The organism is Cognatazoarcus halotolerans (assembly GCF_009800965.1).
GTDB classification, from domain to species: domain Bacteria; phylum Pseudomonadota; class Gammaproteobacteria; order Burkholderiales; family Rhodocyclaceae; genus Cognatazoarcus; species Cognatazoarcus halotolerans.
Genome location: NZ_WUAF01000014.1, coordinates 1 through 115,343, shown reverse-complemented (window position 1 = coordinate 115,343; position 115,343 = coordinate 1). Strand labels below are relative to the sequence as shown.

Annotated in this window: 98 protein-coding genes and 2 tRNA genes (1 of these 100 running past the window's edge); 55 read left to right on the top strand and 45 right to left on the bottom strand. The window is 62.0% G+C overall.

Annotated features, from left to right (window positions below):
• Positions 1-661, top strand: the end of a protein-coding gene (locus GQB03_RS17145; protein WP_159691989.1) for a recombinase family protein. 692 nt of this gene lie to the left of the window's left edge; the window shows 661 of its 1,353 coding nt (coding positions 693-1,353); its start codon lies beyond the left edge, outside the window; its stop codon occupies positions 659-661.
• A gap of 299 nt (positions 662-960) precedes the next feature.
• On the opposite strand, the gene GQB03_RS17140 is transcribed toward GQB03_RS17145, so the two are convergent.
• Positions 961-1,050, bottom strand: a tRNA-Ser gene (locus tag GQB03_RS17140).
• Positions 1,051-1,108: 58 nt separating this feature from the next.
• Positions 1,109-1,459, bottom strand: a complete 351-nt coding sequence (locus GQB03_RS17135) for a carboxymuconolactone decarboxylase family protein (RefSeq protein WP_159692015.1) — start codon at positions 1,457-1,459, stop codon at positions 1,109-1,111.
• Positions 1,460-1,623: 164 nt separating this feature from the next.
• Here GQB03_RS17135 and mltF point away from each other — a divergent pair, with 164 nt between their 5' ends.
• Positions 1,624-3,048 carry a membrane-bound lytic murein transglycosylase MltF gene (gene mltF / locus GQB03_RS17130; protein WP_159691987.1) on the top strand — a complete coding sequence of 475 codons (1,425 nt, stop codon included), beginning with the start codon at positions 1,624-1,626 and terminating at the stop codon, positions 3,046-3,048.
• Here the strand turns inward: mltF and serS are convergent.
• Positions 3,015-4,295 (bottom strand): serine--tRNA ligase, encoded by a 1,281-nt coding sequence (serS, locus tag GQB03_RS17125; protein WP_159691985.1) that lies wholly within the window; start codon positions 4,293-4,295, stop codon positions 3,015-3,017. The two genes, mltF and serS, sit on opposite strands and share 34 nt — an antisense overlap.
• A gap of 251 nt (positions 4,296-4,546) precedes the next feature.
• On the opposite strand from serS, the gene GQB03_RS17120 reads away from it, so the two are divergent.
• Entirely contained in the window at positions 4,547-4,810 is a 264-nt protein-coding gene (locus GQB03_RS17120) for a hypothetical protein (protein ID WP_159691983.1), read from the top strand.
• 608 nt (positions 4,811-5,418) lie between these two features.
• On the opposite strand, the gene GQB03_RS17110 is transcribed toward GQB03_RS17120, so the two are convergent.
• The 5 genes from GQB03_RS17110 to GQB03_RS17090 all read right to left on the bottom strand — a co-directional run bounded on the left by GQB03_RS17110 (position 5,419) and on the right by GQB03_RS17090 (position 10,932).
• Positions 5,419-6,723, bottom strand: a complete 1,305-nt coding sequence (locus GQB03_RS17110; RefSeq protein WP_159691981.1) for a replication-associated recombination protein A — start codon at positions 6,721-6,723, stop codon at positions 5,419-5,421.
• Positions 6,716-7,165 (bottom strand): AAA family ATPase, encoded by a 450-nt coding sequence (locus GQB03_RS17105; RefSeq protein ID WP_159691979.1) that lies wholly within the window; start codon positions 7,163-7,165, stop codon positions 6,716-6,718. The genes GQB03_RS17110 and GQB03_RS17105 overlap by 8 nt, the downstream gene beginning before the upstream one ends.
• 9 nt (positions 7,166-7,174) lie before the next feature.
• Positions 7,175-7,807 carry an outer membrane lipoprotein chaperone LolA gene (gene lolA, locus GQB03_RS17100; protein ID WP_200832266.1) on the bottom strand — a complete coding sequence of 211 codons (633 nt, stop codon included), beginning with the start codon at positions 7,805-7,807 and terminating at the stop codon, positions 7,175-7,177.
• Positions 7,808-7,857: 50 nt separating this feature from the next.
• Positions 7,858-10,149 carry a DNA translocase FtsK gene (locus GQB03_RS17095; protein WP_159691977.1) on the bottom strand — a complete coding sequence of 764 codons (2,292 nt, stop codon included), beginning with the start codon at positions 10,147-10,149 and terminating at the stop codon, positions 7,858-7,860.
• A gap of 111 nt (positions 10,150-10,260) precedes the next feature.
• Positions 10,261-10,932 carry a Crp/Fnr family transcriptional regulator gene (locus GQB03_RS17090; RefSeq protein WP_159691975.1) on the bottom strand — a complete coding sequence of 224 codons (672 nt, stop codon included), beginning with the start codon at positions 10,930-10,932 and terminating at the stop codon, positions 10,261-10,263.
• Between the two features lie 229 nt (positions 10,933-11,161).
• Between GQB03_RS17090 and trxB the strand changes: the two genes are divergently transcribed.
• On the top strand, positions 11,162-12,118 hold the full coding sequence (gene trxB, locus GQB03_RS17085; protein WP_159691973.1) for a thioredoxin-disulfide reductase: 957 nt from the start codon (positions 11,162-11,164) through the stop codon (positions 12,116-12,118).
• A gap of 166 nt (positions 12,119-12,284) precedes the next feature.
• The gene (locus GQB03_RS17080) at positions 12,285-13,199 is read left to right on the top strand and encodes a Smr/MutS family protein (protein WP_235027112.1); all 915 of its coding nucleotides are present in this window, start codon (positions 12,285-12,287) and stop codon (positions 13,197-13,199) included.
• 37 nt (positions 13,200-13,236) lie between these two features.
• Here the strand turns inward: GQB03_RS17080 and GQB03_RS17075 are convergent, their stop codons facing one another.
• Both GQB03_RS17075 and GQB03_RS17070 read right to left on the bottom strand, forming a co-directional pair.
• Positions 13,237-13,575 carry a P-II family nitrogen regulator gene (locus GQB03_RS17075; protein WP_159691971.1) on the bottom strand — a complete coding sequence of 113 codons (339 nt, stop codon included), beginning with the start codon at positions 13,573-13,575 and terminating at the stop codon, positions 13,237-13,239.
• Positions 13,576-13,613: 38 nt separating this feature from the next.
• Positions 13,614-15,230, bottom strand: coding sequence for an NAD+ synthase (locus tag GQB03_RS17070; protein ID WP_159691969.1), 1,617 nt, complete (start codon positions 15,228-15,230; stop codon positions 13,614-13,616).
• Between the two features lie 160 nt (positions 15,231-15,390).
• On the opposite strand from GQB03_RS17070, the gene GQB03_RS17065 reads away from it, so the two are divergent.
• Complete coding sequence (locus GQB03_RS17065) at positions 15,391-16,533, top strand: GNAT family N-acetyltransferase (protein ID WP_159691967.1); 1,143 nt, start codon at positions 15,391-15,393, stop codon at positions 16,531-16,533.
• A gap of 52 nt (positions 16,534-16,585) precedes the next feature.
• Here GQB03_RS17065 and ppa read toward each other — a convergent pair whose 3' ends face one another.
• Complete coding sequence (gene ppa, locus GQB03_RS17060) at positions 16,586-17,113, bottom strand: inorganic diphosphatase (protein ID WP_159691965.1); 528 nt, start codon at positions 17,111-17,113, stop codon at positions 16,586-16,588.
• Positions 17,114-18,063: 950 nt separating this feature from the next.
• Here ppa and GQB03_RS23285 point away from each other — a divergent pair.
• Genes GQB03_RS23285 through GQB03_RS17045 form a run of 3 tightly spaced genes read left to right on the top strand, consistent with a single transcriptional unit; the run spans position 18,064 to position 19,513 of the window.
• Positions 18,064-18,351, top strand: a complete 288-nt coding sequence (locus tag GQB03_RS23285) for an energy transducer TonB (protein WP_159691963.1) — start codon at positions 18,064-18,066, stop codon at positions 18,349-18,351.
• Between the two features lie 2 nt (positions 18,352-18,353).
• Positions 18,354-19,088 carry a MotA/TolQ/ExbB proton channel family protein gene (locus GQB03_RS17050; protein ID WP_159691961.1) on the top strand — a complete coding sequence of 245 codons (735 nt, stop codon included), beginning with the start codon at positions 18,354-18,356 and terminating at the stop codon, positions 19,086-19,088.
• A complete protein-coding gene (locus tag GQB03_RS17045; RefSeq protein WP_159691959.1) occupies positions 19,088-19,513 on the top strand; it encodes an ExbD/TolR family protein in 426 nt (141 codons plus the stop codon). The genes GQB03_RS17050 and GQB03_RS17045 overlap by 1 nt, the downstream gene beginning before the upstream one ends.
• A gap of 6 nt (positions 19,514-19,519) precedes the next feature.
• Here the strand turns inward: GQB03_RS17045 and GQB03_RS17040 are convergent, their stop codons facing one another.
• Positions 19,520-19,726, bottom strand: coding sequence for a heavy-metal-associated domain-containing protein (locus tag GQB03_RS17040; protein ID WP_159691957.1), 207 nt, complete (start codon positions 19,724-19,726; stop codon positions 19,520-19,522).
• 15 nt (positions 19,727-19,741) lie between these two features.
• The gene (locus GQB03_RS17035; protein WP_159691955.1) at positions 19,742-22,141 is read right to left on the bottom strand and encodes a heavy metal translocating P-type ATPase; all 2,400 of its coding nucleotides are present in this window, start codon (positions 22,139-22,141) and stop codon (positions 19,742-19,744) included.
• 64 nt (positions 22,142-22,205) lie between these two features.
• Between GQB03_RS17035 and GQB03_RS17030 the strand changes: the two genes are divergently transcribed.
• Complete coding sequence (locus GQB03_RS17030) at positions 22,206-22,625, top strand: MerR family DNA-binding protein (protein WP_159691953.1); 420 nt, start codon at positions 22,206-22,208, stop codon at positions 22,623-22,625.
• 37 nt (positions 22,626-22,662) lie between these two features.
• Here GQB03_RS17030 and GQB03_RS17025 read toward each other — a convergent pair whose 3' ends face one another.
• Together GQB03_RS17025 and hemN are read right to left on the bottom strand one after the other, a co-directional pair.
• Positions 22,663-23,370, bottom strand: coding sequence for a sulfite exporter TauE/SafE family protein (locus tag GQB03_RS17025; RefSeq protein ID WP_159691951.1), 708 nt, complete (start codon positions 23,368-23,370; stop codon positions 22,663-22,665).
• A 71-nt stretch (positions 23,371-23,441) separates the two neighbouring features.
• The gene (hemN, locus tag GQB03_RS17020; protein WP_046534546.1) at positions 23,442-24,833 is read right to left on the bottom strand and encodes an oxygen-independent coproporphyrinogen III oxidase; all 1,392 of its coding nucleotides are present in this window, start codon (positions 24,831-24,833) and stop codon (positions 23,442-23,444) included.
• A 117-nt stretch (positions 24,834-24,950) separates the two neighbouring features.
• Here hemN and fnr point away from each other — a divergent pair, with 117 nt between their 5' ends.
• Positions 24,951-25,688 carry a fumarate/nitrate reduction transcriptional regulator Fnr gene (fnr, locus tag GQB03_RS17015; RefSeq protein ID WP_046534548.1) on the top strand — a complete coding sequence of 246 codons (738 nt, stop codon included), beginning with the start codon at positions 24,951-24,953 and terminating at the stop codon, positions 25,686-25,688.
• A 106-nt stretch (positions 25,689-25,794) separates the two neighbouring features.
• Here the strand turns inward: fnr and GQB03_RS17010 are convergent, their stop codons facing one another.
• Complete coding sequence (locus GQB03_RS17010; RefSeq protein ID WP_159691949.1) at positions 25,795-27,564, bottom strand: PHA/PHB synthase family protein; 1,770 nt, start codon at positions 27,562-27,564, stop codon at positions 25,795-25,797.
• Positions 27,561-29,009 (bottom strand): MBL fold metallo-hydrolase RNA specificity domain-containing protein, encoded by a 1,449-nt coding sequence (locus GQB03_RS17005; protein WP_159692009.1) that lies wholly within the window; start codon positions 29,007-29,009, stop codon positions 27,561-27,563. Before GQB03_RS17005 ends, GQB03_RS17010 begins: the two co-directional genes overlap by 4 nt.
• A gap of 140 nt (positions 29,010-29,149) precedes the next feature.
• Here GQB03_RS17005 and GQB03_RS17000 point away from each other — a divergent pair, with 140 nt between their 5' ends.
• The 4 genes from GQB03_RS17000 to GQB03_RS16985 all read left to right on the top strand — a co-directional run bounded on the left by GQB03_RS17000 (position 29,150) and on the right by GQB03_RS16985 (position 33,094).
• On the top strand, positions 29,150-29,608 hold the full coding sequence (locus GQB03_RS17000; RefSeq protein WP_159691947.1) for a universal stress protein: 459 nt from the start codon (positions 29,150-29,152) through the stop codon (positions 29,606-29,608).
• 237 nt (positions 29,609-29,845) lie between these two features.
• Entirely contained in the window at positions 29,846-30,961 is a 1,116-nt protein-coding gene (gene hppD, locus GQB03_RS16995; protein ID WP_159691945.1) for a 4-hydroxyphenylpyruvate dioxygenase, read from the top strand.
• Positions 30,962-31,036: 75 nt separating this feature from the next.
• Positions 31,037-32,422 (top strand): FAD-binding oxidoreductase, encoded by a 1,386-nt coding sequence (locus GQB03_RS16990; RefSeq protein WP_235027111.1) that lies wholly within the window; start codon positions 31,037-31,039, stop codon positions 32,420-32,422.
• A gap of 135 nt (positions 32,423-32,557) precedes the next feature.
• The gene (locus GQB03_RS16985; protein ID WP_159691940.1) at positions 32,558-33,094 is read left to right on the top strand and encodes a gamma carbonic anhydrase family protein; all 537 of its coding nucleotides are present in this window, start codon (positions 32,558-32,560) and stop codon (positions 33,092-33,094) included.
• Between the two features lie 36 nt (positions 33,095-33,130).
• Here GQB03_RS16985 and GQB03_RS16980 read toward each other — a convergent pair whose 3' ends face one another.
• A complete protein-coding gene (locus tag GQB03_RS16980; RefSeq protein WP_159691938.1) occupies positions 33,131-34,009 on the bottom strand; it encodes a DMT family transporter in 879 nt (292 codons plus the stop codon).
• Positions 34,010-34,017: 8 nt separating this feature from the next.
• Between GQB03_RS16980 and GQB03_RS16975 the strand changes: the two genes are divergently transcribed.
• The 3 genes from GQB03_RS16975 (at position 34,018) to GQB03_RS16965 (ending at position 35,963) form a co-directional block, all read left to right on the top strand.
• Positions 34,018-34,863, top strand: a complete 846-nt coding sequence (locus tag GQB03_RS16975; RefSeq protein ID WP_235027110.1) for an SIMPL domain-containing protein — start codon at positions 34,018-34,020, stop codon at positions 34,861-34,863.
• A 96-nt stretch (positions 34,864-34,959) separates the two neighbouring features.
• Complete coding sequence (gene dtd / locus GQB03_RS16970) at positions 34,960-35,397, top strand: D-aminoacyl-tRNA deacylase (RefSeq protein WP_159691936.1); 438 nt, start codon at positions 34,960-34,962, stop codon at positions 35,395-35,397.
• A complete protein-coding gene (locus GQB03_RS16965; protein WP_235027109.1) occupies positions 35,397-35,963 on the top strand; it encodes a C40 family peptidase in 567 nt (188 codons plus the stop codon). Before dtd ends, GQB03_RS16965 begins: the two co-directional genes overlap by 1 nt.
• Here GQB03_RS16965 and ftsB read toward each other — a convergent pair.
• From ftsB to GQB03_RS16930, 7 genes are all read right to left on the bottom strand, one after another.
• Positions 35,957-36,235: a cell division protein FtsB gene (gene ftsB, locus GQB03_RS16960; RefSeq protein ID WP_159691932.1), complete on the bottom strand. Its 279-nt coding sequence runs from the start codon at positions 36,233-36,235 to the stop codon at positions 35,957-35,959. The two genes, GQB03_RS16965 and ftsB, sit on opposite strands and share 7 nt — an antisense overlap.
• Positions 36,236-36,335: 100 nt before the next feature.
• Positions 36,336-37,625: a phosphopyruvate hydratase gene (gene eno, locus GQB03_RS16955; RefSeq protein WP_159691930.1), complete on the bottom strand. Its 1,290-nt coding sequence runs from the start codon at positions 37,623-37,625 to the stop codon at positions 36,336-36,338.
• Between the two features lie 142 nt (positions 37,626-37,767).
• Positions 37,768-38,610, bottom strand: coding sequence for a 3-deoxy-8-phosphooctulonate synthase (kdsA, locus tag GQB03_RS16950; RefSeq protein WP_159691928.1), 843 nt, complete (start codon positions 38,608-38,610; stop codon positions 37,768-37,770).
• On the bottom strand, positions 38,607-40,262 hold the full coding sequence (locus GQB03_RS16945) for a CTP synthase (protein WP_159691926.1): 1,656 nt from the start codon (positions 40,260-40,262) through the stop codon (positions 38,607-38,609). Before GQB03_RS16945 ends, kdsA begins: the two co-directional genes overlap by 4 nt.
• Before the next feature lie 86 nt (positions 40,263-40,348).
• Complete coding sequence (locus GQB03_RS16940; protein ID WP_159691924.1) at positions 40,349-40,891, bottom strand: hydrolase; 543 nt, start codon at positions 40,889-40,891, stop codon at positions 40,349-40,351.
• 50 nt (positions 40,892-40,941) lie between these two features.
• Entirely contained in the window at positions 40,942-42,906 is a 1,965-nt protein-coding gene (locus tag GQB03_RS16935) for an acetoacetate--CoA ligase (protein ID WP_159691922.1), read from the bottom strand.
• A 36-nt stretch (positions 42,907-42,942) separates the two neighbouring features.
• Positions 42,943-43,332, bottom strand: a complete 390-nt coding sequence (locus GQB03_RS16930; RefSeq protein ID WP_407644547.1) for an acyl-CoA thioesterase — start codon at positions 43,330-43,332, stop codon at positions 42,943-42,945.
• A 239-nt stretch (positions 43,333-43,571) separates the two neighbouring features.
• Here GQB03_RS16930 and GQB03_RS16925 point away from each other — a divergent pair, with 239 nt between their 5' ends.
• The gene (locus tag GQB03_RS16925) at positions 43,572-45,215 is read left to right on the top strand and encodes an electron transfer flavoprotein-ubiquinone oxidoreductase (protein ID WP_159691918.1); all 1,644 of its coding nucleotides are present in this window, start codon (positions 43,572-43,574) and stop codon (positions 45,213-45,215) included.
• A 216-nt stretch (positions 45,216-45,431) separates the two neighbouring features.
• Here the strand turns inward: GQB03_RS16925 and purL are convergent, their stop codons facing one another.
• Positions 45,432-49,349 carry a phosphoribosylformylglycinamidine synthase gene (purL, locus tag GQB03_RS16920; protein ID WP_159691916.1) on the bottom strand — a complete coding sequence of 1,306 codons (3,918 nt, stop codon included), beginning with the start codon at positions 49,347-49,349 and terminating at the stop codon, positions 45,432-45,434.
• Between the two features lie 190 nt (positions 49,350-49,539).
• Between purL and GQB03_RS16915 the strand changes: the two genes are divergently transcribed.
• The 5 genes from GQB03_RS16915 to GQB03_RS16895 are packed head-to-tail and all read left to right on the top strand — an operon-like array spanning position 49,540 to position 55,295.
• Positions 49,540-50,331, top strand: a complete 792-nt coding sequence (locus GQB03_RS16915; RefSeq protein ID WP_159691914.1) for a phosphatase PAP2 family protein — start codon at positions 49,540-49,542, stop codon at positions 50,329-50,331.
• Complete coding sequence (locus GQB03_RS16910) at positions 50,328-51,242, top strand: lysylphosphatidylglycerol synthase transmembrane domain-containing protein (RefSeq protein ID WP_159691912.1); 915 nt, start codon at positions 50,328-50,330, stop codon at positions 51,240-51,242. The genes GQB03_RS16915 and GQB03_RS16910 overlap by 4 nt, the downstream gene beginning before the upstream one ends.
• Before the next feature lie 8 nt (positions 51,243-51,250).
• On the top strand, positions 51,251-52,297 hold the full coding sequence (locus GQB03_RS16905) for a glycosyltransferase family 2 protein (RefSeq protein WP_159691910.1): 1,047 nt from the start codon (positions 51,251-51,253) through the stop codon (positions 52,295-52,297).
• Positions 52,294-53,847, top strand: a complete 1,554-nt coding sequence (locus GQB03_RS16900) for an ArnT family glycosyltransferase (protein WP_159691908.1) — start codon at positions 52,294-52,296, stop codon at positions 53,845-53,847. The genes GQB03_RS16905 and GQB03_RS16900 overlap by 4 nt, the downstream gene beginning before the upstream one ends.
• A complete protein-coding gene (locus GQB03_RS16895; protein WP_159691905.1) occupies positions 53,844-55,295 on the top strand; it encodes a glycosyltransferase family 39 protein in 1,452 nt (483 codons plus the stop codon). Before GQB03_RS16900 ends, GQB03_RS16895 begins: the two co-directional genes overlap by 4 nt.
• A 23-nt stretch (positions 55,296-55,318) precedes the next feature.
• Here the strand turns inward: GQB03_RS16895 and GQB03_RS16890 are convergent, their stop codons facing one another.
• From GQB03_RS16890 to ppsA, 6 genes are all read right to left on the bottom strand, one after another.
• On the bottom strand, positions 55,319-56,176 hold the full coding sequence (locus tag GQB03_RS16890; RefSeq protein ID WP_159691903.1) for an SPFH domain-containing protein: 858 nt from the start codon (positions 56,174-56,176) through the stop codon (positions 55,319-55,321).
• Between the two features lie 17 nt (positions 56,177-56,193).
• Entirely contained in the window at positions 56,194-56,643 is a 450-nt protein-coding gene (locus tag GQB03_RS16885; protein ID WP_159691901.1) for an NfeD family protein, read from the bottom strand.
• A 12-nt stretch (positions 56,644-56,655) separates the two neighbouring features.
• Positions 56,656-57,078 carry a bactofilin family protein gene (locus GQB03_RS16880; protein WP_159691899.1) on the bottom strand — a complete coding sequence of 141 codons (423 nt, stop codon included), beginning with the start codon at positions 57,076-57,078 and terminating at the stop codon, positions 56,656-56,658.
• Between the two features lie 32 nt (positions 57,079-57,110).
• Positions 57,111-57,386 carry a hypothetical protein gene (locus GQB03_RS16875; RefSeq protein WP_159691897.1) on the bottom strand — a complete coding sequence of 92 codons (276 nt, stop codon included), beginning with the start codon at positions 57,384-57,386 and terminating at the stop codon, positions 57,111-57,113.
• 89 nt (positions 57,387-57,475) lie between these two features.
• Complete coding sequence (locus tag GQB03_RS16870) at positions 57,476-58,480, bottom strand: M23 family metallopeptidase (RefSeq protein WP_235027108.1); 1,005 nt, start codon at positions 58,478-58,480, stop codon at positions 57,476-57,478.
• A 144-nt stretch (positions 58,481-58,624) separates the two neighbouring features.
• Complete coding sequence (gene ppsA, locus GQB03_RS16865; protein ID WP_159691895.1) at positions 58,625-60,991, bottom strand: phosphoenolpyruvate synthase; 2,367 nt, start codon at positions 60,989-60,991, stop codon at positions 58,625-58,627.
• Between the two features lie 112 nt (positions 60,992-61,103).
• Here ppsA and ppsR point away from each other — a divergent pair, with 112 nt between their 5' ends.
• Together ppsR and GQB03_RS16855 are read left to right on the top strand one after the other, a co-directional pair.
• Positions 61,104-61,937, top strand: coding sequence for a posphoenolpyruvate synthetase regulatory kinase/phosphorylase PpsR (ppsR, locus tag GQB03_RS16860; protein ID WP_159692003.1), 834 nt, complete (start codon positions 61,104-61,106; stop codon positions 61,935-61,937).
• Between the two features lie 85 nt (positions 61,938-62,022).
• Positions 62,023-63,192 (top strand): DUF2863 family protein, encoded by a 1,170-nt coding sequence (locus GQB03_RS16855; protein WP_159691893.1) that lies wholly within the window; start codon positions 62,023-62,025, stop codon positions 63,190-63,192.
• A 68-nt stretch (positions 63,193-63,260) separates the two neighbouring features.
• On the opposite strand, the gene GQB03_RS16850 is transcribed toward GQB03_RS16855, so the two are convergent.
• Together GQB03_RS16850 and GQB03_RS16845 are read right to left on the bottom strand one after the other, a co-directional pair.
• The gene (locus GQB03_RS16850) at positions 63,261-64,142 is read right to left on the bottom strand and encodes an alpha/beta fold hydrolase (protein WP_407644546.1); all 882 of its coding nucleotides are present in this window, start codon (positions 64,140-64,142) and stop codon (positions 63,261-63,263) included.
• Positions 64,143-64,253: 111 nt separating this feature from the next.
• Positions 64,254-66,584: a DNA internalization-related competence protein ComEC/Rec2 gene (locus GQB03_RS16845; RefSeq protein ID WP_159691889.1), complete on the bottom strand. Its 2,331-nt coding sequence runs from the start codon at positions 66,582-66,584 to the stop codon at positions 64,254-64,256.
• An 86-nt stretch (positions 66,585-66,670) separates the two neighbouring features.
• Here GQB03_RS16845 and GQB03_RS16840 point away from each other — a divergent pair, with 86 nt between their 5' ends.
• Together GQB03_RS16840 and GQB03_RS16835 are read left to right on the top strand one after the other, a co-directional pair.
• A complete protein-coding gene (locus GQB03_RS16840; protein ID WP_159691887.1) occupies positions 66,671-67,213 on the top strand; it encodes a DUF2062 domain-containing protein in 543 nt (180 codons plus the stop codon).
• Entirely contained in the window at positions 67,210-68,277 is a 1,068-nt protein-coding gene (locus GQB03_RS16835; protein WP_235027107.1) for a potassium channel family protein, read from the top strand. Before GQB03_RS16840 ends, GQB03_RS16835 begins: the two co-directional genes overlap by 4 nt.
• A gap of 28 nt (positions 68,278-68,305) precedes the next feature.
• Here the strand turns inward: GQB03_RS16835 and GQB03_RS16830 are convergent, their stop codons facing one another.
• The 3 genes from GQB03_RS16830 to GQB03_RS16820 form a co-directional block, all read right to left on the bottom strand.
• Entirely contained in the window at positions 68,306-70,333 is a 2,028-nt protein-coding gene (locus tag GQB03_RS16830; protein WP_159691885.1) for a methyl-accepting chemotaxis protein, read from the bottom strand.
• 147 nt (positions 70,334-70,480) lie between these two features.
• On the bottom strand, positions 70,481-71,179 hold the full coding sequence (gene lolD, locus GQB03_RS16825) for a lipoprotein-releasing ABC transporter ATP-binding protein LolD (protein WP_159691883.1): 699 nt from the start codon (positions 71,177-71,179) through the stop codon (positions 70,481-70,483).
• Positions 71,172-72,422, bottom strand: a complete 1,251-nt coding sequence (locus GQB03_RS16820; RefSeq protein ID WP_159691881.1) for a lipoprotein-releasing ABC transporter permease subunit — start codon at positions 72,420-72,422, stop codon at positions 71,172-71,174. Before GQB03_RS16820 ends, lolD begins: the two co-directional genes overlap by 8 nt.
• 137 nt (positions 72,423-72,559) lie before the next feature.
• Between GQB03_RS16820 and GQB03_RS16815 the strand changes: the two genes are divergently transcribed.
• Positions 72,560-73,579 carry a hypothetical protein gene (locus tag GQB03_RS16815; RefSeq protein ID WP_159691879.1) on the top strand — a complete coding sequence of 340 codons (1,020 nt, stop codon included), beginning with the start codon at positions 72,560-72,562 and terminating at the stop codon, positions 73,577-73,579.
• Positions 73,576-75,267 carry a single-stranded-DNA-specific exonuclease RecJ gene (gene recJ, locus GQB03_RS16810; protein WP_159691877.1) on the top strand — a complete coding sequence of 564 codons (1,692 nt, stop codon included), beginning with the start codon at positions 73,576-73,578 and terminating at the stop codon, positions 75,265-75,267. The genes GQB03_RS16815 and recJ overlap by 4 nt, the downstream gene beginning before the upstream one ends.
• 27 nt (positions 75,268-75,294) lie before the next feature.
• Here the strand turns inward: recJ and GQB03_RS16805 are convergent, their stop codons facing one another.
• Positions 75,295-77,061: an AsmA family protein gene (locus GQB03_RS16805; RefSeq protein WP_159691875.1), complete on the bottom strand. Its 1,767-nt coding sequence runs from the start codon at positions 77,059-77,061 to the stop codon at positions 75,295-75,297.
• 101 nt (positions 77,062-77,162) lie between these two features.
• On the opposite strand from GQB03_RS16805, the gene GQB03_RS16800 reads away from it, so the two are divergent.
• Positions 77,163-77,238: transfer RNA gene (locus tag GQB03_RS16800), tRNA-Asn, on the top strand.
• A 13-nt stretch (positions 77,239-77,251) separates the two neighbouring features.
• Here GQB03_RS16800 and GQB03_RS16795 read toward each other — a convergent pair.
• On the bottom strand, positions 77,252-77,473 hold the full coding sequence (locus GQB03_RS16795) for a hypothetical protein (protein WP_159691873.1): 222 nt from the start codon (positions 77,471-77,473) through the stop codon (positions 77,252-77,254).
• Positions 77,474-77,517: 44 nt separating this feature from the next.
• Between GQB03_RS16795 and moaA the strand changes: the two genes are divergently transcribed.
• On the top strand, positions 77,518-78,603 hold the full coding sequence (gene moaA, locus GQB03_RS16790) for a GTP 3',8-cyclase MoaA (RefSeq protein WP_159691871.1): 1,086 nt from the start codon (positions 77,518-77,520) through the stop codon (positions 78,601-78,603).
• Positions 78,604-78,609: 6 nt separating this feature from the next.
• On the opposite strand, the gene GQB03_RS16785 is transcribed toward moaA, so the two are convergent.
• From GQB03_RS16785 to GQB03_RS16775, 3 genes are all read right to left on the bottom strand, one after another.
• Positions 78,610-80,034: a DNA recombination protein RmuC gene (locus GQB03_RS16785; RefSeq protein WP_235027106.1), complete on the bottom strand. Its 1,425-nt coding sequence runs from the start codon at positions 80,032-80,034 to the stop codon at positions 78,610-78,612.
• Between the two features lie 63 nt (positions 80,035-80,097).
• Entirely contained in the window at positions 80,098-82,590 is a 2,493-nt protein-coding gene (locus tag GQB03_RS16780; protein ID WP_159691869.1) for an ABC transporter permease, read from the bottom strand.
• Between the two features lie 218 nt (positions 82,591-82,808).
• Complete coding sequence (locus GQB03_RS16775) at positions 82,809-83,984, bottom strand: M20 aminoacylase family protein (RefSeq protein WP_159691867.1); 1,176 nt, start codon at positions 83,982-83,984, stop codon at positions 82,809-82,811.
• Positions 83,985-84,222: 238 nt separating this feature from the next.
• On the opposite strand from GQB03_RS16775, the gene GQB03_RS16770 reads away from it, so the two are divergent.
• The 4 genes from GQB03_RS16770 to GQB03_RS16755 all read left to right on the top strand — a co-directional run bounded on the left by GQB03_RS16770 (position 84,223) and on the right by GQB03_RS16755 (position 91,879).
• Positions 84,223-87,612, top strand: coding sequence for a transglutaminase family protein (locus tag GQB03_RS16770; RefSeq protein ID WP_159691865.1), 3,390 nt, complete (start codon positions 84,223-84,225; stop codon positions 87,610-87,612).
• Positions 87,613-87,658: 46 nt separating this feature from the next.
• Positions 87,659-90,145, top strand: coding sequence for a circularly permuted type 2 ATP-grasp protein (locus GQB03_RS16765; RefSeq protein ID WP_159691863.1), 2,487 nt, complete (start codon positions 87,659-87,661; stop codon positions 90,143-90,145).
• Positions 90,142-91,116 (top strand): transglutaminase family protein, encoded by a 975-nt coding sequence (locus tag GQB03_RS16760; protein WP_200832264.1) that lies wholly within the window; start codon positions 90,142-90,144, stop codon positions 91,114-91,116. The genes GQB03_RS16765 and GQB03_RS16760 overlap by 4 nt, the downstream gene beginning before the upstream one ends.
• 154 nt (positions 91,117-91,270) lie before the next feature.
• On the top strand, positions 91,271-91,879 hold the full coding sequence (locus GQB03_RS16755; RefSeq protein ID WP_159691859.1) for a DUF502 domain-containing protein: 609 nt from the start codon (positions 91,271-91,273) through the stop codon (positions 91,877-91,879).
• A 16-nt stretch (positions 91,880-91,895) separates the two neighbouring features.
• On the opposite strand, the gene GQB03_RS16750 is transcribed toward GQB03_RS16755, so the two are convergent.
• Positions 91,896-92,747 carry a DNA ligase gene (locus tag GQB03_RS16750; RefSeq protein WP_159691857.1) on the bottom strand — a complete coding sequence of 284 codons (852 nt, stop codon included), beginning with the start codon at positions 92,745-92,747 and terminating at the stop codon, positions 91,896-91,898.
• Positions 92,748-92,904: 157 nt separating this feature from the next.
• Here GQB03_RS16750 and GQB03_RS16745 point away from each other — a divergent pair, with 157 nt between their 5' ends.
• The 7 genes from GQB03_RS16745 (at position 92,905) to GQB03_RS16715 (ending at position 100,228) form a co-directional block, all read left to right on the top strand.
• Positions 92,905-93,804 (top strand): histone deacetylase family protein, encoded by a 900-nt coding sequence (locus GQB03_RS16745; RefSeq protein ID WP_159691855.1) that lies wholly within the window; start codon positions 92,905-92,907, stop codon positions 93,802-93,804.
• A gap of 117 nt (positions 93,805-93,921) precedes the next feature.
• Entirely contained in the window at positions 93,922-96,780 is a 2,859-nt protein-coding gene (locus tag GQB03_RS16740) for a putative bifunctional diguanylate cyclase/phosphodiesterase (protein ID WP_159691853.1), read from the top strand.
• Between the two features lie 69 nt (positions 96,781-96,849).
• Complete coding sequence (locus GQB03_RS16735) at positions 96,850-97,593, top strand: NYN domain-containing protein (RefSeq protein WP_159691851.1); 744 nt, start codon at positions 96,850-96,852, stop codon at positions 97,591-97,593.
• Positions 97,590-98,132: a GNAT family N-acetyltransferase gene (locus tag GQB03_RS16730; RefSeq protein ID WP_159691849.1), complete on the top strand. Its 543-nt coding sequence runs from the start codon at positions 97,590-97,592 to the stop codon at positions 98,130-98,132. Before GQB03_RS16735 ends, GQB03_RS16730 begins: the two co-directional genes overlap by 4 nt.
• Before the next feature lie 71 nt (positions 98,133-98,203).
• Positions 98,204-99,022 carry a DUF429 domain-containing protein gene (locus tag GQB03_RS16725; protein WP_235027105.1) on the top strand — a complete coding sequence of 273 codons (819 nt, stop codon included), beginning with the start codon at positions 98,204-98,206 and terminating at the stop codon, positions 99,020-99,022.
• Complete coding sequence (locus GQB03_RS16720; RefSeq protein WP_159691845.1) at positions 99,016-99,906, top strand: alpha/beta hydrolase; 891 nt, start codon at positions 99,016-99,018, stop codon at positions 99,904-99,906. Before GQB03_RS16725 ends, GQB03_RS16720 begins: the two co-directional genes overlap by 7 nt.
• Before the next feature lie 34 nt (positions 99,907-99,940).
• Complete coding sequence (locus GQB03_RS16715) at positions 99,941-100,228, top strand: encapsulin-associated ferritin-like protein (RefSeq protein WP_159691843.1); 288 nt, start codon at positions 99,941-99,943, stop codon at positions 100,226-100,228.
• Between the two features lie 10 nt (positions 100,229-100,238).
• Here the strand turns inward: GQB03_RS16715 and GQB03_RS16710 are convergent, their stop codons facing one another.
• Positions 100,239-101,357 carry a YeeE/YedE family protein gene (locus tag GQB03_RS16710; RefSeq protein WP_159691841.1) on the bottom strand — a complete coding sequence of 373 codons (1,119 nt, stop codon included), beginning with the start codon at positions 101,355-101,357 and terminating at the stop codon, positions 100,239-100,241.
• A 354-nt stretch (positions 101,358-101,711) separates the two neighbouring features.
• Between GQB03_RS16710 and GQB03_RS16705 the strand changes: the two genes are divergently transcribed.
• Entirely contained in the window at positions 101,712-102,596 is an 885-nt protein-coding gene (locus tag GQB03_RS16705) for a cation diffusion facilitator family transporter (RefSeq protein WP_159691839.1), read from the top strand.
• A 68-nt stretch (positions 102,597-102,664) separates the two neighbouring features.
• A complete protein-coding gene (locus tag GQB03_RS16700) occupies positions 102,665-104,182 on the top strand; it encodes an NAD(P)H-hydrate dehydratase (RefSeq protein ID WP_159691837.1) in 1,518 nt (505 codons plus the stop codon).
• 61 nt (positions 104,183-104,243) lie between these two features.
• Here the strand turns inward: GQB03_RS16700 and GQB03_RS16695 are convergent, their stop codons facing one another.
• Positions 104,244-106,031 (bottom strand): sigma-54-dependent Fis family transcriptional regulator, encoded by a 1,788-nt coding sequence (locus GQB03_RS16695; protein ID WP_235027104.1) that lies wholly within the window; start codon positions 106,029-106,031, stop codon positions 104,244-104,246.
• 783 nt (positions 106,032-106,814) lie between these two features.
• On the opposite strand from GQB03_RS16695, the gene benA reads away from it, so the two are divergent.
• From benA to GQB03_RS16645, 10 genes are all read left to right on the top strand, one after another.
• Positions 106,815-108,188 (top strand): benzoate 1,2-dioxygenase large subunit, encoded by a 1,374-nt coding sequence (gene benA, locus GQB03_RS16690; RefSeq protein WP_327516924.1) that lies wholly within the window; start codon positions 106,815-106,817, stop codon positions 108,186-108,188.
• The gene (benB, locus tag GQB03_RS16685; RefSeq protein ID WP_159691833.1) at positions 108,188-108,673 is read left to right on the top strand and encodes a benzoate 1,2-dioxygenase small subunit; all 486 of its coding nucleotides are present in this window, start codon (positions 108,188-108,190) and stop codon (positions 108,671-108,673) included. Before benA ends, benB begins: the two co-directional genes overlap by 1 nt.
• A 35-nt stretch (positions 108,674-108,708) precedes the next feature.
• Entirely contained in the window at positions 108,709-109,722 is a 1,014-nt protein-coding gene (gene benC / locus GQB03_RS16680; protein ID WP_159691831.1) for a benzoate 1,2-dioxygenase electron transfer component BenC, read from the top strand.
• A complete protein-coding gene (locus tag GQB03_RS16675; protein ID WP_159691829.1) occupies positions 109,719-110,504 on the top strand; it encodes a 1,6-dihydroxycyclohexa-2,4-diene-1-carboxylate dehydrogenase in 786 nt (261 codons plus the stop codon). The genes benC and GQB03_RS16675 overlap by 4 nt, the downstream gene beginning before the upstream one ends.
• Before the next feature lie 45 nt (positions 110,505-110,549).
• Positions 110,550-110,927, top strand: coding sequence for a 2Fe-2S iron-sulfur cluster-binding protein (locus GQB03_RS16670; protein WP_159691827.1), 378 nt, complete (start codon positions 110,550-110,552; stop codon positions 110,925-110,927).
• Entirely contained in the window at positions 110,928-111,875 is a 948-nt protein-coding gene (locus tag GQB03_RS16665; RefSeq protein ID WP_159691825.1) for a catechol 2,3-dioxygenase, read from the top strand.
• A gap of 110 nt (positions 111,876-111,985) precedes the next feature.
• Positions 111,986-113,446, top strand: a complete 1,461-nt coding sequence (locus tag GQB03_RS16660; protein WP_159691823.1) for a 2-hydroxymuconic semialdehyde dehydrogenase — start codon at positions 111,986-111,988, stop codon at positions 113,444-113,446.
• Between the two features lie 7 nt (positions 113,447-113,453).
• Positions 113,454-114,236, top strand: coding sequence for a 2-oxopent-4-enoate hydratase (gene dmpE, locus GQB03_RS16655; RefSeq protein ID WP_159691821.1), 783 nt, complete (start codon positions 113,454-113,456; stop codon positions 114,234-114,236).
• A gap of 17 nt (positions 114,237-114,253) precedes the next feature.
• Positions 114,254-115,042, top strand: coding sequence for a 2-oxo-3-hexenedioate decarboxylase (dmpH, locus tag GQB03_RS16650; RefSeq protein WP_159691819.1), 789 nt, complete (start codon positions 114,254-114,256; stop codon positions 115,040-115,042).
• 60 nt (positions 115,043-115,102) lie between these two features.
• On the top strand, positions 115,103-115,343 hold a 241-nt coding region (locus GQB03_RS16645), incomplete at its 3' end, for a hypothetical protein (protein ID WP_159691817.1).

The window sequence follows — 115,343 nt, the reverse complement described above, 5'->3', positions numbered from 1 at the left end:
GCGGACAGGCCGATCGCGGGGCGGTCGCCCGGTCGACAAGAATGATCTCTACAAGCTGCTCAACAACCAAACGCTGATTGGCGAGATGAAGTCAGGCGACGAATGGCATGTCGGCGTCCACGAGCCGATCATTCCGACCGACCTGTGGGACCGCGCCCACGCCCTGCTCGATGCCCGGCGCCGCCCGCAGAAACGAGCGCGAGGCAGACTGGACGATTTCCTGCTCAAGGGGCTGGTGTTTGGCACCGACGGCCGCGCCTATTCGCCTTGGCGATCCAGTGTGCGCAACGGTCGCAGTTACGCGTATTACGTCCCGCAGCGCAAGATCGCCGAAGGGGCCGGCGCGTCCGATCTGCCACGATGCCCCGCGTCCGAGTTGGAGGCGGTCGTGGTCGAGCATCTGCGAGGCCAGCTTCGAGGTCCTACGTCCTTGCTGGCCCATTTGCCGGAATCAGCCAGGCAGCACCCACGCTACGATGAGGCTGCCGTGGTCGCGATGCTGGCCAACATCGACGCCGCCTGGGACTTGTTCCTGTCCGGGGTCCAGCATGAGCTGATACAGACACTGGTCGAGCGCGTTACCGTCGGCACGGACAAGGTGAGCATCAGCCTTGACCGGGACGACGTCGGTCGCATGGTACTGGATCTGCTCAGGGGATGATCAACCACGCTGGAGACACACTGAGCGCCTTGGAATGCGAGGCTGCACGACGACCAGCTTGTCGCAGACTCCAACTGCGTGCCACTCATTCAGGAGGCACTGAGCGCTGTAGGCAAGACTTGCTCGAATGCCGTACCGCGCCCCAAAAAGTCAGGAGGTCCAGAGACAAAATGGCCCAGAGACGCGATTTCTGGCTCGGCGCCGGAACGCGCAGTCAGGAGATGGACGCAAAAAACCCCGCGCGAAGCGGGGTTCTGTGCACTTCTGCGGCCCGCTGAGCGGGTTGGAAGCGGTGTTACTGGCGGAGAGGGTGGGATTCGAACCCACGGTAGGCTCGCACCTACGCCTGATTTCGAGTCAGGTACATTCGACCACTCTGCCACCTCTCCGCTCGAAGGACGGCATTGTAGACGATTGGAAGAAAAAGTGAAGCGTGCAGAACAAAATTTAGGATTTCGGCGAAAACTCTTCGAATGCACGAACCGCTTCAGCCGCATACATGAGCGTCGGACCGCCACCCATATAGGTACAAACGGCAAGGGTCTCCATGAGTTGCTCGCGGGTCACGCCCAGACGAATCAGCGCCTTGACGTGAAAACCGATGCAGGCGTCGCAGCGCGACGACACACCGATCGCCAGAGCAATCAGCTCCTTGTTCAAGGCCGAGAGACTGCCCTCTTTCAGCGCGGCCTTGGAAAGGGCATGAAATCCCTGCATTGTTTCGGGGACGTCCTTGCGCATTTTCTCGAGTGCAGATGAAACATCCGAGGTGATCTGAGTAAAAGATTTGCCTGCCATGATGACTCCGGACAATAAATTAGAGTTTTCGAATATACAGGATGCGTTCGCTCTAATCGCCCCCAGAATCCCAAATATTGTTAATCCGCCCAGTAATTGCTTGCATCGCTCTTGAGGCAACTACAAAATCTCCCGACCTTTCCGTCCGGTAAGCCTTCGAACCAGTGAAACGCCGCCTCGCCCTGCTGCTGATTGCGCTGCTGCTAACCGGCTGCGAGCGCGCCCCACCGCCTCGCCTGCTGGGCTATGAAGAACTTGGTGAGCTGCGCGTCGCCACCCGCCGCGATGCACTCTCCTACCGGATTGCGGACGACGGCGAAGAGACCGGATTCGAGCACGATCTGCTACTGGAACTGGGACGCTATCTTGGCGTTCCCGTGAAGTTCTCGATCATGCCCGGCTCACTCGACTCGATCATGTCGGTTACCCGCAACAATGCGCATCTTGCCGCTGCGGGCCTGGTCCGCAATGATCGACAACAGGTGATCTGGTCCATGCCGATCCGCGAGGTCGAGTACGTGCTCGTCGGCCGGAACACGCCGCGCCGGATGGCCGGCGAGGCCGAACTCGCCAATCGGCGCATCGGCGTTCGCCGAGGATCCGTTCCTGCCGAAGCGCTTGAGGAAATTCGCAAGCGGGTGCCAAGCATCAAGCTCACCTACCCAATCGGCGGCGGCGAAGCCGAGCTGCTGGAACGCGTCGCGCGCGGGGAGATCGATCTCGCGGCTTCGGACAAGGTGAATTTCAACCTTGCGTCGAATTTCCATCCCGAACTCGCAATCGTGATGCCACTGAAGATCAAGGCGGAGATTGCCTGGGCGATGCCCAAGGGCGCGGACCCGCGATTCGTCGACGAAGTGAATGCGTTCATTGCCCGGATCAGGAAGAACGGCCTCCTCGCCCGTCTCGCCGATCGTCACTTCGGACATGTGGAGCGGCTCGACGAGGACGATGTGACCGCCCTGCTCCAGCGAATCCAGACGCGCCTGCCACGCTACAAGAAGTACTTCATGGAAGCGGAGCAGATTACCGGTGTCGACTGGAGGCTGATCGCTTCGATCGCCTACCAGGAATCACAATGGGACCCGCTCGCGACCTCATACACCGGTGTCCGCGGCATGATGATGCTCACGGCCGAGACGGCGGACCGCCTCAGAATTTCCAATCGGCTGGATGCACGGGAAAGCATCAAGGGCGGCGCGCGCTATTTTGCGATGCTGCGCGACCAGTTGGCACCGGAGGTCGGAGAGCCCGACCGCACCTGGATGGCAGTCGCTGCCTACAATCTCGGCATGGGCCACATGAACGGCGCGAGGGCAATCGCGCGACGCCTTGGAAAGGACAATACTGCCTGGCTTCCGATGAAGTCGGTCCTGCCGCTCATGTCGAGACCGGCCTATGCCGCCCAGCTCAAGGCCGGCCCGGCACGGGGAGGCGAAGCGGTGATCATGACCGAGAACGTGCGCAACTACTTCGACATCCTCAGCCGCTTTGAACCCGGCCACCGCAAATCACTCGGGTTCGCCAACGTGGATAGCGAACCCGGCCTGAAGGCTCAGGGGACAAGTACTTCCAGTCCGCCCATGTAGGGCTGCAATGCTTTCGGAATAGAGACCGATCCGTCGGCCTGCTGATAATTCTCAAGCACGGCGACGAGAGTGCGACCAACCGCGAGGCCGGAACCGTTCAGGGTATGGACGAATTCGTTCTTTCCTTGGGGGTTCTTGAAGCGTGCCTGCATGCGGCGCGCCTGGAACGCCCCGGTATTCGAACACGACGAGATCTCGCGGTAGGTATTCTGTGCAGGCAGCCAGACTTCTAGATCGTAGGTCTTGGCTGCAGAGAATCCCATATCACCGGTACACAACACGATCTTGCGGTACGGCAGATCCAGTTTCTGCAGGATTGCCTCCGCATGACTGCAGAGTTCTTCCAAGGCATCCCACGAACGCTCTGGTGTCTCCACGCGAACCAGCTCGACCTTCTCGAACTGGTGCTGGCGAATCATGCCCCGCGTGTCCCGCCCATAAGACCCGGCTTCCGATCGAAAACATGGCGTATGGCAGACGAACTTGAGCGGCAACGCGTCGGCCGCCAACAGTTCGTCGCGCACCATGTTGGTCACCGGGACCTCTGCCGTCGGGATCAGGTAGAAACGGCCCCCATCGGCTTTGGGCACGGCAAACAGGTCTTCCTCGAATTTGGGAAGCTGCCCCGTCCCGTACATGCTCGCCGGATTGACGAGGAAGGGCACCGTGACCTCGGTGTAACCATGTTCACGAACATGCGTATCCAGCATGAACTGCGCGAGCGCGCGGTGAAGTCGGGCCAAGCCGCCGCGTGTGATGGTGAACCGGGCGCCCGATATCTTCGCCGCCGTTTCGAAGTCGAGCAGTCCAAGGCGCGCGCCTACATCGACATGATCATTGACCTCGAAATCAAACTCCCGCGGAGTTCCCCACTTCAGGACCTCCACGTTGGCGGACTCGTCGGCTCCCTCCGGAACGCTTTCGTGCGGCAGATTGGGCAGCGCCGCCACAAAACCGTTGATCCGTTCAAGCAGCGCGGACAATGCCTGCTCGTTGGCCTTCAACTCGTCACCGATACCGCCGACTTCAGCCATGACCGCGGACGCGTCTTCTCCCTTTCCCTTGAGCATGCCGATCTGCTTGGAGAGCGCATTTCGGCGCGCCTGCAACTCCTGGGTCCGGGTCTGGAGTTGCTTGCGCTCCTCCTCGAGCGTCTCAAAAGCGGACACGTCAAGGCGCATGCCTCGCTTCGCAAGCGATTCGGCCACAAGCGGCATCTGGTTACGCAACAACTGGATATCGAGCATCGAAAGAGTCCGGAGAAACCTGAAGGCAATCAAGACGCGCATTCTAAGCTGTCCGGGCAACATGCGCATGCCTTCGTCCTCGCGACGGCGCGAGGCCCTGCCGATGATGCAGCCGATTGTCTGCGTCAATCGACCTGCCGGTTTTTGCAAGAGAAACTTTTCTTGCAATAGAAGGACAATAGGCTTGAGTTAGAGAGAAAGAGAGGCCCCGACAGAGGGTCTCCTGTGCTTACACTTTGGAGGAGAACACCATGCTCTCGATGAGAGATTGTCTCGATTATTGCAACCTGACAGACGACGAGGTCGCGTTGATCGCGGAGCACGAAGACATTCCCGATGCGGCCGCTGCAACGATTGCCTGCGGACTCGTTCAAACGCCCGAAGGCGTTCTACTACTCACCCAGTATCTGTCTGAAATTCTCGAGCGTGCCGAACGATCCGGCGACACCGAACGGGTTGAACGGGCCCGAAATGCGTGGCGGCAGTTCCAGCAGGACTTCCCTCAGACCCATTGAAGTGTAGCGGTCGGCAGCAGCGGCAAGCGACGGAGGAGATGCCGGAAATCTGCACACGGCGATAAGTGGCTGCTGGTCCCCTGAGGAGCCCCGATAATTGAGCCCGCATGAAGATCAGAGCATGAGCAGAAACCCCCGCCGCAATCATTTGCCGGCGTTCAAGGTTAAGGTGGCGTAGGGCGCCGTTCGCGGCGAGAGGATCTGCTAGTTCTTGGCGAGGCAAGAACTGGCGAATCGGCCCTTGCCATTCTTGCCGGGGACGAATCGCGGAAGACCTTTTACCCCTGATGGCGGTGCTGTTGCGGCACCGCCCTTGGAGATACGGTCATAGGACGTGGCACGCCAGATGTAATCGAACTCGGCCTTCGTCATGCCCTTACCGTTGTCCGAGATGGAGAACTGCTTATGGGGTCCTCGGCTCAGGCCAGCTTATCTTGACTTCGGTGGCGTAGGCGTCCAAACAGTTGGCAACGAGTTCGACAATGGCCGCGTTGGATTGGTGACGATTGCGCCCGCCCAGCTTTCAAGAAAACGGTCTTCATAGAAGAGGTCTTCTTGCTGCAAGTTTTAATTGCTGATGGGTCAGACATCGCCCCTCCAGAAAGATTTTATTTTTCGCCAGCCTCCTCGTCCCACTTCTTCAGCATGGCGAGCTTTTCACCTATCTTGATCTCCAAGCCCCTTGGCACTGGCTGATACCAAGCCGGTTCTACAACACCGTCAGGCAAGTAGGTTTCACCAGCAGCGTAAGCATTGGGCTCGTCGTGGGCATATCTGTATTCATGCCCGTAGCCAAGTTCCTTCATGAGCTTGGTTGGCGCATTGCGAAGATGGACAGGAACCTCACGGCTCTTGTCCTGCTTCACGAAGGCTTTGGCCTGGTTGTAGGCGTTGTAACCCGCATTGCTCTTGGCAGCTACGGCCAGATAAATCACTGCCTGACCAAGTGCCAGCTCACCTTCAGGACTCCCCAGCCGTTCAAAAGACAGAGCCGCATCGTTGGCAATCTGCATCGCTCTGGGGTCGGCAAGGCCAATGTCTTCCCACGCCATGCGAACGATGCGCCGTGCCAGATACCGCGGATCAGCACCGCCGTCCAACATGCGAGTCAGCCAGTAGAGGGCAGCATCAGGATGCGAGCCACGCACCGATTTATGCAAGGCCGAGATCTGGTCGTAGAAGTTATCCCCGCCCTTGTCAAAACGCCTTGAATTAAGGGACAGGGCATTCTGTATAAAGTCTGTATCAATCTTGCGGACACCAACAGCACCAGCGGCCGTTTTGCACTGCTCCAGCAGGTTCAGGAACCGTCTTGCATCACCGTCTGCATACCCAACAATCGTATCTACAGCCTTGTCGTCAAACTCCAGCTCACCAAGGGCCTTCTCTTGAGCCCGTCGAAGCAGCTTCTTCAGTTCTTCGTCCGTCAGCGACTTAAGCACATAGACCTGAGCCCGCGACAGCAATGCCGAATTCACCTCAAAGGAAGGGTTCTCCGTAGTGGCGCCAATGAAGGTGAACAGTCCAGACTCCACATGAGGCAACAAAGCATCTTGCTGAGATTTATTGAACCTGTGAATTTCGTCTACAAACAAGATGGTGTTCTTGCCCTGAGCGAGATATTGCCTCGCCTGCTCCATTGCTTCCCTGATGTCCTTGACACCGGAAAGAACAGCCGACAAGGCGATGAACTCACACTTAAAGGCCGTGGCTGTGAGCCGTGCCAATGTGGTCTTGCCAACACCGGGCGGCCCCCAAAAGATCATGGAGTGCGGCTTGCCCGACTGGAAAGCCAGTCTCAGCGGCTTCCCCTCGCCGAGTAGGTGCGACTGCCCAATGACCTCGTCCAAGGTCTTGGGGCGAAGGGCTTCAGCGAGTGGTGCGGCAGGCTCTTGTGCGAACAGATCAGGCATGGTTTTCCCCCGAAAAACAATAGGGAAGCCCAAAATCTCGCACAAAAAATCTTGTAAAAAGTTGATTTATATATGACCTGACAACTCTATTGAGGCCGTACACCTCATCGACGAACAGAATCGTGTGACGGCCCCTGGCACGCGCCATTTCTGCCCGCTGAATTGCCTCCCGTATCTCCTTCACCTCCGAAAACTCGGCGGAAAGAGCAATGAAATCGGCATCGAAGGCAACCGCCATCGGTCGCGCGAGCGTGGTTTTTCCCACTTCCGGCGGCCCCCACAGAATCATCGAATGCAGCTTGCCCGATTCGAATGCGCGCCGCAGTGGCTTGCCCGGACCCAGAAGATGAGACTGGCCAATGACTTCATCGATACTGACGGGCCGCGTTGCCTCGGCCAGGGGCTGGCCGAGCGTCTCGTCGGAAGCGAACAGATCCCGCATGCCTCGTGGTCACTCGCCGCCGATCACGTCGGCACCGGCCGGTGGCGTGAAACGAAAGAGTTCGGGACTCAAGCGGGGGTTCTTCTCGAAGCGCTCGAACACGAGCCGGGTGTTCTGGCCGAAATTGTCACTGATCTCCATGACCTTCAGAATGGATTCCGAGAAGCCGAGGCGCAGCGACGCGAACGCGCCCCCCTCGACCTTTGGCTTGGCGTCCACCCACGCGAGCCCATCCGCGGCTGCGCCCTCCGTGAGGTCGAAATTCTTCTCGATGGCCGCCTTGCCGGCAATGATCGCAGCCGGCGTGGCGCCGAGCGCATCGTCCATGCGTTTGACCGTAACCTGATTCAGGTCCCTGTCGTAGGACCACATGCGTTCCCCATCTCCGACCAACAACTGCTGGTAAGGCTGCTCGTAAGACCAGCGAAAGCGGCCCGGACGTTCAAACCAGAACTTTCCGGAGGCGACCTGCGGCTTGCGACCGGACCGCGGAATGACCGTCTGCGAAAACTCGCCCGACCCGCTACTGGTTTGAGATACGAACTGCCGCAACTGATCGAGCCCACCCGCCCTCGCCTGCAGGCTGCCGAGAAGCACCACGGACAGAAGCAGGAGCCGGAATCGCAGAACAATAGGCATCATCGTGAATCCAGAACGGAAGAGCGTGGTTGACCGCGTCAGTGCTGGCCGGTTCAGTCCGCTTCCTTGGCCGGGGTCAGCACTTCACGATTACCATTGCTGCCCATCGAGGAAACAAGGCCGGAGCGTTCCATCTGCTCGATGAGACGGGCCGCACGGTTATAGCCGATCCGGAGGTGTCGCTGAACGAGCGAAATCGATGGACGACGCGTCTTGACCACGATCTCGACGGCCTGGTCGTAAAGCGGATCGGCTTCTCCGTCAGAATCCCCGCCACCTCCGCCGAGCACACCGTCACCGTCGTCTTCCGGCGCCGAGAGAATGCCCTCGACGTAATCCGGGGCACCGTGCTGCTTGAGGTGATCCACCACCTTGTGCACTTCGTCATCGGCCACGAAGGCGCCATGCACCCTCACCGGCAGTCCGGACCCCGGGGGCAGATACAGCATGTCGCCCATACCCAGCAGATTCTCTGCCCCCATCTGGTCGAGAATCGTGCGCGAATCGATCTTGCTCGACACCTGGAAGGCCATGCGGGTGGGAATATTGGCCTTGATCAGGCCGGTAATGACGTCCACCGAGGGGCGTTGGGTGGCAAGGATGAGATGAATACCGGCAGCCCGCGCCTTCTGCGCCAGACGGGCAATCAACTCTTCGACCTTCTTGCCGACCACCATCATCAGATCGGCGAACTCGTCAACGATGACGACGATATGCGGCAGCGATTCCAGAGGCTCGGGATTTTCCGGTGTAATCGAGAACGGGTTCGTGAGCGGAATACCCTGCTTTCGAGCGTCCACTACCTGCTTGTTGAAGCCCGCCAGGTTACGTACACCCACTGCGGCCATGAGCTTGTAGCGCTTCTCCATCTCGCCAACGCACCAGTTGAGGGCGTTGCCTGCGTGCTTCATGTCGGTCACAACGGGCGCGAGAAGATGCGGAATGCCCTCGTAGATGGACAGCTCCAGCATTTTCGGGTCGACCATGATCAAACGCACCCGATCCGGCTCCGACTTGTACAGCAGTGACAGGATCATTGCATTGACGCCGACCGACTTGCCCGAGCCGGTCGTACCGGCGACGAGCAGGTGCGGCATCTTCGCCAGGTCGGCAACGATCGGCTGGCCACCGATATCCTTGCCAAGCGCCACGGTCAACGGCGAAGTCATGTCCTGATAGGCCTTCGAGGCGACGATCTCGGAGAGCCGAACGGTCTGGCGTTTCGGATTCGGCAATTCGAGCGCCATGCAGGACTTGCCGGGAATGGTCTCGACCACGCGGATCGACACCAGCGACAAGGCGCGCGCCAGATCCTTCGCCAGATTGACGACCTGACTGCCCTTGACCCCCGTCGCCGGCTCGATCTCGTAACGGGTGATCACAGGCCCCGGATATGCCGCCAGCACCTTGACCTCCACACCGAAGTCAGCCAGCTTGCGCTCGATCACGCGGGAGGTGTACTCGAGGGTTTCCGCAGAGGGCGGATCGACATCACGTGACGGCGCGTCGAGCAACCCGATCGGAGGAATCAGACCCTCGGCGATATCGCTGAAGAGCGTCTGCTGGCGCTCCCGTTCTACGCGCTCGGACTTGACCACCTCGGTCACTGCGGGTTCGATGCGAAATGGCGCCGGTGGCGAAAGCTCGGTCTTCCTGCGCTTGGTCTTGACGACGGCCTCGCGCTTTTCAGCCACTTCCCGCCCGACCTTGCGATCCTGCCACTCCTTCCACTTGCGCTCGATGAAGTACCAGCCGTCCTCGAGCCACATGCCCATGCGCTCCGCGGCACCAACCCACGACACGCCGGTAAACAGGCTCAGGCCCGTCGCGGCCAGCGTCAACAGCACCAACGTCCCGCCCGTAAAGCCGAGGTATCGAAGAGCCATCTCGCCGAGCTCGACGCCGAGCATGCCGCCCGATTTAAGCGGCAAATCCGCCGTCGACGAATGGAAGCGCAGTGCCTCAAGGGCACTGCTCGAAAGCAGCGTTATGCAGAACCCGCAAAACACCACCAACAGCGAACGATGGTCGGTATGGCTGGGATGCCGCAAACGACGGTAGCCGCTCACAAGCCCCAGACCAAGAAAGAAGACCCACCACCAGGCCGAGAGGCCGAAGAGGTAAAGCATCAGGTCCGAGATCCAGGCGCCAAGCCTGCCGCCCGGGTTTGCGACACGCTCGACGGCGGCAGCGTGGGACCAGCCGGGATCGTTCTTGCTGTACCCCAGCAGAACCATCGCCAGATAGACCGCCACCAATCCGAAAAGAAGCCAGCGAGCCTCTTGGAGGCGAGCGGCGATCTTTTCCGGCAATGGCTGGGAACGGGAAGAAGCGGAAGGCAACATCAAATTTCACCGCACCGGGCGGCTGCGTACAACAATCCGCGATTATATGTCATCGCAGCAATACTGCCCGGGCCGTCCGGCCCGGCGATACATCCAAAGTATCTCGACAGATTACAAATCGAGGATCCGTTCGCGCAGAATGATCCCCCGGTCGGACTCTTCGATGAGGCCGCGCAATCCAAGATCCTTCATGACCCGGCTCACCATCTCGCGCGAGGCGCCGATCATCTTGGCGATATCCTGCTTCGAGATCTTGCGCTGGACGATACGCTCTCCTTCCACATCCTCGGCCATCTCAAGCAGCAACCTGGCCACCCGGCCGTAGACATCCATCAGCGCCAGGCTTTCGATCTTGCGATCGGCAGTGCGCAATCTTTCCGCCAGGTTGCTCATGATGCGCCAGGCGATGTCGAAATTCTCCTGCATCATGCGGCGGAAATCCGATTTGGCAATGACGACCAGATCAACGGGGGAAACGGCGACAACCGACGCAGAACGCGGCTGCTCGTCAAAGACGCCCATCTCCCCGAACAGTTCTCCCTGTCCAAGCATCGTGAGAATGACCTCACGACCATCTTCATCGCTGACCAGAACCTTGAGCGTGCCGGTCAGGACAAAGTAGACATAGTCGGTACGATCTCCCGCGTGGACGACCGCCTGACCACGCGCCACCCTGCGCATGAGGGCATGCTGGGCGATTGCGGCAAGCCGATCGTCGCCAAGACCATTGAACAGGGGGAAGGTTTTGAGCGCAATGGTGGAAACGGCATTGGACAGGTTCATTGTGCCTCCAGCAAGAAGCCAGTTTCGTAGACCTGCCGATGGTAACCGACAAATTCTTCCGGTAGAACAACACGCCCGCATTTTTGAACACGGGCCCACCCGGCATGTCGCCCGCCTTCGCGAATCGCCACGCCGCAGCAGCCGGGCAAGGACGAGTCTCCCCAGGCCGGCCTGAAGTACGAGATGGTTATAATTCTTCCTTTAGCCCCCGCCAGGAAACCAAATCAACATGGAAACCCGTCACGCCCGCCTGCTCATCCTCGGCTCCGGCCCCGCCGGCTATACCGCCGCTGTTTACGCTGCCCGCGCAAATCTCGAGCCTGTGCTGATCACCGGGCTTGCCCAGGGCGGCCAACTGATGACAACGACAGACGTCGATAACTGGCCAGCAGATGCCGACGGCGTCATGGGCCCGGAGCTCATGGAGCGCTTCCTCAAACACGCCCAGCGCTTTAACACCGAGATCATCTTCGACCACATCCACACCACACATCTGACCGAGAAGCCGATTCGGCTGACAGGCGACTCAGGCGAGTACACCTGCGACGCCCTGATCATCTCGACCGGGGCAACCGCCAAATACATCGGTCTCGCGTCCGAAGAAAAATTCATGGGCCGCGGCGTTTCTGCCTGCGCGACCTGTGACGGCTTTTTCTATCGCAACCAGGAAGTTGCGGTCGTCGGCGGCGGAAACACGGCGGTCGAAGAAGCCCTCTACCTCGCAAACATCGCGAGCAAGGTCACTGTTGTGCATCGCCGCAACAAGTTCCGCGCGGAGAAGATCCTCATCGACAAGATGATGGAAAAGGTCGCTGCCGGAAAGATCGTCCTGGAACTCGATGCAACACTCGACGAGGTGCTCGGCGACAACTCCGGCGTAACCGGCATGCGCATCCGCGGCACGGAGTCGGGCGAGACGCGCGACATTGCCTTGAAGGGTGTATTCATCGCGATTGGACACAAACCCAACACCGAAATCTTCGAGGGGCAACTTGAAATGGATGGTGGTTACATCGTGACCAAGGGAACGCGCGAGGGAAACGCCACCGCCACCAGCATCCCCGGCGTCTTCGCTGCCGGTGACGTCCAGGATCACATCTATCGCCAGGCAGTCACCAGCGCGGGTACCGGCTGCATGGCGGCGCTCGATGCCGAGCGCTATCTGGACGCGCTCAAGCCTGCCTGAAATGGGGCGGCGCTCTCTACGTGCCAAGCCGGAGTCCCGGCCATCCGCTGGGCGGACCGGGCATGCTTCGGGCTTCGAAGCCTTGAAGCCGCTTCGCGGCACGCTCGCGCCACCGAAAGTCAAGGGGAGCACCCGAAAGCCCCGGAAAAGCGACGCCGCAAATACGGTGGCGTTGCAATCCGGTCCTCAAGACGAAGACGATGCGGCATTATTCAGGGCCGCGCTGGCAGACGCGACGGCTCTGCCGACGGTTAACAGGGTCATCCTTGAACGCCCCAAACCACTGCCACAGCCGCGCCGCCGCGAGCCGGAGCACGAGGCAGAAGCTGACGGCGCACTCGACGCGCCGGGCGACGAAGATGCGCTGTTTCGCTTCGAGATGCGGGATGTCGTCCCGATCAAGGACGCAGGACGGGTCGATCCGGGCCACCCTGGATCGCGCCGCAAATCCCCCCTGGATCCGCATGCAGCGGCAACGTTCGACCCGGCGTCCCTGCTCGAACATCTGCCGTCCGACGTCCACCCGGACGACCCACGCGCACTGCTTGACTGGGCGCTGCAAGGAACCCGCCCACTGAAAGCGGATAACCGGGCGATCGTCTCGACTCCGCCAGCCCCGCCGCATCCGGTGCAACGGCAGGCCGATGATCGCTCGGTGCTCGCCGAAGCGCTCGGCAGCCCTCTCAGCCTCGAAGACCGGCTCGACACGGGAGAAGAAACCGCATTCCTTCGACCGGGCATTCCCAGACGAGTGCTTACCGATCTACGACGCGGACGTTGGGTCGTCCAGGGACAACTGGACCTTCACGGCCTCGTCCGTGACGAAGCGCGTGCCGCGCTGGCCACATTTCTCGGGGAAAGCCTGCATCTGGGCCGGCGCTGCGTACGGCTGATACATGGCAAGGGTCTCGGTTCGCCTGGCCGCATCCCGGTGCTGAAACACCTTTCGCGCGGCTGGCTCGCACAGCGTGAGGAAATTCTTGCCTTTTGTCAGGCACCACCGCACGACGGCGGTGGAGGTGCGCTGCTCATACTGCTGCGTGCCAGCACTACGGTACCGGGGCGCGCCTCAGCACAATGAACTGCCGCCATCGCGTTACCGGCAATGGCGGCGCCGGTCAGATCGCCGATTCGTCGGTTTCGCCGGTACGAATCCGTACCACCTGATCGACAGGCGACACGAAGATCTTGCCATCACCGATCTTGCCCGTGCGGGCTGCCTTGATGATTGCCTCGATCGCCTGTTCTACGACCGCGTCGCCGACCACGATCTCGACCTTGACCTTGGGAAGGAAGTCCACCACGTACTCTGCTCCCCGGTAGAGCTCGGTATGACCCTTCTGCCGCCCGAATCCCTTGACCTCTCCCACGGTAAGCCCCGTGATGCCGACTTCTGACAGCGCTTCACGCACTTCATCGAGTTTGAACGGCTTGATGATCGCCTCGATTTTCTTCATGAGTCTTTCCTTTGTTGCTGTTTCATTCTTGCTCCCGCTCAGTATTCATCCTGATATCGGGAAGTAATCGGATACCGCCAGTCCTTGCCGAATCCTCGCGGTGTGACGCGAACACCGACAGGCGCCTGCCGGCGCTTGTACTCATTGCGCTTCAACATCCCTACCGCACGGCGCACCTCGGCTTCAGGATAGCCACGCGCAATGATCTCGCGCGGAGCGAGATCCTGCTCCATGTAGGCCTCTATGATTGCATCGAGAACCTCGTACGGGGGTAGAGAATCCTGATCCTTCTGGTCCGGTTTGAGCTCGGCCGAGGGCGGGCGCTCTATGATGTTACGCGGAATATCGGGACGAACGGTATTGCGCCACTCCGCGAGACGATACACAAGCGTCTTGTAGATGTCCTTGAGGACCGCGAAACCACCCGCCATGTCGCCGTACAGCGTTGCATATCCGGTAGCCATTTCGCTCTTGTTGCCCGTGGTCAGGACGAGGCGTCCCGTCTTGTTCGAGAAGGCCATCAAGAGGTTTCCACGGATCCGCGACTGGAGGTTCTCCTCAGTGGTGTCGGCAGGCAATCCAGCGAAATACGGCGCCAGCATGTTCGAGTAGACCTGCATGGCCGGCTCGATCGGGATCTGGTCGTACTGCACGCCGAGCCTGTCGACCAGCGCCTGCGAATCGTCGAGACTCATCTGCGCGGTATAGGGCGACGCCATCATGATCGCCCTGACCTTGTCCGCGCCGAGTGCATCAACCGCGATCGCGAGTGTCAGCGCCGAATCGATACCACCCGAGAGACCGATGATTGCTCCAGGGAAGCCATTCTTGCCGATGTAGTCACGTACGCCGGTGACAAGGGCGGAGTACACCTCCGCCTCGTCGCTACGCAGCTCGGTAATCTCCCCACCGTGCCAGCGTCCGGAATGCCACTCCAAGATATCGAGGCGCGCTTCGAAACTCGGTGCTCGGTAGGCCAACTCACCATCGTTATCCAGTGCGAACGAGGCCCCGTCGAAGACCAGTTCGTCCTGGCCGCCGGTCATGTTCACATAGAGTACCGACAGACCCGATTCCGAAACACGGTCTTTCATGACCTGCATGCGGGTTCGTTGCTTGTCGATATGGTATGGCGACGCGTTCAGCGTGAGCAGCAGTTCGGCTCCGGCCTGCCTCGCCTTCTCCACCGGTTCGGGCTCCCAAACATCGGCACAGATGTTGATCCCGCACGAAATTCCGTTGATCGAGAAGGTGCACGCCTCTTCGCCAGGCTCGAAATACCGCTCCTCGTCGAACACCTGATAGTTGGGCAGGCGCAGTTTGCGGTAGGTCGCCGCCACCGCACCGTCGCGCAGCACCGATGCAGCATTGAAGCAATGCCCATTATCCGAGAATGGATGGCCCAGAATCACCACGATATCGCGCGTCTGGGCCGCAATCTCTCCGACCATTTCGGCGCAGGCCCGGTAAAAATCAGGACGCAGCAACAGGTCTTCCGGCGGATAACCGGACAGCGCGAGTTCGGGCGTGACGATCAAGTCCGCGCCGCGCCGCGCCGCCTCCTTCGCCGCATCGACGATCAGGCGCGCGTTTCCCTTGAGATCGCCCACGTGCACATTGAGTTGGGCGACCGCGATCTTGAGTGGTTTATCCATAGCGGCGTAACTATAGCGTGATCATCAGCGTTTTGCGCCATTGAGCCGAGGCTTTGCGTTGCCGCAACGAGGAGCGGTCGAGCGGGCGGGATATCATGTGCCGACCGTCGGCTGCGCGGCACCGATCCGGTCTGCCCGCCTCCCAGGACCCATCACTGACATGCCATCACACTTCAAACTTCTCGACCGCATCTCACAGATTCAGCCTGAGGCCTGGGATGCACTCCATGATGGCCATCCCGGACTTCGCCATGCCTTCCTCGAAGCGCTCGAGTCTAACGGCTGCACAGGCCCGGGGACCGGCTGGCTGCCCGCCCATGCGGTGCTGTTGCGCGACGCCAGCCTGGTTGCCGCCATGCCGCTCTACCTGAAGGAACACTCCTACGGCGAGTATGTGTTCGACTGGGCATGGGCAGACGCCTATCAGCGCAACGGCATTGCCTACTATCCCAAATGGCTTTCCGCCATCCCGTTCTCGCCGTTGCCCGGTAACCGCCTGCTTGGCCGGACCACCGGCGACCGCGCAACCCTGCTCGATGCGGTGCTCGCCCAGGTCAAGGAAAGCGGGGCTTCATCGCTGCACATCCTCTTCCCCGGCAAGGACGAAGCCGAACTGATGACGTCGCGACGGATGCTGGTACGCGAAGGCGTCCAGTTTCACTGGCACAATGCCGGTTACCGCGATTTCGAAGCGTTCCTGACTTCACTCAATCACGAAAAGCGCAAGAAGATCCGCCAGGAGCGCCGCAGGCTCGAGGGGCTGACGTTGAGCTATCGATGGCTGGACGGGCATCAGGCCAGCGAGGAGCACTGGCGCTTCTTCTACTCCGTCTATGCGCAGACATACCGTCTGCATCGATCAACGCCCTATCTCAATGAGGCGTTCTTCATCGACATCGCCTCGCGGATGCCGGAACAGGTCCGGCTGCTACTCGTCGAGGAGAACGGCAAGGCGCTTGCCGGGGCATTCTTCCTGTGCGACGGGAGTGCACTCTACGGACGATACTGGGGCGCAAGCCGGCACATTCCCAACCTGCATTTCGAGGTGTGCTATTACCGTGCCATCGATTACTGCATACAGCTCGGACTTGCGCGCATGGAGGGCGGCGCCCAGGGGGAACACAAGCTCTCTCGCGGACTCACGCCAGTTCAGACCCGCTCTGCCCACTGGATCGCCGATTCGCGCTTTCGCGATGCGCTCGATCACTTTCTGGCGCGGGAGCGGGCAGGCATCGGCCTGTATCTGGATGAGCTCGCCGAACGCAGCCCCTTTCGCCAGAGCACACAGACCGGACACACATGAAAACGGCCCGCATCGAGCGGGCCGTTTCGTGCTGTAAACCAGCGATCCTGGTTTATTTCGCAGCGGCGGCAATCCCGCTCAGGATCTCTTCGCGTGCATCGTCGACTGTGCCCCAGCCCTTGACCTTGACCCATTTGCCGGGCTCGAGATCCTTGTAGTGCTCGAAGAAGTGGGAAATCTGCTTGAGCAAAAGCTCGGGCAGATCGTCGGTCGTCTGGACCTTGTCATAAAGCGGGGTAAGCTTCGAAACGGGAACGGCCACCACCTTGGCGTCGATACCGCTCTCATCTTCCATCTTGAGCATGCCGACAGGACGGCAGCGGATCACCACGCCCGGCTGCAGCGGGAAAGGTGCTACCACCAGCACATCCACCGGATCGCCATCACCGGCGATGGTGTGGGGCACATAGCCGTAGTTGCAGGGGTAGTGCATTGCAGTACCGAGGAACCGGTCAACGAAAACCGCGCCGCTGTCCTTGTCCACCTCGAACTTGATGGGGTCTCCGTTGGCGGAGATCTCGATAATCACATTGATGTCGTTCGGAACATCTTTCCCGGCTTTGACGAGGTCGAAACCCATGACTTCCTCCCTTTTGAAAGTGCGCGAATTATAGAGGTTTTTCGGTGTCTTTCGCAGCGCGATTTCCGATGCCGACAGCTACGTTTCAGCGCTGCGCTCACCTCTCGGTGCCACGCCGGCCTGCCGCCATCCTTCGGCACGTCGGACCCGATCGCGCAGTTGCGTATAATCCGCCTCCAGTCTGGATCGGCAGGCCACCGCAGGACCGGCTGCGCGCCCTACCGGGAAACAGGTGAGCGTTTTGCAAATCCTGTGCTGTGGCCACAACGGGGCAAATCGTTCCTGCGCCATTACGGCGCCGACGAAGCCCGGAGCCGGGCCGTTCCGACTACGATCGACCGCGGGATTGCGGCGGCGGGCGGAGGTCGGAATCCCCGACGGTTTTCCGCACGCCGCTCGAATCCCGGCTGACGAGGACAACCGATGTGCAGGGCGTGACCCCGTATGCAGGACGAACCGAGCGGATGCCAGCGGCCACGCCACGGAACCGGCACGCACGGGAGAGCCTGGCAACACGACTGCTGCTGCTCATCTTGGTGGGCATCGTTCATGCAGTCGTCCTCGCCTGGCTGTTCGAACACGCCCCAAAGGAATCGAAAACCGACGAGCCGCCTCCCATGCTCGTCCAGCTTCTCGCTCCGCCCGCGCCGCATGCTGTGACGCAGCCTCCGGCCCGCGCCGCAGCCCCGTCGGAGCGGCACATCCAGCCGCCTGCACCGCCGCCCAAGCCCCCACACAGGCCACCGCCGCGGCCACCGGAACCCGCGGTACGAACGGCACCGCGACCGACGCTACAATCGGCGCCCCCGCCGCCGGCCACCACAGACACTGAAGATATCAGACCGGCCGAGACCATCGCGCAGGCGCCCGCGCCCAAGTCCGCTGTACCACTGGACGGAGAACGCGCCACTGCCCAGCCAAGTACCAACACCACGAGGAACAAGGCACCGGTGGAAACGCCGGCGCGCTTCGATGCGGCCTATCTGCGCAATCCGCCACCGCGATACCCACCGCTGGCAAGACGCCTTGGCGAACAGGGACGCATCCTGCTCAGGGTCAAGGTCGATGCAGACGGGAATCCTGGCACGGTCGAGGTCATCGAGAGTTCGGGCTCGTCCCGCCTGGACGCCGCGGCACAACAGACGGTGACAAACTGGCGGTTTACCCCCGCGATGCGTGGTACGACACCGATCGATAGCTGGGTTCAGGTACCTATCGTATTCAAACTGGAGAATTGACCATGCCACAAGGTGCAGACTTCGGCCCAGGCAATCTTTGGGCGCAGGGGGACGCAATCAGTCATGCGGTGGCGATCGCCTTGCTGATCATGTCGCTCACCAGCTGGTACCTGATCCTGCGCAAGGGTTTGCGCCTGATCCGACAGCGAAATCGGGGCTCGGCGGTCGACGCCTTCTGGCTGGCCCCCCAACTCGCAACCGGTCTGGAGGCCCTGACGAGAAGCGCACCCGGCTCATCATTCGACGAACTCGCCCACCATGCTGATCTTGCAATCCGACACTTCGATACGCGCGGTGCGCAGACGCTGGGGGGCTCGCTGGAGCGCGGTGAATTTCTCACCCGGGCGCTACGCCAATCCATGGCGCGAAGCACCGCAAGCCTGGAGAGCGGACTGACCACACTTGCCTCGATCGGCTCGACAGCGCCCTTCGTCGGGCTGTTCGGCACCGTCTGGGGCATTTACCACGCACTGGTCGGCATCTCGGCCTCCGGCGCGGCGACGCTCGATCACGTTGCCGGGCCGGTCGGCGAAGCACTGATCATGACCGCAGCGGGGCTGTTCGTGGCGATTCCCGCGGTGCTGGCCTACAACGCCTTCAATCGGGCGAACCGGGTCGAACTCGCGGAGCTGGATGCGTTCGCCCATGACCTGCATGCTTTCTTCACCACCGGCGCACGCCTCGCCAGCAGCGGGAAGACCCGTGCGGCCTCCGTCGAATCACGGGAGACAAGCTGATGGCATTCGGAGGATTCGACGACAAGGGCACCAATCAGCCGATGAGCGAGATCAACACCACGCCGCTGGTGGACGTGATGCTGGTGTTGTTGATCATCTTCATGATCACCGCGCCCCTGCTGACGCACGCGGTCAAGATCGACCTGCCCACCGCCAGCAGCAACCCGGCCGTGACACCGCCCGAGACGATCACCCTTTCCATTGACGCGAAAGGACAGCTGTTCTGGAACGACGCCGCGATTGCCGCCGATGCACTCCCGGAGCACCTCGCCGCTGCCGCGGCAACCGACCCGCAGCCTGAGCTGCAACTGCGGGCTGACCGCGACACCCGCTACCAGGCGCTGGCAACACTGATGTCCGAGGCGCGCAAGGCGGGTATCACCCGCCTCGGCTTCGTCACCCTGCCCGACCACGCCGAACGCTAAAAAAGCTCAGGCTGCGTCGAACCCGGCCTCCTCGACCGCCTCACGCAAGGCCGCAGGACTGGTTGCCGCCGGATCGAACGTAACCTTTGCCTGCGCCTTCTCGAGCGACACATCCACTGCCGAAACACCCGCCTGTCCGTTCAATGCGGCAGTCACGCTGCGAACGCAACCCTGGCAGGTCATGCCATCAACCCCAATCACGATTTCTTCCACTTCCACACACCTCCATCAAAGGCGCCGCCTGTGCCAGCGACGCAACAACAACGAATTAGTGACGACCGAAACAGAACTCATCGCCATCGCGGCGCCGGCAACGACGGGGTTGAGGAACCCGAACGCCGCCAGCGGAATCCCAAGCACGTTATAGATGAACGCGAAGAACAGGTTCTGCCTGATCTTGCGCAGCGTGGCGCGCGAAAGTTCGATGGCATCGTACACCCCGGTCAGGTCGTTGCGAACCAGGGTCACGTCCGCCGCCTCGACGGCAGCATCCGCGCCGGTGCCGATGGCGAACGAGACATCCGCCGCGGCGAGCGCGGGCGCATCGTTGATGCCGTCGCCCGCCATTCCCACGAGGCCTTCGCCAGCCAGCGTGCGAACCGCCTCGGCCTTGTCGGCCGGCAGCACGCCGGCACGGTAGTCCTCGATTCCGCACTCCCTGGCAATCGCCGCCGCGGTGAGCGCGTTGTCACCGGTCAGCATAACCACCCTCACACCGGCGCCCTTCAGGCGCTCCACGGCCTCTCGCGCACCGGGACGAAGACGATCGGCAACCCCGAGCAGGCCAACGAGCATGCTGCCGCGACTCACCGCGACGACGGTACGCGCCTTCTCCGCCAGCTCGGCCCCGAGCGGCCCGGCGACGCCAAGCGTCTCGCAGATGAACGCGGGCGAGCCCAGCGCCACGCGATCACCGTCCAGCGTGCCGACAATCCCCTTGCCCGCCACCGCCTGTACATCGTCGATGTCGATCGCCCTGATTTCGCGCGCGCTGGCACCACCTGTGATCGCCGATGCGATCGGGTGCGCACTGCCCTTCTCCAGGCCCGCGGCCAGAGCCAGCAGCTGCTCTTCGCCGACGCCCTCACTCGGGCACACGTCTGTCAGCACGGGGCGGCCCTCTGTGAGCGTTCCGGTCTTGTCCACCGCCAGAACGCTGACCTTCTCGGCCAGTTCGAGCGCTTCAGCATTTCGAACCAGAATGCCGACCCGCGCCCCCTGGCCGGTACCCACCATGATCGCCGTCGGGGTCGCGAGTCCGAGAGCGCAGGGACAGGCGATCACCAGCACGGCAACCGCGTTGACCATCGCCGGGGTGAAGCTCCCGCCGAGCCACCACCACAGCACCAGCGTGAGTACGGCAATGCTCACGACTACCGGCACGAAGACCGCAGACACCTTGTCCGCCAATCGCTGGACCGGCGCCTTCGACCCCTGGGCAGCCTCGACCATGCGAACGATACCGGCGAGCAGCGTCTCCGACCCAACCCCGGTCGCACGGCAGTAAAGTACGCCTGCACCATTGAGCGTCGCGGCAAACACCTTGTCGCCGACACGTTTGCTCACCGGCACGCTCTCGCCGGTGAGCATGGCCTCGTCGATCGCCGACTCGCCGCGCTCGACGACGCCATCAACCGGTACCTTGTCACCGGATCGAATCACGAAGGCATCGCCCTGGCGCAGGGATTCTACGGGCACTTCCACCAGCTCGCCGTTGCGCTCCACACGCGCAATCGCGGGTTGCAGGCTGACGAGTGCCTCGATCGCGGCAGAGGTTCGGGCCTTGGCCCTTGCCTCGAGCAATTTTCCCATCAGGATCAGGGTAATGATGGATGCGGACGCCTCGAAGTACACGTACTGTCCCTCGAATCCGCCAAGCGTCACCACGAGGCTGAACAAGTAGGCGATGCTCGTACCAAGCGCCACCAGGACGTCCATGTTGGCGGTGCCGCCCCGCAGTGCCGACCATGCGCCTCGATAGAATCGCGCACCGATCCAGAACTGCACCGGCGTGGCAAGAAGGAGCTGCAACCATCTCGGGAGGAGGTCGTGATGCCCGCCACCACCGAGCATCGCCGGCATCTGGGCCAGCAGCGGCAACGTGAGCGCGGCGGCAATCCAGAAGCGCCGTAGCTCCTGCCTGTACGCTGCCTCCTTGCGGGCCTTTTCGGCCTCACGATCGGCCTGCCCGCTTTCGATCGCGTCATACCCCGCCTTGCGAATCGCATCGATGATGTCGGACTTGTCTGCCAGTCCAGGCTGGTAACGGACCAGCGCACGTTCGGTCGCGAGATTGACCTGAGCCTCCACACCGGCCATGCGATTGAGCACTTTCTCGATCCGCGTGGCACAGGCGGCGCAGGTCATGCCAACGATCGAAAGCTGCATCTCACCGCGAGGAACCGAGAATCCGGCGCGCGTGATTGTTTCGAGTACCTTTTCGCCCGACACGGCGGCGTCGCTCAACCGCACCACCGCACGCTCCGCCGCCAGATTGACTTCGGCCTCAACGCCGGGAAGACGGTGGAGAACCTTTTCTATCCTCGTTGCACATGCTGCACACGTCATGCCAGCCACGGGAAGCTCAAGACGACGCTTGTCACTGGAGGATATGTCTTCGCTGTTCATCGTTCCATGCGCTCCTGCTCGATGAAACGAGTCTAAACTCCGTACCCTGATACGGAGTCAACAGATGAAACCACTTACCATCGGTACCCTCGCAAAATCGGCCGGCGTCGGCGTCGAAACCATCCGCTACTACCAGCGGCGCGGGCTACTCAGCGACAAGGGGCCACGCCGGGGGGCCTATCGGATCTATGAGAGTGGGGATCTTGCACGCTTGCGCTTCATACGTCGCGCTCAGGCGCTCGGGTTCTCGCTCGACGAAATAGGAGACCTGCTTAGCCTGGACGAAACCGACGATCGCGCCGAAGCGCGTGCGCTGGCCCAGGCGCGGCTCGGCGAGGTGGAAAAGCGCCTGCGTCAGCTCCAGGAAATACGCGATGCACTGAAGGGGCTGATTGCTTGCTGTGAGCACACGGAGTCACCCGCGCCCTGCCCGATCCTGCACACGCTCGCCGAAAATGATGAGCTGGACACCCACGCGCGCTGACTCCGACGCCGGACGACAATGCACTAACACACCAGCCTCAGATGTGGCAGACGACACCGTTCCAGAGGTTTGCCCCGAGCGACGGCGCATTGACGAGCCCGAAGACGCCGAAACCGAGTACCACGATGCCTGACACGGCACGGACGACCTTGTTGCGTGTGTAATCACGCAACCGCTTGAGCAACATCCCGGCCAGCAGCAGGTTTGGCAGAGTACCGAGGCCGAACGCCAGCATGAGCATCGCCCCACGTGAAGCCGAGCCGGTCACGAGCGCCGTAGCGAGCACGCTGTAAACGAGACCGCATGGAAGGAAGCCCCACAGCATTCCCAGGGGTAGAGCCTGGCTCACCGAACGCGCCGGCAGGAAACGCCTCGTGAGAGGCTGAATGCGCGACCACAGCCTGTGGCCGAGCCGCTCGATCGGAGTGAGAAAACGGGTAAAACCGGTCAGATAGAGGCCCAGCGCGATGAGCATCAGGTTGGCCACCACATACAGCGTCATCTGCACTGGCAGCACGTTATTGAACAACATGCCCACCGTACCGAGCGCGCCCATCGCAGCCCCCGCGGCGGTGTAGCTCGCAATCCTCCCGAGGTTGTAGCCGAGATGTAGCGGCCAGTCCCGACGTGACTCTCCCGGCAACTGAACGGTAAGTGCGCTCACGATGCCACCGCACATGCCTATGCAGTGCGTACCGCCCAGGAGGCCGATAAGAAATACAGCGATATAGCCGGTCTCAGGCATTGATCACGCGCACCCCGAAAACGTGGTCCGATATTGTCCGCCGATAGATCGGTTGCTGCAACGCAATATTATCAAATGACCTTCGAATAACGCGTCCGTTCCCTGTCGGCCCGCAGGTAACGATCGAATACCATCGCAATGGCACGGACCAGCATTCGCCCCGCGGGAAGAACGGATATCCATTGGTCGTCGATCTGTAACAACCCGGCCTCTTCCATCTCCCGTAGATCTTCGAGTTCCTCCGCGAAATACTTGCGAAAATCGATCAGATAGGAGATCTGTATCGATTCGATCGACAGCTCGAAATGGCACATCAAGGCCTGGATTATGGAGCGTCGCAGCAGGTCGTCCGGAGTGAGTTCGATACCACGCAGGATCGGCAGGTCATCGCGATCCAGGGCGTCATAATATTCGTCGAGCGTCTTGACGTTCTGAGTGTAGGTTGGGCCAACCTTTCCGATGGCCGACACTCCGAAGGCCATCAGATCGCATTCCGCGTAAGTCGAATAGCCCTGAAAATTTCGGTGCAGCCGACCTTGGCGTTGCGCGACGGTAAGCTCGTCATCCGGTTTCGCGAAGTGATCCATGCCGATATAGACATACCCCGCTTCCGTCAGACGGCGAATCGCGAGTTGCAGTATCTGCAGCTTCGCTTCAGGAGCAGGCATGTCCGAGGCCGAGATCCGGCGTTGTGGCTTGAACAGCCCGGGCAGGTGGGCATAACTGTAAAGCGAGATTCGATCCGGCGAGAGCTCAAGCACCTGCTCGAGCGTACGATTGAAGCTGATAACGTTCTGCTTGGGCAATCCATAGATCAGATCCATGCTGATCGACTTGAAGCCAACCTGCCGCGCAGAGTCCAGCACGAGCTTCGTTTCCTCAAAACTCTGGATCCTGTTAACCGCCTGCTGTACATCCGGGGAAAAATCCTGCACACCGATGCTCATGCGGTTGAAGCCGAGCTCGCCGAGCAGCGCCACGGTTTCAAAATCCACTTTTCGCGGATCGACCTCGATCGAATATTCACCGTTCGGAACGAGATTGAAAGATCCTCGCACCGCAGCCATCAGTTCGCGCATTTCGGTGTGCGACAGGAACGTGGGGGTTCCACCACCTAGATGCAACTGCAGTACATCTCGCCCGCCATTGAGATTCGAAGCCTGGAGATCGATCTCTTTTGCAATGTATTTCAGATACTTGGCAGAGCGCCCGTGGTCTTTCGTGATGATCTTGTTGCACGCGCAGTAATAGCAGATCGTGTTGCAGAACGGAATGTGAAAGTATAATGAAAGCGGTTTGTTGATACCGCCTATGGACCGTTGGCCCAACCAATGCTTGTAGGCGTCGGCATTGAATGCCTCGACGAAACGATCTGCGGTGGGATAGGAAGTGTACCGCGGCCCATTCACATCGAAACGCTTGATGAGTTGGGGATTGAACAAAGTGTCTCTGCTGTCGGCCATGTCGATCTTCTGATGGAATTCGTGGCAAAGATCGCAAAATTCGACGCCAAAGGGGTTGACGTGGATCAAAGAGCTGAATATGGCATTGACACCGACAGGGGAACCGAAAATCTGGACATGAAAGCATCGTTTGCGATAACGCCTCAAAACCTCAAGGTTGCGTGTTCGCAATGCAATCTTCGTGAGCTCTGCCTGCCTTTCGGTCTCGCCGCGCACGAGGTGGACCGCCTCGACGAACTCGTCGGCGCACGACGCAAAGTCAAGCGCCAAGGCCAGCTCTACCGTGCCGGTGACTCTTTCGAGGCAATCTACGCGATCCGCACCGGTTCGTTCAAGACCGATGTATTGCTCGAAGATGGACGCGAACAGGTAACAGGCTTCCAGATGACCGGCGAAATCCTGGGCCTCGACGGCATCAGTGGAGAAAACCATTCATGCAATGCAACCGCGCTCGAAGACAGCGAAGTGTGCGTCATTCCATTTGCCCGTCTCGAAGAACTGTCCCGCGAGGTTGAGTCGCTGCAGCGCCAGTTTCACAAGGTCATGAGCCGCGAGATCGTGCGTGACCATGGTGTCATGATGCTGCTTGGCTCGATGCGCGCCGAGGAACGCCTCGCGGCGTTCCTTCTTAACATGTCACAGCGCTTCATGGCACGCGGGTTCTCGGCGGCCGAATTCCATCTACGCATGACGCGCGATGAAATCGGCTCCTATCTTGGACTGAAGCTCGAAACCGTATCGCGAGCATTCTCGAAATTTCAGGATGAGGGACTTGTTTCGGTACAGCAGAAACATATCCGGATTCTCGATATCGACGGACTGAAGCAACTCCTGGTCCGCTGTACCCGAAACTGATCGCGCAAGCGGTCGGGGCTCCGGGAAGCCCCCGCCCGCTCACATCTTCGAGGCATCGGAACGTCTCAGCGGAACTGCGTCGGTCGTTTTCGCGCGGCGCCTCTCATCACGGCTCCAGCACGTAGGTGCCGGGAGCAGCCGCAAGACTTGGGAAAGCCTGCGATGCGGCCTCGCTTGCCGGTACCAGCTCTCCACAGCGGGGCTTCAACCAGGCCATCCAGTCTTCCCACCAGCTGCCATCCGCCTGTGGCGTACGTGCGTGCCAGGCATCGGCGGATTCGGCCCGGTGGGCATCACCGGCCCGGAAGGTCCGCTTCGGAGGTGATACCGGCGGGTTCACGATTCCCAGAATGTGTCCGGAACTCGACAGCACATAACGCTTCGGACCGGTAACGAGATTGGCGATGCGAAAGGTCTCATGCCAGGGAGCAATGTGATCGTCTTCGGCGGCCACAGCGTAGAGCGGTTGTTCGATCCGGCTCAGTGCGATCGGCTGACCGGCCACCTCGAGGGCGTCATCATCCTTCAGACGATTGTTCAGGTAGAGCTCACGCAGGTACCACGAATGCATGGCATACGGCATTCGCGTGGTATCCATGTTCCAGAACAGGACATCGAATGGCGCTGGCTTTTCACCGTAAAGCCAGCCGTGCACCACATAGTGCCAGATCAGGCTGTTGGACCGGAGCAGCCGGAAGGATGACGCCATGTCCTTGCCGTCGAGATAGCCCTTGCGGGCCATGCCGTTGTTGATGAAGCGTACGCTGGCTTCGTCGATGAAGACCTCGATGTCGCCAGGTTTGTGAAAATCGACCAGGGTGGTAAACAGAGTCCAGTCTCGGACCGGGACATCCTCCGCCGCAAACTTCCTGTTGGCCCAGGCCATGTAGATGGAAAGCGCTGTTCCTCCGATGCAATAGCCGACCGCATGCACCTTCGGGGCGCCGGTGAATCCACGTGCGGTTTCGACGATCGCATTGACCCCATCGGTGAGGTAATCATCGAAACTCACATCGCGCATGCTTTCATCAGGGTTCTTCCAACTGGTGATAAAGACGTCGAGGCCTTGTTCGAGCAGGTAACGCACCATGCTCTTCTTGTGATTCAGATCCAGAATGTAGAACTTGTTGATCCAGGGCGTCACGATGACGACCGGCTCCTTGTGTACCTTCGGCCGGGTGGGCGCGTAATGGATCACTTCCAACAATCGATTGCGGAACACCACCGCGCCCGGCGTCATCGCCAGATTTTTCCCGACCACGAAATCAGAGGGGTCGGTCATACGTACCGAACCGGCCTCGAGATCATCGAGAAAATTGCGGAATCCGGAGACCAACGAGTTCCCGCGTGTCCCGATCGCCTTGCGCAAAGCGACCGGGTTGGTCAGCAGAAAATTGGTGGGGGCCGTGGCGTTCAGCCACTTGCGCCACCAGAAGGCGGCACGCCGCCGCTCCTTGCTGGAAAGACCGGGTGTTGCGTAAAGCATGTCCTGCATGTTTCGGGTAAAGATCAGGTAGCTCTCCTTGAGAACGTCCCAACCCGCCGATTCACGCCACACCGGATCGCGAAAACGCGTGTCGTCCGCATGGGGTTCGGCCGGGTCGCGGCTGGAAAGACCGACCATGCGCCGCCAGTTGTGCCACTGCAACTCCCACAATTCCCCGGCAAGCCGGGTACTCGCCTCCGCCAGTTCCTGCGGATGGGCCATCCAGGCAAGTTGGGCATGCACGATGGGCGCGGCGAGGCCGAGCGGATCAACGGCGCCCTCGACGGTCTCGTGGATCTGCCGAAACGATTTTCTCGCCAGTTCCCCAGGATTCACGGCCGGCGAACTGGTCCGCCGCGCCCGTTTGGTCTTGGTAGGTTTATCGCTCATGATTCCCATTGTCCTTGTTTGTCTCTCTCTGACGCCGCATCAAGCGCGATGCATTCCCCGGCCGAGGGAATGGTCACATTGCGCCACTGCAACCTTTCCTCAACGAGCTTCGTCAGCGCGCATGCGCTGCTCTGCTCACCATGGACTACAAACGTCATTTTCGGAGGAGAACTGAAGTTGCCCAACCAGGAAATCAACGCTGCCTGGTCCGCGTGGGCGGAGAGTCCGCCGATGGTGTGGACAGCCGCCCTCACCACGACTGGGTCACCAAACAACCTTACGAGCTTCGCCCCATCCACCAGGCGCCTCCCGAGCGTACCGGCGGCCTGAAACCCGGCAATGACAATGGCGCATTCCGGCCGCGGAAGGTTGTACTTGAGGTGATGCTTGATGCGACCGGCGTCACACATCCCGCTGGCGGAGATAATCACTGCACCGCTCTTTACCTGGTTCAGCGCAATCGACTCCTCTACATCGGAAACGAAACGCACCCTGAAACGCTCGGGATTGCTGCGCCACCAAGCCTGCAACGCCTTGCTCTCGTCGTCCCAGAGGTCGTCGTGACGCATCGTCAGTTCGGTGACTGCCGTGGCCATCGGAGAATCCACGTAAACCTGCAGTGGCGCAACGTCACCGCTTCTGACGAGTTCGGCCAGCACGACGAGAATCTCCTGAGTGCGCCCTACTGCAAAGGCCGGAATGACTACATTGCCATGTCGTACGTGTAACGTGTTGTGCAGGGCTTCGATCAACTCACTCCGGGTATCATCGAAGGCCCGGTGGAGGCGATCACCGTAAGTTGACTCGACCCACAGGTAATCGGCTACGGATATCGGCGTCGGATCGCGCAGAATGGGTCGATCGGGTTGCCCCAGATCACCCGAGAAAACAAGCTTCCGGCGCTGCCCGGCGGCACCGAGCCACACCTCCACGATTGCCGATCCGAGGATGTGTCCGGCGTCTCGGAAACAGACTTCGATCTGCTCGGAAACAATTATCCGTTCGTCGTAATCATGCTTCTCGACATAGCGCAGACAATGCTCGGCCTGCGCCACCGTGTAGATTGGCGCCGTCTCCGTGACGCGCTTTGCGCCACCCCTGCGCTGACGCCGAAGGCGCCACTCGGCCTCCTTTTCCTGGATATGGGCGGCATCGCGCAGCATGACTTCCAACAGATCCGCGGTCGCGCTGGTGCATATGATCGGACCACTGTAGCCAAGCGCGAAAAGTCGCGGAAGCAGGCCTGAATGATCGATGTGTGCATGGGTCAACAGTACGAAATCGATCTCGCGGACGTCGAAATTGAGCGCGCGACGATTCTTGCCGTCTGCCTCCCGGCCGCCCTGGAACATGCCGCAATCGACCAGGAACCGCCCACCGGGGTGCCGGACCTCGTAACAGGAACCTGTCACTTCTCCCGCCGCGCCGTGAAAGCATACTTCCATACTTGTCATGTGAGCTCCCCGACCATCGATTGATCGAATCATCGCGCGAACATCGCGGGGCTGCTTGATCCTTGTCAATCGGCTCTTGTCCGAACGGGCGCATATAATGAATCGTGATCCCGCTCCTACTGGAGGTTTCAATGTTCAAGAATATCCTCGTCCCCACCGATGGCTCCGACCTCTCCAAGAGCACCGTTCGACGGGCAGTTTCGTTTGCACAGGAGTCCGGCGCAAAGATCGTCTTCTTCTATGCCCAGCCGGACTTTCCAATGCCGATCTACGGCGAGGGTGCGCTTATCGACCCGACGACACCCGAGCAGTTCGCAGCTTCGGCAAAAGCGGAAGCCGACCGGATTCTTGCCGATGCATGCGCCATGGCCAACGCATCCGCAGTGAGTTCGACGAGCGACACGGTCGTCAACGAGGTACCTTACGAAGCAATCATCGCCGCTGCGAAACGTCACGAATGCGACCTGATCTTCATGTCGTCCCACGGTCGCCGTGGCTTGGCAAGCCTGCTTCTGGGCAGTGAGACCCAGAAGGTGCTGACACACTGCCGTATTCCGGTTCTCGTTTATCGCGAAGAGGCGACAACCTGAACGTCGTCACGCTGCCCGAGACGCCATCCGGCGAGCAGCGTGACGTCGCAACATAGTTCCGCGATCTTGCGGGCGTCGGATTTTTCACCCGGAGAACGGCGTCCAAAGGAAAGTTCATGCCCGGAAAGGGCCGCATCCGGGGTAATTTCGCAACCGAATGCCTAACTTGAATCTCTAAAGTGTATCGATTCGCCGCATGCTCGAGGCGAATCGAAAAAACACCGAAGGAGAGACAAGATGAGTACCCTCGACCTGTGGTCAAACCCCATGGGGACGGATGGATTCGAGTTCGTCGAATACGCGGCACCCGATCCGGTCGCGATGGGCAGGCTTTTTGAACAGCTCGGATTCACGCCGATTGCTCGACATCGACAGAAGAATGTCACCCTTTACCGCCAGGGCGGTATCAATTTCATCCTGAACGCTGAGCCCGACTCATTTGCCCAACGGTTTGCTCGGCTGCATGGTCCGTCCATCTGTGCCATCGCTTTCAGGGTGCAGGATGCGCGCTCTGCCTACCGCAAGGCACTCGAATTAGGCGCATGGGGATTCGACAATCATGCGGGTCCGATGGAGTTGAACATTCCCGCGATAAAGGGCATCGGCGATTCACTCATCTATCTTGTCGACCGCTGGCGGGGGAAGAACGGTCGCAAGGGCGGCGTGGGTGACATCAGCATCTACGACGTTGACTTCGAGCCGCTCCTTGACGACTCAGGCAACGAAGTGGACCCCGCACCCAAAGGACTCGGTCTACGGGCGATCGATCATCTCACGCACAATGTTCATCGGGGACGAATGAACGAATGGGCTGATTTCTACGAACGACTGTTCAACTTCCGCGAGATTCGTTACTTCGACATCGAAGGTCAGATAACCGGGATCAAGTCCAAGGCGATGACATCGCCCTGCGGCAAGATAAGGATCCCGATCAACGAAGAAGGCAACGAAACCCGAGGCCAGATCCAGGAATATCTGGATCGTTATCATGGCGAGGGTATCCAGCACATCGCCCTTTCAAGCGAAAACCTTTATGAAACCGTCGACGGGCTTGGAGCCAACGGTATCAAGCTGCTGGATACTCCCGACACCTACTACGAGATGCTGGACGAACGAATCGTGGGACACGGCGAACCGACTGCCGAACTTCGACGGCGCCGCATTCTGGTAGATGGTGCCGCGGGCGATCTGCTGCTCCAGATTTTTTCGGAGAACCAGATCGGTCCGATCTTCTTCGAGTTCATTCAGCGCAAGGGCAACGAGGGCTTTGGTGAGGGCAATTTCAAAGCCTTGTTCGAATCGATAGAGGTCGATCAGATTCGCCGGGGCGTGCTCAAGCAGGAACCGTCCTGAATACCCGAGCCACTGATCAACATGGCGGATCAGGATCCCTTATCATCTCGAGCCAAACCAACCAGGAGACTCCCAGTGACCGAAACCGCGGCGTTGATTGATCGTCTTGTCGAAAAACTCGGGGCCGATCAAGTCATCGTCGGCGACGCGATCGAAGCCCGCTACCTCAAGGACTGGAGTGGCGTGCCCGAAGGTAAGCCACTGGCCCTGCTGCGGCCAAAAAACACTGCCGACGTCGCGGCGGCTCTTGCGATCTGTCATGGTTTCGGTACGCCCGTGGTACCACAGGGCGGTCTCACCGGCCTGACGGGTGCAGCGGTTCCGGGAGCCGGGCAGGTGGCGCTCACGCTTGAGCGCCTGAACGGTGTAGAGGAGGTGGACACCGCTGCGGCCACGCTTACGGCACTTGCCGGCACACCGATTCAGGTCGTGCAGGAAGCCGCACATGCCCATGGGTTCCTCTTCGCGCTGGATTGGGGAGCACGCGGCAGCGCAGTGGTCGGCGGCGGCCTGTCGACCAACGCGGGAGGAAACCGGGTGATTCGGTACGGCATGGCCCGTGATCATGTCCTTGGTCTCGAGGTGGTACTGGCGGACGGAACGGTGCTGTCTATGTTGAACAAGATGCAGAAGAACAATTCCGGCTACGACCTAAAGCACCTATTCATCGGCAGCGAGGGGACGCTCGGCGTGATTACCAGGGCGGTATTGCGTCTTCAACCGCAAACCGCTGCGCCCTGCACCGCACTGTGCGCAGTCGATGGCTTCGACGCTGCCGTGAAGCTTTTGCGCCTTGCGCAACGTCGCCTGGTCGGAGCGGTCGGTGCGTTTGAGGCCATGTGGCCCGATTACTACCGCGCAGCAACCTCTTATGGCAAAGCCCGCGCCCCCTTGGGCGACGCACCATTCTATGTACTTACCGACATGGTGACCGCCGATCCGCTTCGCGATGGTGAGCGCTTCGAGGCCATGCTAGAAGAGGCGATGACGCTGGGTCTGGTGCTCGACGCAACGCTTGCCCGATCGGAATCCGATACGGCTTCATTCTGGGCGCTGCGCGACGCAACGCCCGAGATCATGAGCCATCTCGCGCCAATGCTGGCCTTCGACGTCAGCATTCCGATCGGCCAGATCGGTGAGGCCGTCGAACGTATGCGGACCGCGCTGGACGAACGTTGGCCCGGCCAGGAGGGGCTGTATTTCGGACATATCGGCGACTCCAACCTGCATCTCATATATAGCCTGGCGGATGGCAGTGAAGCGACGGCACATGAGGCCGAAACCGCGGTATACGAGATTGTGAAGGACTATGGCGGGGCAATTTCGGCCGAACATGGTATTGGAACGCTGAAGCGCCCCTTCCTGAATTACTCCCGCAGCGAGGCCGAAATCGCGCTCATGCGAACGCTCAAGCGGGCACTGGACCCCGACGGCATCCTCAACCCGGGGAAGGTTATCTGAAAAGCTGCTCCGTCGGCGTTCCCGCCCCGGCACTGGGTGCGTATGGCGGCACGGTTTGCAGCACCCCTGCCCACTGCTATCATTGCCGGCCCAAACGCCCGAAACGGGTGCGAAAACAACAGAAGAGGTTAGACCATGCCGATCTACAGGCTGGGTGATCGCGCCCCCGAAATCGGGGAAGGCTGCTGGATTGCAGATAACGCCACGGTCATTGGTGACGTGAGGCTCGGGGCCAGAGCGAACATATGGTTTGGCGCGGTGCTCCGCGGCGATAACGACCCGATCACCGTGGGCGAAGGAAGCAATATCCAGGATGGGTCGGTACTGCATACCGACGACGGTGTTCCCCTCACCATTGGCAGCAACGTGACGATCGGGCACATGGTAATGCTCCACGGCTGTACCATCGGCGACGGCAGTCTGATCGGCATCAGCGCAGTCGTGCTCAACAGGGCGGTCATCGGCAAAAACTGCATCATCGGCGCGAATACCCTGATCCCCGAAGGCAAGGTCATCCCGGATCGTTCTCTGGTAGTAGGCTCGCCCGGGCGCATCATTCGACAGCTCACCGATGACGATCTGCATCGCCTCATGGAGAACGCAGACGGCTACGTCGGCAATGCACGCCGCTACGCGGCCGATCTGGTGGACATCACACCCGTGAAAGCCTGAGGAAACTCGTCGAGAAGCAGGACAGGCGGAGCCCGCTCAACCCGGTCGGGGCGTTGCAGCATGCGCTCTGGCCAGCACGACGACCGCGGTGAGAATAACCGCACCGCCAACGACCTGATTCGCAAGAACCGGTTCACCAAGAAATATTCCGGCAAGCACAAAGGTGACAACCGGCTCCAGCGTCGACAGGGTCGCCGCATCGGAGGGCCCAAGCCGCCGCATGCCGGCAAAAAAACAGACGATTCCCGCAACGCTGCATAGCAGCGCGATCATCACGATCGACGTCCACCCACCGCCGCTTTCCGGAAAACGCGCGCCGGCCGTCATCACGATCGCCCCGAAACTCGCGGCGGCAGCAAGCATCACCACGCACGCGGCGGCAAAAGGATCCTCCTCACTGAGAACTCGACTGCCAACCAGGATGTAGATCGAATAGAGCACTGCGGCGCCCACGCCCAACAGAATTCCCAGTGGCTCTCCGCTGATATCGGAGCCTATGGTAAGCGCAGTCCCGAGCAATGCGGCAATCACGGCCCCCAGGCGCAGTGCCGTCAAACGCAGCCCAAACAATGCCGCGCTGATAAGTGTGACCATGAAAGGATGTAGATAAAGCAACAGCGCGACGAGGCCTGCACTCGCGTAATTGAGCGCCGAGAAGAAACAGAACGACTGCCCAACGTAACCGATTCCGCCCATACCGACCAGCACGGCGAGATTGCGCCCACGCGGCCAGCGCCGCCGGAACAGGAGCATTGCGCAGCCCATCACCGCGCCGGCGATCAGGAAGCGCAGGAACAGGACCGCGGTAACATCGGCACCACTTGCATAGGCATTGCGGGCAAAGATCGCCATTGCGCCAAACGCGGTTGCGGAAACGGCTACATAAAGCGCACCGACGAGACGGTTTGCATCCATGGATTGTGTTGCTCAACGAGATAGCCCGGCATCATGACGATCTACCGCACAGCCTGCAAGCAAGCGTCCCGCATCGATTTGCGTTACGAAGCCGATCTGCGGCAGCATTGAGAGGGGTCGGGATCCGGCGCCATCCGTTACAACATGAAGAGGTCCAAATGCGCACTCGATTTTGGTCGCACCTTGTTTATGCAAGCTTCCTGAGTCTCGCTGCAGTCGGCGCAAACGCTGCAGAACCGGCGGTGCCCAGCGTCGAGATCAATGCCGAGGGGAGCGCCGAAGCGGCGAACGACCTGGCCACTGCGGTGGCGTATTTCGAGGCGACGGATTCAAATCCGGCGGGACTTTCCGAAAAGGTGAACAAGACCATTACCCAGGCGCTCGCGCTCACCAAGGATTACCCTTCAGTCAAGGTCTCTACCGCAGGTACAAGCACCTATCCGATCTATGACCGCGACGGTCGCACGCTTTCGGCTTGGCGGATGCGTTCGCAGATTCGGCTGGAGAGCCGTGATATCGCGGCCATGTCCACCCTGATAGGCAAGCTGCAGTCACGTCTGGCTGTCTCGCAGATCAATCTCGAACCCGCACCCGAGACACGCAGGGCAGCCGAGAATCAGGCCACGGTAGCTGCAATCTCGGATTTCCGGCGCCGCGCCCAGCTGATCGCCGACACGCTCGGCCGGAAATACCGGATTCAACGACTCAGCGTCAACCAATCAGGCACGCACCCACCGGTCTATATGCGAGCGAAAGTGGCGATGGCAACCGCCGAGGCGGCACCAGCACCGATCGAGGGTGGGGAAAGCACCGTATCGGTTAACATCAACGGAACCGTGGAGCTGACCGACTGATGCGTCACTGCACGCCTTTCGGGAAAAAGGCTGCGCGGGGCCGATCGCGGGGAATGTCCACGGCCCCCTGGGGCTCTTCCGCGCCGGAGCAATGACTTGATCGGACTCATTCAACGGGTCACCGAAGCGCGGGTGATCGTCGACGATCAGGTGGTCGGCGAGATCGGTCACGGTCTGCTGGCCCTGATCGGCATTGAACGAGACGACGTCGAACGCAACGCCCAGCGGCTTGTCGAGCGGCTTCTCGGTTATCGGGTGTTTCAGGATAAGGACGACCGGATGAATCGCTCGCTGACGGACGTCGGCGGTGGCCTGCTGTTGGTGCCGCAATTCACCCTGGCTGCCGACACCAGCAAGGGAACACGCCCCGGCTTTTCGACTGCCGCCCCGCCAACCGACGCTCAACGCCTGTTCGATTACCTCGAACGTCTCGCGCGGGCCGCGCATCCGGTCGTTGCGAGCGGCCGCTTTGGCGCCGAAATGCGGGTCTCGCTCGTGAATCATGGCCCGGTCACCTTCTGGTTGAACGCATGATGGACGGCAAACCACTGCGGCCGCGCACATGGCAGGCAGCGATCATGCTCATGGCCGCCATGATCTCGGCGTGCAGTTCGACGCCACAACGTCACTGGACAACGTCGGATCAATCGGAAAGCGCCCGTAATGAGCGTTTCGAGCTACCAGACGCCGGGCAGCGGGAGCAGATCGTGCTCTCAGCCTTCAGCCTGCTCGATACCGGCTACCGATTCGGTGGCCGCAACCCGGAAGCCGGGCTGGATTGCAGCGGCATGGTCAGCTTCGTCGTCGAGCAAGTGTCCGGGCAGCGGCTGCCACATAATGCGGCGAAGATCGCCGCGCGTACCCGCCCAATCCCGCGTGAGGCGCTCGAAGCCGGCGACCTGGTGTTCTTCAATACACAGGGGAAGGCGCATTCCCACATGGGCATCTATATCGGGGACGGCCGTTTCATCCATGCACCAAGCAGTCGTGGCAAGGTGAGGGTGGAACTGATGGACAATCGCTATTTCGCGACCCGCTTCGACGGCGCCCGGACCCTGCTTGGAGAGGAGACACGGCTGGGGTCAGACTCGACCTACTGAGAAGACTTGGGTGTCTGTACGAATATCTCGCCCGGCTTGGTGAGTCCGAGTTCGAAGCGCGCCCGCTCCTCGACAGCGTCCAAGCCGGTCTTCAGATCGCGGACTTCCGCCTCCAGTGCGGCATTGCGCTGCTCGAGCTTCTGATTGAGCTCTCGCTGCTCCTGAAGTTGACGATCGACTTCCCAGACCCGTAACCAGCCACCCTTGCCAAACCACAGCGGGTACTGCAGCACGACAAGTAACACGGTCAGGATGATGGTTGGCCAGCGCATCGTTTTCTGAAGGGCTTAACTGAAGCGGGCCGGCACCTTGCGGAACCGACCCATATCGCGGGGCAGCGAGGCCTGACGGGCCTCGCACCCGGCATCGCGGTCAGCGACGCTGCAGGTTATAGAACGCGCTCCGGCCCGGGTACACCGCCACATCGCCAAGATCCTCCTCGATCCGCAGGAGCTGGTTGTACTTCGAAATGCGGTCGGAGCGGGAGAGCGAGCCCGTCTTGATCTGCATCGCATTCAGCCCCACGGCGATATCGGCGATCGTCGAATCCTCGGTCTCGCCCGAGCGATGCGAGATCACGGCCGTATAGCCTGCGCGCTTGGCCATCTCCACCGCTGCGAAGGTTTCCGAAAGCGTGCCGATCTGGTTGATCTTGATGAGGATCGAGTTGGCGATACCCTGATCGATGCCTTGCTTGAGAATCTTGGTGTTGGTCACGAACAGATCGTCGCCGACCAACTGCACTTTCTTGCCCATCACATCGCTGAGGTGCTTCCAGCCGGCCCAGTCGTTCTCGGCCATCGCGTCCTCGATCGATACGATCGGGAACTTGTCCGCAAGCGTGGCGAGGTAGTCGGTAAATCCTTGTGCAGACAAGGTCAGCCCTTCTCCAGCCAGAACGTAATTGCCGTCCTTGTAGAACTCGGAGGCGGCACAATCCAGTGCCAGCAGAACATCAGTCCCCGGCTCGTAGCCAGCATTGGAGATGGCTTCCTGGATCAGGTTGAGCGCCTCCTCGGTACCAGTCACGTTGGGTGCAAAACCACCCTCGTCGCCCACGGTGGTGGGATAGCCCTTGCGATCCACCAGCTTTTTCAAATGGTGAAAGACCTCGGTACCGCAACGCAGTGCTTCGCGGAAACTCGGCATCGACACCGGCATGATCATGCATTCCTGGATATCCAGGCTGTTGTTCGCGTGCGCACCGCCGTTGATCACGTTCATCATGGGCACCGGCATCGAAACTGCTCCCATGCCGCCGAAGTATCGATAAAGCGGCAGACCGGCCTCATCGGCCGCGGCACGCGCCACTGCCATGGACACGGCCAGGGTGGCGTTGGCGCCCAGTCGCGACTTGTTCTCGGTGCCGTCGAGTTCGATCAGGGTGCGGTCGATGAAAGCCTGCTCTTCCGCGTCGAGCCCGACCAGCCCTTCGGAGATTTCCGTATTGATGTTCTCCACGGCCTGCAGCACGCCCTTACCAAGATAACGGGCCGCATCACCGTCACGCAGTTCGATCGCCTCGCGGGAACCGGTGGACGCACCGGACGGCACTGCAGCACGCCCCATCACGCCCGACTCGAGGAGAACGTCGGCTTCTACGGTAGGATTCCCGCGGGAATCGAGAATCTCGCGGGCAATGACATCAACGATTGCACTCATAGCATTTCCTTCGGCAAAAAACTGAAAATCGATCTGCTCAACTGACCTGTTCGGGTCGCGGCACGATGCGGCATGCCGTGCCGCGCCGCCCACTCTCCAGCGGGCAATACGGCGAGCGTTCGGTCACGGTTGCGGCACGGCCTCACGCGTCGCCGGACTCGAGCAATCCTTGCTGCTTGACCAGCGAGTCAATCTGCTTGAGCGTTGCCAGCAAGGCCTGCATCTTCGGCAGCGGCCAGGCATTGGGACCGTCCGACAGCGCCTTCGATGGGTCGGGGTGCGTCTCCATGAAGAGGCCCGCGACGCCCACCGCCACCGCCGCGCGCGACAGTACCGGCACAAACTCGCGCTGACCACCCGAGGAGGTGCCCTGCCCACCGGGCAGTTGCACCGAATGGGTGGCATCGAATACCACCGGACAGCCAGTCTCGCGCATGATGGCAAGCGAGCGCATGTCCGACACGAGGTTGTTGTAGCCAAACGAGGCGCCACGCTCGCAGACCATGATCGTATCCGCGCCACCGTTGGCCTCACGGGCCTTGTCAGCGACGTTCTTCATGTCGCCCGGCGCGAGGAACTGGCCCTTTTTGATATTCACCGGCTTGCCGCTTGCCGCCACCGCGTGAATGAAATCGGTTTGGCGACACAGGAAAGCCGGCGTCTGGAGCACATCCACCACTGCGGCGACCTCAGGGACCTCGGCCTCCGTATGTACGTCGGTCAATACCGGCACACCGATCTGGCGCTTCACCGCTTCGAGGATTCGCAGCCCCTCGGACATGCCGTGGCCACGGAAACTCTTTCCGGAGCTGCGGTTGGCCTTATCGTAGGAAGCCTTGAAGATATAGGGAATCGACAGCTGCGCGCAGATTTCCTTCATCTGCCCCGCCACATCGAGGCAGAGCTGTTCGGACTCGGCCACACAGGGACCGGCAATCAGGAAAAACGGCTGGTCGATACCGGCCTCGAATCCGCAGAGCTTCATGCCGCGACTCCTTTCTTGGTCTTGACTCCACCCGCCTGGCGAGCGAGCGCGGCACGGACGAAGGCGGTGAACAACGGGTGGCCCGCACGCGGGTTGGACGTGAACTCGGGATGGAACTGGCATCCGACGAACCACGGGTGATCGGGCAGTTCGATCATCTCGCAAAGATCGGTACCAGGCGCACGGCCCGAGACTTTCAGGCCTTTCTCTTCGAGCTGGCCCAGCAGTACATTGTTCACCTCGTAGCGGTGCCGGTGCCTTTCCACGATTTCCGGTTTGCCATAGATCTCGCGTGCCAGAGAGCCCTCCGCGAGCTTGCAGACCTGACCACCGAGTCGCATGGTCCCACCCAGATCGGAATCCTCACCGCGCTTCTCGACCTTGCCCTCGCGGCTGAGCCACTCGGTGATCAGGCCGATAACCGGGTATTTGCTGTTCTTGTCGAACTCGGTGCTGTGAGCGCCTTCGAGGCCCACCACATTGCGGGCATACTCGATCACGGCCAGCTGCATGCCGAGGCAGATGCCGAGGTAGGGAATCCTGTTTTCCCGGGCATAGCCGATCGCCTTGATCTTGCCTTCGGTACCGCGCTTGCCGAAGCCGCCGGGCACGAGGATCGCATCCATGCTGCGAAGGATGTCGCAACCACCGGTCTCGATGTCTTCCGAGTCGATGTAATGGATGCGGACCTTGCTGCGGGTATGCATGCCGGCGTGGTTGAGTGCCTCAATCAACGACTTGTAGGATTCGGTGAGGTCCACGTATTTTCCGACGAAGCCGACATTCACGGTGTGCTCGGGATGCTCGAGCGCATCAATGAGCCGCTCCCAGACCGACAGATCGGCGGCGCGCGCCAGAATGCCAAGCTTGTGGCAGACGATCTCGTCGAGCATCTGGTCGTGCAGCATGCCGGGGATCTTGTAGATCGAGTCGGCATCGAGCGTCTCGATCACTGCCTCGGGCATGACGTTACAGAACAGCGCAATCTTGCGCCGCTCGTCCACCGGAATCTGTCGGTCGGCACGGCACAGCAGGATGTCGGGCTGGATACCGATCTGGCGCAGCTCCTTCACCGAATGCTGGGTCGGCTTGGTCTTGAGTTCGCCGGCCGTCGGGATGTAGGGCACGAGCGTCAGGTGGATGAAGCAGGTCGCGCCACGCCCTTCTTCGATTCCCATCTGGCGAATCGCCTCGAGGAACGGCAGCGATTCGATGTCGCCGACCGTGCCGCCGACCTCGACGATCGCCACATCCGCGCCTTCCGCGCCACGCTTGAGGTAGAGCTTGATCTCGTCGGTGATATGCGGAATCACCTGCACCGTCTTGCCCAGATATTCGCCGCGACGCTCCTTCTTGATCACCGATTCGTAGATCTGGCCGGTGGTGAAGTTGTTGCGCTTTCCCATCTTGGCGCTGGTGAAGCGCTCGTAGTGACCAAGATCGAGGTCGGTCTCAGCACCGTCTTCTGTCACGAAGACCTCGCCGTGCTGGAACGGGCTCATGGTGCCCGGGTCGACGTTGATGTAGGGGTCGAGTTTGAGGTGGGTAACCTTGATGCCGCGGGACTCGAGAATGGCGCCCAGCGACGCGGCGGCGATGCCTTTGCCCAGCGAGGACACGACACCACCGGTAACGAATACGTATTTGGTCATGAGAAAAGCGACTGCGGGAAAGCGCAATGATACCCGAACTCCCGATCGCCCCTCAACGCGCTCAGCGCAAACTCATCGCATCAGGATCAGCGTATGAACTGCGCGTTCACCGTCCGGAAATCCTCGGTTGCCGCACGATGCAACCACTCGAACGCAACCATCTCGCGCGAGACGATCTCGATTCCGTGGGCTCGCATCCGAGCCAGCGCAAGAGCCTTGTTCTCAGGGTTCCTCGACCCGACGGCATCGGCGACGACGAAGACCTCCTTGCCCTGCCAGCGCAACTCGAGCGCAGTCTGTTGAACACATACGTGTGCTTCCGTGCCGCACACCACCACTTGTCGACGTTCCTCCACCGCGGTGCCCACCAGGCACCCGTCAGCCACGCACGAGAAGTGAACCTTTTCAACCCATTTGGCATCACTGGCAGCAGAGCGAAGTGTCGTCTCTGTCGGGCCCAGGCCTTTGGGATACTGTTCGCTCACCACCGTCGGTACGGCAAGCTGCCTCGCGACACCGGCCAGCCACACACAGTTGGCCAACACCTCGTCACAGGCGTGGATGGCCGGAATCAGTCTTTCCTGGACGTCCACCACCAGCAGAGCGGATTTTTCGCGACACATCAGCACGTTGATATCTCCTTGGACCCAGGCAGCGGAATTGCCTGGGTCCTCTCGTGTCAGGAAGTCAGTTCACCGCGATCGCGGAAATCTTGGAGTGCTTCGGGATTGGCCAGCGCCTCGACATTCTTCACGGCACGCCCGTGCACGATATTGCGGACCGCCAGTTCCACGATCTTGCCGCTCTTCGTACGCGGGATGTCTCCCACCTGAAGGATCTTCGCCGGGACATGGCGCGGTGTCGTGTTGTCGCGAATGGTTTTCCTGATCCGCGCAACGAGTTCATCGTCCAGCGTCAGACCCTCTCGCAGGCGCACGAACAGCACCACACGCACATCCCTGTCCCAGTCCTGGCCGATAACCAGGGACTCCACCACCTCGTCAAGCTTCTCGACCTGGCGATAGATCTCCGCCGTGCCGATGCGCACGCCCCCAGGATTCAGCGTGGCATCCGAACGGCCGTGAATGATCAGCCCTCCATGCGCGGTAATCTCGCAGAAGTCGCCGTGACACCAGATGTTCTCGAAGCGTTCGAAATAGGCGGCATGATACTTCGCCCCGTCGACATCGCCCCAGAAGCCGATCGGCATAGAAGGAAATGGCTTGGTGCACACCAACTCGCCCTTTTCTTCACGCACCGGCCGGCCGTTCTCGTCGAACACGTCAACCGCCATGCCCAGCCCACGACACTGGATCTCGCCACTCCATACGGGGAGTACGGGACTGCCGAGCACGAAGCAGGAAAGAATGTCGGTGCCGCCCGAGATCGATGACAAGCAGACATCGGCCTTGATCGCGTCATACACGTAGGCGAAGCCCTCCGGCACCAATGGACTGCCGGTCGACATGATTGCCCGGACAGTGGCGAGCGAATGGGTGTCGCGTGGACGACGGCCGATCTTGGCAAGGTGATCGATGAATTTTGCCGAGGTGCCGAAGTGGGTCATTCTTTCCGCATCGGCATAGTCGAACAGGATGTCTCCGTCCGCGGCGAACGGTGATCCGTCATACAACAGCAAGGTCGCGCCGGAAGCCAGTCCGGACACCAGCCAGTTCCACATCATCCAGCCGCAGGTCGTGAAGTAGAAGAGCCGGTCCCCCGGCCTCACGTCGGAATGCAGCTTGTGCTCCTTCAGATGCTGCAACAACGTACCGCCAGCGCCGTGCACGATGCACTTCGGCACCCCGGTCGTCCCCGACGAATACATGATGTAGAGCGGATGGTCGAACGGAAGGTCCTCGAACGGGATTTCTGACTCGAAATGCCAGGGCGCAATGAAATCGGCGAGCATACGACCGTGCTTGATCGCGGAGAGATCATGCGCCGCATGCACGTAGGGCACGACGACGACACGTTTCAGCGACGGCAGCCTATCGACCACTTCGGCCACTTTCCCAAGACAATCCACCGTTTTGCCGTTGTAGTAGTAGCCATCGACGGTCACCAGCACCTTCGGTTCGGTCTGGCCGAAACGATCGACTACCCCTTGCACTCCGAAATCCGGCGAAGCGGAGGTAAACACGGCACCGATCGCGGTCGAGGCAAGCATCGCAACAACCGTTTCCGGCATGTTGGGCATGAATGCAGCGACTCGATCACCCTTGCAAACGCCGGCGTCCTTGAGCGCAGCGGCGAAATGCGCCACCTGGCGATACAGATCCGCATGGGTCATGCGATTCTTGACCTTGTCTTCTCCCCAGAACACGATCGCATCGGACTCATCTCTCGACCGCAACAGATTGCGGGCAAAGTTGAGCCTGGCCTCGGGGAACCAGCGTGCGCCGGGCATGCGGTCACCGTTCTCGAGCACCACGCTCCCGGGATCGCCCAACACCTCCCCGAACGCCCAGACGCTCTGCCAGAAAGACTCTGGATACTCAATGGACCATGCATGAAGTGCGTCGTAGTTACGCAGATCAAGCCCCCAGCGGGCACCGGCTTCTGCCATGAATGCGGTCACATTTGCTGCAGCGATACGCCCGGCATCGGGGCGCCAAAGAGGATTGTCGATTGGGGCACTCATGCTTCGTCTCCTTTCATCAAATTATTTTGTTATTGTCTAACTCTCTATTACGGAGCGCAATGCATCCGGAAGTGGCACCGACTTGCCGGTCTCGTGATCCATCCACACGATCTTGCTGGCGCCTTCTGCAACCAATTGATCCTGTCCCTCAATATAGAGTTCATACCAGGACATCACGCTGCTACGCCCGGGCTCTCCCGCAAACAAGCGTACAACGACGTTCGCGGGGTAATTGACCGGAACAAGAAACGTACAGGACGCATTGATGATAACCGGCGCTTCACGGCGCTCCGGACGAACCTCGAAACCCGCCGCTTCGATCCATTCGACCCTCGCCTGCTCGCAGAACCGGAAGTAAAGCGTGTTGTTCAAATGGCCATACGCATCCAGATCTCCCCAACGGACGGGAATGAGGCTGGTATGCATGAGTTTTCTCTTGGTGCTCAATGGTGTGCTCCCGAAACGCAACCGAATTTGGGACAAGGGGATTCCCTAATGAATGGCGGCTACTGTAACATACGCAACCGTATGTTTTGCACGATGACCGTTTGCATGAAACTTGACGCCTCCCGGGGCGCGCCCTAAGTTCATGCGCTGCACCGATGCTACATCGCCGCCCGAATGCGGTGGCGCCATGAATCAAGGACAGAGGCAGGAGAACACACATGGAACGCGAATCAATGGAATTCGACGTCCTGATCGTCGGTGGCGGCCCGGCCGGGCTGGCGGCTGCGATCAGGCTCAAGCAGCTTGCGGCCGAGAAGGGCCAGGATTTTTCGGTATGCCTGATCGAAAAGGCTGCCGAGATCGGTGCCCACATTCTCTCGGGGGCGGTCATGGACCCGAAGGCGCTGACCGAACTCATCCCCGACTGGAAGGAACAGGGGGCGCCGCTGAACACCCCGGTATCCGAGGACCGCGTGCTGTTCCTCTCCGAAACGGGCGGCCGCGCAATTCCCAACGCACTGCTGCCGGACTGTTTCGTAAACCACGGCAACTACATCGTGCGCCTGGGCAACGTCGTCAAGTGGCTCGGCGAGCAGGCCGAGGCGCTGGGCGTGGAGGTCTATCCCGGCTTCGCCGGCGCGGAGATCCTGTTCGACGAGAACGGCGCGGTGAAGGGCGTGGCCACCGGCGACATGGGCCTGACCCGCGAGGGTGAGCAGGGGCCCGCCTACGCGCCGGGCATGGAACTGCACGCCAAGTACACGTTGTTCGCCGAAGGCTGCCGCGGCCACCTGGGCAAGCAGCTCGAGGCTCACTTCAAGCTTCGCGACAACGCCGATCCGCAAACCTACGGCATCGGCATCAAGGAGCTGTGGGAAGTACCCGCTGCAAATCACACGCAAGGCCTGGTCGTGCATACGGCCGGCTGGCCGATGGACAACGCCACATACGGCGGCGGCTTCGTCTACCACCTCGAGGACAATCTCGTGGCGGTCGGCTACGTCGTCGGCCTGAACTACGCCAACCCCCATCTCTCGCCCTTCGAAGAGTTCCAGCGCTACAAGACGCACCCGGAGATCCGCAAGTATCTGGAAGGAGGCAAGCGTCTCGCCTACGGTGCCCGGGCGATCGCGGCCGGCGGCCTGCAGAGCCTGCCCAAGCTGACCTTCCCGGGTGGCGGCCTGATCGGCGACGACGCGGGTTTCCTCAACGCAGCCCGCATCAAGGGCAGCCACGCGGCGATCAAGAGCGGCATGCTGGCGGCCGAGGCCGCCTTCGAGGCGCTTGCCGCCGAGCGCGAGCGGGATGAACTCACCGACTATCCAAAGGCTTTCGAGCACAGCTGGCTGCACGAAGAACTGTACAAGACCCGCAACTTCAAGCCCTACATGAAAAAAGGGCTCTACTGGGGCTCCTTCCTGTTCGGTGCAGAACAGAAGCTCTTCAAGGGCAAGGTGCCCTGGACGCTGCCCAACAGCGCGGACCACACCGCACTCAAGCCGGCCGCCCAGTGCCAGCCGATCGACTATCCCAAGCCCGACGGCAAGCTCAGCTTCGACCGGCTCTCGAGCGTCTTCCTCTCCAACACCAACCACGAGGAGGAGCAGCCCTGCCATCTGCGGCTCAAGGATGCGGGCGTGCCGATTTCGATCAACCTGGCCCTCTACGACGCCCCCGAGCAGCGTTACTGCCCGGCCGGCGTGTATGAGATCGTCAAGGACGACGCGGGGCAGAACCCGCGCCTGCAGATCAATGCGCAGAACTGTGTGCATTGCAAGACCTGCGACATCAAGGATCCTACCCAGAACATCAACTGGGTCGTGCCGCAGGGTGGCGAAGGACCGATCTATCAGGGGATGTGATCACCTGATCGTCCTCTTGCCTCGATCGATGCCCCGCACATGCGGGGCATTTCTTTGCAGGGGCGCAGAAAAATGGCCCCGTGCGCAAGGCGCCGGGGCCAAACCGTTCAGCTTCGGAATTGAGGTGACTTACACGCTGAAGTGCGCACATGATGCACCGCACAGCAGCTGCGCGGAATGCGGCATGTCGTCGCACCCCATGGCGCTACGAAACGATCACCCCAGCCATTTGCGCGCATTGCGGAACATGCGCATCCACGGCGAGTCCTCACCGAGACCCTCCGGCGCCCAGCTCATCTGCACAGTCCGGCGCGACCGCTCAGGATGGGGCATCATGATCGTGAAGCGGCCGTCGGGCGTCGTCAAACCGGTGATGCCATCCGGCGAACCGTTCGGGTTGGCTGGATAGCGAACTGCCGCACTCCCTGTGTTATCGACGAAACGCAGCGCAATATTCGCGCGCGCCATGTCGTCGACATCGGCAAAAACGGCCCGGCCCTCACCATGCGAGACGACCACCGGCATCCTGCTTCCCACCATGCCCGAGAGCATGATCGAGGGGTTTTCAAGCACTTCTGCCATGACGAAACGCGCCTCGAACTGCTCGCTGCGGTTGCGATGGAAAGTTGGCCAATGCTCCGCACCAGGGATGATCGGTGCGAGATGGGCCATCATCTGGCAACCGTTGCAGACGCCAAGCGCGAAGACATCCGCACGCAGGAAGAACGCCTCGAACTGCTCGCGCAGCGCCGGATTGAAAAGAATCGACTTGGCCCACCCTTGCCCTGCGCCGAGCACGTCGCCGTAAGAAAAACCACCGCAGGCAGCCAGGCCCTGAAAATCGGACAGGCGCTTGCGGCCAGTCTGGAGATCCGACATATGGACATCGTAAGGAGCAAAGCCCGCGCGCTCAAAAGCGGATGCCATCTCGGCCTGCGAGTTGACGCCCTGCTCACGCAGAATCGCGATCTTCGGACGCGCGCCGAGCACGATCATCGGCGCCGTCACATCCTCGGCCGGATCGAAGCTCAATGCCATCGACAGACCCGGGTCGGCCGCATCGGCCAGCGCCTCGAACGCCTCCTGGGCACAGCCTGCGTCATCTCGCAGGCTGGCGATGCGGTAACTCGTTTCCGACCATGTTGAAAGCAGCTCGGCACGCGAAGCGCCGAACATCAGCTTGGCGTTGCGCCACAGACGAATCTCGTCACGGTCGTTGGGTTCGCCGATGAAGTGGTAGGACAGGCCCGCTTCGCGCAGCGGCCCGGTGATCCGCGCCCGATCCTCGCGACGGATCTGCACGACGGCACCCAGCTCCTCGCTGAACAGGCCCGCGAACAGGCGGTCGCTGAAACGCCCCTTGAGCGTATCGGGTTTCTTCTCGAGGCCATCCACATCGTTCATGTACGGGTCGTAGCAGACCGTGTCGAGCACCAGCGACAGGCCGCACTTCGAGGCAAAAGCCATCTCGCAAACGGTAGCGAACAATCCGCCGTCGCCGCGATCGTGATAGGCGAGAATCAGATCCTCATCGCGCAGCTTGCGCATCACCGCGAAGAAAGCCTTGAGCATGGCTGGTTCGACATCCGGGGCATGCTCGCCGACCGAATTGTAGGCCTGCGCCAAGGCTGAGCCGCCGAGGCGATTCGCCCCCTTGCCAAGATCGATCAGCAACAATTCCGTGGCGACGCCTGCGGGGCGCTGCAGCTGCGGCGTGAGGGTACGCCGGATATCGGTGACGGGCGCAAAGCCGGTCACGATCAGCGACAGCGGCGAGATCACCTGCTTGTCTGCGCCCTCCTCCTGCCACGCCGTCTTCATCGAAAGCGAATCCTTGCCCACCGGGATGGAAAGCCCGGCCTGCTGGCAGAATTCGGACACCGCCTTCACCGTCTCGAAGAGCTTCGCGTCCTCGCCACGATGCCCGGCCGCAGCCATCCAGTTGGCAGAGAGCTTCACGTCCCCCAGCTGCGCGACATCGGCGGCGGCGATGTTGGTGATCGCCTCGCCGATCGCCATGCGGCCCGAAGCGGCCGCGTCGACGCAGGCCAGCGGCGTACGCTCGCCCATCGCGAAGGCCTCGCCACGGTAGCCTTTGAAGTCCATCGCCGTTACCGCCACGTCGGCCACCGGCATCTGCCACGGACCGACCATCTGGTCGCGCACGGTAAGGCCGCCGACCGAACGATCGCCGATCGTGATGAGGAAGCTTTTGGAGGCCACGGCAGGCACCCGCAACACCCGCATGCAGGCATCGGCGAGGTCGATGTCGATGAGATCGAAAGGCGGCAGATGCACCGCGCGGCGCGACACATTGCGGGTCATCTTCGGCGGTTTGCCGAGCAGCACCTGCATTTCCATATCGACCGGCTTGTTGCCGAAATGGCGATCGGTAACAGTCAGCTGGCCGTCCGCAGTGGCTTCGCCGAGCACCGCGAAGGGACAACGCTCACGCTCGCAGATGGCACGGAAATCCGCCAGCCGCTCCGGCGCGACCGCCATCACGTAGCGCTCCTGCGATTCATTGCTCCAGATCTCGCGCGGGCTCATGCCCGGCTCTTCGATGTGCACTTCACGCAACTCGAAGCGCGCGCCGAGCCCCGCCGACTCGGCCAGTTCGGGCAGCGCATTGGAGATTCCGCCAGCACCGACATCGTGGATAGACAGGATCGGGTTGGCTTCGCCCTGCTGCCAGCAGGCATCGATGACTTCCTGGCAGCGGCGCTGGATCTCGGGGTTGCCGCGCTGCACCGACGCAAAATCGAGATCTGCCGTATTGCTGCCAGTCGCCATCGACGAAGCGGCGCCACCACCCAGCCCGATCAGCATCCCGGGGCCGCCGAGCTGGATCAGCAGGGTGCCCGACGCAAACCGCACCTTGTGCGACTGACGCGCCTGGATGCTGCCCAGACCACCCGCGATCATGATTGGCTTGTGATAGCCGCGCACCTCACCCTGCACCTCCTGCTCGAAGCTTCGGAAGTAACCGGCGAGATTCGGACGCCCGAACTCGTTATTGAAAGCCGCGGCACCGATTGGCCCCTCGATCATGATGTCCAGCGCCGAGGCAATGCGATCGGGACGACCATACGCATGCTCCCACGGCTGCCGGAACCCGGGGATATCGAGATTCGACACCGAGAACCCAGCCAGCCCGGCCTTGGGCTTGGAGCCACGACCGGTCGCCCCCTCGTCGCGTATCTCGCCACCGGAACCGGTTGCAGCCCCCGGAAACGGTGAAATCGCGGTCGGGTGATTATGGGTTTCGACCTTGGCGAGGATGTGGGTTTCCTCTTCGTGGAATTTCCAGGCGCCGTCCGCATCGGGATAGAAACGATCAATCACCGCACCTTCGATCACCGAGGCATTGTCGGAATACGCGACGACGGTACCCTCCGGGTGCGCCTTGTGGGTTTCCTTGATCATGCCGAAGAGCGATTTCTGCTCGGGCCTGGCATCGATGATCCAGTCGGCATTGAAGATCTTGTGTCGGCAATGTTCGGAGTTTGCCTGCGCGAACATCATCAGTTCGACGTCGGTCGGGTTGCGGCCGATGCGGGTGAAGTTATCCACGAGGTAGTCGATTTCATCGTCCGACAAGGCAAGGCCGAGCTCGTCATTGGCGACGACCAGCGCCTGCCGGCCTGCACCGACCACATCCACCGTGGCCAGGGGCTGGGGCGCATAGTGATGGAACAGGGCCTCGCCCGCCTCCACGGTAGGCAACACCGACTCGGTCATCCGGTCGTGAATGAGTGCATGCGCGACGCTCACCGGGCCACGCGCGTCAAAACTGTAGACAATCCCTCGCTCGACCCGCACCACTTTGTCGAATCCACATTGACGCACGATATCGGTGGCCTTGGAGGACCACGGCGATATGGTCCCCAGGCGCGGCGTCACGAAGACCGCTTCTCCTGCAGGCAGCGTGTCGCTTTGGCCGGCGGCACCGAGCAGATCCACCAGCCTCGAAAGCTCTTCCGCCACCAATGGCGTCTCGAGTTCCACCAGATACCAATGCTCGGCGGCGAGGTTGCGGAGCTTGGGAAGAACGCGCCGGACGGATTCAGACAGGCGGGCGAGACGGGATGCCGACAACGCGGGCGCGCCGCGCAGCTTGAGTATCAGGGACATGGTGTTCGACGGGAGCGTGATCCGGATGCGGGCCGCATCCTGGCAGGAATTCGGAGCCGGGATTATAACCGAGGCGCCCCCGGCTCCACGCCCAGCTTTAACACGCTCGAATTCGCCGTTTGCCCCTGACAGTCGCACGAACGCGGCACCCGATCGGCTAGAATGCGGGGTTTTCCCGTTTTCCGGCACCGTGATCAAGCCCCTTTCAGATCGACTTGCAACGCTTCTCGCGATCGCCGCCTTGCTGGCAGCGATGCTCGCATTCGCGCTGCAGGTGGTCTATCAGGATGCGAACCGTGCCGCCTTCATCACTTTCAACGCGTTTCTCCAGGGTCTTCCCGCCGGCTTGTGGGCAAGCGTGAGCGTGCTTGGATCGAGCCTCGGTGCCCTCGCGCTGTTTGCGCCAACACTGCGGGTCAGACCACGCTGGGCCGCAGCGATGCTGCTGAGCATGCCGTTTGTCTGGCTCTACAGTCAGGGCTTCAAATGGATGATGGATGCACCCCGGCCGCCTCAGGTGCTCGACCAAAGCGTGTTCCATTTCACCGGCACCCTTCCGCCGGATCCTGCCTTCCCGTCTGGCCATGCGACCACCGGGTTCTGTCTGGCGGCAGTCGTCACGCTACTCCCCTCGCGAAACTATCGCGCACTGTTCGCTCCGGTGGCGCTTGCACTGGCCGTTGCGGTAGCACTTTCGCGAATCGCCCTAGGTGTGCATTGGCCGCTCGACGTCGTCGCCGGGGCTGCCGGAGGCTGGATCTGCGGAATGCTCGGGGTTGCCGCCTCCGGTCACTGGCGTTTCTGGGAAGGTCGGCAGGGCATTCGCCTGATGGCCGCAACGCTCGGCGCCCTGAGCCTCCTGCTGGCGCTCCAGAACCCCGGCCACCCTTCCGCCCGCCTGTTCCAGTGGTTGCTGGCGCTATGGGGCATAACCGGCGCCGCCATGGCCTGGCCAGCGTGCCGCGCGGGGCATCACGCATGAAACGCGCATTGGCCATCCTGACAAGTATTGCCCTGTTCGGCTGGCTTCTCGCCGATGGGCGCTGGCGGGAGCTCGGAGCGGCAATCTCCCGTCTGTCGCCCGACGTGCTGTCAATCGCCGTTCTCGGCTTTGCGATCAGTTATCTCTTGCGGGCACTGCGCATCCACGACGAGTTCCGAGCCGATGCGAGGGGCCGCTATCCAGCCTGCCTGCGCATCGTTCTGGTCCATAACGCGATGATCAACGTCGTGCCCTTCCGCGGTGGAGAAGCCGCGTTCCCGCTGTTGCTGCGCCACACCTTCGGCACACCTCTTGGCCGAGCGATCACCTCTCTCTTCTGGCTTCGCCTGCAGGATGCCTTCGTCGTCATGACCTTGGCCGCGATCGTCTGGCCGGGCCTGCCGATGTGGTTGCGCGCGCTCGCCGTCGCCGGCGTGATCGCTACGGCCTGGTGGTTGCCACGCTGGGCGCGGCAACCCCACGACTGGCAGCAGGGGCGCCCTCTGACCGCAAAGCTTGCCAAACTGCGTGATGCCTTCGCCGAGACCACCCGGCACGCGCGATTCGGCTGGCTCTGGACACTCGCCAACTGGTCGGTCAAGCTGCTCGTCCAGGCATATGTACTTTCGGCCGTGCTGCCAGCACCGCTGACGACCGGTGCAGCCGGAGCGCTTGGTGCCGAGCTCGCCGCGATCCTGCCGATTCAGGGTGTCGCGGGCTTCGGCACATACGAGGCCGGCGCAGCGGCAGCGATGCTGCCCGCGGGCGTTGCACTTTCAACCGGCCTGCAGGCCGCACTGGCGCTCCATTTGTTCGTGATTGCCAGTGCCGTCATTGCCGGAGGCATCGCCTGGCTGTTCCCAACCCACGGTCCTGACCGGCAGCACGAATCGGAATCCATTCAACCATGACCCAATCCATGACCAAATCGCCCCTGCCGCCGGCAACACCCGAGATCCCGGCTGACTTGCCCCCTCACCGGCTGTCGCTTGTAGTGCCGATGTACAACGAGGCGGAAAACGTCGAACCCCTGCTCGAACGTGTCCACCTCGCCCTCGACGGGTATCCCTATCCCTGGGAAATCCTGCTGGTGGACGATGGCAGCTCGGACGCCACACCGGCCGAACTCAGGCGCTGCGCGATGGCCTACGGCCCTCACGTACGGATCATCGAGCTGGTTCGCAACTTCAAGCAAACCGCGGCGATGCAGGCCGGACTCGACGCCGCGCGCGGCGACGTCATCGTGACCATGGACGGCGACCTGCAGAACGACCCGATCGATATCCCGCGCATGGTCAATCGCCTGCTCAAGGAAGATCTCGACCTGGTGGCAGGCTGGCGCAAGAACCGCCAGGACGGCCTGCTGCTGAGAAAAATTCCGTCCCGCATCGCCAACCGGCTGATCGCCCGCATGACCGGGGTACACCTCAAGGACTACGGCTGCAGCCTCAAGGTCTTCCGCGGTAGCGCCATCAAGAACGTCAAGCTCTACGGCGAGATGCACCGCTTCATTCCTGCATGGCTCGCCACCGTCACTACCCCGCGCCGCATCGCCCAGGAGGTGGTAACCCACCACGCACGCGTATTCGGTGAATCCAAGTACGGCATCTCGCGCACTTTCAGGGTGGTGCTCGACCTGCTGTTCGTCTATTTCTTCATGCGCTTCCGCACACGGCCCGGCCACTTCTTTGGCGGCATCGGCATCGGGCTGGGGGCCATCGGCATGCTGATCCTCACCTACCTGATGGGCCTAAAGCTGTTCTTGGGCGAATCCATCGGGACCCGCCCGCTGCTTTTTGGTGGCTTCTTCATGGTCATCGCAGGTATCCAGATGGTGACATCAGGCGTGCTTGCGGAGCTGCTGACCCGTGTTCTCTTCGAATCCGGTGCATCCCAGGCCTACCTCGCGCGCGACCGGCCACCGCTTGACGACGCCGAGGCATGGATGAGCGGCCCCCGTCAATGACGAACACGCTCGAGCGCAGGGCTCTCGAGCCGTGGCTGGTTGCCCTGCTACTGGCGCTTCCGCTGCTCGCATTCCTGCTACGACTCGGCGGTGCACCGCTCTTCGACGTGGACGAGGGCGCATTTTCCGAGGCAACCCGCGAGATGTTCGAACGTGGCGACTTCCTGTCGACCTACCTCAACGGTGACCACCGCTTCGACAAGCCCATCCTGATCTACTGGCTGCAGGCCCTCGCCTACCTGGCGCTAGGCCCAAGCGAGTGGGCGTTCCGGCTGCCGTCCGCGCTCGCCGCAGTCGGCTGGTGCTACGCCACCTGGCTGTTCGTGCGCCAGCGTTTCGGACCGGACACCGCGCTTGTCGCCCTCGGCATTGCCGCAACGGCGCTCGGCCCGTTCGCCATCGGCCGCGCCGCCACCGCAGACGCCTTGCTCAACCTGCTGCTCGCACTGACGCTCTTCGATGCCTGGCGTCACCTCGAATCGGGACGCAGGCCTCCCTTGCTCAGAGCCTTCGTGTGGATGGGCCTCGGGGCCCTCACCAAGGGTCCGATCGCACTTATCGTGCCGTCGGCGGTTACCTTTCTGTACTGCGCATCACGTGGCGAGTGGCGCAAATGGGCCAAGGCTGTCTTCGATCCGGCGGGCTGGCTGATCCTCGCGGTCATCGTGCTGCCGTGGTATCTGGCCGCGCTGTCGATTCACGGCCAACTCTTCATCGATGGCTTTTTCCTGAAGCACAACGTCCAGCGCTTCGCCGGCACGCTCGAAGGCCACGGCGGCAGCGCGCTCTACTACGTGATTGCCGTCCCCCTGCTGTTGCTCCCATGGTCGGGCCCCTTCTTCGCGGCACTGCGCAATGTTCGAGACGATACCCACACCAGCGTACGGCGCTTCCTGTGGATCTGGAGCGGATTCGTCGTGCTGTTCTTCAGCCTTTCCGGCACCAAACTTCCGCACTACGTCCTGTACGGCATCACGCCGCTGTTCGTTCTCATTGCGGCTCATCGTGATGCGCCGCGCCGGACATGGCCGCATCTGCTCGCACCAACCCTCTTTCTTGCGGCCTTTCCACTGCTGCCCCTGATCTTCGCGGCCCTCTCCCACTCGAGTGCCGGAGACGCCTTCTACCGTGCGCAGCTCGGGCGCGCACTCGAGCTTGCCCATACCTCCTACTATCTCGCCACCCTTTCCGCCCTGCTCATCTGGGTCGCAGTCATGCTCCGATGGAAACAGGCGCTCTGGAAACGGCTCGTCGTGGCGGCCGCACTGCAGGTTGTGGTTCTCGCCGGAGTTGTCGTCCCTTATGCGGGTACGCTCGTCCAGGGACCCGTGCGTGACATGGCGCTGAAAGTCCGTGAGATGAACGAAGAGGTGACACTGAAGAGCTTTACCGCACCAAGCTTCAGCGTCTACCGCCAAGCCGTTACACGCCGGGAAGAACCCGCCTCGGGCGGCCTTGCCGTTACACGCATCGACCGCATCCCATCGTCGGGCTACGACACGCTCGAAACCGAAGGTGGCGTCGCCTTGATCCGCAGGCATCCGGAATGAGCGCGCCCCGGAGCACGCTGCTGCTGCTCGTCATCGGTATGCTGATAACCGCCTACCGGCTGTGGGTCGTTCGCCATCTCGGCATCGATCTCTATGTGGACGAGGCCTACTACTGGGGCTGGTCCAAGTCGCTCGACTGGGGCTACTTCTCGAAACCGCCGGTCATTGCCGCGTTGATCGCGGCCTCGACGGCCGTGTTCGGCGACGGCATTCTCGCCGTCAAATTGCCAGCCCTTCTGCTCTATCCGGCCACGTCGCTGGTGATTGCCGCCATCGGCACACGGCTTTTCGATGCCCGCGTCGGCTTCTGGTCCGGCCTCGCCTTCCTGACCATGCCGCTGGTCGGCGCACTTGGCCTGTTCGTCTCGACGGACGCCCCGTTGCTGTTCTTCTGGTCCCTCGGCATGCTCTTCCTGCTGCGAGCGCTGGAACGCGACCGCTGGCCGGACTGGCTGGGCCTCGGCCTTTCGGTTGGTCTGGGCCTGCAATCCAAGTACACCATGGCCGCGTTTCTGCCCTCCGCCCTGCTGGTCATGCTGATGCTGCCCGCCGGCCGACGCGCTCTTGCCAGCGCGCACCCGTGGGCGACCCTGCTGCTGGCGCTGGCCGTGTTCGCCCCGAACCTGTGGTGGAACTGGCAGCACGACTTCCCCACGCTGCGTCACACTGCGGCAATCACGCACGTCGATGACGGGATTTCGGATAGCGCCAATCTCGGCGAGTTTCTAACTGCCCAGCTCGCCTCCTTCGGTCCGCTGCTTTCGATCGGTCTGGTATGGGCATTGTTCAGCATCGGCAGAGTCTGGAAAAATCGTGCCAACCATGCGCTGCTTGCGTTCTGCCTTCCCTTGTTATTGCTGGTCGGGATTCAGGCGTCGTCGGGCGGGGCAAATGGCAACTGGGCCGCCCCGGCCTTCGTCGCAGCCGTGGTGCTGACCGTCGCGTTCTGGATCGGCAGCGGCCGGCCACGCTGGGCAATCGCTGCCGTCGTGGTCAACGCCTTGCTGGTATCGCTGATCTACCATTGGCCCGACCTCACCGCGCTGGCTGGTGTCGAGATGACCCGCAACAAGGATCCGTACAAACGGGCCCGTGGTTGGCACGAACTGGCCGAAGGCGTCGCACCCGCCATCCGTGCGCACCCCGATGCCATTCTGGTCGCGCGGGACCGGGAGTTGCTGGCCCAGTTGATCTATTTCGACCATCCACGCGACTATGCCAGCTGGAACCCGGCCGGCAGCGTGATAGACCATTACCAGCTCACTACGACGCTCCACGACAAGCTCGGCCGAGATGTGCTGCTTGTCTCCCGCACGCCGTCGATCGACGACATCTCGGCTCGCTTCTCAAGCACGGAGGCGCTCGGCACCGTCAAGGTCACGATCTATCGGGATTTCGGGCGCGAGGTGTATCTGTTCCTGCTGAAAGGCTTCAAGGGCTACGAGTAAGTTGCTCACACCGCAAGCCTTGCCTAGCGACCCGCCCCGGAGAACAAACCCTTGACCGCCTCTTGCAGATCACCCGGCAGGAGCACGATCTTGGCGTTCTGGGATTCACCCAGACTCTGCAGCGAGGTCACGTACTTCTCACCGAGCAGGTAATACATCGGCGCGGGTTTGTCGCCGACGGCACTGGCCACACGGCGAATCGCTTCGGCAGAAGCCTCGGCCAGCATCACCTGCGCATTCGCGTCGCGTTTCGCGGATTCGAGACGAGCCTCGGCTTCGAGAATCGCCGACTGCTTGGCGCCTTCCGAACGCGTCACCATGGCCTTGCGCTCGCGCTCGGCGGCGGCCTGCATCTCCATCGCCCGCTGCATCGATTCGGAGGGGTTGATGTCCTGGATCTCCACCGACTTCACGGTCAGACCCCAGTCGATGGCCTCGTCGGCAATGCTCTCGCGCAGACGCGCCTTGATCTTGTCTCGCGAAGACAGCGCCGCATCGAGATCCATCTCGCCGATGATCGAGCGTAGCGTCGTCATGATCAGATTGCGGATCGCTTCCGCATAGTCGGTCACGCCATAGACGGCTTTGACAGGATCGGTGACCTTGATGAATGCCAGCGCATTGGTGAGGATCACAGCATTGTCACGGGTGATCACCTCCTGCTCCTGGACGTCGAGGATGAGATCCTTGGTTACGAGGCGGTACGCCACCCGGTCGAGATAAGGAATGATGATGCGTAGCCCGGGCTTGAGCGTCGAATGATACTTGCCAAGACGCTCGACGACCCACTCCTCGCCCTGCGACACGATCCTCACACCCTTAGCGATGGTGACGATCACGAATATCAAGATCGCAAGCATCACGATCAGGCCTTCACTCATTCCCTTCTCCCGGCCGTTCAGGCCTTTGTTACCTTAAGAAAACTGCCCTCGACCGACACAACCCTTATCCGTTCCCCGGCCGAGATGGCCTCGTCGGCGATACAGACCCACTCTTCCGAGCCGAGCAACGGCTTCTGAAAACGTACGCGTCCACGCGCATACGGTGCAACGTCCACCACAAGCAGGCCGGGCTCTCCGATTATTTCCCCATCGGACTGCCCGATTCCCGTGCGCTGAAAACCTGGCCGAAAGACCCGGAACCACAAGAACACCATTGCCACGGACGCCACGGTCCAGACGCCAAGCTGTGCCGTAAGGGAAAGATCGGGAAGAGCCACCAGCAGCAAGCCGACAAGCAGCGCGCCGAAGCCAAACCAAATTACGAAAAACGAGGGTATCGCCAATTCGGAAAGCATCAACACGATGCCGAACACGACCCAGTGCCACCATTGCAGCGCATACAGCATGACTGGAATATGTCAGGACTGCTTGGCAACGGCCGGTTGCAACTCGACCACATTGCGCTCCGCAAGCTCGTCGCCGATGCGGGTCAGCGTACCGTCCACCGAGGCACCGCAGTCCATCTGCAGCTGACGGTAACTGATGTTGCCGGTCACGCGCGACTTGGGCTGGAGTTCAAGAAAGTGATCGACCGTCAAATTGCCGACGATCGTGCCGTTGACCACCGCATCGTAGACATGCACATCGCCCTCGATACGGCCCTGGTCACTGAGGACCAACAGCCCTTTCGAACCTTCCTTGTTGCTCAGATTTCCACTGACACGACCATCGACCCGCAATCCGGCCGAAAACGCGATGTCACCGTTGATCTCTACGTTGTCGGCGACGAGGCTCGACAATTTGTTGATTTCGATCGATTTATTCTGCTTCTTCCGGAACATGCCCGTCTCCTGATCTGACTGAATTTTAAGAGCTAGCGGCGCGCCGGCTGCGAGCGCTTGAAAAACCCCACCTCCTCCCGGAGGCGTCGCAGTTCTGAATTCAGTGTCGTGAGTTGATTCTCGAGTTCGCTCCGCGTGGCGGCATCCATTTCACGTTGCAGTCTCGCCTTGGTCAGCTCTTCCTGCAATTTTGCGTTCTCGGTTTCGAGCTCCACGACACGCTGCGAAGGGCCGACGAACGACTGAAAAAATCTGAACGCGCCAAAGGCCGTTGTCGTGAGCACGACGGCGAGCACAAGGAAGAACAATGATCTTCTGAGCCCCCCGCCACGCTCGACCGAATATGCCGGATCTGTCAAGCGCCTGGTCTGCGGCCGGCGAAGCCCCCCGAGGAATCTCAAGACAGATTCAGGTAGGACTCTGGATCGACAAATTCGCCATCCTTGAGTACTTCGAAATGCAGGTGGGGTCCCGTCGACCGGCCGGTCGAACCCACCATCGCAACCACCTGACCCGGAGTCACCACGTCTCCAACATTCACAACGAGTTTTGACGCATGTGAATACCGCGTAAGCAGACCATTGCCATGGTCGATCTGAACCTGATTACCGTAATCGCTGCGCCAACCCGCGAATACGACCCGGCCGCCGGCACTTGCGCGGATCGGAGTACCTATCGGCGCGGGGAAATCGAGTCCGCTATGAAATGCGAGGCGATGATTGAAAGGGTCCGAACGGTTTCCGAATCGCGAACCGACGCGAGAATCCGACACAGGGACGCGGCTCGGAAAGGCCATGTAACTGAGGTTGCGTTGCAAGGCGAGGTGATCGATCGAACTCAACGTGTTCTCCAGTCGCTGGAGATCCGATTCGAGCGCTGACAGGCTGTCATCAACCGAATCGGCCATTACGTGAGGATGGGCCCGTGTGCTGCCGACAGGCGGAATCATCGGACCACCTTGTCCCGGCATTGCCTTCGCCTCCGGCCCACCAGCCTTTACAGCGGGGCCTTTGCCCCGCTTTTCATAATCCTTCAGGGCACCAATGCGCTTGGCAAGCTGAACCGCCTCTGACTCGAGCTTGTAGAGCCGCCCAGCAAGCTCTCCGACCCGGTTGATCACGAATTTGCTTTCGGGCTCGACGCTCACCGTCTGCTGTACAACCGGCGCCTCGTTGCGGGCTATCCCGTAACCGATCCCCAGCCCTGCGAGCAAGGCCAGACCGACCGTCGCCAAAGCAGTCATACCGAGCGCTTTCGCACTCAAGGTTCTGACCTTGGAACTCGTCGTGGTTCCGGCTGAAAGAATGACGAATGCCATGGCTCTCGTCTCCAGTAATGTCAAAGGCCCCGAAAACTCGATTCGGAACAACCATGTTTCTCGCAAGATATCGGCAGCGAGCAACAAAACTTTTGCAGTATATCATCGACCGGTACTCGGAAGACGCCGGGACCCCATCTAATAAGGCGTCATCGAGGCCCTCAAAGCAAAAGCGGTGAGGCTATGCCTCACCGCTTTTGCACATCTCGCCGTCAAGCGGCAGAACAGTTACTCCATGCGATGCGCGGCCAACCTCAGCCAAGTGTCGACCACTGTATCGGGGTTCAATGAAATCGTCTGGATTCCTTCGTCCATGAGCCATTCGGCAAAATCGGCGTGATCCGAGGGCCCCTGGCCGCATATCCCAACATATTTGCCGAGACGATTTGCTGTCGTGATCGACATCGACAACAACATCTTCACTGCCGCATCCCGTTCATCGAACGCATGGGCAACCAGACCGGAATCACGGTCCAGCCCGAGCGTCAGTTGTGTCAGATCGTTGGAACCGATCGAAAAACCGTCAAAATACTCGAGGAACTGCTCCGCCAGGAGCGCATTCGACGGGATCTCGCACATCATGATCAGTTTGAGATCATTGACGCCGCGCTTGAGGCCGTGCTGAGCAAGCAATTCGACCACGCCGCGGGCCTCGTCCACATTGCGCACGAACGGCACCATCAACTGAACGTTGGTCAAACCGAGCTCGTTGCGCACCTTCTTCATCGCAGCCACTTCCATTTCGAAGCAGTCGCGGAAAGCCGGCGCGATATAGCGAGATGCGCCCCGGAAACCCAGCATCGGGTTTTCTTCTTCCGGTTCATAGATTTCGCCACCAAGCAGCTTGCGATACTCGTTGGACTTGAAATCGGACATGCGCACGATCACCGGGCGCGGATAGAACGCCGCCGCAATCGTCGCAACCCCCTCGACCAGCTTCTCGATGAAGAACTGTTTCGGAGTAAGGTAACCACGCGAACGACGCAGGATCTCCTCGCGCAGACTCGCGGGCACCTGTCCGAGCTCGAGGATCGCTTTTGGATGGATCCCGATCATGTTGTTGATCACGAACTCCAGTCGCGCAAGTCCAACGCCACTGTTGGGAATCTGGGCAAACTCGAAGGCGAGTTCCGGATTCCCGACGTTCATCATGATCTTCACCGGAATCTCGGGCAGGTTGCCCATATCGGTGGTAACCACCTCGTAGTCGAGCTTGCCGCGGTAAACGTAGCCGGTATCACCCTCCGCGCACGATACGGTCACCGATGAACCTTCATCAAGCACGTCGGTTGCATTACCGCAACCGACGATTGCCGGGATACCCAGCTCGCGGGCAATGATCGCTGCATGACACGTCCGTCCGCCACGGTTGGTGACGATCGCACTCGCGCGCTTCATGACCGGCTCCCAATTGGGGTCGGTCATGTCGGTCACCAATACATCTCCCGGCTGGACACGATTCATTTCACTCGGCGAATGGATGACCCGTACCGGACCGACACCGATCTTCTGACCAATCGCGCGTCCATGGGTCAGCGATTTTCCGTACTGCTTGAGGCGGTATTTCTCCATCACCGAACCAGCGTTCTGGCTCATCACCGTCTCAGGGCGTGCCTGCAGGATGTAGAGCTTGCCGTCGTCACCGCTCTTGCCCCATTCGATATCCATCGGACGACCGTAATGCTGCTCGATGATCACCGCGTAGCGTGCCAGCTCGAGGACGTCCTCGTCCGACAACGAAAACTTGTTGCGTTCCGCTTCGGGAACGTCGACCGTGGTGGTCGAACGGCCCGCAACCTTCTTCTCGGTAAATACCATCTTGATGAGCTTGGAGCCGAGATTGCGGCGAATCACCGCAGGTTTGCCGAGGGCGAGCGTCGGCTTGTGGACGTAGAATTCGTCCGGGTTTACAGCCCCCTGCACGACCGTTTCGCCAAGCCCGAACGATGCGGTGATGAACACCACATCCTTGAAGCCGGACTCGGTGTCGATCGTAAACATCACGCCTGAAGCGCCGATATCCGAACGGACCATGCGCTGCACACCGGCAGAGAGGGCCACATCCGCATGCGCGAAACCCTTGTGCACCCGGTAGGCGATCGCCCGGTCGTTATAGAGCGAGGCAAACACCTCCTTGATGGCGTGCAGGATATTCTCGTAGCCGTGGATGTTCAGGAAGGATTCCTGCTGTCCCGCGAACGATGCGTCCGGCAGATCCTCAGCGGTGGCCGATGAACGCACCGCAAAACTGCCTTCGCCTTCGGCAGTGATTTTTTCGTATGCGGTCTTTATCTCAGCCTCGAGCTGAGGCGGGAATGGCGTATCGACAATCCACTGGCGAATTTCGGTGCCGGTCTTCACCAGTGCATCGACATCGTCCACGTCGAGATTGTCGAGCGCTGCATTGATTCGGTCGGACAGGCCCTCATGCGCGAGAAATGCCCGATAGGCTCCGGCGGTAGTGGCAAAACCGCCAGGCACACGTACACTCGAAGGCAGCTGACTGATCATTTCGCCGAGCGAAGCATTCTTCCCGCCAACCTCCTCGACGTCGGACATGCGCAGTTCTTCGAATGGGATCACGTAACGGGTCATGGGCAATGGCCTTCCTTAAATTGATTTGAGAACGCAAAATGCAATTTTAGCTTTTGCTGCTCTGCCGCATAGCAGGGTAAACCCAGAAATTTCGGAGTTTGTCACACGAACCATGACGCAGTCCAACACCCGAACCGTGTTCTTCATATCCGACGGGACAGGCATCACCGCCGAAACCCTCGGGCACAGCCTGCTCGCCCAATTCCCGGAAAGCCGCTTCCGTCAGGTGCGCCTGCCTTTCGTAGACAATCTCGACAAGGCAATCGACTGCGCAACGCAGATCCGCGAGGCGGCCGAGTCAGATGGCGTCCGTCCGATCGTCTTCAATACGCTGGTCAATCCCGACTCGGTCGACGTGATCCGCAAGTCGAACGCGCTGTTTCTCGATCTGTTCGAGAAATTCATCGTCCCCCTTGAAAGCGAGCTCGGCCAGCGGTCAACCCACGCAGTCGGGCGCTTTCATGGAATCGCCGACAGTCTCGAGTATAAAAAACGCATTGAAGCGATCAACTTCACCCTTGCCCACGACGACGGGATTTCCAATACGGAGCTTGCGGAAGCTGACGTCATCCTCGTCGGCGTATCCCGTTCGGGGAAGACACCTACAAGTCTCTATCTGGCCATGCAATTCGGCGTCAAGGCGGCGAACTACCCGCTGATACCGGAAGACTTCGAGCGCAACAAGATGCCCGGCGAGCTTCACAAATACCGCGCGAAACTATTCGGCCTCACCATTCTTCCCGAGAGACTTGCACAGATCCGGCAGGAACGCAGACCGAACTCCCGCTACGCTTCGCTCGAAAACTGCCGATACGAAATCGACGCCGCCCAGCGACTGATGCGCCGGGAAGGAATCAAATGGCTCGAATCCACGACCAAATCGATCGAGGAGATATCGGCAACGATCCTCCAGGACGTTCATCTCAACCGAAAGCACGTATTCTGAGGATCCGCCTGCATCCAGCTACAATCCCGAGGTTACGCGTGCGATCGACTCGTAACGCAATTCACTGGACTCGACAGGACAATTCATGAAACGCAGCCGATTTGCGCGTCGTAGCGGCCTATCCCGCGACGCGGAGAATCTTTCACGCCTTGCGGTAGGTATGGCCGAATCGGGGAGCCGCGCCGAGGACAGGTTCTGGGAAACGCAGCTCACGGCAACCATCGACAGGCTGCTGGAGGACAAGGACGAAACTGCGTTCAACGATACCCTCGACCACCTGCTTTCCTCGAATCCCCGCGCCTACGATGAACTGGCGGATTACATCGAGTCGCGCGCCGAAACCGCACTCCGCGGCAATCTGCAGCATGACATCCTGCTGCTTGCAGCACCTGTGTTGTCGTGGTCCCGGTTCCGTATTCCCTCGAGCAGCATTGCTCCTGCGGTGGTGGCCAACCTGCGCGTTCATCTGCAGGCCCATGTCCTCGCGGACGACGCGCTGCTCGCGGTCGCAGATTTTCTCTTCAGTCCGGACCAATTGCCGGCAGGCTACTGCGCCACGGCCCAGTTTGCGGATGCACTCGGGCAGGCGGCACTCGATCGGCTGGATCTGCATATCGATCCAGCCGCCCTGGCAGAGACCGGTCAATTTCTTTCCGACACCCGCTACCTGCTCGCGGCGGTAGCGGTACCCAAGGGGCAGGCGCTGTTCCGTTGGCAACATCCGGGCTGCTCGCGCGACCAGGCTCTGGAGCAGTGGCGCGCACAGGGCGGTGCATGTATCGCCCCCATGCTGCCCGGCTGCGCACTCGAGGTCGTTCTTCCGGAAACCTATTTCGCGGCAAGCCGTGAAGCGGATCGCGAGAGCCGCCCCTATTCCGTGCGTGCCTCGGTTTCCTTTCTAGGAACAACACTCGAGACCCCCGCATCCTCGCTTCGTGCAGTCGTTGCCCCATTTTACGATCAGCAACTCGAGGAATACCGGATCGGTTTTGCGCAGCGCGAGAAAGACACCGTGGTCCACGGCGTGGTATGGCCTCTGCTCGGCGCCGAGGATGAAAACGCGGATATAGTAGGCCAGATCGAAACGGTACTGCGTGATTCCGGCGTACGTGACATCATCATTCTCGATCACCGCTATCCGCTCGAGTACTGTGACGACTGCGGGGCCCCCTACTACCCTTCACCCGAAGGCGAAGTAGTTCACGCCGAAATGCCCGAGGAGCAGGCCGAACAGGCGCCACGGCATTTGCACTGAAACCGCCTCGCGGCAAGCTGCTCCGAGGCAGTAGGCAATGGACCGGCGCCTCTTTCCTGCCCCAAGAATCAACCGAGCAGAAAACGGCGCACGATTCCGATCTGCCCCTCGTCGAGAAGCATCGGAGCATGACCGACGCCTGCAATCTCCACCACTTCGGCATGTGGGCCACGCCGCGACATTTCCATTAGTGTGTCACGCATCAGCAAATCGGACTCCGCACCACGAATGGCCAGTGTCGGACAGCGAATCGCGTCGTAAACACCCCACAGATCCACGTCTTCATCCGCCGGCGCGGCCCGGAAGGCATCTCCGATTGCAGGGTCGTAGACCATCGCAAACCCCTTGCCTTCCGGTCGGACCGCATACTTGGTGAGATGTTTCCATTGCTCATCGGTCAGCGGCCCGAACGGCGCGCTGACCTCTCGGATGTAGGCCTCCGCGGCATCCAGCGAAGCAAATACGGGGGCGGTCCCCACATAGGGACCGATCCGCTGCAGTGAGACGGCGGTCACGATCGGTCCGACATCATTGAGGACCATGCGGGCAATCGGGGTCCCGGGCTGACTGGCCAGGAGCATCCCGATCAGCCCCCCCATCGACGTCCCGACCCAATGCACCGTCTCGACATCAAGGCGCGCGATCAGCGCGGCCATATCTGCCAGATACGTAGGAAAGCCGTAACCCATCTTGTCGCGCAACCAATCGCTGCGGCCACGCCCGACAACGTCCGGGCAGACCACCCTGTAGCGGTCGCTCATCGCCCGCGCGAGATCGTCGAAATCGCGGCCGTTACGGGTCAGCCCGTGCACGCAGACGAGCACATCCGGATTTCCCGGATCACCCCATTCGGTATAGGCCATGCGATGGAATCCACCCGACCCGAGACACGAAACGCTCCGCTCCCGCATCCCGGCCACGCTTGCGGAGGTCCCCGACGATGTATTCATTTTGCTGCCGCTCCAGATTTTCAGGCACTCCAAGTGTATCCCGAGCACGGTTTCCATGCCGCCGCGCATGGCTCGATCAAAGGTACACGCGACGCATTGACCCGTCAGGGCTTAACGCCCGTGCCAGTAACGCGGATGCTCTTCGCGTTCGGCAGTCAGTTTTGGCGGACCGTCCGCGACGTCGACACTGATCGCCCCCTGAACATCGGTACGGTAGGCATACGCGCCCGCGGCGCTCCAGCGCGCCCAGACGTCGGCATGTGGATGTCCGAAGCGTGAGCGGTAACCCACCGAATAGATCACTGACCCGGGACTGACGGCGTCGACCCATACGGACGAGGATGACGATCGGCTGCCGTGATGAGCCACCAGCAGGACATCCGCCTTCAGCTTCGGACCGAGCTTTCGAACCAGGGCGGTTTCGACCTTCGCCTCTATGTCGGCGGTCAGCAGAACACTGCCGTGAACGCCCGTTACCTTCAGCACACAGGAGCGGTTGTTTCCGTGCGATTCGCGTTCGCCGTCATCCCGGACATCCGGATGCAGCCAATCGAAACGCACCCCATCAAACAGCTCGCTCCGGCCTGCCCGGCAATACTCCCAGCTTGCCGGCTCGATCATCCTTTCGGCATCACCCGGCGAAATCATGCGCCTTCCGACCGGCACCCCACCAAGTACGGCTCCTGCGCCGCCAGCATGGTCGAGATCGGGATGACTCACCACCAGGGTATCGAGCTTCCGCACGCCAACTGCGCGAAGATAGGGCAACACGACGCGCTGCCCACTGTCCCCACCTCCCGGTATTGCCGGCCCGGCGTCGAAAAGCAGATCGTTACCGGCGGTCTGGACGTGCACCGAAAGGCCTTGGCCAACATCGAGCACCACGACCCGGAAGCCGCCTGCTGCGGGTCGTTCCGGCGTCCACGCGAGCATCGGCCAAAGTGCAAGAATGCCCACGAAGCGTCCGGGAGTTCCAAGCGGAAGAAACATCCAGATGCATCCGACCAACCCGGCCAGCACCACTGGCAGTGGCGGTGGTGCCTGCTGCCAGACCGCCGAGGGCAGCGCCGCGAGCCAATCGAGCGGGATCATCGTCCAGTCCAGCAGAATGCCGACCGCGCTACCGATCTGCCCGATTGGCAGCACCGCGTAGACGAGGCTGAGCGGCGTGATCACCATGCCGAGTACCGGTATCGCAAGCGCATTGGCCAGAGGGGCCACGACCGAGAACTGGTGAAAGAAGACCAGCAAAGCCGGCATCATCAGCAAGGCCACCGCCATTTGCGCACGGACCATCGCACGCCATCCAGTCAGCCCCGCGATCTCTCCGGAAGAGATGTACACGAGCACGGCAACCGCACCGAAGGAAAGCCAGAATCCCGCCGCAAGCACAGCCCAGGGATCGATCACCAGCACGAGAAGCCCGGCCCAGCCGAGGACCGTCGCAGTCCGGACCCTGCGCGCAAGAAAATGGGCCACGGCAACGACCAGCAACATGATGAGACTGCGCTGTACCGATACGCCCATTCCGGCCAGCAAAGCATAGGTCGACGCGGCAAGCGCGCCGCCAAGCGTGGCAAAGCGTTGTACCGGCAGGTGCAGCGGTCCACGCGTATGGCGCCAGATCCACGCGGCGAGCAGATACGCGAGGCCGCCGACGAGGGTGATGTGCAATCCGGAAATGACGACGAGATGGACAATGCCGAGCCGCCGGAAACGATCCCATTGTCGCTCGTCAATCGCCTGTTGATCACCAACCGCTAGGGCAACCAGCACGCCAGCCCACTCGTTACCCTGCATTCCTCCGAGCATCCGTTCGCGAATTCGCTCACGTAACCTCAGCACCAACAGCGTCAAACCGTCCGCCTCGGCCTCGCGTCGCTCGTTGTCCAGCGCATTGCGCACGTATCCGCTCGCCCGTATGCCTTCTTCAAGCATGTGAAGACTGCGGTCGACCCCACCGGGGTTGGCGGCACCGTGCGGCCGCTTGAGCCGGACCGTGAGCGCCCAGCGCTCCCCGGCGTGCACTTCGGGCAGCGGAGAATCATCGCGGTTTGCCGCATACCATGTCAGAGCAACCCGTCGCGGCAGCCATGTCGGCCCGGCTTCGATCAGGAACGGGAAATGTACGCCGAGTCCGGTGGCCGCAGGCAAACCATCGATCACGCCGACCACGGCAACGTCTTGTCCCTCTGCACTCATCGGCAGGACCTCCGCGAGTCGCAACTCCGCCCGCCACCATGCCCAGCCGAATCCGAGAAGCGTCGCCAGCGCCAGCAGGGATACCGACCGCCAGACGACGGCATCGACCGAACGAACCGCAATGACTGACAGTGGTAACGAAAGCATCGCGAGCACATAGGCAAACCAGCCTACGGGCAGCTCTGGCTGGCACTGGAGAAGGCCGGTTCCAACAAGAGCGCCAATGACAATGGTATTCATCGCGGCGACTATAGCCTGCTTCGGTAGCGATGCGTGAGCAGCTGCAGACGAAATGGCCTCGGTTACAATCGTGCCGCGGACCCGACATGCGAAACCTGCTCAAGACCTACCTCCCCGACCCGGACGCGATTCGCTCGAATCGCTGGCTCGCGCCGTTCGGCAATACCCTGCTCCACCCGAGACTATGGCACCTGAACCGGCATTCCGCAGCAGGCGCAGTGGCAGTCGGCCTCTTCTGCGGCCTGATCCCCGGCCCGTTCCAGATGCTGGGTGCGGCGATCTGCTGCGTGGTATTCAGGGTCAATCTTCCCCTGGCACTACTCACGACGCTTTACACCAACCCGTTTACCATCGTCCCGCTCTATCTCGCAGCCTTCGGCGTCGGCGAATGGCTGATTGGCAGCGGCAGCACCTTCACTCCACCACCAGAACTCGGGTCATTACCGATCTCAAACTGGGCCGGCGCACTGATCGACTGGATGGCTGGTCTCGGCAAGCCATTGGCGCTCGGCCTGATCGCAATGGCCGGAGCCCTCTCGACGAGCGGTTACCTGATCGTGCGGGGGCTGTGGCGCTGGCATCTGATACGTGCGTGGCGAAAACGTGCGATGCGCAAGAGGGGATCTTGATCTTCAGGCATACCCATCGAAAGGAAATACCGGCGGTTGGAACCGGTCGCCGCACCCAGCTTCGCCGTATTCTCAAGCGCATATACTTTGCGCTCGGCGTGCTCCTCTTCCTGCTGCTGATCGGCTCGGTCGGTTTCTACCTCATCGGGGACGGCGAGGCGAACCTTTCGGACGCCTTCTACATGACGCTGATCACGATCACGACAGTCGGTTACGCCGAGGTCGTGCCCGTCGAAGGCTTCGCGGCGCGCCTGTTCACCGGCCTGATATCGCTGGCCGGCTTCGGTGCGGTCACGTTCCTGTTTACCAGTCTCGCGGTCTTCTTTCTGGAACGCGACCTCGATTACACCCTGCGGAGAAGACGCATGGAAAAGCAGATCCGGAAGTTGCGGCATCACTATATCGTCTGCGGTTTCGGGCGTGTCGGTCGCAATGTTGCCCATGAACTCAAGATTACCCGCCGTCAGTTCGTGGCGATCGATACGGACGAGGAATGTCTCGAGAGTCAGCGCGAGCAGTTTCCCGATCTGCTTTATCTGCAGGGCGATGGAAGTGACGATGATCTTCTGCTCGCCGCCGACATTGGCGACGCGGCTGGTGTATTTGCCGTAACAGGCGACGACAGCCGCAATCTCATGATCGCGCTGACCGCCAAGCAACTCAATCCCCAGCTTCGCGTCGTCGCGCGCTGCCATGAGCTACGCAATGTACAAAAGATCCGCAAGGCCGGTGCGGATGTCGTGGTCTCACCGGATTTCACCGGCGGGATGCGCATCGCGTCGACCATGCTGCGCCCGCACGTCCAATCGCTGCTCGACGAGATGCTGCGCTCGTCCGAAGGCTACCGCCTCGAAGAGCTGCCGGTACCGGAAGGTTTCGAGCCGCGCAGCCGCGGCCGACTGGCCCTCGACAGTGCCGAAGTCATCGTCCTCGGCGTACGCGTGGGGCGTGACTTCATCTTCAATCCTCCAGCGGATTTCCTGATCGAACCGGGTCAGATCATCGTCACGATGTGCTCACCCGACGGGCGACTCGCCGCGGATGCCCTGGTCAACCAGGCATGAGCGTCGGCAGGATGGATCGCCAGCGGAATCAGGCTACCTTGAAACGCTCCACCTGCGATTGAAGCTCGCGTGCGAGGCTCTCGAGGCCTTCCGCGGTCGAAGCGGTAGAACGGACGGCCACGCTGTTCTCTTCCGCCATCTGCGCAATCCGCTCGACGCTTCGGGCGATTTCGTTGCTAGCGGTGCTCTGCTCCCTGAGCGCATCGCTGATATCCGTCACCGAACCGACCACGCTCTGCGCACCGTCGTTTATCTGATGCATCGCGGCCCCGGCCTTGCTGGTCAGTGCCACGCCCTCGTGCACCCGGGTGACCCCCTGTTGCATGGTCACAACGGCCTTGCCGGTGCCCTCCTGGATCGCCGTGACCATGGTCGTGATTTCCTGGGTCGCCGTGCTCGTGCGCTCGGCCAATTTCCGGACCTCATCGGCAACCACCGCAAACCCTCGCCCGCTCTCACCAGCCCTCGCTGCTTCAATCGCCGCATTCAGCGCCAGCAGATTGGTTTGATCCGCGATCTCGCGAATCGACTGCACCATGTTGCTGATGCGCGAGGATTCGGTACCAAGCTGTTCGATCACCCCGGCGGCCTCATTCACGGTTGCGGCAATCCGCTCCATCTCCTGCACCGAGAGCTTCACGACCTCCTGGCCCTCCTCCGACAACCGACCCGATTCCTGAGACTTGCGTTGGGCATCGCCTGCATGCCGACTGATTTCGTCGATTCCGACGGTCATCTGCTCGATTGCCGCTGCCATGCTGGAGGCCGCTTCGCTTTGCTGCTCAGAGCCGCGCGCCACCTGGGTCGATGATGCAGCAAGCCGCGAAGCCGCTTCGCCGACACTCATCGCGCTGCGCTGGACCTGCCCCACCAGTCCCGAAAGGCTGCGTGCCATCTCGTTGAACTGACCGGCCACGACGGCCAGCTCGTCACGCGCGGAGAACACCACCCGGGCGGTATAGTCGCCGCCGGCAAGTTGCGAAGCGCCGGCAGACAGCTCGTTTACCGATGTCTGGATCGACAGGTAGGTTGCAATGAAAAGGTAGCCGACGACCAACAGCGCGGCGATCGCCACACCGACGTTCAACCACAGTTCATGCCGAAGTTTCGCACCCCGTGCCTCCAGCAAGGCCACGGCAGCGGGACGGATATCCTGTTCGAGGTGACGGAGCACGACGTCGATCGCGGCGGTACCGATATCGAAGAACGCGCCCGGCGCCATGGCGAAGCGCTGCGACAGAATCTCGTCGGCAGTTGCATCGCGCACCTTGTTAATGGCACTGGTGATTTCGGATTTCGCAGTGTCCAGTGCGCCGGATGCCGCCGTGCGTTCACGCGCCGCACGGCCGAGCCGGTCTTCCAGCACTGCGCGGGCGAGATCGAGTTCGGCAAGCTGCGAGATCAGCGCAACCTCGTCGGCACGCACAAGGGCCCCCTTCGCAATGACACCGGTCCCCTTGCCGCGCAGTTTCCCGAGACGCTCCGTCACCTCCGGAATGACCCGGAGCATGGGCTCGATCAAGTTGTAGGACGCCGCCTCCGGGTCCAGCGAAAGCTTCGATTGATCGCCCAGATCACCAATGAAGGTGAGCATGCCGTTGATCATCCTGGTATGCGCACCAAAATTGTCACTCTGGACCATCGCCAGGCCCTCACGGCGCAGCCTCGCCCATTGGTCCTTCAGTGCGGACCACCCCTGGTCGAGCCCGAAATCGCTGCCCGGCCCGGCGAGCGCGGCGTCAAACGCCGCCACCGCGGCGTCCAGCTCGGCCGTCTTGGCCACGACTTTCGGGCGCAGCGCTTCACTGCCGCCCAGGAGTCCCGATGACAGGCCACGGTGTTGCTGCATCAACGTGAGGACCTGCATTGCCGGCGTCAGGACCTGGACCCCTCTCAGCTCGGAGTCCACGAACCCAACCTCCTCGCGCACCTGCACGAATATCTGCGCGATAAGCATTCCGCTCGCCAACAGCGCGACACCGCCGATGAGAAGGAACTTTGCGTTGTAGCGCAGCCTGTTCAGCAGCGCGATGGCGGGAAAAAAGAAGGCATTCACGATTGACTCCGGATTGCGCGCCGGGAAGCAACGCATCATTCAAGACGTGTACACCAGCGATGTAACGACAGGTTGAGCACCGCCTTGAGTGAATTTGCCCCGGAATCGCCGCCCACCCGCACCAGGCTGCGGCAAACAGCACAGCCGTCAAACGAGTCGGCCATCCTCCAGCCTCAACACCCGCCCGGCCCGCCGTGCGAGACTTTCGTCGTGGGTCACGATGACGAAACTCGTCTTCAGCCGCTGGTTGAGCGAAAGCATCAGGTCGAAAACCACCTCGGCGGTACGACGATCCAGGTTGCCGGTGGGTTCGTCCGCCAGCACGCAGGCCGGCTGGGTGACGAGAGCACGTGCGATCGCGGCCCGCTGACGTTCGCCGCCCGAGAGTTCGCCCGGAGCGTGATCGAGACGATGCCCCAGCCCGACCTCTTCGAGCATCGCCCTTGCCTGCGCATCCGCGGCTTCCGCCGACATGCGCCGGATATACAAGGGCATCGCCACGTTCTCGAGCGCACTGAACTCCGGCAGCAGGTGGTGAAACTGATAGACGAATCCCAGGCATCGATTCCGCAGACGCCCACGCTCCGCATCGCGCAGCTTGCCGAGATTGAGCCCCATCAGGCGGACCTCTCCGGCGCTCTGCACATCCAGTCCGCCGAGCAGGTGCAAGAGCGTGCTCTTGCCCGAGCCCGAGGCGCCGACGATGGCCACCCGCTCGCCGCGGGCGACCGATAGCGACACGCCGCGCAATACCTCTACCGCATCCTGCCCTTCCCGAAAACTCTTCGAGAGATTGACGCTCTCCAACACCGGCGATGCCGCGTCGAGAGCCAGATTTTCATTCATAGCGCAGCGCCTCCGCCGGATTAACCCTCGATGCCCGCCAACTCGGATACAGCGCCGCAAGCAGGGTCAGGACGAAGGAAACGCTCGTGATGGTGATGACGTCGGACGACAACACCTTCGAAGGCATTTCGCTGATGTAGTAGATCTCCTTGTTCCACAAGGTGGTTCCGAGCAGATGCTCCAGCGCTGGAATCACCACATCGAGGTTGTTTGCCAGCAGCGTGCCACCGAGCGTACCCGCGGCCAGTCCGACAAAGCCGATGATCGTTCCCTGAAGCACGAAGATCGCCATGATCGATCCGGGAGACGCTCCGAGCGTGCGCAGAATCGCAATATCCGCATACTTTTCCTGCACCGCCATGACCAGCGTCGAAACAATGTTGAAGGCCGCGACCGCGACGATCAGGAACAGGATGATCGCCATCATCTTCTTTTCGAGCGCGACCGCGCGGAAGAAATTGGCATGGCTGCGGGTCCAGTCGGTGACCCGCACTGCTCCCAGCGTGGCAGCAAGTTGGGCACCCACGCGTGGCGCGGAAAAGAGGTCGCCCAGCTTGAGGCGTACACCGGAGACCCGGTCACCCATGCGGTACAGAACCTGCGCATCATGCATGTGGATCAGCGCAAGTCCGGAATCGAACTCGAACATGCCTGCCTCGAACACCCCCACCACGGTGAACTGCTTGACCCGCGGCAGAACGGCTGCCGGCGTGACCAGCCCTTGTGGTGCGATCAGTGTCACCTTGTCACCGAGACGAACCCTGAGAGCCTGCGCAAGCTCGGCACCGAGGACGATACCGAAGCGCCCCGGCTGCAGGTCCTCGAGCTTGCCGGAACGCATGTAACCGGCGAAATTCGCGACAGTCTCCTCCTGGGCCGGCAAAACACCGCGCACGAGTACGCCTCGCACCGAGTCGTCTACCGACAGCATTCCCTGAGCCTCGACGAACGGTGCGGCGGCAAGCACATCCGGATTCTTCACCGCCGCATCCGCAACGGCCTGCCAACTCTCGAGCTCGCCGTCGTAACCCGATATCTGGACATGCGACGCAACGCCCAGGATACGGCTGCGCAACTCCTCCTGAAAACCGTTCATCACCGACAACACGGTGATCAGGGCCGCCACGCCGAGAGCGATGCCGCACATCGACACCAGGGAGATGAAGGAAATGAAACGGTTACGCCCCTGAGCCCGCTTTCGCGAGCGGGTGTAGCGCAGCCCGACGAGCCATTCGTATCGCATTATCCCGGGCCAGAATCGCCCGCCAGTCCGAAAGAAGGCGCTATTGTGCCGCAACTGCCCCGACCCTGCCGGTACCACCTGCGATCGGGCCGCGGCGTCGCCTCGTGCTAACATCGTCGCCTCCGCGAGAGATACCCATGCCGTACCGTCTGATCATCCCCGGCCTGCTCTGGCCTGCCTCGCGCACGCCGACGCCGGCCGGTGGTCTTGCACTCCCTGCCCTCGAGACCATTCTTGGTCATGCCAGGCCCGCTGCAAGGCCTGCTCAATCGCTCGACCGCTGCCTCGCCGATCTTTTCGGGCTCGCAACGGATGCCTTGCCACATGCCGCACTGCGCCGCGCGGGAGAGCCTGTGGCGCCGCTGCACGACATCGGCACCTGCCTGTGCGCCGACCCGGTCAACCTCCACTTCGCGCGCGAACATCTGCTGCTGGCCGATGCCAGCGGACTCGAGATACGTGAAGACGAAGCAGCCCGGATCATCGAGGGGTTGAACGAAACATTTTCAGACATCGGCCGGTTCGAGGCGCCCGCGGCAGATCGATGGTATCTGTGGTCGACGAAGCGACCCGAGGCGAACTTCGCGGCGCTTTCCGACGTCGCCGGCCGGCCGGTGGGGCCCTTCATGCCAGAAGGTATTCAGGCCCGCGACTGGCACAGGCTCAGCAACGAGATCCAGGTGTGGCTGCATGGCCACCCGGTCAATGCAGCCCGCGAAGCCAGCGGTTTTCGTCCGATCAACAGCCTGTGGTTCTGGGGTGCCGGCGATCCGCCGAGCGCGCTGCAACGACCCGCGCAGCTCATCCAGGCAAACGGCACCCTGGCACGCGGTCTGGTCCGACTCGCCGGCCTTGTCTGCACCGATTCGACACGCCTCGACATCAAGACCGGCAGCAGTGCGTTGGCGATCCTGGAACAACTCCAGCAAAGTGCCCAGTATCTGAATCTCGACGACTGGCGCAATGGACTCATCGCACTCGAGCGCGACTGGTTCGCGCCCGCGCTCGCCGCCCTCAAGACAGGCAGCCTCGACGAGTTGCGAATCACCGCACCATGCGAGCGTGCAACCCTCGACTTCACCCTGAAAGCGGGCAGCCTGTGGCGCTTCTGGAAGCATCCGCTCCCGCTCGACGCCTTTCATAAGAACATCGCATGACCAGAATTCTTGCCCGAACCATGCCTGCCGGCACCACTCAACGCCTCGTGGACGCGGGGATATCTCCCCTGCTGGCCCGTATTTACGCGGCACGTGGCATCAGCGCTCGCAGTGATCTCGACTATGGGCTCAAGGCCTTGATACCGCCACAGCAATTGCGCGGCGTTCGGGAGGCCGCGCAATTGCTGGCGGACGCAGTGGAAGCCGGTGCGCGCATGGTCATCGTCGCGGACTACGACTGCGACGGCGCCACGGCGTGCGCGGTGGGCGTGCGCGCCTTGAGGGCCTTCGGTGCAGACGTACATTACCTGGTGCCGAATCGCTTCGAATACGGCTACGGCCTGACACCGGCCATCGTCGAGTTGGCCACCGGGATCCAGCCCGAGGTCCTGATCACTGTTGACAACGGAATCGCCAGCGTCGAAGGCGTCGCAGCCGCCCGGGAGTGTGGCATTGCCACCGTGATTACCGATCACCACCTGCCTGGTGACGAACTCCCCGAAGCCGACGTGATCGTGAACCCCAATCAGCCGGGTTGCGATTTTCCGAGCAAGGCCCTCGCCGGCGTTGGCGTGATGTTCTACACCATGCTGGCCCTGCGCGCGGAAATGCGCAGTCGTGGGGCCTTTGAGAATGCCCCGGAGCCGAACCTCGGAGAATTGCTCGACCTGGTTGCGCTCGGCACGGTAGCCGACGTTGTTCAACTCGATCACAACAACCGGATTCTGGTTTCTCAGGGCTTGCAGCGGATGCGTGCGGGGCGGGTCCAACCGGGAATCCGCGCCCTCTTCGCCGCGGCAGGACGCGAAGCGGAGCGGGCCACGACCTTCGATCTCGGTTTCGCGCTTGGGCCCCGGCTCAATGCCGCTGGCCGACTCGCCGACATGTCGCTTGGAATCGAATGTCTGATCACGGACGACATGGGGCGTGCACTCAATATCGCGCAGGAGCTCGATCGATTGAACCGTGAGCGCCGGGCCATCGAAGCCGACATGCAGGAAGGCGCACTACTGCGCCTGGAGGCAGTCGACCCAGGGGAATCCGTATCGATTTCGCTCTTCGAACCTGACTGGCATCAGGGTGTGATCGGCATTCTTGCCGGCCGCATCCGGGAACGGTTCCACCGCCCCACGATTGCCTTTGCCCGCGGAAACGCCGGAGAGCTGAAGGGCTCCGGGCGATCCATTCCAGGTCTTCACCTTCGTGATGCGCTTGATCTGGTCAGCAAACAGCAACCGGACCTGATCCTCAAGTTCGGCGGGCACGCAATGGCTGCCGGACTGACCATCCATGAGGCCGATTTCGAGCGCTTCCGGCGCGCTTTCGAACTCGTTGTCGCCGCACTGGTCGACCCGGCCGCGCTTACCCGGACCATCGAGACAGACGGGGCGCTCGAAAGCGCCTACATGTCGCTCGAAGGCGCCCGCCTGCTGGAAAGGGAAGTCTGGGGTCAGGGTTTTCCGGGCCCGGTGTTCGATGACATCTTCGAAGTGGAGAGCCAGCGTCTGCTCAAGGACCGGCACCTCAAGTTACGCCTCAGGAAGGGACAGGACGTGTTCGACGCGATCCAGTTCAATTTCGCCGAGAGCGCGCCGGGCCGCATCCACGCCGCATACCGGCTCGCCGTCAATGAGTACAACGGCCAAAGCAAGGTGCAATTGATGCTCGATCATTTCGAAGCGGCCTGAGCCGCGGCAATCAACAGCTGCGATCGATCATTCGCCGGACGCTTGCGCACCCGTCTCAGGCGTAGCCGGAGCCTCGGGTCGAAGCCTCAAGGCTGGCGCTGCAACCGAGCCGGACACCTCGATCGGCAGGGAAAGCTGCCGCTCACCCGCCCGAACCGAGCCTTGGATTCTCCCGTTCACCGTGCCATCGGCAGGAAGACGAAGTGTCCCGACTGCGTCGAGCCCTCCGGCATCGAGCTGTCTGATATCCACCGTGATCAGCTCCGCCGACGTCCGCAGATGGCCACGTACCGTATCGAATCGCGTCATTCCCCCTTGTACCGTTCCGCCGCCACGCTCGCGCAGAACGCCGCCCAGGTCGGCGCTGCCGAGGTTTCCCCGAACGACCTTGAAGTCGCCGTCGATACGGGCATTGGCCGCCAGCCCGCTGGTCGTCTGCGCACTGCTGGTCAGCTTGAAACGGCCCGAGATGCTCCCCTCCGCTCGGGCGCCCGGCAAGACCGAAAGCAAAAGGCGTTCGAGTTGCACACCATCAAGCCACAGCATTCCTTCAAAGGACGGAGCGGGATTCCACAACAGCGTCCCGGTCGCAGAATAACGCCCACCTTGGGCTGCCGCCCGCATGTCGGTCAACCTGAGTTGATCGTCCAGAAGCTCACCATCCATCTGCATCTGTTCGAATTTGAGCTTGTCCAGTAAAGGCGAGGTCCACCCCGAGGCTGCCATCGACACCTTCAGTGGCATCGCGTCGAGGCCATCGACCCTGATTCGCACCAGATCCGACTCGTCACGCAGATTCAGCGTCCCGACATAACCTCCGGACACCGATGCCTCTCCCGCAAAAATCGGCGCCATGCCTTCGGCAAGCTCGACCCTCAAGCCTCCGAACGAGATCCTTCCGGTCGACAATGAATCGAGGTCAAGACGCGCCAGCAGGTTTCTGAGGGCCGACGGACGCCCCCTCAATCCGTCGATGTCCAGTCGCGTCGATAGTCTTCCACGCGACATCAACTCATACCAGTCCGGCGCCACCGCAACCGAGGCGATTCCGACCGATTCGTCATCGACGAAGCTGATGCCCTCAAGAAGCAGGACTGGTCCCCGCTTCCAGGCGACGCCAAGCGAATCGATCCTCAGCGTCTGGCCGCCGACTCCACGAGCATGCGACTCGATTTCACCGCGATACCATTCGGGAAGCTTGAAGGCCAATGCGAACAGCGCCACCGCAAGCGTCGCGAGCACCAGGTAACCGAAACCGCGCATCGTCCGGACGAAGTGGTAACGCGCACGGTCCGCCGCCAACACCGCCCGCGAAGGCTCTTTCGGCTCTTCGGGTCGCGGGGTGCCCGACTCGGTCGGAGGCGGCAAATCGTCGTCCGGGAAAACGGTATTGGTTCGCAGGCTAGGCTCGATTCGCAGATCACTGGCGGGCCCCTCGCCCGAGCCCGACCGTGCCTTGCCGGTAGGCAACTCCGTCGGAGGGCCGTTGCCCTCTTCCGTAGCCGCGGTCTGCACCAGGGAATCCGATCGCGCATCGATGGACGTTGCCGCGTCGGCGCCTGACGGCGACTCGTCGCGATCCGCCACGAGACCTTCCGCCAGCAATTCCTCCATCGCAGCCTCGACTTCCAGCGAATCGCCAAAGCGCCGCTTGAGTTCGCCGATCGTAAGCACGCCATCCAGCAACAACAACGCTGCCCGCGCACGCGAAGACGCAATTCGGCGAGGCCGCCGCGCCGCGCTGTCCCCGGCCTCGGTCCGGACGAGGACCAGGTCGTCTCGCAATTCGCTCATGCCGATCTACCAGAACCCATTGATGTCATTATTGTGGACCCCATTTTATCGGAAGTGGTTGACAGGACTAAGATCCATTTCTATAATTTTGGCTTCTTGATTCCCCGATAGCTCAGTCGGTAGAGCAACGGACTGTTAATCCGTGTGTCCCTGGTTCGAGCCCAGGTCGGGGAGCCAAAGCAACCAAGCCTCAACTGAGAAGTTGGGGCTTTTTTGCGCCCTGCCGCCGCGCGAATATCAGACAGCCGTCTAATACCCATCCCCGGACCGAATGATAGCGCTTCGCGGCACCGACCACCGACATTGTCCCGCTGAACCCGGCGACGGCCCACGCCTTGCAGCGCGCCATCTCGCGCTCGATAATGCCGGCAGTTGTCGGCGCTTGTGCCAGCGCAAGGAACCGCTGACGCATGCGATGTCCAATCCAGCATTCCCTCAGTGACGAACACTCCCACCATGTCGAGTGACCGAATCATTCCGATCCTGGATGCACGCCACACTCCCGACATCGCCTCGCTAGGCGAAGAGCGTGCTACCGGTGCGCTCCACGACCGCCGCGGCAGGGTCCTGCACGACCTGCGAATTTCGGTCACCGATCGGTGCAACTTCCGCTGCATCTATTGCATGCCGAAATCGGTCTTCAGCAAGGACTATCCGTTCCTTGGCAGAAACGAACTGCTGAGTTTCGAAGAAATCGAGCGCGTCGCGCGGATCTTCGTGAGCCATGGCGTCCGCAAGATTCGAATCACAGGCGGCGAACCGCTGCTCCGACGAGGCGTGGCGGAACTGATCGGGATGCTCGCCCGAATTCCGGAAATCGAACTCACCCTGACGACCAATGGCGTCTTGCTGCCCCGCCTGGCGCCGCGCCTCAAGGCTGCCGGTCTGCAGCGGATCACGGTCAGTCTGGACGCGCTCGACGACCCGACGTTCAAGGCCATGAACGATGTCGACTTTCCGGTCTCCGACGTACTTGCAGGCATCGATGCGGCAGCGGCAGCAGGTCTGGCGCCGATAAAGATCAACATGGTCGTCAAGCGGGGAATGAACGATCACGGCATCCTGCCGATGGCGCGGCATTTCCGCCGGAGTGGCCACATCCTGCGCTTCATCGAGTTCATGGACGTCGGCGCATCGAACGGCTGGAAGATGGATCAGGTAGTACCCTCCCGGGAGATCATCGACCTGATCGGTGCCGAGTTTCCGCTCGAACCGATCAGCCCGAACTACGACGGCGAAGTGGCAGAGCGCTGGCGTTACATCGATGGTGGCGGCGAAATCGGCGTGATTTCCTCGGTAACGCAGGCATTTTGCTCAACCTGCAGCCGCATCCGGCTTTCCACCGAGGGGCGTCTTTACACCTGTCTGTTCGCTCAGGAAGGCCACGACTTGCGCAGCCTCCTGCGCAGTGGCGCGAGCAATGCTCAGCTCACTGCCTTCATCGGTGGGTTGTGGCGTGGTCGGGACGACCGCTATTCGGAAATCCGCACCGCCGAAACCGCGGCACTCAAGAAAATCGAGATGTCCTATATCGGCGGCTGAAAGAACTCAGCGCTGGGTGCCTTCGATCAAGGCGCCTTCCGCATCAATTCCATCGAGCTGGGCGGATTCGATCTTCTGGAAATGCGCCGAGATCTTGCGACTCGATACCTGCACGTCCTGAACATCCCTGCTGGCCTGCTCGATATGCGTTGCAAGCCGCTGCATGCGTTCGTCAAAACGGGCGAAATCCTTGGACAGCTTGCCCAATGCATCCTTGATCACATGGATCTGCTTGCGCGTCTCCACGTCCTTGAGCACGGCGCGGGCGGTATTCAACACCGCCATGAGGGTAGTCGGCGAGACGATCCACACGCGTCGTTGCTGCGCATAGCCGACCACCTCCGGGTGATAGGCATGGATTTCAGCAAATACGGCCTCCGCCGGCAGGAACATCACGGCGCCGTCGGAGGTCACGCCGGGCAGAACGTATTTTGAGGCAATCGCGTCCACGTGTTTCCTCACGTCGGCGCGAAAAGCATTGCGTGCCGAACGGCGTTCGATCTCCGCAAGCTCCGTGTCGAACATGCGGTGGTAGTTCTCTAGCGGGAATTTCGAATCCACCGCCACCCGGCCGGTCGGTTCAGGCAGGCTCAGCAGGCAGTCGACCCTCGATCCGTTCGGCAGCGCCGCCTGGAATGCGTATGCGTCAGGCGGAAGCGCATTGGTGATCAAGGCCTCGAGCTGGACCTCGCCAAATGCGCCCCGAGCTTTCTTGTCGCCAAGCAGTTCCTGCAGGCTGACGACATTGGTGGTCAGTCCATCAATCTTCTTCTGCGCCTCGTCAATCGTTGCCAACCGCGCCATCACGCTGACAAAGGTTTCGTTCGTCTTCTTGAAACCCTCTTCGAGCCGCTCATCGACCCTCCCGGAAATCGATTCGAGGCGCTCGTTGATGGTCCGGGTAAGCTGTTCGATACTGGCCGCCAGCTGGACCGAGGATTTCCTGATCCCCCCTTCCAGCAACTCGCGATCGGCACGCGCGTGTTCGGAGAGCGTCGTGAGTGTCTTTTCGAGCAACTCACCGCGCAGTTGCTCCTGACGGCTGGCAATGGCGGCACCAAGTTCAGACAATTTCAGGGACGCGTCCTCACGCTGGCCCGCGAGCGCGCCCTGCAGCGAGAGCTGCAAGGTCTGCATTGCATCGCGGGTGGCGTTCAGGTCGCCCGCAATGCGCACCTGCAAGCGCTCCGCATTCGTGTTCGCCTGGCTGCCAAAACGATCCCCTTGCCGCTCGAGACCGAGGTGCAGGTTGCCCAGCATCTGCCGATGCAGATCCTCCAGCATCGGGCTGAGCCGACCCGCAACGAGATCCGGAAGATCCCTCTGCCCGCGTCGCAGACGCATGGTCGTCAGCAACAGCCAGAGAAAGCCGCCGAGCAACAAGGCGACGGCACCAATCACATAGGGCCACCAAGGCCGCAATTGATGCAACAGATTCTCGAACTCAGGCGCTGACATGGCCGCGAGTATAGCGCGGCGAGCCCGTCCGACAGTTCAGGAAAGGGCTCGCAGGCTGGCCAACGGCGGGCGCTTCAGCAATGCCCGCGTACCCAGCCATCCAGCCAGAATCACGCCGGTGCAACCTATCAGCGCACCAAGCACCATTGCCGACGTTCCGGGTACATAGTCGGTCAGTTTGAAGGCCTGGTTACCCAGCACCCAGCCGATTGCGGTAGCCCCGCCTCCAGCCAATACCCCGGCGATCGCACCCAGCGCCGCAAACTCGGCCAGCAAGGCATGCCGCAACTGGCGATTGCGGGCGCCAAGCGTACGCAGCATGGCCAGTTCGTATTCGCGTTCATCATGGGTCGACTGCAACGCAGCCCATAGCACCACCAGCCCGGCCAGGACCGCGAAACCGAAGACGAACTGCACCACCGCGATCAGACGGTCCATCATCGACTGGATCTGGGCAAGCACCGCGGTCACATCGATCACCGAAAGGTTCGGAAAAGCAGCCACCAGACGCGTGGTGAAATCATGCTCGGATGACGGCAGATGGAAACTCGCGATCAGGCTGGCCGGTCGCCCGTCGAGCAGACCCGGAGAAGCGATGAAGAAAAAATTCACCCGCATCGAATCCCAGTCGAGTTCGCGCACACTGCTGATGGGTGCCTCGATTCGTTCGCCGGCAACATCGAACGCGACCCGATCGCCCACCTTGAGGCCGAATTCGTTGGCCAGCCCCCTTTCAACCGACCATTGGGCAGCATCGGTCGAGCCGTGCCAGTGCCCATCGACGACCCGGTTGCCTTCGGGCAACCCCGCAGCTGACGAAAGATTGAACTCCCGCTCCGCAAGGCGGCGGGCGCGATCGTCCTTATAGTCGTCGGGTTTCACTACCGCGCCGTTGATCGCTACCATCCGACCGCGGATCATCGGCATGAGCACCGGTCGTTCAAGCCCCGATCTGACGAAGAAATCGGCCACTTCGTCTTTTTGATAGGGCTGCACATTAATGATGAAGCGGTTCGGCGCATCCGGCGGAGCCGTGCGACGCCATGTATCGAGCAGATCGGCCCGGATCACGGTGAGCAGGAGCAAGGCGCTCAGCCCGATGCCCAGCGCCACCACCTGCACCACGCTTCCCCCCATGCGCCGTCGCAAGCCCGCGATCCCGTAGCGCCAACCTCCACCGATTGCCGTAACCGGCAGCGCCCCGAAGGCACGCAACACAAACCACGCGGCGATCGCAAAAATACCCAGCGCAGCGGCAAACCCGCCAGCCACCAACACCCCGAGCCTGAAGTCGGCGGCGATCCACAACAACATGCCGAGCAGCACCGCCGCGCCCATTGCCCACGCGGTGCCGGCGGCTGGCTCGACCACGCCCCATTCCCTTCGCAGCACGCGCAATGTCGGCACAGAGCCCAGTCGCATCAATTGCGGTGCCGCGAACCCGATCAACAAGACGAGCCCCACCGACAAGCCGTGGACAAAGGGCAGCATCGACGGATTCGGCAGCCGCGCGCCGAGTACCCCGGCCAGCACACTGCCAAGCCCCCACTGCACGCCCCAGCCGAGCACCCCGCCAATCAGGGAGACAACGACGCCGAAGATCAGGAACTCGATCAGGATGAGCAGCATGACGCGCCGTGCCGGTGCGCCCAGACAGCGCATCACGGCACAGCCGTCAACATGTCGCTGCATGAAGCGCCGGGCCGAAAGGCCGACCGCGACAGCCGCAAGAATCACCGCCAGCAGGGCAGCGAGCCGCAGGAATCGTTGCGCCTGATCAAGCGCGCGCCTGATCTCTGGGCGCGCATTATCGACCGATTCGAGCGATTCGCCGCGCCCCAGCCGCGGCCCGACCCACTCACGGAAGGCCGCCACCGCCGCCTCCCTGCCGGCTACCTGCAAGTGGTAGCTGACGCGACTTCCTTCCTGGATCAGCCCGGTCGCCGGAAGATCACCGGCGTTGATCATGATCCTGGGTAACAAGCTGAAAAAGTTTGCCCCCCGGTCCGACTCGAAGCTCACCATGGCACTGGCCTTGAGTTCGACATTGCCAAGTCCGACCTTTTCACCAGGCTTCAGCGCCAGCGCCGCGAAAAGCCGCTCGTCGAGCCAGGCCTCTCCTCGCGGCGGCACACCCGGCGCTGGCGCATCGGCGCGGTTGGGCCCGGGCGCGATACGCAGACTGCCCCGCAAGGGGTAGCCCGGCTCAACCGCCTTGATGCCCGCCAGCTGTGCAGCTTCCGCGGTACTCGCCATGCTGGTGAACTGCGTCGTCGTCACCACTTCAAGCCCCCGCGACCGAGCGCCTTCGATCACGCTGCCCGCCCACGGGTGATCGGCCTTGAGCAAGAGATCACCGCCGAGCAGCTGATTCGCCTCACGATGAAGCGCCTGGCTCACCCTGTCGGTCAAAAAACCGACACTCGTGAGGCTGGCCACGGCAATGATCAGGGCAAGCGCGAGCAAATGAAGTTCTCCCGCGCGCAAGTCGCGCAGGAGCATTCGAAAGGAGAGGCGGAGCAATGACATGGAGTTCGGACAAGCGAGGCGCTGGCGGGTTCTCAATATCGGGCAGACCATCGAGGGTGAATCATTTCCCGCCCCCCGGAAGCATGGCCTGAACCAGCAGGACGAGCAGCCTGCGGATGAACGTCGGGCGAAGCGCGATAACGGGCAGCCGGTCGATTGCGCGGTGTACGCAGGTACGCAACCCGGCAAGAACCGGATCCTCCGAACTTCCTGCCATGCTAGGCACTGACGGCGAGAAGGCGCGCAACGAGCCGGACCCAGTAAGCCACGCCGACTGCCGCGATGTCATCATTGAAATCGTAATTGGGATTGTGCAGCACGCAGCCGCCCTCACCCGGACCATTGCCTATCCACACATAGGCCCCCGGTCGCTCCTGCAGGAAATAGGAAAAATCTTCCGCGCCCATGCTGGGCTTCATGTCGGTCCGCACCATCGATTCGCCAACCACGCCAGCCGCCACCTCGGCGCACAGCGCCGCCTCCTTGCTGCTGTTGATGGTCGGCGGATAGCCGCGACGGTAGGCGAACTTGACGTTGGCGCCGAACGCCGCACCAACCCCTGCGCATATCCGCTGCATGCTCTCTTCGACGCGCTCACGCACCTCGGGCCTGAAAGCACGGACCGTCCCGGACAGCGTCGCTCGATCCGGAATCACGTTGTAGGCCTCACCCGCATGAAACTGGGTCACCGACACCACCACCGCGTCCACCGGGTCGATGGTTCGGCTGGAGATGGTCTGCAGGGCCTGCACCAGAGCCGAGCCCGCGGCGACCGGGTCGATGCCGAGATGAGGCATCGCGGCATGGGCACCGTGGCCGAGAATCTCGATGTCGAAACGATCGGCACAAGCCATCACCGGACCATCGTGGACCGCGAACGAGCCCGCCGGCAAACCGGGCCAGTTGTGCATGCCGTATACCGACCCCATCGGAAAACGCTCCAGCAGACCGTCCTCGATCATCTCGCGACCGCCGCCATCGCCCTCTTCCGCAGGCTGGAAGATGAAATAAACGGTTCCGTCGAAATCGCGATTCGCCGCGAGATGGGTGGCTGCGCCGAGCAGCATGGTGGTATGACCATCATGACCACAAGCATGCATTCGCCCCGGGATGCGCGAATGATGCGGAAAGGTATTGCGCTCCTGCATCGGCAAGGCATCCATATCGGCGCGCAAGCCGATCGCCCGGGAAGTGTTGCCAGCGCGCAACACGCCGACGACACCGGTCCTGCCAACGCCGCGATGCACCTCCACGCCCAGTGCCTCGAGCCGCGAGGCGACGAGTTCGGCGGTACGATGCTCGGCAAAAGCCAGTTCCGGGTGAGCGTGAATATCCCTGCGAATACTGGCCAGATGAGCCGATTGCTCGCGACGTATCTGTTCGACGATGCTCATGCGTGAATCCTCGCTCGGCGCTGCACGGCCTGAAGTGGTTCGATGTCCAAGTGTATCGCGGCTGCCAGCCTCACGACGCACCAGTGCGGCGCACTCAATGCATCGAAGCGGTGCAGACTGCACCGCAGCATGCACGTTCCGCTTTTACTGGCGGGTCCGCGCCTCATCGGATACGCTTGTATCCGTTGGCCTGCTCCTTGCTATCGTCTCAGTCAGTTGCCCTACCGGAGTTCACTAGATGTCCATTCATGTGGCCCTGCACCACCTTACCCAGTACCACTATGACCGACCGGTCAGCCTCGGACCCCACATCGTCCGGCTGCGCCCCGCACCGCACAGCCGCACCCGGATACTCAGTTACTCGCTTCGAATACTGCCGGAACCGCATTTCATCAATTGGCAGCAAGACCCTCAGTCGAACTATCAGGCCCGGCTGGTATTCCCCGAAAAGACCACCGAATTCAAGGTCGAGGTCGATCTGGTCGCCGAAATGGCGGTCTTCAACCCGTTCGACTTCTTTCTCGAGAGCTACGCAGAGGAATTTCCGTTCGCCTACGAGTCGTGGCAGAGCGAAGAGCTGGCCCCGTTCCGGAAATGCCTGCCGGCAACACCCGAGTTCTCGAAGTACCTCGCCGGCATCTCGCTCGAGAAACGGCGCACGATCGACTTCCTGGTTGACCTGAACAGCAGTCTGCAACAGCACATCGGCTACACGATCCGCATGGAACCGGGTGTCCAGACGCCCGAGGAGACGCTCGTCAGCAGGTCCGGATCGTGTCGCGATTCGGCGTGGTTGCTGGTCCAGCTCTTGCGCCACGTCGGCCTCGCAGCCCGTTTCGTATCCGGTTACCTGATCCAGCTCAAACCTGACGTCAAATCGCTCGACGGCCCGTCGGGAACCGAAGTGGACTTCACTGACCTGCACGCATGGACAGAGGTCTTCCTTCCCGGCGCCGGCTGGGTTGGCCTCGACCCGACGTCGGGTCTGCTGGCGGGAGAGGGTCATATTCCGCTCGCCTGCACGCCCGAGCCGGGCTCCGCGGCACCGGTCACCGGTGGGCTCGAAAAGTGCGAGGTCACGTTCGATCACGAGATGTCCGTCACCCGGATCTGGGAGGCGCCAAGGGTCACCAAGCCCTACACCGAGGAACAATGGACCGCGATCGAATCTCTCGGTCACGCGGTGGATGACGCGCTCGAACGCATGGATGTGCGTCTGACCCAGGGCGGAGAGCCGACCTTCGTATCGGTAGATGATCCCGACGGAGCGGAATGGAATACCGACGCCCTGGGACCCACCAAGCGCCTTCTTTCCGCGGATCTCTACCACCGGATGCGTGACAAGTACGCGCCCAAGGGGCTTGTCCATTTCGGCCAGGGAAAATGGTATCCAGGGGAGCAGCTGCCGCGCTGGTCACTCAACTGTTACTGGCGCAAGGACGGCGAGCCGATCTGGGAGAACGGTGCGCTCATTGCCGATGAGCGCAGTGGCGGCATTGCCGATGACCGCATTGCCGGCGAATTCCTTCAGGCCCTGGCGATACGGCTCGAGCTGGACAGCAAGTACGTGTTTCCCGCCTATGAGGATGTGTTCTACTACATGTGGCGCGAAAGCCGACTCCCGGTGAACGTCGACCCGTTTGACTCGCGTCTCGACGATGAAATGGAACGCGCGCGCCTCAAGAGGGTATTCACCGCAGGCCTCGACAAGGTTTCGGGCCACGTGCTACCGATCACCCGCAATCCGGCGACGCGAAAATGGCAGACCGGCCCCTGGTTTCTGCGCGAGAGCCGCTGTTACCTGGTGCCCGGTGATTCGCCGATCGGCTATCGTCTGCCGCTCGACTCGCAACCGTGGACCGGCGCGACGGACTATCCCTGGATTCACCAACCGGACCAGTTCAACACTTTCCCGCCCCTGCCGCGCTATTCCGAAATTCGCCCCCAATCGATTTCCGGCGGCCCGCGCAACCTGATGGGGGAGCCGGTAGCGGGCGAAATTGCAGCTTCAGCGCGGGCAAAGGCCGCAGCTGCAGCCGCGGCCGCAGCTTCCGACCGCAGCGCATCGACCAGTACCCGTCCGACCTTCGGCCAGTCCGCAGCCTGGATCACCCGCACGGCGATGTGCACCGAAGCGCGCAACGGCATTCTGTACATCTTCATGCCACCGGTCGCCGCGCTTGAGGACTATCTCGAACTGGTCGCCGCGATCGAAGCCACTGCCGATCTGTTGAATCAACCGGTCATGCTCGAAGGCTACGAGCCGCCCGGCGACCCGCGCCTGGCACACTTCCGGATCACCCCCGATCCCGGTGTGGTCGAAGTCAATATCCACCCCGCAGCAAGCTGGGATCAACTGGTCGATCAGACCACCCACCTCTACGAAGCGGCCCGGCAGTCGCGCCTGACGACCGAAAAGTTCATGCTCGACGGTCGCCACACCGGCACTGGCGGTGGAAACCATTTCGTCATGGGCGGCGCCACGCCTTCGGATTCGCCCTTCCTGCGCAGGCCCGACCTGCTCAGAAGCCTGATCAGCTACTGGCACAACCACCCCAGCCTGTCCTTCCTGTTCTCCGGCATCTTCATCGGGCCGACCTCGCAGGCCCCGCGCATTGACGAGGCCCGCAACGACTCGGTGTACGAGATCGAGACCGCGTTCAAGGAACTCGACCGGGTCCTCGCCGAGAACGGCGACAAGTGCCCGCCGTGGGTGATCGACCGCGCGTTGCGCAACCTGCTCATCGACGCGACAGGCAATACCCACCGTGCCGAGTTCTGTATCGACAAGCTCTATTCGCCAGACGGCCCCACAGGTCGCCTCGGGCTGCTGGAGATGCGTGCCTTCGAGATGCCGCCCCATGCCCGCATGAGCCTGACCCAGCAATTGCTGCTCAGGGCCCTGATCGCGCGTTTCTGGGAAAAACCGTTCAAGCCGGCCAAACTGGTCCGCTGGGGCACCGAGCTGCACGATCGCTTCATGCTGCCCCACTTCGTCGCCCAGGACTTCAACGACGTCATGGACGAAATGCAGGCCGCGGGTTATCCGATGAAGGCCGAATGGTTTGCCCCGCACCTAGAATTCCGCTTCCCGAAATACGGAGACTTCGCGGTCAAGGGCATGGAGATCGAAGTACGCGCGGCCCTCGAGCCCTGGCACGTGATGGGCGAGGAAGGCGCCATCGGCGGGACGGTGCGCTACGTCGACTCGTCACTCGAGCGCCTGCAGGTCAAGGTGACCGGCATGGCACCCGATCGCTATCGGCTGACCTGCAACGGCCAGACCGTGCCCCTGACACCAACGGGCACCGCGGGCGAATTCGTCGCGGGCGTCCGCTACAAGGCGTGGGGTCCCCCTTCGGCTTTGCACCCGACCATCGGGGTGGACAATCCACTCACGTTCGATCTCGTCGATACGTGGATGGATCGCAGCCTGGGCGGCTGCCAATACCATGTCACCCATCCGGGCGGCCTGAGCTACGACACTTTCCCGGTCAATGCATTTACTGCGGAGAGTCGCCGCTTGGGCCGTTTCTTCCGGCACGGACACACGCCGGGTCAGATCAAGGCAGGAGAAGTTCGACACAATCCCGAGTTCGCTTTCACGCTAGACTTGCGCACCCGGTAATAACCAACCAGGCGTCGGCCCCAATCGAGCCGGCGCCTTAGAACTGATGCCAAGCCTCCTTCAGGACTACCCGCGCCTGCCCCACAGGTTCGACGAGATGCGCCTCGACGACGACGGCGTTCGTCCCCAGTGGGCACCCTTCGTCGACCGTCTGGAGCTTCTGCCCTCGGACACGCTGCAGCGGCGTGCCCGATATGTGCGTGAGTCCATCGAGGCCGACGGTGTCACCTACAACGTTTACGAAGACCCGAAAGGCGTGAAGCGGCCCTGGGAGCTCGACCTCCTGCCGCTGATCGTCGATCCGGTGCAATGGGAAACGCTCTCGGACGCGCTGGCTCAGCGTGCCCATCTCCTCAACCTGATCCTCGCCGACCTCTACGGCCCCCAGACACTCATCGCCGATGGACTGATTCCACCTGCCCTCATTTTCGGTCAGCTTGGTTACAAGTGGCCTTGCCGAGGGATTCGTCCCCCCGGGGGCATCTACCTGCACCACTACGCTGCCGACCTGGCACGTGCGCCGGACGGTGAATGGTGGGTTCTGGGCGACCGGACGCAGGGCCCCTCCGGAACCGGATATACGCTGCAGAACCGCATCATCCTGTCGCGGACCTTTCCGGACGCCTTTCGCGACCTCAAGGTCCAGACCCTGGCGAGTTTCTTCCGCGCCAGCCAAGAAGGCATGTCGCGCCTCGCACCGACCGACGGCGAGGCGCCACTTGCGGTCCTGCTGACCCCGGGACCTTTCAACGAAACCTATTTCGAGCACGCCTTCCTCGCCCGATATCTCGGCTTTCCGCTGGTGGAAGGCCAGGATCTGACGGTACGTGACGATACGGTGTACCTGAAGACGTTGCGTGGCCTTCGTCGGGTGCATGCGATCTACCGACGCCTCGACGATGATTTCTGCGATCCGCTGGAGCTGCGCTCCGACTCCGCACTTGGCGTTCCCGGCCTGCTACAGGCAGTACGTGCCGGCCGCGTGCTCATGGCCAATGCGCTTGGCAGCGGTGTACTCGAAACCGGCGCTTTGCTGGGTTTCCTGCCTGCCATCGCGGAAAGGCTGCTTGGCGAACCGCTCAAGCTCCCCGCGGTCGCAAGCTGGTGGTGCGGGGAAGAACCCGCGCTCGAATACGTGCTCTCGCATCTCGACGAACTTGTCATCAAGCCGACCTTCCCGAGCATGCGGATGGAAACCGTATTCGGCTATCAGCTCAAGGGCGATTCGCGCACCCGCATGATCGAACGCATCCGTGCCCAGCCACACGCCTACGTTGCCCAGGAATGGGTTCGCCTGTCGCAGGCGCCGGTATGGAGCCGGCGACACGAGCGCCGGATCGTCCCTCGCTCGGTCGGACTACGTATGTTTGCCGCGGCAACGCCGGACGGCTACACCGTCATGCCTGGCGCGCTTACACGGGTATCGCCGCGCGAAGGTGACGAAGTCGTGTCGATGCAGCGCGGCGGCCTCTCGAAGGATACCTGGGTGCGCACTACCGGCCCCGTGCCGGACACGACCATGCTCAAGACACGGCTCGGCGTGATCGATCTGGTCTGCTCGGGCACCGAAATACCCTCCCGCGTCGGCGAAAACCTCTTCTGGATGGGCCGCTACGCGGAACGTTGCGAAGGCAGCGCGCGGGTACTGCGTGCGGCACTCACGCGGGTCTCGGACACCGACCCGGAAGCCCTGGCAACCTTGCCCGGCGTCGAACGCGCAGCCCGCAACATGGGCCTCATCGAGCCGCCGGAGGAAGACGAACCCGAAAAGGATACCGAGACCCTGCTGCTCGCGGCGGTATCCGATCCGCGTCATTCCGGTTCGCTGGCGTCCTGCCTCTACAGGCTTTCGGGCGCTGCCAGCCAGGTCCGCGAGAGGCTGTCATCGGACAACTGGCGTGCGCTCAACCGACTCTCGCAGTTACTAACCGGACCGGTCGACGACGTCGAACAGGCGCTACTCGCAGTCGACCAGGTGATGCAGTCGTGTATCGCCCTGGCCGGTTTTGCCATGGACGACATGACGCGGGACGAAGGCTGGGGCTTTCTCATCGTCGGCCGCAGGCTGGAGCGGCTTGCCATACAGGCCACCTTGCTGGCCGGCGTGCTGCGCGCCAGCCGGAACATGCGGCGTCGCTCGCTCGAATGGCTGCTCGAAACCGGCAATTCGATCGTTACCTACCGCGCCCGCTATCGCCGCGCACCCGAGTTGCTGCCGGTACTGCATCTCCTCGCCTTCGATGTCACCAATCCGCATTCGGTCGCATTCCAGCTCGACAACCTGCGCCGTTACCTGCAGCGGAATTCGCGCGAACTCGGACAATCGAGACCGCTGCAGCTCGATGCGCTATCCGAGACCCTGCGCGGTTTTGACCTCACCCGCTTTGAAGCGGACAGCTGCGATGAAGCATGCGAAGAACTCGCGGATCTGTTGTTCCAGTGCGAAGCCGCCTCCTACCAGGTCTCCGACGAACTCCAGCGCCAATACTTCGCCCACACAGGCCTGACCGCGCGGATGGGAGGATGGCAATGAGCTTCGTCCGTTATCACATTCGCCACGATACGCGTTACGAATATGATCAGCCGGTCGGGGAATCGCGGCAGATGCTCAGGCTGACACCACGCGAGTTACCTTGGCAGCACTGTCTGTCCCATCGTCTGGCGGTCGACCCGCAGCCGACCCGCAGCAACGACTTCGTCGACGATTTCGGCAACAAGGTCAGGACCCTGCATCTGCAGCGGGATCACGACGCGCTGGTGATCAGGGCCGAGTCATGGGTCGAGGTCACACCGCGTGAATGGCCGGAACTCAACAAAGGGCTGAACTGGGAGCGTGTTCGAAGCACGCTGGCCTATCAGGCCGGGAAGCGTTTTCCGCCCGAACTGCTCGAGGCCAATCGCTTCCTGTTCGAATCGAGACATGTTCGGGTAAAACGCGAGTTTGCCGAATACGCACACGATTGTTTTCCGGAAGGCGAGGCAATGCTCGTCGGCGTCGAACGCCTGATGAACCGGATTTTCGACGAATTCACGTTCGATCCCGAGGCCACCACCGTGTCAACACCGGTGACCGAAGTGTTCGAGAAGCGCCGTGGGGTGTGTCAGGATTTTGCGCACTTCATGCTGTCGTGCCTGCGCTCAATCGGGCTGGCCGGCAGATACATGAGCGGCTACCTGCTGACCCGTCCCCCGGCCGGCAAGCCCAGGCTCATCGGCGCGGACGCAACCCACGCCTGGGTGGCGGTGTACTGCCCCGAATCAGGCTGGATCGATTTCGACCCGACTAACAACGTCAAGCCCGACATGGAGCACATCACGCTCGGTTGGGGGCGCGACTTTGCCGATGTTTCCCCGCTCCGCGGCGTGCTGCTGGGCGGCGGCAGCCACGATCCCGAAATCAAGGTGACGGTCGTACCGGAAGGTGAGTTTGATGAAGTCTATGCCGAGGTCGAAGACGCACCGGCATGGCTTCCCGGGCTTTCCCCCGAACCCGAAGACGATTGATCGACGCAGGCGCGCGGCCAGCGGAAGATTTGCGCCGACACGCACTCGCGGGTGCGAGGCCCCGCTGACGGACAGGCGGTATGCAACCCTACGCCGCACAGATGCCTGACCCGCTCGCCGTAACACAGCCCATGAAACCGGATCGGAGAGTCATGTGAAAGCGCTCGGCAAGATATTCGCAACCGGCTTGCTGACGGTCCTGCCGCTCCTGGCAACCGTTTACCTGTTGGTCTGGATTTTCGTTACGGCCGAGTCGTTCTTCGGTAACGTACTGGCATGGGTGCTGCCACGTGAAAGCCGCATGCCTGGCATGGGCATCGCGTTCGCCGCGCTCATCGTGTTCGGCGTGGGGATCCTGATGCGGGCCTGGGTGATTCGTGCCCTCTTCCACAAGGTCGAAGAAGCCTTGCTGCGCATACCGCTCATCAACTCGATCTATTCGGCTTTGCGCGACCTTTTCAGTCTGCTGACAAGCAAGGACAAGGACGACGACCTGCAGCTTGTTTCACTCACCCTGCCCGGCACGTCCCTGCGGCTCATGGGCTTCGTGACCCGCAGCGATTTCTCGGCGCTGCCCGAGGGATTTGCGGGAGACGACGAAGTGGCGGTCTATCTTCCGATGAGCTACCAGGTCGGCGGCTACACGGTGTTCGTCCCGCGCGCCGACCTCGTGCCGGTCGACATGCCCAGGGAGGCGGCGATGCGCTTCATCCTGACCGCCGGTGTAAACGGCGGCGCCCGGAAGACGGCGGCCCGGGAATAGCTCCTAACTGCCGCACTCATTGCCCTCGTGGCAGTTCGCGAACCCGCCAGAAGGTCGCGAAACGCGGCGTGCCCCTCCTGGTAAATCCGCGATAGCGATAGGTCACGAGACTCCCCACCGGCGGTGGATCGCGGCGCAACGCGTCAGTGAGCCCACTGCCTATGCGGAATCGACGACCATCCGGCATTTCCACCAGCAACGCGCCGGTAAGGCCACGATAACGCCCCCTGCCCGGCAGATGCGCAAGCACGCGCGCCTCCGCATCGTCCACCATCTTGAGCTTGTAGAGCGCATCGGCACGGCCGGTAAGATAAAGCGAATCGGCGCGATGGAGCATCAGACCCTCGCCACCCGCGGCGACAACTTCGCGCAGGCGACGGAGGAGATCACGCGCATCGATGACCCTGAACTGCTTCACCAACGCAAGCCAGCCGACATCGGCGCGCGTCACGATCGTCTCCAAACGCGCGAGGCGTGCGGCGAAGTCGCCCTCGCCACCGGGGAGCTCGAATACCATGTAACGCACCGCCCGCCATTCCTCGTCACGTGCCGCCTGCCTGCGGACGGTCGCAGAAAGCGCCTCGAAGCGCCCCCTGCCGATCCATAGCTCGCCGTCGAGCGGAACGGACGGAAGACCGACGACGAACCAGTCTGGCGCGGCGATGAGTTCTCCGGCACGAGTACGTAGCGTCGTTCCGTCCCAAAGCGCACGCACACCATCCAGCTTTTCGCTCACCCAGTAGCCACGCGGATCGCTGCGGACGTCCCAGTCCCGTGCCAGGAGAAGTGCCGGCGGATCGGCCGCACAGCCCCCGGCGAGTCCGAACAGGGCAAGCAGGAAAACCAGGAACCGCAATATCCGTTGCATGCCGTCCTCAACGCAAAAAAATGCATTTTGCATTAATCGGGCAATTCGGGTCGTCTCGCGCGGGATGCCCGATGGGCCCGTATCGACGCGATGCACGCGCCGCACGGCAGGACTAGAATCAAGCCTTGACTCAGTCGCCGCCGCAGCAAGGCGCACCATGAAGCTCTTCTACGCCGACCATTTCGTCCTGCCATTGCCGACCGGACACCGCTTTCCGATGGAGAAATACGCGATGCTGCGCGCATCGTTACGCGATTCGAAACGGTTCGCCGAAGCCGATTTCGTCGTACCGGCGGCGGCCAGCGACGCGGAAATACTGCGCAGCCATGATCCCGACTATCTGCAGCGGATCATCGACGGCTCACTCCGTCCGGACGAAACGAGACGAATCGGCTTTCCCTGGTCACCGGAAATGGTGGAGCGCTCGCGACGCTCCGCCGGTGCAACGCTCGCCGCTTGTCGCAGCGCGCTCGAGGACGGTTGTGGCGTAAACATGGCTGGCGGCACCCACCATGCGCACCGGGATTTCGGCGCGGGTTTCTGCGTATTCAATGACGCGGCGATTGCCGCGTGCGCAATGAAAGCCGAGGGACGGGTCGAACGGGTGGCCATCGTGGATTGCGACGTCCACCAGGGTGACGGCACCGCGTCGATTCTCGAGGATGATGCAAGCATCTTCACCTTCAGCATTCACGGGGCAAAGAATTTCCCTTTCAGGAAGGGTCGCTCCGACCTCGATATCGAACTCGAGGACGGCACCACGGACGCCGCATATCTCGAGCGCCTCGAATCCGGCCTCGAGGCGGTGTTTGCCCGGTGCGCCCCGGAGCTGGTGATCTACCTTGCCGGTGCCGATCCGTATGTCGACGATCGCCTTGGCCGCCTGAGCCTGAGCTGCGCAGGGCTCGCCGCCCGCGATCAGATGGTGCTCGAGGCTTGTCGGTTCCGCAGCGTTCCGGTGGCAATCGCAATGGCGGGCGGCTATGCGCGCAACATCGCGGATACGGTCGCAATCCATCAGGCCACGATTCTCCTCTCCAGGGAACTGCTGACTTAGAATTCAGCCGGGGGGCGCGACCCATTGCATTCCCACCGCTACAGAAACAACGGCGACGGGCCGTTGATATCTCCTTGTCGTCCATTTGACCAAAGCCACGCACCCGACCCTCAAGCAATGTTTCGAAGATTTCGCCGCTTCGCTCTTCTGCTAAGCCTCATTCAGCCGCTGCTGGTGGTTGCGAGCGAGGGGGGGCTCGACAGCGTCCCGGCAGAAAACCCGAAACGGGTCCTGGCAATATTTTTCGGGCAGCGCGACACGCCCTACGAACGCACCCTCGAAGACGGGTTGCGCAAGTCACTGGCAGCGGGCCCGAACAAACCGGGGGTAAGACTCGAAACACTTTATCTGGGCATGTTTCCGCTCTACGACCGGGCTCGGGCCGAGGCGATCTCGAAGCTCTACGCCCAACATGTCGACACCGCGCCCGGATTCGACGCGGTCTTGCTTTCAGGCGTTGCCGCAGCCAAATATTTCATCGATTTCGGCGGAGACCTTGCCAAGGGACCGGTCGTATTTCTCAAGCCCACGTCGGCCGATGCCGCATCCCTGGATATTCCCCCCGACGTACGCGTTGCCGAGAACGGCCTCGCCGCTGCTGAAACACTCGAACAGGCGGTGCGGCTGCTGCCGCATACGCGAAACGTGCTCGTTATCGGCGGATCCACCCCGGTCGAGAAGCGGATGATGGAGATCGCACGTCGGGACCTGACACGATTCACGCAGACGCTGACGATCAGCTACATCGGTGATTTCGATGCCGACGAACTTCCGGCACGACTGGCCAAGGCCTCACCCGACAGTATCGTCCTGTTGCTGAGGGCTTCCAGGGACAGCAAGGGCCGTAACCTCCTGCCGCCCGCCACCTACGCTGCGCGACTTTCCAAGGCGTCCCGCGTACCGATGTTCTGTACCTTCGAACCGCTCTTGAAGGCGAGCGATTGCGTTGGCGGAATGGTATCTGCCGGCAGCACGGCGGCCACCGCCATCGCGGATACCATGCGAAAACTCGTTGAGAATCCTGCCAGCTGGCCAGCCGGAAAGGTACTCGAACTTCCGGGCCACCCGATGTACAGCGCCCGCCAGATGGCGCGCTGGAAGCTCCCCATCGACCAGCTTCCGGGAAACGCCATCCTGCTCGACTACAACCCCTCGACCTACGAGCGCTACCGAACCGAGATCTGGGCCGGGGCAGCGGTGCTGGGACTGCTCACGCTATCGCTTCTCTCCTTGCTCGGAATGCTCGGGCAGAACCGCCGCCAGCGACGAACGCTGGCCGAACTCGAGCAGCGCTGGCAGTTCGCCCTCGAAGGCTCGGGCCACGGCGTATGGGACTGGGACATTGCCTCTGACCGCGTTTTCTATTCGCCCGAATGGCTCGATCTGCTCGGTGTGGACGTTGCGCCCAAGGGGCCGGAATTCCGGCGAAGCCGCATTCACCCGGACGATCTGGAAGAAGTGGAGCGCAGGCTTGCCGCCCACCTTGAAGGACTCGACCAGACCTTCGAGAGCGAGCACCGCATGATGCGGACCGACGGTAGCTATCTGTGGGTCATGGAGCGAGGCAAGGTCGTCACCCGCAGCACGCAGAACGCACCGCTGCGGCTGGTCGGCACGCTTTCGGACATTTCCGAGCGACGCAACACCATGGAGCAGATCGAATACATCGCCACCCATGACGGGCTCACCGGGCTGCCCAACCGCAGCCTGCTGAACGATCGCCTCGATCGCGCCCTCGCGCGGGCTCATCGCGAGGGGAATCAGGTCGCCGTGATCTACCTCGATCTCGACCATTTCAAGACCATCAACGACACGCTCGGCCACCAGTGCGGCGATCTGGTGCTGATCGCCGTGGCGGGCCGCCTCATGGCGCATCTTCGCGAGACCGATACGATCACCCGCCAGGGTGGTGACGAGTTCGTGATCCTGCTGCCGGAATTGCGCGGTGCGTCCGATGCCATGCACGTCTGCGAGAAGCTGCAGGAAGAACTGGCCGATCCGGTGAGCCTCGATGGGCGGGAGCTCAGGATCAGCGCATCGATGGGCATCGCGATGTTCCCCGAAGATGGGGACATTGGCGAGCAGTTGCTGCAGAAAGCCGACGTCGCACTCTACAAGGCCAAGAATGCCGGACGCCGCGGCTTCTGCTTTTACTCCGAAAGCATGAACGTCGCGCTCAACGACAAACTTGATCTCGATGTGCGGTTGCGCAAGGCGATGAGCAGCGGCGAACTCCACCTGTGGTTTCAGCCCCAGTTCGACCTGCGCAGCGGCAAGCTCTTCGGTGCCGAAGCGCTGATGCGCTGGGTACTGCCCGACGGAACACACATCCCGCCCGATCATTTCATTCCGGTCGCCGAGGAATTTGGCCATATCCACGAACTTGGAAACTGGGCCCTCGCCGAGGCCTGCAAACAGTCGAAACGCTGGGCACAGATCGCCGGGCGCCCGATCCCGGTTGCGGTCAACCTTTCGGCAGTGCAATTCCGACGCGACGGGCTGGTCAACACCATCGCCCAGACGCTCGAAGAAACCGGCCTGCCGGCCAGCAGTCTGGTTCTCGAAATCACCGAGTCGGTCGTCATGGAAGATGCGTCGGCCACCCACACCGCCCTTACCGCGCTCGCAGGCCTCGGCCTGAAGCTCGCCATCGACGATTTCGGTACGGGGTACTCGAGCCTTGCCTATCTCAAGCGTTTTCCGGTCAGTCACCTCAAGATCGATCGCGCCTTCGTCAAGGACCTCGGCGTGGACCCCGACGACGAGATAATCGTGCGCACGATCATCCAGCTGGGCCACAGCCTCGAACTCGAGATCGTCGCCGAAGGCGTCGAAACCGAAGCACAGATCGAACTGCTGACCCGGAACGGCTGCGAATACGCACAGGGATTCCATTACAGCAGACCACTGCCCGCGGAACGCTTCGCTGCCTTGCTGGCACCGCAGGATCTATCGCAGCGCAACATGGATGAATAACATCTGGAAACTTGGCGACCGCCCGCAAAAGCCTCATCATCGCGCCTCACCACGGGAGGAACATCCGCGATGGAGACGGAAAACCGCATCGCCTTGCTGATCGATGCAGACAATTGTCCGGCCGCGAAGATCGAGGTGATACTCGACGAACTGGCCAAGTACGGGGTCACCAACATCCGCCGTGCCTATGGAAACTGGAAGAGCCACGGTCTCAAGAGTTGGGAAGACGTGTTGCACGACTATGCCATCCAGCCGATGCAGCAGTTCGCCTATACGAAGGGCAAGAACGCCACCGACGCCGCAATGATCATCGATGCCATGGACTTGTTGTACACGCAGAAACTCGATGCCTTTTGCCTCGCGTCGTCCGACTCCGATTTCACGCCGCTGGTGATGCGCATACGCGCAAACGGTCTCAAGGTGTATGGGTTCGGCGAGAAGAAGACTCCGTCGCCATTCGTGAATGCATGTTCGAGATTCCTGTATCTGGAGAATATCGGCACCCCGCAGCCCGTCGAGAGCGAAACCGTCGAGATCGACGAGACACCGCGCCCCGGCAAGGAACTCCGTGGCGACGCAAAGCTCGTCAATCTGCTGCGCAATGCGGTCGGAGCCTGCGACGACGACGATGGCTGGGCCCCCCTTTCGGCGGTCGGCTCGCACATCGGCAATCAGACCTCGTTCGATCAGCGCAACTTTGGTTACAAGAAACTGAGTGATCTGATCGAGGCCATCGGCCTGTTTGAAACCGAGCGCCGTGGCAATCATCTTTATCTGCGCGACAAGCGCGGCAATCGAAAGCAGAATCAATGAGCCACCTGGAACCGATCCTGCGTCCGGCACGCGAGAGCGATGCGGACGCCATTGCCCAACTCCACGCGAGAAGCTGGCGAGCCAGCAATCGCGGCATCATGTCCGACACTTATCTGGACGGCCCCGTTTTCGAAGAGCGCCATGCCGTCTGGCGGCACCGACTCGCCGACGGGGACCCGCGCTTCCTCACCTTCGTCGCAGAAGCGCGAGACGGACTGCACGGCTTCATCTGCTTCGAGCTCGACGCCGATCCGGTGTGGGGCACCCGGCTCGACAATCTTCACGTAGACCCCCGCCTGTGCGGCCGTGGTCTCGGCGACGCGCTGATGCGCGTCGGTATCGCGCGTGTCCTCGAGGTCGCACCGGACAAGGCCTTGCATCTGCTGGTTTTCGAAGCGAGTGCGGGCGCAAGACGTTTCTACGAGCGTCTTGGCGGGCATGCCGAGAGTTGCGTTCCTGAAAGCCTTCCGGACGGAACGGGCAGCGTGCCTGCGATCCGCTATGTGTGGCCGGCACCCGTAACGCTTGCCAAGCCGTAGGGACCGCATCCGTCGTACCGAACGGGACACGGCCCGCAAGGGCAACCACCGGTATCCACATGAACCCGGACATGAGCCTGCTGGGCGTCGACTTCACCTCCGCCCCGTGCAGGCACAAACCAATCACCGTGGCTACGGGCCGCTTCGTCGACGGGGCACTGCATCTGCTCACGCTAGAGGACTGCGTCGACTGGCAGGCCTTTGATACCCTGCTGCGTCGGCCCGGCCCCTGGCTCGGTGCCTTCGATTTTCCTTTTGGTCTGCCCCGCGAGGCCGTGATCGATCTTGGCTGGCCTGACGACTGGCCTTCACTGGTGCGGCATTGCCGGCAGATCGGCCGAACCTCGTTCCGTGCAAGCCTGGATGCCTACCGCCAGACACGACCATACGGCAGGCGCTACGCACATCGCGCGGTTGACAGCCACGCGGGTTCGCACAGCCCGTTGAAGCTCGTGAATCCTCCCGTCGGCCTGATGTTCCTCGAGGGCGCCCCTCGCCTTCTCGACGCGAACATCTCCATACCCGGGATGTTCGCCGGCGACCCGACCCGAAACGCCCTCGAGGCCTACCCAGGGTTTCTCGCCCGCTCGATCAATACCGCCCCATACAAGAGCGACGAGCGCGCGAAGCAGACCCCGGCCCGCCACGCCACCCGCAGACAAATCCTCGATGCGGTCGAAGCCGGTACGCATATGCTTTCACTGCCGGTGAGACTCACTCGCGAGCAGCGCCAACTTCTCACCGACGATGCCCGCGGCGACCGGCTCGACGCATTGCTGGCCCTGGTCCAGGGCGCTTGGGCGGCGATCCGTGGCGATCGCAATTTTGGCTTGCCTGCGCAATTCGATCCGCTCGAAGGCTGGATTGCCGGCGTGCCATCGCAATGCTGATCTGCATCCTTGCCCTGCTGACCCTGCTCGGCCTGGCCCACTGGCTACTGCACCGCAGCCTGCGCGCACCGCGCATAGCGGAAACGACGGCCCCTGACTGCTTCGGCCTGCGCTTCGAGGAAGTGCGCATTCCGACAGCACGATCGCGCTCACTGTTCGGCTGGCTCATCCCGGCGGCTCGCACCGGGCCCGCGCCCGCCATCATCGTGCTGCACGGCTGGGGCGGAAACGCGGGCATGATGCTGCCGCTCGCCCCGCCATTGCATGCGGCCGGATACGCGGTATTGATGATCGACGCGCGCAACCACGGAAACAGTGACGGCGACACCTTTTCGTCGATGCCGCGCTTCGCTGAAGATCTTTCCGCCGCATTTGCCTGGCTGACGATCCGGAAGGAGAGCGACCCCGCCCGGATCGCCGTGCTCGGTCACTCGGTCGGGGCCGCAGCTGCGCTGCTCGCAGCCTCGCGCCAGCCGGATATTGCCGCTGTCGTCAGCATCGCCGCTTTCGCCCATCCTCGCGAGATGATGCAACGCTGGCTTTCCAGCCGTCGCATCCCTTACGCGCCGCTCGGCTGGTATGCACTCCATTACGTCGAATGGATCATCGGCCATCGCTTCGACCAGATCGCGCCGATCGACACCGTCACCCGGCTGCGCAGCCCGCTCCTCCTGATCCACGGCGAGCACGATGAAACCGTGCCGCTGTCCGATGCGCGACGCATCCTTGCTGCGGCGGGCGTGCCATCGCGGTTGATGCTCACGCCCGGCCGCCACGACGAGCTTGCCGCACTCGATCACCATTACGACGCACTGTTGCGCTTTCTGCGGAACGCGATGCCGGAACCCGAAGGAAGCATTGAAGCAACCGCCGGTCTTGACTAGAGTGGAACCCCATCCACAACACAGGAGCATTCCCATGGCGAGCGAAGGCTACCACGAGCCGATCGATGAACTTAGCGACGAAACACGCGACATGCATCGCGCAATCGTCTCGCTGATGGAAGAACTCGAAGCGGTGGACTGGTACAACCAGCGCGTCGATGCCTGCAAGGACGCGGAGCTCAAGGCGATTCTCGCCCACAACCGCGACGAGGAAAAAGAGCATGCGGCAATGGTGCTCGAGTGGATCCGTCGCAAGGACAAGCGTTTCGACCACGAACTACGCGACTATCTGTTTACCGACAAACCCATCGCGCACGGGTAAGGCCGCCGGATCAGGTCGGCGCCTCGGGCACCGGGTCGACGCCAGCCACCGGCAGGATCGGCGCTGCGACGGTCGGATCGGTTGCCCCGCGGCGGTCGACCAGCCAGTCGGTCAGCGCCGCGCCAAGCCACATCGCTCCCAGAGTCACCCACGCCGTGACGGTGAACACCGCCGCCCCGGACACGCCTGCGCCGACCGCACAGCCTCCGGCGAGCATCCCGCCCATTCCCATCGCCAGCGCCCCGACGATGTAGCGGCGCATGCTTGCACCGCCCTGAAAGCCTTCCAGCTTCAACTCGCCGGCAAACCATGCCGCAAGGAAGGAACCGAGAAAGACGCCGGGGACGAGGCCGAAATCAAAGTTCCAGGTCTGATCGGGTGGCGTCAGAACCCGCATCAACAGACCGGCGGAGGGACCGGTGAAAGACAGACTCTGCACGGTCACCGGCTCGAAGGCCCGTGCCGACATCTGAAAGGTAAACCACCAGCCGGCAGCAACCATGAGGCCGACACCAACGCTGCCGAGCCAGCCCCACACGCCGAGGCGGTGGCGTATCGCCAGCACTGCCGCAAGGGCAAGCCATGCCATGCCGAAAAGCAGACCACCGAGGTGACCCGCACCAAACCACGCCAGCATGTCCCGTGCCGACCCCTCGATCGTCCACCATGTGCTGATCCACTGACGCAGCGGCGAGAGCGCACCATCTAGCGCCGACTGGGCGGTCACCGCGAAGACCAGCCCGGACAACAGCGCCCTCAGATTGCCGTTCGCCGCCAATACCAGCAGCCGACTGGCGCATCCGCGGGCGAGCACCATCCCGATGCCGAACAGCAGGCCGCCGATCGCGGCACCGGAGAGACTCCCGCGCGCGGTAAGCTGACGGGCGGAGGAGACATCCAGCGCGCCGAAAAGCATCATTGCCTGGCTCATCACCACCGCTGCAGAAAAGGCAAAGAGCCACACCGACAGCTTCGCCCCAAGCACACCCCGACTCACCTCGATGGTCGCGGAGCGCAGACAGAACCGCGATCGCTGAGCGAAGTATCCAAACGCCAGACCGATCAGGAGACCTCCGGCAGCAAGCAGACGCTGCTCGCCCACGGCTTCCATCAGGCTTATCCAGTCCATGTCTCTCTCCAGCACGCCGGCCCGAATGTTCTGCGTCGCGTTTGGTTTCCGCGGGGGTTCGACGGCAACGCGCTTCGTTGGTGCAGGCCTGGCAGATTGGCATTGGGCCGTGGGACCCCACCCCGCCACCGGGCGCTGGCGCCTCTCCTGGCCGGGAGGAGAAGCAGCAATTTAGTGCATTCTTATACACTACCGTCCTGCCCTCGTGGTTGACAACGCTCAACCCGGCCGGAATCGCGTCCTGACGATGCGGCGGACGTCACCCGCATGGGTAATCGCGCGCGCCCGTCTCTTCGGTCGAAGACGCGACTCGGCTATAGTGCGCACGCCATTCAAAGTCCATCCTGACCGAACATGTCCAATCCTGCCCGTTTCATGCAGCTCTCGATTGCCGCCGCAATCGCCACCATCGCACTCAAGATGCTCGCCTGGTGGATCACCGGGTCGGTCGGCCTGCTTTCCGACGCGATGGAGTCCTTCGTCAATCTCGCCGGCGCGACCTTCGCCTTGTGGATGGTTTCGGTCGCACGCATGCCCGCCGACCGCAACCACCCTTTCGGTCACGGCAAGGCCGAATATTTTTCGTCCGGCTTCGAGGGACTGCTGATTCTCGGCGCAGCCGGTGCGATCATCTTCACCGCGATCGATCGCCTGCTGAATCCGCGACCGCTGGAGGCGCTCGACATCGGGCTTGGATTTTCACTCGTCTCCACGCTGATCAATTTCGGGGTTGCCCGCACCCTCAAACGCGCTGCCGTGCAACATCGCTCGATCGCGCTCGAAGCCGATGCGCGCCACCTGATGACCGACGTGTGGACCTCGGTAGGCGTCGTGCTTGGCCTCGTCGCCGTGGCGATGACCGGCTGGCTGTGGCTCGACCCCCTGATTGCCATCGGGGTCGGCCTGAACATCCTGCGCGAGGCGCTTCATCTGGTTCGCGGCGCTGCGGACGGGCTGATGGATCGCGCCATCCCCGCAGACGAAGAGCGGACCATCCGGGAAGTCCTGGACGGCTTTGCGGGCGACCAGGTCGCTCATGTTGAACTGCGTACCCGGCTGGCAGGGCATCAACGCTTTGCCGCGGTCACGTTAAGGGTTCCGGACGAGTGGTCGGTCCGCCGGGCCCACGATATCGCGGACCGGATCGAGGCGGCAGTCGGGGCACGGGTGCATGGCATCGAACTGGTGACCCACATCGAGCCTGCCTCATCGGGTCTGTCGAAGCCACCGGCGGCCTGAAATTCAAGCGGCTCCGGCGCAAAGTCGGACGGGTAGAATGAATGCCTTCGCACCCCGAAAGGCATGCCATGTTTACATCTGCGAGGCCGATCTACTGCGTCGCCGACATTCGTGCAATCGAGGCGCATCATCTCGAATCCGCGACACCTTCGCTCATGGAACGTGCCGGCCGGGCTGCGGCAGACCTCGCCCTGCGCCTGCTGGCACAGGACCGGCGCCCGGTCCTGATCTCCTGTGGCCCCGGAAACAACGGCGGCGACGGATTCGTCCTCGCACGTCACCTGCTCAAGGCCGGATTCTCGGTACATGTGCTCCTCACGGGCAAACCCGACCGTCTGCCGGCCGATGCCGCAAAGGCGCTGGCCGCCTGGTTTGAGGCAGGCGGGACCTGTAAGGAGACGCTCCCCCTGACGCCACCGGAGGGCTGGGGCCTGGTGGTCGACGCGTTGTTCGGCATCGGTTTGCAACGGCCGCTCGAGGGGCACCTCGCAGGCCTGATCGAACAGCTCAACCGGCTCGATGCGCCGCGCCTTGCGCTGGACATCCCGAGCGGTCTCGACGCTGACACCGGTCGCGTGCTCGGGACCGCCTTCGAAGCGACCCATACGATTAGCTTCATTGCACTGAAGCCGGGACTGCTGACGCTCGACGGCCCTGATCACTGCGGTCGGATCACGCTTGCCGCACTCGCGATTGACGCCGAGGCGGCGGTGGCGCCACGCGGGCGAGAGATCACGCCAGCGGCATTTTCGAGTCGCCTCGTCCGGCGCCGCCGCAACAGCCACAAGGGTAGCTACGGCGACGTGGTCATCGTCGGTGGAGATACCGGGATGACCGGTGCAGCCTTGCTGGCCGGGCGGGCAGCCCTCCACGTCGGCGCAGGCCGGGTCTTCGTCTGCATGCTGGCGCCTGGAGCACCACAGCTTGATCCGCTGCAGCCGGAACTGATGCTGCGCCCGGCGGAGCAGGCCCCGCACCTGGGCGGCACGGTCGCCGTCGGGCCGGGCCTCGGACAAAGTCCGCAGGCAGCGGCGCTGCTCGATACGCTGATCGCGACGGCGCCGGAGTTGATCCTCGATGCGGACGCCCTGAATCTGGTCGCAGCCAGGCCCCAGCTCGCCCAGCGACTACGGGCACGCCCGAGCCCTGCAATCATCACGCCGCATCCCGCCGAAGCGGCCCGACTGCTGGAAACCGAAGCCGCCAGTATTCAATCGGATCGGCTTGCCTCGGCGCAGGCCCTTGCGCGGCGTTTCAACTGCCTGGCACTGCTGAAAGGCTGCGGCAGCCTGATCGCAATTCCTGATGGACGCTGGTGGATCAACGGCAGCGGGCACCCGGGAATGGCGACTGCAGGCATGGGCGATGTGCTCAGCGGACTGATCGCCGCACTGCTCGCACAGCGCTGGCCGACCGAACCCGCGCTCATCGCGGCGGCCCACATGCATGGACTCGCGGCCGACCTGCTCGCTGCCGAAGGCTGCGGACCGGTCGGTCTGCTGGCCGGCGAGATTTCCCCCGCTGCGCGGCGCATCCTGAACGGCTGGCTCTACGGGCATGCAGCACACACCAACATACCTCGATGAGCCGGGCGGACTCCCGATCGCGCGGTAACGGGTAACCGGTTACCGTGCGATCGTCCGGTCACTACCCGCCACGATGGGCGATTCCACGGTTCTTCAAGCGATAGACCATTTGTGGCCGGGTGATGCCCAGCAGGCGAGCAGCCGCGGCGACGTTTCCCTGCGCCTTGTCGATCGCCTTACGCAGCAGCATGGTTTCGATGTCGTCCAGCGACACCCCTTCCCGTTCGGCATCATCGTCCTTGCACTCACCGGGGCTGAGCAACACGTTGACCCTGTGATAGATGCGTTCCACATCCGCATCGAGGTCCTCATCGTCGATATAGGCCTTTGGATCCTTCGCAACCAATCGACCTTTTCTGTCGAGTTCAAAGCACTGGTTGACGATTTCCTCGCCACAGGTGAATAGATGGGGTGAATCTATCGCGGTGTTGTCGGCGGCAAGAATCACGCCTCGCTCGATGACGTTCTCCATCTCGCGGATGTTGCCCGGCCAGTCGTACGACAGCATCGCATCCACCGCGCGCTGCGTGAAACCGGTCAAGCGCCGCCCATGCCGACGATTGAATCTGGCGAGAAAGTGCGTCATCAACAGCGGGATGTCCTCACGCCGCTCACGCAGTGGCTGGATGCGGATCGGGAACACGTTGAGCCTGAAGAACAGATCCTCACGAAAACGGCCCGCCCGGGCCTCGGCGCGCAAATCGACATTGGTTGCCGCGATGACCCGTACGTCGATGTCCCGGATGCTCGAATCGCCTACACGCTCCACCTCGCCCTCCTGAAGGGCGCGCAGCAGCTTGCCTTGGGCATCGAGGCTCAAGGTGCCGATCTCGTCCAGAAAGAGGGTCCCGCCGTCGGCGCGCTCGAATCGTCCCGCACGGCTTTGCGTGGCACCGGTGAAAGCGCCCCGCTCAACACCGAACAGTTCCGACTCGATGAGCTGTTCGGGAATCGCGGCACAGTTAAGAGCGATGAAGGGTTTGTCGCTGCGCGCGCTGAAACGATGCAGGGTACGGGCGAATACCTCCTTGCCGACCCCGCTTTCGCCGAGAAAGAGCACGGTGGCCTGGGTCGGCGCGACTTTTCTGACCATATGCATGGCCGCATTGAAGCCCGGAGAGATCCCCACCGCATCATGCTTGTCGCCCACCTCTCCGGCGGTGGGCAGCATGCCACTGGCCGGCCGGCCGCCGCTCGAAGCGAAACCACCCGCGACCGCACCCGGCATGAGATACCGAAGATCCTCGAGTGCGTCGTCACCCCACTCCTCGATCAGTTTGCCGACGATGCGACACGCCGGCTGTCCCATCGACTGACACTCCACTTCGCGGTACAACACCGGACGACCCATGAACTCCGTCGAGAAGCCCGACGCATAGCCGATCTGCATCCAGCATGCGGGCTCGGTACCGATCTCGAAATGCCGTGTATGTTCTTCGTCCTCGACCGGGCTGGTCCAGAGAAACTCCCCGTAGTGGGTACCTTTCTCGACGTCGAACTCAAGCCGTACGGCCTCCGACAGCCCGATCCCCTCGAGACAATGCATCTGGGGGCCGACGATGAAGGTGTCCTTGACGGTTGCGTTCGAGCGCACACGACGGGCCATCTGCGCGTCCTGAACACCGGAGTGGTAGCCCATCCGCGTCAGGAATCCGCGCGCCACGTCGAGCCCTAGCGTCTCGATCATCTCCTTGCGCAGGGTGCCAAGCGCCGACGCATGGACCAGCAGCATACGCTGCTCGTCCAGCCAGATGCGACCATCGCTGGTGGAAAAATGCAGCCGCGCGAGCAGATCGGCGAGGTCGGGGAAACGCACCTTGTCGATCTTCTGGCTACCTGGCGGCACCACTGGAAGATGCCCTCGCGGAAGGGGCGGGACACGACTATCCGTTCCCATGGCGCTCACCCGAAAGACATGATTTCGCTTGAAAAATCATCTCGTCTCCATCGGGCCATCGGGCCCGTTCTTCTAGTTCTCGTCCTCCTCTGGAGCAAGCACGTGGCGTACCAGTCAATGGCCGAAGCCCTTGACCCCAAGCCTGCTGCCAATACGGACAACGACGACTCTGCGCAGTTTCGAACCCGGTTCGGCCGTGAACCATTTGCTTCACAGCCAGCGCCGATGCTGCACTGCCCCTAAATCATTTGATTCATCGATCAACGTCATCGATGCGCCAAACACTCCGTGCCCCTGGTTCGGAATTCCCGACCTGAATCACCTAAAGTCTCGAGATTACTGCTGAAACGCGTTGCCCGCCACCCGTAGCGACACCACCGTGAAAAACTTGGCACGGGAAGTGCTTTAAGCCCTCCACAAACGAGGCGCGACATCCCGTCCCGGACTTCGCAACGCGAAGCCCGGGACGGGGCCCGATCGCACCGCAGATTGCAAAAGCAGTCGATGACGAGGAGGAGAAACGAAGTGACAAAAAGCAGATTCCTGCGAGATCCGCCCCAGGGCCGGCGCTCGCGCGGGCCGGAATAGCAGCCCGCCCTTCCCCCCTTTCAGAGAGACATACGACCGGAGCGTTCGCGCGCCCCGGCCGGCGGACCAGCTCGGCCTCGAGAAACCGCACATGCATGACGCCCGAACAGGCGGAGATTCGATTCACTCAGCACACAGGAGACGAACGTGATCCAGATACAGCAAGACAATTCGGCGAATCTGAAAAAACTCGAGGCAATGCTCGAAGACGACCCCGCCAGCCACAACTACCGGCTCGACCGGTCGGCTTTCACCGACGAGCAATTGTTCGAACTGGAGATGAAATACATCTTCGAGGGCAACTGGGTCTATCTCGCGCACGAAAGCCAGATTCCCAACGTGAACGACTACCTGACCGTGTATATCGGGCGCCAGCCGGTCGTGATCACGCGCAGCAAGGACGGTGAGCTCAACGCCCTGGCCAATACCTGTACTCACCGTGGCGCAATCCTGTGCCGCCACAAGAAAGGCAACAAATCGAGCTTCACCTGCCCGTTCCATGGCTGGACCTTCAACAACAAGGGCAAGCTCCTGAAAGTCAAGGATCAGACGCCTGAAGCGGGCTATCCGCCGAGCTTCAACTGCGAAGGCAGTCACGACATGCACAAGCTGGGCGCATTCGCGAGCTATCGCGGTTTCCTGTTCGGCAGCGTAAATCCCGACGTCGTGCCGCTCGAAGAGCATCTCGGCGAAGCGGCCAAGATCATCGACATGATCGTTGACCAGTCGCCCGAGGGCATCGAGGTTCTGCGCGGCACGTCGACCTATACGTATGACGGCAACTGGAAACTCCAGGCCGAAAACGGTGCGGACGGTTATCACGTCTCAGCGGTGCATTGGAACTACGCGGCCACCACCAGCCGACGCAGCGCCGACGGCAAGGTCGACAACGTCAAGGCAATGAACGCCGGCAAATGGGCGCAGCAAGGCGGCGGCTCCTACTCGTTCAAGCACGGCCACATCCTGCTGTGGACCAACTGGTCCAACCCCGAAGACCGTCCGTTGTACTCCAAGCGCGAAGAGTGGATCGAAAAGTTCGGTGAAGCGCGTACCGACTGGATGCTGCGCAAGTCCCGCAATCTGTGCCTCTACCCGAACGTCTACCTGATGGACCAGTTCAGCTCGCAGATCCGCGTGGTCCGTCCGATCTCGGTCAACAAGAGCGAGGCAACGATCTACTGCATCGCGCCCAAGGGCGAACCCGCAGAGGCACGTCAGCGTCGCCTGCGCCAGTACGAAGACTTCTTCAACGCGACCGGCATGGCCACCCCCGACGATCTCGAGGAATTCCGTTCCTGCCAGCACGGCTTCGAAGCGCGCGCGGTGAAGTGGAACGACCTGAGTCGCGGCGCCACCCACTGGGTCCGCGGCCCTGACGAGACTGCCGATCTCATCGGCCTGAAACCCGAGCTGAGCTGCGTCAAGACAGAGGACGAAGGCCTCTACATCGGTCAGCACGAATATTGGCTCGAAACCATGAAAAAGGCTTACGCAGCCGAACAAGCCAGCGGAGAAAAGTAATGCTTTCCTACAACGACATTCAAACCTTCCTCTACCAGGAGGCGCGCGCCCTGGACGAGCAGCGCTGGTCCGACTGGCTGGCGTGCTACGCGCCCGACGTCGAGTTCTACATGCCGTCGTGGGACGACGACGACAAGCTCACCACGGACCCGCACAACGAAGTCTCGCTGATCTACTACCCGACCAAACAGGGTCTCGAGGATCGCGTCTTCCGCATCGAGACCGACCGCTCCAGCGCATCGACGCCGGACACCCGCACCGGGCACGCGATCAGCAACCTCGAAATCCTCTCGCAGGACGAGAACGGTTGTGAGCTGACCTTCAACTGGACTACCCACAGCTTCCGCTACGACATCGTCGACGTGTATTTCGGCACCTCGCGCTACACCCTCGACACCACCGGGGAAAAGCCGCTGATCAAGCGCAAGCACGTGGTCCTGAAAAACGACTACATCCATCACCTGCTCGACATCTATCACATCTGAGCACCAACGGGCAGCAGACGGAGAAGGAGGATTTCATGTCGTACAACATTGCACTGCAGTTCGAGGACGGGGTGACCCGGATCATCCCCTGCGAAGCGGACGAACTTGTCTGCGACGCCGCCTACCGGGCGAAGATCAACATCCCGCTCGATTGTCGCGACGGCGCCTGTGGTACCTGCAAGTGTCATTGCGAAAGCGGCACGTTCGAGATGGGTGTCTACATCGAGGACGCGCTGACCGACGATGAGGCCGCGGAAGGCTATGTACTCACCTGCCAGATGAAGCCTACGTCGGACTGTGTCGTGCGTGTTCCAGCTTCGTCCGCCGCCTGCAAGACCGAGGTCGGCACCTACGGCGCGAAGATGTCCAGCATCGATCGCAACTCGCCGACCACGGTCTCGTTCTGCCTGGAATCGGAAGTGCCGGTTTCGTTCCTGCCCGGGCAGTACGTCAACCTGCAAGTACCCGGGAGCAAGGAAACGCGCTCGTTCTCGTTCAGCTCCGCGCCGAACCGGAACGAGCTCGCCTTCCTGATCCGCGACGTACCGGACGGACTGATGAGCACCTACATGCGGCACAAGGCGCAGGTCGATGACTTCATCATGTTCAGCGGGCCGTATGGCAGCTTCTATCTGCGCCCGGTCGAGCGTCCGATCCTGATGCTGGCGGGCGGCACCGGACTGGCGCCGTTCCTGTCGATGCTGCTGTGGCTGAAGGAGAATCCCACCACCCAGCCGATACGCCTCGCCTACGGAGTCAACACCAACGCCGACCTGGTGGAGCTCGAAGCGCTTGCAGCGCTCAAGGCGGCACTGCATGACTTCGATTTCTTCACCTGCGTGGTCGATCCCGAAAGCGGTCATCCGAAGATCGGCTACGTCACCAACCACCTGTCCGCCGACGACCTCCACGATGGCAACGTCGACGTCTATGTCTGCGGGCCACCGCCGATGGTCGAAGGCGTGCGCAAGTGGATGGCCGGTGTCGGCATCTCGCCGAAGAACTTCCTGTTCGAGAAGTTCTCGTCATCAAGCGAGGTGCCGGCATGAGCGGCGCGGACCGTTTCGTAAATAAAGTACTGATCGTCACCGGCGCGGCACAGGGTATCGGCCGCGGCGTGGCCATGTCGATCGCCGCGGAAGGCGGCACGGTACTGGCGGTCGACCGTGCCGATATCGTCCGCGAGGTGGTGGACGAAATCGTTGCGGCGGGCGGCAAGGCAGCCGCCTTCCAGGCGGATCTCGAGAAGTACGCCGGCGCCGAAGCGGTCGTAGCCGAATGTCTGACCCGATTCAAGCGCGTCGACGTGCTGATCAACAACGTCGGCGGCACGATCTGGGCAAAACCGTTCGAGCACTACGAGGAAGCGCAGATCGAGGCCGAGATCCGGCGCTCGCTGTTTCCGACCCTGTGGTGCTGCCGGGCGGTGCTGCCCTTCATGGTCAAGAAGAAGAAGGGCGTGATCGTCAACGTCTCGTCGATCGCCACCCGCAGCATCCACCGTGTGCCGTATGCGGCAGCCAAGGGCGGGGTGAACGCCCTGACCGCATCGATCGCGATGGAACAGGCGAAAAACGGCATTCGCATCAATGCCACCGCCCCCGGTGGCACCGACGCACCGCCGCGCAAGATTCCCCGCAACGCCGCCGAGCAAAGCCGCAAGGAGAAAACCTGGTACCAGGCCATCGTCGACCAGACCAAGGAATCGAGCCTGATGCACCGCTACGGCTCGATCGATGAACAGGTGGCGCCGATCCTTTTCTTCGCCTCCGACGAGTCGTCCTACATCACTGGCTCCGTGCTGCCCGTGGGCGGCGGAGATCTTGGTTAAGGCAGCCTGCCGTGCTTACCCGGCATTGAAAGGCGAGATAGCGACATGCCACAGCACCGGATCACGATTGTTCACACGGGCGAGGAGTTCGGTTGCGACGAGGAAGACAACGTGCTTCACGCGGCCTCGGACCAGCTGCGTCGCAAGGACATCCCGATCGGCTGCTGCAACGGCGGGTGCGGGGTGTGCAAGGTACGGGTGACGGCGGGCCGTTACGTCACCCGCAAGATGAGCCGTGCGGTGTGCGGGCAGGAAGAGGAGGCCAGCGGCTGCGTGCTGGCCTGCAAGCTCTACCCGCGCAGCGACCTCACGATTGAAGTGGTGGGCAAGATGGTTCGCGCCATCGTCGCCCGCAGAAGCACCGCGTTCAGTTTCGATTTTCGCGCGACGGTGCAAGTGGTTAACCCTGACAAGGAGACATGAATGGCACTCACTGGCGTACTGCGCCCGGGACACGTGGCAATCCGCGTGCTCGAGATGGCGCCTGCACTCAAACACTACAAGGACATCCTCGGCCTCACCGAGATGGGCCGCGACGCATCCGATCGCGTCTATCTCAAGGCCTGGGACGAGCATGACCACCACAGCGTGGTGCTGCGCGAAGCCGACGAAGCCGGCATGGACTACATGGGCTGGAAGGTCGATTCGCCGGCCACCCTCAAGAAGCTCGCGGCCGACATCGAGCGCTCCGGGCTTGCCACCGACACCCAGTGGATCCCGGCGGGCGAGCACCTGCACACCGGCGAGCGCTTCCGCTTCACCGTGCCGACCGGCCACGTGATGGAGCTCTACGCCGAGAAGGACTACGTCGGCAACAACTGCGGCACCGACGGCCCCAACGTGAACCCCGACCCGTGGCCCGACGGCCTGAAGGGCATCTCGCCGTCGCGCTTCGATCACTGCCTGCTCTACGGCGACGACCTGGACGGCACGGTCAAGCTGTTCACCGAGGTGCTCGGCTTCAGCCTCGCCGAGAAGGTCATGACCAAGGCCGACCCGGACTTCATGATCGGCGCCTTCCTGACCTGCTCGAACAAGGCCCACGACGTGGCCTTCATCCGTCAGCCGGTCAAGGGCAAGTTTCACCACGCCTCGTTCGAGCTGGGCTCCTGGGAGAAGGTCCTGCACGCCTCGGACATCCTGTCGCGTACCAAGACCCGCATCGACATCGGCCCGACCCGCCACGGCATCACCCGCGGCGAGACGGTGTACTTCTTCGACCCCTCGGGCAACCGCAACGAAGTGTTCTCGGGCGGCTACATCCACTACCCGGACAAGCCGGCCATCACCTGGTACGACGAGACCCTCGGACCCGCGATCTTCTACCACGACCGCGAGCTCAACGAAGCCTTCCTGTCGGTGTTCACCTGATCCGCGGCCCGGGCGCAGCCGGCCGGAGCCTGTCTCCGGCCGCTGCACCCTGAACGACGCCCCAGGCCTTCGCGCGCCATCCGCCACAACACCCATTTCGAGCGTTCAACATGAAAGAGATCAAGAACTTCATCAACGGTGAGTTCGTCACCAACACCAGCGGCAAGACCTTCGAGGATCGCAACCCGGTCGACAACTCGCTGATCGGCACGATCTACGAAGCCGGCAAGCCCGAGGCGGATGCCGCCGTGGCCGCCGCCAAGGCCGCCCTCAAGGGGCCCTGGGGCAAGCTCTCGGTGGTCGAGCGCGTGAAGATGCTCGACGAGGTCGCCAAGGAGATCAACCGGCGCTTCGACGACTTCCTGCAGGCCGAGATCGCCGACACCGGCAAGCCCAAGCACCTCGCCTCGCACGTGGACATCCCGCGCGGCGCCGCCAACTTCCAGATCTTCGCCGACACCATCAAGAACATGTCGACCGAGTCCTTCGAGATGCGCACGCCCGACGGCAAGACCGCGCTCTCCTACGGGGTGCGCGTGCCGCGCGGGGTGATCGCGGTGGTCTGCCCGTGGAACCTGCCGCTGCTGCTGATGACCTGGAAGGCCGGCCCGGCGCTGGCCTGCGGCAACACCGTGGTGATCAAGCCCTCCGAAGAGACCCCGCTCACCGCCACGCTGCTGGGCGAAGTGATGAACAAGGTCGGCGTGCCCAAGGGCGTCTACAACGTGGTGCATGGCTTCGGTCCGGACTCGGCCGGCGCCTTCCTGACCTCGCACCCGGACGTGAACGGCATCACCTTCACCGGCGAGACCCGCACCGGCACCGCCATCATGCAGGCCGGCGCGGTCGGCATCCGCCCGGTCTCGCTCGAGCTCGGCGGCAAGAACGCCGCGCTGGTGTTCGCCGACTGCGACTTCCAGGTCGCGGTCGACACGGTCACCCGCTCGTGCTTCGAGAACGCCGGCCAGGTGTGCCTGGGCACCGAGCGCGTCTATGTGCAGCGCCCGATCTTCGACAAGTTCGTGGCGGCCCTCAAGGAGAAGGCCGAGACCATGAAGCCCGGACGCCCCTTCGACGAGGACACCAAGATCGGCCCGCTGGTCAGCAAGGAACACCAGAGGAAGGTGCTCTCCTACTACCAGAAGGCCAAGGACGAAGGCGCCACCATCGTCACCGGCGGCGGCATTCCCGAGATGCCCGACGAACTCAAGGACGGCTGCTGGGTGCAGCCGACGATCTGGACCGGCCTGCCCGAGACCGCCTCGGTGGTGATCGAGGAAGTGTTCGGCCCGTGCTGCCACATCAGCCCCTTCGACACCGAGGAGGAAGTGGTCGAGAAGGTGAACAACAACGCCTATGGCCTGGCCACCTCGATCTACACCCAGGACATCAGCCGCGCCAACCGTGTCGCCAAGCAGATCGAGGTCGGCCTGTGCTGGATCAACAGCTGGTTCTTGCGCGACCTGCGCACCCCCTTCGGCGGCTCCAAGCAGTCGGGCATCGGCCGCGAGGGCGGCGTGCACTCCTTCGAGTTCTACACCGAACTGCGCAACGTGATGCTCAAGTACTGAGGACGACATGGACACCACAACCATCGAACGCTACGGCGACGCGCTGTACCAGGCCCTGATCGAACGCACCCCGATCGATCCGCTCACCGACCGCGAACCCGAGATCACCATCGAGGACGCCTACCGCATCCAGCTGCGCATGATCCAGCGCCGGCTCGACGCGGGCGAGACCATCGTCGGCAAGAAGATCGGCGTGACCAGCAAGGTGGTCATGAACATGCTCAAGGTCAATCAGCCGGACTTCGGCCAGATGACCTCGGGCATGGTCTTCAACGAGGGCGAACCGATCCGCGTCGACAGCATGATCGCCCCGCGCGCCGAGGCCGAGGTCGCCTTCGTCCTCAAGCACGACCTGATGGGCCCCGGGGTCACCGCGGCCGACGTGCTGCGCGCCACCGACTGCGTGATGCCCTGCTTCGAGATCGTCGACTCACGCATCAAGGACTGGAAGATCAAGATCCAGGACACCGTGGCGGACAACGCCTCGTGCGGCGTGCTGACCCTCGGCGGCATGCGCAAGCGTCCGCGCGATCTCGACCTCGCGCTCGCCGGCATGGTGCTCGAGAAGAACGGCGACATCATCAGCACCTCGACCGGCGCCGCGGTACAGGGCTCGCCGGTGAACGCCGTGGCCTGGCTCGCCAACACCCTCGGGCGCCTCGGCATCGGCCTCAAGGCGGGCGAAGTGATCCTGTCCGGCTCGCAGTCCCCGCTGGTGCCGGTGGTGGCCGGCGACAGCCTGAGCTGCAGCGTCGGCGGCCTCGGCAGCACCTCGGTCCGATTCATCTGAGCACGGAGACAGCATTCATGAAGCTCGACAACAACACCATCCTCGGCCTCGCCGAACACCTCGAGACGGCCGAACTGCAGGCCCACGACGTCACCATGATCACCGCCGATCACCCGGACATGGACTGGGACGACGCCTACGCCATCCAGGACGAGATCCGCCGGCGCAAGGAAGCGCGCGGCAACAAGACCGTCGGCCTCAAGGCCGGCCTCACCTCCTTTGCCAAGATGAAGCAGATGGGCGTCGAGACGCCGGTGTTCGGCTTCGTCAGCGACTACATGTCGATCCCCGACGGCGGCGAGGTCAAGACCGCCGAGCTGATCCACCCCAAGGTCGAGGCCGAGATCTGCATCGTCACCAAGGCCCCGCTCAAGGGACCGGGCTGCCACATCGCGGCGGTGATGGCGGCCACCGACTTCGTGGTGCCGGCGGTCGAGATCATCGACTCGCGCTACCGCGACTTCAAGTTCGACCTCAAGAGCGTGATCGCCGACAACACCTCGGCCTCGCGCTTCGTGATCGGCGGGCGCATGCGCGATCTGTCCGAGCTTGACCTGCGCACGCTCGGCGTGGTGCTCGAAGTCAATGGCGAGGTGATGACCATGGCGGCCGGCGCCGCGGTGCTGGGCAACCCGCTCGCCGCGGTGGCGATGCTCGCCAACCACCTCGGTGCGCGCGGCCAGGAGATCCCGGCCGGCACCTTCATCATGACCGGCGGCGTCACCGAAGCCATCCTGGTCAAGGCCGGCGACAACGTCACCGTGCGCTTCCAGGACCTCGGCTCGGTATCGATGCGCTTCGTCTGAACGCGGCCGGGCAGACAAGAACCCCGACAGGGCAACCACACGAGAAGACGAGAGACGCTCATGTCAAACAAGCAAGACATCGCGAGTACGTTCACGAAGGAAAGCGGCGAGATCCACCTGGGCGGCATCGATGCGCTGGTGCGCCTGTCGCTGGACCAGGTGCGCACCGATGCACGGCGCGGGCTCAAGACCGGGATGTTCGTCTCGGGCTACCGCGGCTCGCCCGTGGGCATGCTCGATGCGGCGCTGCTCAAGCAGCAGAAGCTGCTGCTCGAGCACCACATCCACTTCGTCGACGGCA

Excerpts from the sequence above, each read along its gene's own strand:
- GQB03_RS16855 (WP_159691893.1), top strand. The coding sequence starts at position 62,023 with ATGAAACGCAGCCGATTTGCGCGTCGTAGCGGCCTATCCCGCGACGCG.
- GQB03_RS16965 (WP_235027109.1), top strand. The coding sequence starts at position 35,397 with ATGGACGGCAAACCACTGCGGCCGCGCACATGGCAGGCAGCGATCATG.
- GQB03_RS17090 (WP_159691975.1), bottom strand. The coding sequence starts at position 10,932 with ATGAACCTGTCCAATGCCGTTTCCACCATTGCGCTCAAAACCTTCCCC.
- GQB03_RS16725 (WP_235027105.1), top strand. The coding sequence starts at position 98,204 with ATGAGCCTGCTGGGCGTCGACTTCACCTCCGCCCCGTGCAGGCACAAA.
- GQB03_RS16770 (WP_159691865.1), top strand. The coding sequence starts at position 84,223 with ATGTCCATTCATGTGGCCCTGCACCACCTTACCCAGTACCACTATGAC.
- trxB (WP_159691973.1), top strand. The coding sequence starts at position 11,162 with ATGGAAACCCGTCACGCCCGCCTGCTCATCCTCGGCTCCGGCCCCGCC.
- GQB03_RS16765 (WP_159691863.1), top strand. The coding sequence starts at position 87,659 with ATGCCAAGCCTCCTTCAGGACTACCCGCGCCTGCCCCACAGGTTCGAC.
- GQB03_RS17070 (WP_159691969.1), bottom strand. The coding sequence starts at position 15,230 with ATGGATAAACCACTCAAGATCGCGGTCGCCCAACTCAATGTGCACGTG.
- GQB03_RS17120 (WP_159691983.1), top strand. The coding sequence starts at position 4,547 with ATGCTCTCGATGAGAGATTGTCTCGATTATTGCAACCTGACAGACGAC.
- GQB03_RS16740 (WP_159691853.1), top strand. The coding sequence starts at position 93,922 with ATGTTTCGAAGATTTCGCCGCTTCGCTCTTCTGCTAAGCCTCATTCAG.
- GQB03_RS16660 (WP_159691823.1), top strand. The coding sequence starts at position 111,986 with ATGAAAGAGATCAAGAACTTCATCAACGGTGAGTTCGTCACCAACACC.
- GQB03_RS16850 (WP_407644546.1), bottom strand. The coding sequence starts at position 64,142 with ATGAATACATCGTCGGGGACCTCCGCAAGCGTGGCCGGGATGCGGGAG.
- GQB03_RS17075 (WP_159691971.1), bottom strand. The coding sequence starts at position 13,575 with ATGAAGAAAATCGAGGCGATCATCAAGCCGTTCAAACTCGATGAAGTG.
- kdsA (WP_159691928.1), bottom strand. The coding sequence starts at position 38,610 with ATGAAGCTCTGCGGATTCGAGGCCGGTATCGACCAGCCGTTTTTCCTG.
- lolA (WP_200832266.1), bottom strand. The coding sequence starts at position 7,807 with ATGATGCCTATTGTTCTGCGATTCCGGCTCCTGCTTCTGTCCGTGGTG.
- GQB03_RS17045 (WP_159691959.1), top strand. The coding sequence starts at position 19,088 with ATGGCATTCGGAGGATTCGACGACAAGGGCACCAATCAGCCGATGAGC.
- GQB03_RS16885 (WP_159691901.1), bottom strand. The coding sequence starts at position 56,643 with ATGCTGTATGCGCTGCAATGGTGGCACTGGGTCGTGTTCGGCATCGTG.
- GQB03_RS16760 (WP_200832264.1), top strand. The coding sequence starts at position 90,142 with ATGAGCTTCGTCCGTTATCACATTCGCCACGATACGCGTTACGAATAT.
- GQB03_RS16670 (WP_159691827.1), top strand. The coding sequence starts at position 110,550 with ATGCCACAGCACCGGATCACGATTGTTCACACGGGCGAGGAGTTCGGT.
- hppD (WP_159691945.1), top strand. The coding sequence starts at position 29,846 with ATGAGTACCCTCGACCTGTGGTCAAACCCCATGGGGACGGATGGATTC.
- GQB03_RS16945 (WP_159691926.1), bottom strand. The coding sequence starts at position 40,262 with ATGACCAAATACGTATTCGTTACCGGTGGTGTCGTGTCCTCGCTGGGC.
- GQB03_RS16720 (WP_159691845.1), top strand. The coding sequence starts at position 99,016 with ATGCTGATCTGCATCCTTGCCCTGCTGACCCTGCTCGGCCTGGCCCAC.
- GQB03_RS16980 (WP_159691938.1), bottom strand. The coding sequence starts at position 34,009 with ATGGATGCAAACCGTCTCGTCGGTGCGCTTTATGTAGCCGTTTCCGCA.
- GQB03_RS16845 (WP_159691889.1), bottom strand. The coding sequence starts at position 66,584 with ATGAATACCATTGTCATTGGCGCTCTTGTTGGAACCGGCCTTCTCCAG.
- GQB03_RS16665 (WP_159691825.1), top strand. The coding sequence starts at position 110,928 with ATGGCACTCACTGGCGTACTGCGCCCGGGACACGTGGCAATCCGCGTG.
- GQB03_RS16735 (WP_159691851.1), top strand. The coding sequence starts at position 96,850 with ATGGAGACGGAAAACCGCATCGCCTTGCTGATCGATGCAGACAATTGT.
- GQB03_RS16750 (WP_159691857.1), bottom strand. The coding sequence starts at position 92,747 with ATGCAACGGATATTGCGGTTCCTGGTTTTCCTGCTTGCCCTGTTCGGA.
- moaA (WP_159691871.1), top strand. The coding sequence starts at position 77,518 with ATGTCGAGTGACCGAATCATTCCGATCCTGGATGCACGCCACACTCCC.
- GQB03_RS16895 (WP_159691905.1), top strand. The coding sequence starts at position 53,844 with ATGAGCGCGCCCCGGAGCACGCTGCTGCTGCTCGTCATCGGTATGCTG.
- GQB03_RS16820 (WP_159691881.1), bottom strand. The coding sequence starts at position 72,422 with ATGCGATACGAATGGCTCGTCGGGCTGCGCTACACCCGCTCGCGAAAG.
- GQB03_RS17050 (WP_159691961.1), top strand. The coding sequence starts at position 18,354 with ATGCCACAAGGTGCAGACTTCGGCCCAGGCAATCTTTGGGCGCAGGGG.
- GQB03_RS16730 (WP_159691849.1), top strand. The coding sequence starts at position 97,590 with ATGAGCCACCTGGAACCGATCCTGCGTCCGGCACGCGAGAGCGATGCG.
- GQB03_RS16705 (WP_159691839.1), top strand. The coding sequence starts at position 101,712 with ATGTCCAATCCTGCCCGTTTCATGCAGCTCTCGATTGCCGCCGCAATC.
- GQB03_RS17000 (WP_159691947.1), top strand. The coding sequence starts at position 29,150 with ATGTTCAAGAATATCCTCGTCCCCACCGATGGCTCCGACCTCTCCAAG.
- benC (WP_159691831.1), top strand. The coding sequence starts at position 108,709 with ATGTCGTACAACATTGCACTGCAGTTCGAGGACGGGGTGACCCGGATC.
- GQB03_RS16710 (WP_159691841.1), bottom strand. The coding sequence starts at position 101,357 with ATGGACTGGATAAGCCTGATGGAAGCCGTGGGCGAGCAGCGTCTGCTT.
- GQB03_RS16780 (WP_159691869.1), bottom strand. The coding sequence starts at position 82,590 with ATGTCATTGCTCCGCCTCTCCTTTCGAATGCTCCTGCGCGACTTGCGC.
- GQB03_RS17010 (WP_159691949.1), bottom strand. The coding sequence starts at position 27,564 with ATGAGCGATAAACCTACCAAGACCAAACGGGCGCGGCGGACCAGTTCG.
- GQB03_RS16805 (WP_159691875.1), bottom strand. The coding sequence starts at position 77,061 with ATGAGCGAATTGCGAGACGACCTGGTCCTCGTCCGGACCGAGGCCGGG.
- GQB03_RS16900 (WP_159691908.1), top strand. The coding sequence starts at position 52,294 with ATGACGAACACGCTCGAGCGCAGGGCTCTCGAGCCGTGGCTGGTTGCC.
- GQB03_RS17025 (WP_159691951.1), bottom strand. The coding sequence starts at position 23,370 with ATGCCTGAGACCGGCTATATCGCTGTATTTCTTATCGGCCTCCTGGGC.
- GQB03_RS16905 (WP_159691910.1), top strand. The coding sequence starts at position 51,251 with ATGACCAAATCGCCCCTGCCGCCGGCAACACCCGAGATCCCGGCTGAC.
- GQB03_RS17095 (WP_159691977.1), bottom strand. The coding sequence starts at position 10,149 with ATGTTGCCTTCCGCTTCTTCCCGTTCCCAGCCATTGCCGGAAAAGATC.
- hemN (WP_046534546.1), bottom strand. The coding sequence starts at position 24,833 with ATGGCCGACAGCAGAGACACTTTGTTCAATCCCCAACTCATCAAGCGT.
- GQB03_RS16930 (WP_407644547.1), bottom strand. The coding sequence starts at position 43,332 with ATGCATACCAGCCTCATTCCCGTCCGTTGGGGAGATCTGGATGCGTAT.
- GQB03_RS16985 (WP_159691940.1), top strand. The coding sequence starts at position 32,558 with ATGCCGATCTACAGGCTGGGTGATCGCGCCCCCGAAATCGGGGAAGGC.
- GQB03_RS17005 (WP_159692009.1), bottom strand. The coding sequence starts at position 29,009 with ATGGAAGTATGCTTTCACGGCGCGGCGGGAGAAGTGACAGGTTCCTGT.
- ftsB (WP_159691932.1), bottom strand. The coding sequence starts at position 36,235 with ATGCGCTGGCCAACCATCATCCTGACCGTGTTACTTGTCGTGCTGCAG.
- GQB03_RS16815 (WP_159691879.1), top strand. The coding sequence starts at position 72,560 with ATGCCGTACCGTCTGATCATCCCCGGCCTGCTCTGGCCTGCCTCGCGC.
- GQB03_RS17135 (WP_159692015.1), bottom strand. The coding sequence starts at position 1,459 with ATGGCAGGCAAATCTTTTACTCAGATCACCTCGGATGTTTCATCTGCA.
- GQB03_RS16715 (WP_159691843.1), top strand. The coding sequence starts at position 99,941 with ATGGCGAGCGAAGGCTACCACGAGCCGATCGATGAACTTAGCGACGAA.
- GQB03_RS16935 (WP_159691922.1), bottom strand. The coding sequence starts at position 42,906 with ATGAGTGCCCCAATCGACAATCCTCTTTGGCGCCCCGATGCCGGGCGT.
- dmpE (WP_159691821.1), top strand. The coding sequence starts at position 113,454 with ATGGACACCACAACCATCGAACGCTACGGCGACGCGCTGTACCAGGCC.
- GQB03_RS16880 (WP_159691899.1), bottom strand. The coding sequence starts at position 57,078 with ATGTTCCGGAAGAAGCAGAATAAATCGATCGAAATCAACAAATTGTCG.
- GQB03_RS16925 (WP_159691918.1), top strand. The coding sequence starts at position 43,572 with ATGGAACGCGAATCAATGGAATTCGACGTCCTGATCGTCGGTGGCGGC.
- GQB03_RS17065 (WP_159691967.1), top strand. The coding sequence starts at position 15,391 with ATGCCATCACACTTCAAACTTCTCGACCGCATCTCACAGATTCAGCCT.
- benB (WP_159691833.1), top strand. The coding sequence starts at position 108,188 with ATGCTTTCCTACAACGACATTCAAACCTTCCTCTACCAGGAGGCGCGC.
- GQB03_RS17105 (WP_159691979.1), bottom strand. The coding sequence starts at position 7,165 with ATGCGGGATCTGTTCGCTTCCGACGAGACGCTCGGCCAGCCCCTGGCC.
- GQB03_RS16795 (WP_159691873.1), bottom strand. The coding sequence starts at position 77,473 with ATGCGTCAGCGGTTCCTTGCGCTGGCACAAGCGCCGACAACTGCCGGC.
- GQB03_RS16745 (WP_159691855.1), top strand. The coding sequence starts at position 92,905 with ATGAAGCTCTTCTACGCCGACCATTTCGTCCTGCCATTGCCGACCGGA.
- GQB03_RS16890 (WP_159691903.1), bottom strand. The coding sequence starts at position 56,176 with ATGAGTGAAGGCCTGATCGTGATGCTTGCGATCTTGATATTCGTGATC.
- GQB03_RS17030 (WP_159691953.1), top strand. The coding sequence starts at position 22,206 with ATGAAACCACTTACCATCGGTACCCTCGCAAAATCGGCCGGCGTCGGC.
- GQB03_RS17110 (WP_159691981.1), bottom strand. The coding sequence starts at position 6,723 with ATGCCTGATCTGTTCGCACAAGAGCCTGCCGCACCACTCGCTGAAGCC.
- GQB03_RS16700 (WP_159691837.1), top strand. The coding sequence starts at position 102,665 with ATGTTTACATCTGCGAGGCCGATCTACTGCGTCGCCGACATTCGTGCA.
- eno (WP_159691930.1), bottom strand. The coding sequence starts at position 37,625 with ATGAGTGCAATCGTTGATGTCATTGCCCGCGAGATTCTCGATTCCCGC.
- GQB03_RS16775 (WP_159691867.1), bottom strand. The coding sequence starts at position 83,984 with ATGAGCATCGTCGAACAGATACGTCGCGAGCAATCGGCTCATCTGGCC.
- ppsR (WP_159692003.1), top strand. The coding sequence starts at position 61,104 with ATGACGCAGTCCAACACCCGAACCGTGTTCTTCATATCCGACGGGACA.
- recJ (WP_159691877.1), top strand. The coding sequence starts at position 73,576 with ATGACCAGAATTCTTGCCCGAACCATGCCTGCCGGCACCACTCAACGC.
- fnr (WP_046534548.1), top strand. The coding sequence starts at position 24,951 with ATGAAAGCATCGTTTGCGATAACGCCTCAAAACCTCAAGGTTGCGTGT.
- dmpH (WP_159691819.1), top strand. The coding sequence starts at position 114,254 with ATGAAGCTCGACAACAACACCATCCTCGGCCTCGCCGAACACCTCGAG.
- serS (WP_159691985.1), bottom strand. The coding sequence starts at position 4,295 with ATGCTCGATATCCAGTTGTTGCGTAACCAGATGCCGCTTGTGGCCGAA.
- purL (WP_159691916.1), bottom strand. The coding sequence starts at position 49,349 with ATGTCCCTGATACTCAAGCTGCGCGGCGCGCCCGCGTTGTCGGCATCC.
- GQB03_RS16840 (WP_159691887.1), top strand. The coding sequence starts at position 66,671 with ATGCGAAACCTGCTCAAGACCTACCTCCCCGACCCGGACGCGATTCGC.
- GQB03_RS16910 (WP_159691912.1), top strand. The coding sequence starts at position 50,328 with ATGAAACGCGCATTGGCCATCCTGACAAGTATTGCCCTGTTCGGCTGG.
- lolD (WP_159691883.1), bottom strand. The coding sequence starts at position 71,179 with ATGAATGAAAATCTGGCTCTCGACGCGGCATCGCCGGTGTTGGAGAGC.
- GQB03_RS17035 (WP_159691955.1), bottom strand. The coding sequence starts at position 22,141 with ATGAACAGCGAAGACATATCCTCCAGTGACAAGCGTCGTCTTGAGCTT.
- ppa (WP_159691965.1), bottom strand. The coding sequence starts at position 17,113 with ATGGGTTTCGACCTCGTCAAAGCCGGGAAAGATGTTCCGAACGACATC.
- GQB03_RS16675 (WP_159691829.1), top strand. The coding sequence starts at position 109,719 with ATGAGCGGCGCGGACCGTTTCGTAAATAAAGTACTGATCGTCACCGGC.
- ppsA (WP_159691895.1), bottom strand. The coding sequence starts at position 60,991 with ATGACCCGTTACGTGATCCCATTCGAAGAACTGCGCATGTCCGACGTC.